Annotated in this window: 114 protein-coding genes (2 of these 114 only partly in view); 15 read left to right on the plus strand and 99 right to left on the minus strand. The window is 49.4% G+C overall.

Annotated elements, in window-relative coordinates:
• From AC506A_RS09155 to AC506A_RS09200, 10 genes are all read right to left on the minus strand, one after another.
• A protein-coding gene (locus tag AC506A_RS09155; RefSeq protein ID WP_495460625.1) for a GNAT family N-acetyltransferase crosses the window boundary here: on the minus strand, positions 1–56 show its 5' end (the start). Its footprint begins 406 nt before the window's first position; 56 of the gene's 462 nt are visible here — the first part of the coding sequence; its start codon is at positions 54–56; the stop codon falls past the left edge of the window.
• A gap of 129 nt (positions 57–185) precedes the next feature.
• Positions 186–758 carry a GNAT family N-acetyltransferase gene (locus AC506A_RS09160; protein ID WP_495460626.1) on the minus strand — a complete coding sequence of 191 codons (573 nt, stop codon included), beginning with the start codon at positions 756–758 and terminating at the stop codon, positions 186–188.
• 51 nt (positions 759–809) lie between these two features.
• A complete protein-coding gene (locus tag AC506A_RS09165) occupies positions 810–1,421 on the minus strand; it encodes a LysE family translocator (RefSeq protein ID WP_495460627.1) in 612 nt (203 codons plus the stop codon).
• Positions 1,422–1,522: 101 nt separating this feature from the next.
• Positions 1,523–2,083 carry a nucleotidyltransferase family protein gene (locus AC506A_RS09170; protein WP_495460628.1) on the minus strand — a complete coding sequence of 187 codons (561 nt, stop codon included), beginning with the start codon at positions 2,081–2,083 and terminating at the stop codon, positions 1,523–1,525.
• The gene (locus tag AC506A_RS09175) at positions 2,073–2,636 is read right to left on the minus strand and encodes a pyridoxamine 5'-phosphate oxidase family protein (protein WP_495460629.1); all 564 of its coding nucleotides are present in this window, start codon (positions 2,634–2,636) and stop codon (positions 2,073–2,075) included. Before AC506A_RS09175 ends, AC506A_RS09170 begins: the two co-directional genes overlap by 11 nt.
• 22 nt (positions 2,637–2,658) lie before the next feature.
• A complete protein-coding gene (locus AC506A_RS09180; protein ID WP_495460630.1) occupies positions 2,659–3,075 on the minus strand; it encodes a GNAT family N-acetyltransferase in 417 nt (138 codons plus the stop codon).
• Between the two features lie 6 nt (positions 3,076–3,081).
• Complete coding sequence (locus AC506A_RS09185; protein ID WP_495460631.1) at positions 3,082–3,813, minus strand: alpha/beta fold hydrolase; 732 nt, start codon at positions 3,811–3,813, stop codon at positions 3,082–3,084.
• A gap of 12 nt (positions 3,814–3,825) precedes the next feature.
• On the minus strand, positions 3,826–4,380 hold the full coding sequence (locus AC506A_RS09190) for a GNAT family N-acetyltransferase (protein WP_495460632.1): 555 nt from the start codon (positions 4,378–4,380) through the stop codon (positions 3,826–3,828).
• Between the two features lie 5 nt (positions 4,381–4,385).
• The gene (locus AC506A_RS09195; protein WP_495460633.1) at positions 4,386–4,847 is read right to left on the minus strand and encodes an SRPBCC family protein; all 462 of its coding nucleotides are present in this window, start codon (positions 4,845–4,847) and stop codon (positions 4,386–4,388) included.
• Between the two features lie 45 nt (positions 4,848–4,892).
• Positions 4,893–5,417 (minus strand): GNAT family N-acetyltransferase, encoded by a 525-nt coding sequence (locus AC506A_RS09200; protein WP_495460634.1) that lies wholly within the window; start codon positions 5,415–5,417, stop codon positions 4,893–4,895.
• Between the two features lie 312 nt (positions 5,418–5,729).
• Here AC506A_RS09200 and AC506A_RS09205 point away from each other — a divergent pair, with 312 nt between their 5' ends.
• Positions 5,730–5,822: a sporulation protein YjcZ gene (locus tag AC506A_RS09205; protein ID WP_090977881.1), complete on the plus strand. Its 93-nt coding sequence runs from the start codon at positions 5,730–5,732 to the stop codon at positions 5,820–5,822.
• Between the two features lie 74 nt (positions 5,823–5,896).
• On the opposite strand, the gene AC506A_RS09210 is transcribed toward AC506A_RS09205, so the two are convergent.
• The 8 genes from AC506A_RS09210 to AC506A_RS09245 all read right to left on the minus strand — a co-directional run bounded on the left by AC506A_RS09210 (position 5,897) and on the right by AC506A_RS09245 (position 12,668).
• Positions 5,897–6,700, minus strand: a complete 804-nt coding sequence (locus AC506A_RS09210; protein ID WP_495460635.1) for a Cof-type HAD-IIB family hydrolase — start codon at positions 6,698–6,700, stop codon at positions 5,897–5,899.
• 26 nt (positions 6,701–6,726) lie between these two features.
• A complete protein-coding gene (locus AC506A_RS09215) occupies positions 6,727–7,491 on the minus strand; it encodes a pseudouridine synthase (RefSeq protein ID WP_495460636.1) in 765 nt (254 codons plus the stop codon).
• A gap of 149 nt (positions 7,492–7,640) precedes the next feature.
• A complete protein-coding gene (locus AC506A_RS09220; protein WP_495460637.1) occupies positions 7,641–8,429 on the minus strand; it encodes an ABC transporter permease in 789 nt (262 codons plus the stop codon).
• A gap of 7 nt (positions 8,430–8,436) precedes the next feature.
• Entirely contained in the window at positions 8,437–9,255 is an 819-nt protein-coding gene (locus AC506A_RS09225) for an ABC transporter permease (RefSeq protein ID WP_495460638.1), read from the minus strand.
• Positions 9,252–10,286, minus strand: a complete 1,035-nt coding sequence (locus tag AC506A_RS09230; RefSeq protein WP_495460639.1) for an ABC transporter ATP-binding protein — start codon at positions 10,284–10,286, stop codon at positions 9,252–9,254. The genes AC506A_RS09225 and AC506A_RS09230 overlap by 4 nt, the downstream gene beginning before the upstream one ends.
• Positions 10,287–10,289: 3 nt before the next feature.
• Complete coding sequence (locus tag AC506A_RS09235) at positions 10,290–10,748, minus strand: DUF309 domain-containing protein (protein WP_495460640.1); 459 nt, start codon at positions 10,746–10,748, stop codon at positions 10,290–10,292.
• The gene (gene yjbM, locus AC506A_RS09240) at positions 10,749–11,552 is read right to left on the minus strand and encodes a GTP diphosphokinase (protein ID WP_495460641.1); all 804 of its coding nucleotides are present in this window, start codon (positions 11,550–11,552) and stop codon (positions 10,749–10,751) included.
• Between the two features lie 15 nt (positions 11,553–11,567).
• Positions 11,568–12,668: a quinone-dependent dihydroorotate dehydrogenase gene (locus tag AC506A_RS09245; RefSeq protein WP_495460642.1), complete on the minus strand. Its 1,101-nt coding sequence runs from the start codon at positions 12,666–12,668 to the stop codon at positions 11,568–11,570.
• Between AC506A_RS09245 and AC506A_RS09250 the strand changes: the two genes are divergently transcribed.
• Entirely contained in the window at positions 12,646–13,005 is a 360-nt protein-coding gene (locus AC506A_RS09250) for a hypothetical protein (protein WP_495460643.1), read from the plus strand. The genes AC506A_RS09245 and AC506A_RS09250 overlap by 23 nt on opposite strands.
• Positions 13,006–13,014: 9 nt before the next feature.
• Here AC506A_RS09250 and AC506A_RS09255 read toward each other — a convergent pair whose 3' ends face one another.
• From AC506A_RS09255 to AC506A_RS09280, 6 genes are all read right to left on the minus strand, one after another.
• Positions 13,015–14,421, minus strand: a complete 1,407-nt coding sequence (locus AC506A_RS09255) for a L,D-transpeptidase (protein WP_495460644.1) — start codon at positions 14,419–14,421, stop codon at positions 13,015–13,017.
• A gap of 103 nt (positions 14,422–14,524) precedes the next feature.
• Positions 14,525–16,114: a stalk domain-containing protein gene (locus AC506A_RS09260; protein ID WP_495460645.1), complete on the minus strand. Its 1,590-nt coding sequence runs from the start codon at positions 16,112–16,114 to the stop codon at positions 14,525–14,527.
• Positions 16,115–16,129: 15 nt separating this feature from the next.
• A complete protein-coding gene (locus tag AC506A_RS09265) occupies positions 16,130–18,019 on the minus strand; it encodes a FecR family protein (protein ID WP_495460646.1) in 1,890 nt (629 codons plus the stop codon).
• Positions 18,016–19,941, minus strand: a complete 1,926-nt coding sequence (locus tag AC506A_RS09270; protein WP_495460647.1) for a CHASE2 domain-containing protein — start codon at positions 19,939–19,941, stop codon at positions 18,016–18,018. The genes AC506A_RS09265 and AC506A_RS09270 overlap by 4 nt, the downstream gene beginning before the upstream one ends.
• Before the next feature lie 169 nt (positions 19,942–20,110).
• Complete coding sequence (locus AC506A_RS09275) at positions 20,111–20,347, minus strand: ferredoxin (RefSeq protein WP_091214960.1); 237 nt, start codon at positions 20,345–20,347, stop codon at positions 20,111–20,113.
• A gap of 66 nt (positions 20,348–20,413) precedes the next feature.
• Positions 20,414–21,697 carry a DNA polymerase IV gene (locus AC506A_RS09280; protein ID WP_495460648.1) on the minus strand — a complete coding sequence of 428 codons (1,284 nt, stop codon included), beginning with the start codon at positions 21,695–21,697 and terminating at the stop codon, positions 20,414–20,416.
• 183 nt (positions 21,698–21,880) lie between these two features.
• Between AC506A_RS09280 and cimA the strand changes: the two genes are divergently transcribed.
• Positions 21,881–23,497, plus strand: coding sequence for a citramalate synthase (gene cimA, locus AC506A_RS09285; RefSeq protein WP_495461007.1), 1,617 nt, complete (start codon positions 21,881–21,883; stop codon positions 23,495–23,497).
• A 67-nt stretch (positions 23,498–23,564) separates the two neighbouring features.
• On the opposite strand, the gene AC506A_RS09290 is transcribed toward cimA, so the two are convergent.
• Positions 23,565–24,125, minus strand: coding sequence for a TlpA family protein disulfide reductase (locus AC506A_RS09290; protein ID WP_495460649.1), 561 nt, complete (start codon positions 24,123–24,125; stop codon positions 23,565–23,567).
• A gap of 134 nt (positions 24,126–24,259) precedes the next feature.
• Between AC506A_RS09290 and AC506A_RS09295 the strand changes: the two genes are divergently transcribed.
• Both AC506A_RS09295 and AC506A_RS09300 read left to right on the plus strand, forming a co-directional pair.
• On the plus strand, positions 24,260–25,567 hold the full coding sequence (locus AC506A_RS09295; RefSeq protein WP_495460650.1) for an MFS transporter: 1,308 nt from the start codon (positions 24,260–24,262) through the stop codon (positions 25,565–25,567).
• A gap of 81 nt (positions 25,568–25,648) precedes the next feature.
• On the plus strand, positions 25,649–26,143 hold the full coding sequence (locus AC506A_RS09300; RefSeq protein ID WP_495460651.1) for a M67 family metallopeptidase: 495 nt from the start codon (positions 25,649–25,651) through the stop codon (positions 26,141–26,143).
• On the opposite strand, the gene AC506A_RS09305 is transcribed toward AC506A_RS09300, so the two are convergent.
• From AC506A_RS09305 to AC506A_RS09315, 3 genes are read right to left on the minus strand one after another with little or no spacing between them, the layout of a single operon-like run.
• On the minus strand, positions 26,117–26,851 hold the full coding sequence (locus tag AC506A_RS09305) for an exonuclease domain-containing protein (RefSeq protein ID WP_495460652.1): 735 nt from the start codon (positions 26,849–26,851) through the stop codon (positions 26,117–26,119). The genes AC506A_RS09300 and AC506A_RS09305 overlap by 27 nt on opposite strands.
• Before the next feature lie 18 nt (positions 26,852–26,869).
• Positions 26,870–27,940 carry a DUF294 nucleotidyltransferase-like domain-containing protein gene (locus AC506A_RS09310; protein ID WP_495460653.1) on the minus strand — a complete coding sequence of 357 codons (1,071 nt, stop codon included), beginning with the start codon at positions 27,938–27,940 and terminating at the stop codon, positions 26,870–26,872.
• A 57-nt stretch (positions 27,941–27,997) separates the two neighbouring features.
• Positions 27,998–29,368 carry an ammonium transporter gene (locus AC506A_RS09315; RefSeq protein WP_495460654.1) on the minus strand — a complete coding sequence of 457 codons (1,371 nt, stop codon included), beginning with the start codon at positions 29,366–29,368 and terminating at the stop codon, positions 27,998–28,000.
• Positions 29,369–29,771: 403 nt separating this feature from the next.
• Here AC506A_RS09315 and AC506A_RS09320 point away from each other — a divergent pair, with 403 nt between their 5' ends.
• Both AC506A_RS09320 and AC506A_RS09325 read left to right on the plus strand, forming a co-directional pair.
• Positions 29,772–30,212: a MerR family transcriptional regulator gene (locus AC506A_RS09320; RefSeq protein WP_495460655.1), complete on the plus strand. Its 441-nt coding sequence runs from the start codon at positions 29,772–29,774 to the stop codon at positions 30,210–30,212.
• A 29-nt stretch (positions 30,213–30,241) separates the two neighbouring features.
• Complete coding sequence (locus AC506A_RS09325; RefSeq protein ID WP_495460656.1) at positions 30,242–30,922, plus strand: zinc metallopeptidase; 681 nt, start codon at positions 30,242–30,244, stop codon at positions 30,920–30,922.
• Between the two features lie 117 nt (positions 30,923–31,039).
• On the opposite strand, the gene AC506A_RS09330 is transcribed toward AC506A_RS09325, so the two are convergent.
• The 14 genes from AC506A_RS09330 to cymR form a co-directional block, all read right to left on the minus strand.
• The gene (locus AC506A_RS09330; RefSeq protein WP_495461008.1) at positions 31,040–33,151 is read right to left on the minus strand and encodes a methyl-accepting chemotaxis protein; all 2,112 of its coding nucleotides are present in this window, start codon (positions 33,149–33,151) and stop codon (positions 31,040–31,042) included.
• Between the two features lie 283 nt (positions 33,152–33,434).
• Positions 33,435–34,685: a peptidase U32 family protein gene (locus tag AC506A_RS09335; protein WP_495460657.1), complete on the minus strand. Its 1,251-nt coding sequence runs from the start codon at positions 34,683–34,685 to the stop codon at positions 33,435–33,437.
• A gap of 34 nt (positions 34,686–34,719) precedes the next feature.
• A complete protein-coding gene (locus AC506A_RS09340; RefSeq protein ID WP_495460658.1) occupies positions 34,720–35,664 on the minus strand; it encodes a peptidase U32 family protein in 945 nt (314 codons plus the stop codon).
• Positions 35,665–35,675: 11 nt separating this feature from the next.
• Positions 35,676–36,806, minus strand: a complete 1,131-nt coding sequence (mltG, locus tag AC506A_RS09345; protein WP_495460659.1) for an endolytic transglycosylase MltG — start codon at positions 36,804–36,806, stop codon at positions 35,676–35,678.
• 117 nt (positions 36,807–36,923) lie between these two features.
• Positions 36,924–37,223, minus strand: coding sequence for a DUF1292 domain-containing protein (locus AC506A_RS09350; protein ID WP_495460660.1), 300 nt, complete (start codon positions 37,221–37,223; stop codon positions 36,924–36,926).
• Positions 37,224–37,258: 35 nt separating this feature from the next.
• Positions 37,259–37,570 (minus strand): DUF1292 domain-containing protein, encoded by a 312-nt coding sequence (locus tag AC506A_RS09355; RefSeq protein ID WP_475780279.1) that lies wholly within the window; start codon positions 37,568–37,570, stop codon positions 37,259–37,261.
• 8 nt (positions 37,571–37,578) lie between these two features.
• Positions 37,579–37,995, minus strand: a complete 417-nt coding sequence (gene ruvX, locus AC506A_RS09360) for a Holliday junction resolvase RuvX (RefSeq protein ID WP_495460661.1) — start codon at positions 37,993–37,995, stop codon at positions 37,579–37,581.
• A gap of 31 nt (positions 37,996–38,026) precedes the next feature.
• Positions 38,027–38,290, minus strand: a complete 264-nt coding sequence (locus AC506A_RS09365) for an IreB family regulatory phosphoprotein (protein ID WP_090983162.1) — start codon at positions 38,288–38,290, stop codon at positions 38,027–38,029.
• A gap of 49 nt (positions 38,291–38,339) precedes the next feature.
• On the minus strand, positions 38,340–40,976 hold the full coding sequence (gene alaS / locus AC506A_RS09370) for an alanine--tRNA ligase (protein WP_495461009.1): 2,637 nt from the start codon (positions 40,974–40,976) through the stop codon (positions 38,340–38,342).
• Positions 40,977–41,329: 353 nt separating this feature from the next.
• Positions 41,330–42,400, minus strand: coding sequence for an AI-2E family transporter (locus tag AC506A_RS09375; protein WP_495460662.1), 1,071 nt, complete (start codon positions 42,398–42,400; stop codon positions 41,330–41,332).
• Positions 42,401–42,542: 142 nt separating this feature from the next.
• Complete coding sequence (locus AC506A_RS09380) at positions 42,543–42,737, minus strand: YrzR-like zinc ribbon domain (protein ID WP_494817007.1); 195 nt, start codon at positions 42,735–42,737, stop codon at positions 42,543–42,545.
• Complete coding sequence (locus AC506A_RS09385; RefSeq protein ID WP_495460663.1) at positions 42,734–43,285, minus strand: PRC-barrel domain-containing protein; 552 nt, start codon at positions 43,283–43,285, stop codon at positions 42,734–42,736. The genes AC506A_RS09380 and AC506A_RS09385 overlap by 4 nt, the downstream gene beginning before the upstream one ends.
• Before the next feature lie 15 nt (positions 43,286–43,300).
• Entirely contained in the window at positions 43,301–44,455 is a 1,155-nt protein-coding gene (locus tag AC506A_RS09390) for a cysteine desulfurase family protein (RefSeq protein WP_495460664.1), read from the minus strand.
• Positions 44,456–44,468: 13 nt separating this feature from the next.
• Positions 44,469–44,888: a cysteine metabolism transcriptional regulator CymR gene (gene cymR / locus AC506A_RS09395; RefSeq protein WP_495460665.1), complete on the minus strand. Its 420-nt coding sequence runs from the start codon at positions 44,886–44,888 to the stop codon at positions 44,469–44,471.
• 245 nt (positions 44,889–45,133) lie between these two features.
• Between cymR and mnmA the strand changes: the two genes are divergently transcribed.
• The 3 genes from mnmA (at position 45,134) to AC506A_RS09410 (ending at position 48,649) form a co-directional block, all read left to right on the plus strand.
• The gene (mnmA, locus tag AC506A_RS09400; protein WP_495460666.1) at positions 45,134–46,231 is read left to right on the plus strand and encodes a tRNA 2-thiouridine(34) synthase MnmA; all 1,098 of its coding nucleotides are present in this window, start codon (positions 45,134–45,136) and stop codon (positions 46,229–46,231) included.
• Positions 46,232–46,409: 178 nt separating this feature from the next.
• Positions 46,410–47,330 carry a LacI family DNA-binding transcriptional regulator gene (locus tag AC506A_RS09405; RefSeq protein ID WP_495460667.1) on the plus strand — a complete coding sequence of 307 codons (921 nt, stop codon included), beginning with the start codon at positions 46,410–46,412 and terminating at the stop codon, positions 47,328–47,330.
• A gap of 53 nt (positions 47,331–47,383) precedes the next feature.
• Positions 47,384–48,649: an MFS transporter gene (locus AC506A_RS09410; protein WP_495460668.1), complete on the plus strand. Its 1,266-nt coding sequence runs from the start codon at positions 47,384–47,386 to the stop codon at positions 48,647–48,649.
• A gap of 56 nt (positions 48,650–48,705) precedes the next feature.
• On the opposite strand, the gene AC506A_RS09415 is transcribed toward AC506A_RS09410, so the two are convergent.
• The 16 genes from AC506A_RS09415 to AC506A_RS09490 form a co-directional block, all read right to left on the minus strand.
• Positions 48,706–50,055, minus strand: coding sequence for a hemolysin family protein (locus AC506A_RS09415; RefSeq protein ID WP_495460669.1), 1,350 nt, complete (start codon positions 50,053–50,055; stop codon positions 48,706–48,708).
• A gap of 236 nt (positions 50,056–50,291) precedes the next feature.
• The gene (locus AC506A_RS09420; RefSeq protein ID WP_495460670.1) at positions 50,292–51,596 is read right to left on the minus strand and encodes a replication-associated recombination protein A; all 1,305 of its coding nucleotides are present in this window, start codon (positions 51,594–51,596) and stop codon (positions 50,292–50,294) included.
• 127 nt (positions 51,597–51,723) lie between these two features.
• Positions 51,724–53,070 carry an Nramp family divalent metal transporter gene (locus AC506A_RS09425; protein ID WP_495460671.1) on the minus strand — a complete coding sequence of 449 codons (1,347 nt, stop codon included), beginning with the start codon at positions 53,068–53,070 and terminating at the stop codon, positions 51,724–51,726.
• A gap of 196 nt (positions 53,071–53,266) precedes the next feature.
• Positions 53,267–53,920: a YdeI/OmpD-associated family protein gene (locus AC506A_RS09430; protein WP_495460672.1), complete on the minus strand. Its 654-nt coding sequence runs from the start codon at positions 53,918–53,920 to the stop codon at positions 53,267–53,269.
• Entirely contained in the window at positions 53,921–54,673 is a 753-nt protein-coding gene (locus AC506A_RS09435) for a tRNA threonylcarbamoyladenosine dehydratase (protein ID WP_495460673.1), read from the minus strand.
• Between the two features lie 95 nt (positions 54,674–54,768).
• Complete coding sequence (aspS, locus tag AC506A_RS09440; protein WP_495460674.1) at positions 54,769–56,586, minus strand: aspartate--tRNA ligase; 1,818 nt, start codon at positions 56,584–56,586, stop codon at positions 54,769–54,771.
• Positions 56,587–56,631: 45 nt separating this feature from the next.
• Positions 56,632–57,879 (minus strand): histidine--tRNA ligase, encoded by a 1,248-nt coding sequence (gene hisS, locus AC506A_RS09445; RefSeq protein ID WP_495460675.1) that lies wholly within the window; start codon positions 57,877–57,879, stop codon positions 56,632–56,634.
• A gap of 1,136 nt (positions 57,880–59,015) precedes the next feature.
• Positions 59,016–59,189, minus strand: a complete 174-nt coding sequence (locus AC506A_RS09450) for a hypothetical protein (RefSeq protein ID WP_177186732.1) — start codon at positions 59,187–59,189, stop codon at positions 59,016–59,018.
• Between the two features lie 107 nt (positions 59,190–59,296).
• Positions 59,297–59,740, minus strand: coding sequence for a D-aminoacyl-tRNA deacylase (dtd, locus tag AC506A_RS09455; RefSeq protein ID WP_495460676.1), 444 nt, complete (start codon positions 59,738–59,740; stop codon positions 59,297–59,299).
• 42 nt (positions 59,741–59,782) lie between these two features.
• A complete protein-coding gene (locus tag AC506A_RS09460) occupies positions 59,783–61,966 on the minus strand; it encodes a RelA/SpoT family protein (RefSeq protein WP_495460677.1) in 2,184 nt (727 codons plus the stop codon).
• Between the two features lie 229 nt (positions 61,967–62,195).
• Positions 62,196–62,708 carry an adenine phosphoribosyltransferase gene (locus AC506A_RS09465; RefSeq protein ID WP_495460678.1) on the minus strand — a complete coding sequence of 171 codons (513 nt, stop codon included), beginning with the start codon at positions 62,706–62,708 and terminating at the stop codon, positions 62,196–62,198.
• A complete protein-coding gene (recJ, locus tag AC506A_RS09470; RefSeq protein WP_495460679.1) occupies positions 62,705–65,113 on the minus strand; it encodes a single-stranded-DNA-specific exonuclease RecJ in 2,409 nt (802 codons plus the stop codon). The genes AC506A_RS09465 and recJ overlap by 4 nt, the downstream gene beginning before the upstream one ends.
• Positions 65,114–65,158: 45 nt before the next feature.
• Positions 65,159–66,070: a cation diffusion facilitator family transporter gene (locus AC506A_RS09475; protein WP_495460680.1), complete on the minus strand. Its 912-nt coding sequence runs from the start codon at positions 66,068–66,070 to the stop codon at positions 65,159–65,161.
• Between the two features lie 80 nt (positions 66,071–66,150).
• Positions 66,151–67,083 carry a protein translocase subunit SecF gene (gene secF, locus AC506A_RS09480; RefSeq protein WP_495460681.1) on the minus strand — a complete coding sequence of 311 codons (933 nt, stop codon included), beginning with the start codon at positions 67,081–67,083 and terminating at the stop codon, positions 66,151–66,153.
• Positions 67,073–68,335, minus strand: coding sequence for a protein translocase subunit SecD (gene secD, locus AC506A_RS09485; protein WP_495460682.1), 1,263 nt, complete (start codon positions 68,333–68,335; stop codon positions 67,073–67,075). Before secD ends, secF begins: the two co-directional genes overlap by 11 nt.
• 90 nt (positions 68,336–68,425) lie before the next feature.
• Positions 68,426–68,686: a post-transcriptional regulator gene (locus tag AC506A_RS09490; RefSeq protein WP_495460683.1), complete on the minus strand. Its 261-nt coding sequence runs from the start codon at positions 68,684–68,686 to the stop codon at positions 68,426–68,428.
• A 206-nt stretch (positions 68,687–68,892) separates the two neighbouring features.
• On the opposite strand from AC506A_RS09490, the gene AC506A_RS09495 reads away from it, so the two are divergent.
• Entirely contained in the window at positions 68,893–70,515 is a 1,623-nt protein-coding gene (locus tag AC506A_RS09495; protein ID WP_495460684.1) for a putative polysaccharide biosynthesis protein, read from the plus strand.
• A gap of 36 nt (positions 70,516–70,551) precedes the next feature.
• On the opposite strand, the gene AC506A_RS09500 is transcribed toward AC506A_RS09495, so the two are convergent.
• Positions 70,552–71,289 (minus strand): YetF domain-containing protein, encoded by a 738-nt coding sequence (locus AC506A_RS09500; RefSeq protein WP_495461010.1) that lies wholly within the window; start codon positions 71,287–71,289, stop codon positions 70,552–70,554.
• A 292-nt stretch (positions 71,290–71,581) separates the two neighbouring features.
• On the opposite strand from AC506A_RS09500, the gene AC506A_RS09505 reads away from it, so the two are divergent.
• Both AC506A_RS09505 and AC506A_RS09510 read left to right on the plus strand, forming a co-directional pair.
• Positions 71,582–71,983 (plus strand): TIGR04086 family membrane protein, encoded by a 402-nt coding sequence (locus AC506A_RS09505; protein WP_495460685.1) that lies wholly within the window; start codon positions 71,582–71,584, stop codon positions 71,981–71,983.
• A 111-nt stretch (positions 71,984–72,094) separates the two neighbouring features.
• Positions 72,095–72,970 (plus strand): phosphatase PAP2 family protein, encoded by an 876-nt coding sequence (locus AC506A_RS09510; protein ID WP_495460686.1) that lies wholly within the window; start codon positions 72,095–72,097, stop codon positions 72,968–72,970.
• A gap of 46 nt (positions 72,971–73,016) precedes the next feature.
• Here the strand turns inward: AC506A_RS09510 and AC506A_RS09515 are convergent, their stop codons facing one another.
• From AC506A_RS09515 to AC506A_RS09680, 34 genes are all read right to left on the minus strand, one after another.
• The gene (locus AC506A_RS09515; RefSeq protein ID WP_495460687.1) at positions 73,017–73,877 is read right to left on the minus strand and encodes a DUF421 domain-containing protein; all 861 of its coding nucleotides are present in this window, start codon (positions 73,875–73,877) and stop codon (positions 73,017–73,019) included.
• Between the two features lie 166 nt (positions 73,878–74,043).
• Positions 74,044–74,379: a preprotein translocase subunit YajC gene (yajC, locus tag AC506A_RS09520; protein WP_495460688.1), complete on the minus strand. Its 336-nt coding sequence runs from the start codon at positions 74,377–74,379 to the stop codon at positions 74,044–74,046.
• An 18-nt stretch (positions 74,380–74,397) separates the two neighbouring features.
• The gene (gene tgt / locus AC506A_RS09525; protein ID WP_495460689.1) at positions 74,398–75,531 is read right to left on the minus strand and encodes a tRNA guanosine(34) transglycosylase Tgt; all 1,134 of its coding nucleotides are present in this window, start codon (positions 75,529–75,531) and stop codon (positions 74,398–74,400) included.
• Positions 75,532–75,553: 22 nt separating this feature from the next.
• The gene (gene queA / locus AC506A_RS09530) at positions 75,554–76,600 is read right to left on the minus strand and encodes a tRNA preQ1(34) S-adenosylmethionine ribosyltransferase-isomerase QueA (RefSeq protein WP_495460690.1); all 1,047 of its coding nucleotides are present in this window, start codon (positions 76,598–76,600) and stop codon (positions 75,554–75,556) included.
• A gap of 10 nt (positions 76,601–76,610) precedes the next feature.
• Positions 76,611–78,791 carry a SpoIID/LytB domain-containing protein gene (locus AC506A_RS09535; RefSeq protein ID WP_495461011.1) on the minus strand — a complete coding sequence of 727 codons (2,181 nt, stop codon included), beginning with the start codon at positions 78,789–78,791 and terminating at the stop codon, positions 76,611–76,613.
• Positions 78,792–78,818: 27 nt separating this feature from the next.
• The gene (locus AC506A_RS09540) at positions 78,819–79,265 is read right to left on the minus strand and encodes a thiol-disulfide oxidoreductase DCC family protein (protein ID WP_495460691.1); all 447 of its coding nucleotides are present in this window, start codon (positions 79,263–79,265) and stop codon (positions 78,819–78,821) included.
• Positions 79,265–80,308: a Holliday junction branch migration DNA helicase RuvB gene (gene ruvB, locus AC506A_RS09545; RefSeq protein WP_495460692.1), complete on the minus strand. Its 1,044-nt coding sequence runs from the start codon at positions 80,306–80,308 to the stop codon at positions 79,265–79,267. Before ruvB ends, AC506A_RS09540 begins: the two co-directional genes overlap by 1 nt.
• A gap of 19 nt (positions 80,309–80,327) precedes the next feature.
• The gene (gene ruvA / locus AC506A_RS09550; RefSeq protein ID WP_495460693.1) at positions 80,328–80,960 is read right to left on the minus strand and encodes a Holliday junction branch migration protein RuvA; all 633 of its coding nucleotides are present in this window, start codon (positions 80,958–80,960) and stop codon (positions 80,328–80,330) included.
• Entirely contained in the window at positions 80,957–81,460 is a 504-nt protein-coding gene (gene ruvC, locus AC506A_RS09555; protein ID WP_495460694.1) for a crossover junction endodeoxyribonuclease RuvC, read from the minus strand. The genes ruvA and ruvC overlap by 4 nt, the downstream gene beginning before the upstream one ends.
• Before the next feature lie 186 nt (positions 81,461–81,646).
• On the minus strand, positions 81,647–82,291 hold the full coding sequence (locus tag AC506A_RS09560) for a BofC C-terminal domain-containing protein (RefSeq protein WP_495460695.1): 645 nt from the start codon (positions 82,289–82,291) through the stop codon (positions 81,647–81,649).
• A 154-nt stretch (positions 82,292–82,445) separates the two neighbouring features.
• Positions 82,446–84,155 (minus strand): LysM peptidoglycan-binding domain-containing protein, encoded by a 1,710-nt coding sequence (locus AC506A_RS09565; RefSeq protein WP_495460696.1) that lies wholly within the window; start codon positions 84,153–84,155, stop codon positions 82,446–82,448.
• Positions 84,156–84,364: 209 nt separating this feature from the next.
• On the minus strand, positions 84,365–85,240 hold the full coding sequence (gene pheA, locus AC506A_RS09570) for a prephenate dehydratase (protein WP_495460697.1): 876 nt from the start codon (positions 85,238–85,240) through the stop codon (positions 84,365–84,367).
• Positions 85,237–86,214 carry a homoserine kinase gene (gene thrB / locus AC506A_RS09575; RefSeq protein ID WP_495460698.1) on the minus strand — a complete coding sequence of 326 codons (978 nt, stop codon included), beginning with the start codon at positions 86,212–86,214 and terminating at the stop codon, positions 85,237–85,239. The genes pheA and thrB overlap by 4 nt, the downstream gene beginning before the upstream one ends.
• Positions 86,211–87,284, minus strand: coding sequence for a threonine synthase (thrC, locus tag AC506A_RS09580; RefSeq protein WP_495460699.1), 1,074 nt, complete (start codon positions 87,282–87,284; stop codon positions 86,211–86,213). The genes thrB and thrC overlap by 4 nt, the downstream gene beginning before the upstream one ends.
• Positions 87,285–87,316: 32 nt before the next feature.
• A complete protein-coding gene (locus AC506A_RS09585) occupies positions 87,317–88,603 on the minus strand; it encodes a homoserine dehydrogenase (RefSeq protein ID WP_495460700.1) in 1,287 nt (428 codons plus the stop codon).
• Between the two features lie 35 nt (positions 88,604–88,638).
• Entirely contained in the window at positions 88,639–89,076 is a 438-nt protein-coding gene (locus AC506A_RS09590) for an ACT domain-containing protein (RefSeq protein ID WP_475780241.1), read from the minus strand.
• A gap of 193 nt (positions 89,077–89,269) precedes the next feature.
• On the minus strand, positions 89,270–90,595 hold the full coding sequence (gene obgE, locus AC506A_RS09595) for a GTPase ObgE (protein ID WP_495460701.1): 1,326 nt from the start codon (positions 90,593–90,595) through the stop codon (positions 89,270–89,272).
• A gap of 14 nt (positions 90,596–90,609) precedes the next feature.
• Positions 90,610–91,347 (minus strand): Spo0B domain-containing protein, encoded by a 738-nt coding sequence (locus AC506A_RS09600; protein WP_495460702.1) that lies wholly within the window; start codon positions 91,345–91,347, stop codon positions 90,610–90,612.
• 134 nt (positions 91,348–91,481) lie between these two features.
• A complete protein-coding gene (gene rpmA, locus AC506A_RS09605) occupies positions 91,482–91,787 on the minus strand; it encodes a 50S ribosomal protein L27 (RefSeq protein WP_494816964.1) in 306 nt (101 codons plus the stop codon).
• Positions 91,788–91,801: 14 nt separating this feature from the next.
• Complete coding sequence (locus tag AC506A_RS09610) at positions 91,802–92,143, minus strand: ribosomal-processing cysteine protease Prp (RefSeq protein ID WP_495460703.1); 342 nt, start codon at positions 92,141–92,143, stop codon at positions 91,802–91,804.
• Between the two features lie 11 nt (positions 92,144–92,154).
• Positions 92,155–92,466: a 50S ribosomal protein L21 gene (gene rplU / locus AC506A_RS09615; protein ID WP_091214815.1), complete on the minus strand. Its 312-nt coding sequence runs from the start codon at positions 92,464–92,466 to the stop codon at positions 92,155–92,157.
• 186 nt (positions 92,467–92,652) lie between these two features.
• Positions 92,653–93,885, minus strand: a complete 1,233-nt coding sequence (locus AC506A_RS09620) for an Rne/Rng family ribonuclease (RefSeq protein WP_495460704.1) — start codon at positions 93,883–93,885, stop codon at positions 92,653–92,655.
• A 41-nt stretch (positions 93,886–93,926) separates the two neighbouring features.
• Positions 93,927–94,814: a M50 family metallopeptidase gene (locus tag AC506A_RS09625; protein ID WP_495460705.1), complete on the minus strand. Its 888-nt coding sequence runs from the start codon at positions 94,812–94,814 to the stop codon at positions 93,927–93,929.
• Positions 94,807–95,772, minus strand: coding sequence for a peptidoglycan DD-metalloendopeptidase family protein (locus AC506A_RS09630; RefSeq protein WP_495460706.1), 966 nt, complete (start codon positions 95,770–95,772; stop codon positions 94,807–94,809). Before AC506A_RS09630 ends, AC506A_RS09625 begins: the two co-directional genes overlap by 8 nt.
• 107 nt (positions 95,773–95,879) lie before the next feature.
• Positions 95,880–97,028, minus strand: coding sequence for an FtsW/RodA/SpoVE family cell cycle protein (locus AC506A_RS09635; RefSeq protein WP_495460707.1), 1,149 nt, complete (start codon positions 97,026–97,028; stop codon positions 95,880–95,882).
• A gap of 7 nt (positions 97,029–97,035) precedes the next feature.
• Entirely contained in the window at positions 97,036–97,827 is a 792-nt protein-coding gene (minD, locus tag AC506A_RS09640; protein ID WP_495460708.1) for a septum site-determining protein MinD, read from the minus strand.
• 83 nt (positions 97,828–97,910) lie between these two features.
• Complete coding sequence (locus AC506A_RS09645) at positions 97,911–98,570, minus strand: septum site-determining protein MinC (RefSeq protein WP_495461012.1); 660 nt, start codon at positions 98,568–98,570, stop codon at positions 97,911–97,913.
• Between the two features lie 64 nt (positions 98,571–98,634).
• Positions 98,635–99,162 carry a rod shape-determining protein MreD gene (gene mreD, locus AC506A_RS09650; RefSeq protein ID WP_495460709.1) on the minus strand — a complete coding sequence of 176 codons (528 nt, stop codon included), beginning with the start codon at positions 99,160–99,162 and terminating at the stop codon, positions 98,635–98,637.
• The gene (gene mreC, locus AC506A_RS09655; protein WP_495460710.1) at positions 99,159–100,022 is read right to left on the minus strand and encodes a rod shape-determining protein MreC; all 864 of its coding nucleotides are present in this window, start codon (positions 100,020–100,022) and stop codon (positions 99,159–99,161) included. The genes mreD and mreC overlap by 4 nt, the downstream gene beginning before the upstream one ends.
• A 209-nt stretch (positions 100,023–100,231) precedes the next feature.
• Positions 100,232–101,266 carry a rod shape-determining protein gene (locus tag AC506A_RS09660; protein WP_495460711.1) on the minus strand — a complete coding sequence of 345 codons (1,035 nt, stop codon included), beginning with the start codon at positions 101,264–101,266 and terminating at the stop codon, positions 100,232–100,234.
• Between the two features lie 43 nt (positions 101,267–101,309).
• Positions 101,310–102,005 carry a RadC family protein gene (gene radC / locus AC506A_RS09665; RefSeq protein ID WP_495460712.1) on the minus strand — a complete coding sequence of 232 codons (696 nt, stop codon included), beginning with the start codon at positions 102,003–102,005 and terminating at the stop codon, positions 101,310–101,312.
• Positions 102,006–102,037: 32 nt separating this feature from the next.
• Positions 102,038–102,667 carry a Maf family protein gene (locus AC506A_RS09670; protein WP_495460713.1) on the minus strand — a complete coding sequence of 210 codons (630 nt, stop codon included), beginning with the start codon at positions 102,665–102,667 and terminating at the stop codon, positions 102,038–102,040.
• A 35-nt stretch (positions 102,668–102,702) separates the two neighbouring features.
• Entirely contained in the window at positions 102,703–102,945 is a 243-nt protein-coding gene (locus tag AC506A_RS09675) for a DUF4321 domain-containing protein (RefSeq protein WP_495460714.1), read from the minus strand.
• 62 nt (positions 102,946–103,007) lie between these two features.
• Complete coding sequence (locus AC506A_RS09680) at positions 103,008–104,435, minus strand: SPOR domain-containing protein (protein WP_495460715.1); 1,428 nt, start codon at positions 104,433–104,435, stop codon at positions 103,008–103,010.
• Between the two features lie 138 nt (positions 104,436–104,573).
• Here AC506A_RS09680 and AC506A_RS09685 point away from each other — a divergent pair, with 138 nt between their 5' ends.
• Positions 104,574–104,903 (plus strand): ArsR/SmtB family transcription factor, encoded by a 330-nt coding sequence (locus AC506A_RS09685; RefSeq protein ID WP_495460716.1) that lies wholly within the window; start codon positions 104,574–104,576, stop codon positions 104,901–104,903.
• Between the two features lie 93 nt (positions 104,904–104,996).
• On the opposite strand, the gene murC is transcribed toward AC506A_RS09685, so the two are convergent.
• From murC to hemL, 6 genes are all read right to left on the minus strand, one after another.
• On the minus strand, positions 104,997–106,391 hold the full coding sequence (gene murC / locus AC506A_RS09690; protein WP_495460717.1) for a UDP-N-acetylmuramate--L-alanine ligase: 1,395 nt from the start codon (positions 106,389–106,391) through the stop codon (positions 104,997–104,999).
• Between the two features lie 7 nt (positions 106,392–106,398).
• Positions 106,399–107,784 carry a bifunctional folylpolyglutamate synthase/dihydrofolate synthase gene (locus AC506A_RS09695; RefSeq protein ID WP_495460718.1) on the minus strand — a complete coding sequence of 462 codons (1,386 nt, stop codon included), beginning with the start codon at positions 107,782–107,784 and terminating at the stop codon, positions 106,399–106,401.
• 30 nt (positions 107,785–107,814) lie between these two features.
• Entirely contained in the window at positions 107,815–110,475 is a 2,661-nt protein-coding gene (locus AC506A_RS09700; protein ID WP_495460719.1) for a valine--tRNA ligase, read from the minus strand.
• Positions 110,476–110,997: 522 nt separating this feature from the next.
• Positions 110,998–112,209 carry a LysM peptidoglycan-binding domain-containing protein gene (locus tag AC506A_RS09705; RefSeq protein WP_495460720.1) on the minus strand — a complete coding sequence of 404 codons (1,212 nt, stop codon included), beginning with the start codon at positions 112,207–112,209 and terminating at the stop codon, positions 110,998–111,000.
• 97 nt (positions 112,210–112,306) lie between these two features.
• A complete protein-coding gene (locus AC506A_RS09710; protein WP_495460721.1) occupies positions 112,307–113,281 on the minus strand; it encodes an RluA family pseudouridine synthase in 975 nt (324 codons plus the stop codon).
• A gap of 28 nt (positions 113,282–113,309) precedes the next feature.
• Entirely contained in the window at positions 113,310–114,611 is a 1,302-nt protein-coding gene (gene hemL, locus AC506A_RS09715; protein WP_495460722.1) for a glutamate-1-semialdehyde 2,1-aminomutase, read from the minus strand.
• Between the two features lie 102 nt (positions 114,612–114,713).
• On the opposite strand from hemL, the gene AC506A_RS09720 reads away from it, so the two are divergent.
• On the plus strand, positions 114,714–115,343 hold the 5' portion of the coding sequence (locus AC506A_RS09720) for a Crp/Fnr family transcriptional regulator (protein ID WP_495460723.1). 33 nt of this gene lie beyond the right edge of the window; the window shows 630 of its 663 coding nt (coding positions 1–630); the start codon lies at positions 114,714–114,716; its stop codon lies beyond the right edge, outside the window.

Raw genomic sequence — 115,343 nt, forward strand, 5'->3', positions numbered from 1 at the left:
GGATTCGAGTTCAAAACCGCCAGCTCACTTGCTATATGTTCATGCGTTGATTTCATCAGAGATAGCATTTCTTCGTTACCTTCGCTTTTCTTGTTTTTCCGAATAAGACACGCTATCTATTTTACCATGAAACCTGCATCAACTGGAATGCCCTTAAGATGCATTCTCACCCTCACCCTCGAATGTTATCGATCTTCCCATGAAGGATTCAGCAGCACCATATGAATATGGTCCTCCCATTTGCCGTTTATTCGGAGGTAATCCCGCGCCAGCCCTTCATGCTGGAAACCAAGCCGCTCTACTACGTGGAGAGAAGCGGTATTTCGCGGCATAATATTCGCCTCGATACGGTGTAAATTCAATTCTTCCCATGCGTACGAAATCGTTTGCGCCAGCGCTTCTTTCATGTACCCTTTGCCGCGCTCTGCTATGTCCATCCGATACCCCAGGTGACAGGATTGAAAGGCCCCTCTGACGATATTATTCAGCGTGACGGTCCCAATGAGTTCCCCTTTCAGATGATCATTTTTACATAGCCAGAACTTCACGCTCTGTCCGCTTTGCATGCTTTGCATATCACTTTTGATAAGCTGTTTCTGAAACTCCGGCGTGTAATATTCGCTGGTTCTGCCCGGTTCCCACAGGATCAGTGCATTTTTATTGCGCATGACAAAATCATAGACCTTCGAAGTGTCGGACTCGTCAATGATCCGCAGCGTAAGCCGTTTCGTCCGCAGTGTTACATGTAAGTTGTTCATAGGTCCATCATCCTTCTAGATGCATTGATCGCTTGTAAGTCAGCTTCTGAGTCATGAAGAAAAAACCTGATAGAGCGAATATACCCCGAAAGCCAGTAATACGGATGCCGAGATTTGATTGATTACTAGCATGGCCCTTGCATTCAGTGTTTGTCTAATAGCACCGATGACAACACATAAGAACAACCACCAAAGCATAGAGCCTGCAAACACGCCGAGGACAAGTGTTACTGAATCCGCAGTTGAAGACTGCATGATATTGAGCCCGGCAAAAATACCAAGAAACGATAATATCGTCATTGGATTCGTAATGGTAAGTAAGAAAGTCGTGATGTAAGCCGCCGCAGCATTGCGGCTCATTTGCGGTTCCACATTGGCATCCGCCTTACTGGAGCGGAACGATTGGAAGCCCAAATAACAGAGGAATAACCCGCCGATCAATCGAATCCACATCTGCTGTGCTATTAACCCGCTTGTTATCATATCGAATCCGAAAGCAGCGATCAGCCCATAAATGCCATCGGCGGTCGCTGCACCTAAACCTGCTACCGCACCACATAGACGTCCTTGATTAATCGTTCTCTTCATACACAAAATGCCGATCGGTCCAACCGGTGCCGCTATAGATAATCCAATAATAATTCCCTTTACTACCATGCTCATTTGGTATGACCCCTATATTTTCTTTCTCTAGATGTAGATAAGTAAAGCTATTCTTATTGTAACCGAAAATCATACCGCTGAGCATCTGCTTCCAAATTGCCTCATTCCACAACGACTAGCTTCGGCCACAACGTGCGCCAAGCTTTCTTTCGAATACGCTCCAAATAATACGCTCGATCTTCAAAATAAGGACTCTGCCTCACCTGCATCTTGAATAAATCGGATAAACCATGCGGACAGCACAGCTCCAATTGATCGTCATCATTCAGCCTTGCTCCGATTGAAGTGACCGTTTCCGGCCATCGTAGAAGTGCATCCTCTGTTGAGAGATAAGGTGCGCTGCCATTGCGAATATGCATTCTGGCTTGGTTTTTGACCGACCATTTCGCATGACCGGTACAGCTCACCAATTGGCGCTCTAATTCGCGATCTTTCTCTTCATCAAGATGTTCTGGGTCGAAGTAAACAACATCAATGTCATCATGAGTCGCCCGGTAAGAATAGCCATGCAGATGATCCCAAACCAGATTACGAATGTAACCTGCTGCGATATAACATTGGGGAAGCTGCAAGCTCGAAACGAGCTGAATATCTTGCATGAAGGATTCGTTACCCCGCAAAATCAGCTTCAATTGTTCTGCGAGTACAGTTTCACTTTTCATCTTCTGAGAGTTCCACCCCTATAGGAGTCATATAGCCGTCCATACTAGTACTGTTCTTGTTCGCGCGATATTGTACAAGCTTTTCCTCTCCTTGGTTGACAGCCCATTTGAGAAGTAAATCACGTTCACCTTCATACGAATAATATGGAATGCTGAAGCCGCAAGACGTTTTCACAATATCAATGTCAGCCACGATAATTTGCCTATAGCCCGGATACAACTCGAACGGCGCTGATGTCTCCGCCCACTCTGGGGAGCTTGGAAGAACGACACGTCCCGTGCCATACAGACGCAGAATGAGCGGTTTTCCTTCAAAGGCTACGAACATAAACGTGATTCGGCCGGTTGCCGTTAGATGGGCACTCGTCTCGTTCCCGCTTCCGGTTAAATCCAGGTAGGCCACTTGATTTGGCGACAATATGCGAAAGGCATCATGGCCTTTAGGCGATAAATTCACATGTCCCTCGGCGGCCGCTGTGCCGACAAAGAACATTTTCTGATTTGCAATGAACTCGGCATGCTCCGGAAGAATGGATGTATAAGCTGTCCCCATATGATCACCTCTATAAATATTGTTAGAGCTCCTTCACAAAAAACAGTTCGCCAACGCCGCCATCATTGATGCCGCTTAGAATGCCGCATTCCGTAAAGCCCATTTTGCGATGCCACATTTGAGGTGCGGATTCATCGGCCTGAGAGGAGCTGTATAGCTTAGCTGCTCCCTGCTGCTTGAGGTGGGCTTGAACAAACTGGAGCATTTGCTTGCCGATTCCGCTGCCGCGCAGCTCTTCTTTCACTTTAATTAATCCGATATACGGAAATTGCGACCATAAATGCTCCAGCCTTATGTAACCGACACTTCCATTTGGCTGTTCTGCAATAATAATATCCTCATGATCGAGTTTCCATGCCAGAACAGGCTTAGGCGTATGGCGATCCCAGCTCTCAGCAGCCTCCAAATCACCAAGGGTACCGAATCTGATCGTAATCATCTTTAACTACCTCTTTCCTGGATCTAGAGCGTCTAAGAAACGACGTATTGCCTCGTAACAGCCTTCCTTCTCAGTGCCCATAAGGTCATGACCCGAGCGATGAAATTCCTCGACTTTGATCGATCGGAACTTGTCTCTGTACCGTTGCAAATCCGTATCGTTAATTAGCGATCCTTCTAGTTTTCCTCGCAAGATGAGTGCCGGCAATGCAGATGGAGTGTCGAGAGCAACAAGCTGGGATTCCCGCTGAATGCCCCACACAGCCTCTGTTCGTATGTTCGAAGTTCGCTGGAACGGAATCAAATAATCTTCAATATATTCATCAGCCCAGCCGATTGGCATTTGACGGTGCTCCGGCGGGTAGTCACCTAATAGAAGAGAGCGGATAGGCCGTTCATTGTGATTGGCATATCCGAGAGCATACGAAACGCCTCTCGAATGTCCGAACAAATGGAATGACTGTATTCCAAGTGTACGTATCACGGCTTCAATATCACTCACATGTTCATCCAAATGATAGCCGCTCTCCGGCGTGTCGCTATACCCCCTGCCTCTGAACGAGAGGACAACACCTCGCCTTGGCAGCAGATATTCAAGTAAATCTACATATTCTTCCGCCGTTTCCGATAAACCTGGGCAAATGAGAAGAGGGTCACGATCTGGATCGGCATAGTTGATTGAATCATAATAATGAATCCGCACGCCATCGTTATCAACAAATCCGGAAATGAATCTCACACGCTTCGCCTCCTACTCAGCCTGATCTCGCTTCAGAGTCGCGAACAACACCGCATCCACGAAACGGTGCTTCTCATAGAAATAATCGCGCATCAGACCTTCTTCGCGCATACCGATTTTCATAAGCAGTCTTCGAGAGCTGTCGTTGGCCGGATCGATAAATGCTTCAACCCGGTTCAGCCCCACCTCCTTAAAGCCATAGGCCAGAACGGCCTCCAACGCTTCGGTCATGATACCTTGACGCCAATAGTCAGGATGAAGCTCATAGCCAATCTCGGCTTTATAATGCTCCTTTGCCCAATTATGATAGCCGCAGGTACCAAGGACAGCGCCTGACGCTTTCCATGTTACGGCCCATCGAATCCCTTCCGAACAATTGAATCGGTTGTTCCAGCTTTCGATAAGCGCCTCTGCCTGATGTCGATCCGTAAAGCTCTCCAGATCATAATAGACCGTAACCTCATCCAGACGAAAATAATCGTACAGCGTTCCGGCATCCTCTTCGCTTAATTGACGCAGGAGAAGTCTTGATGTTTCAAGCAATGGGAATGACTTCGAATGAATCATGCCTTTCACTCCTTGCGCTCTTCTGCGATGCGCTTGACCTGTACATTCCGATCCTCCAGGAACCGCTGCATATATCGTTTCAATACGAGTCGTTCCACAGCCCAGCCGAGTGGGCCAAGCGGAGCGGCGAAGGTTAATTTATCTTTCATGAGTGTCTTTCCATCTACAGTTTCTAACAGATGCTCATGGCGCAAATACTTGAAAGCTCCGCGCTGGGTCTCGTCCACAAAGAAATACGGAGCGCGAAATTCCGTAATCTTCGAAGTCAGCCGCTGTCTCACGAAGAAATGAGTAGCTTCGAAGGTGACCGTCTCGTTCAGTCCAATCGGACCGCTCGTTACCCCGGCGACTGCCTTCTCCTTTGTGTGCTTCCATACAGTACGGGTATGCACATCAATATCTCTGGCTAAGTCAAAACACACCTCAATAGGTGCGTTAATCAGTACTTCCGTCTCTACAGTTACCACTGCGAAGTCACCTCGTTCATTATTGCAAGGCAGCTGCTTCTGCTGCTAGCCGCCGAAGAAAGCAGCAGGGAATCTCAATTCGCCACCCTGTAAATCATGCAGTGCTCCATCGGTCAATTCTACTGCCATATACACTTCATCCGACACATCAAATTGCTTGAGTACAAGTCCGAAAGTACTTGCAGGCCGAAACCCGAACCGAGGATAATATTCCGGATGTCCAATGAGCAGCACGCCGGGGTATCCAAGCTGACGGCTGCGCGTTAATCCCTCTTCGATCAGCTTCTTACCAACACCTTGCTTCTGTAACGCTGGCAGAACCGCGATCGGTGCCAGAACAATGACTTCATGGTTCGTCTCACCGACTACAATGCTCGCTTTACTGAATAAAGCATGGCCGATAATGCCTTGCTCAGATTCGGCAACAAGAGATAAAGATTCCACAAAAGAATCCGACAGCCGAATTCGCTCCACAAGCTTCGCTTCATCTTCCCGATTACTGAAGGCTTCCACATTCACATGCCACACCGCTCCATGATCGAACGGCGTTTCCGTACGAATCGTGTTCAAATCGTTTCTTCACTCCTCATCCCTAATCGCTAAACCCGGTTCTTTCATTCCCACTAATTACCTATTTTCCTAGCATACTTGACCATTCCGCAAACGTCTATAGGCATTGTATTCCCTTCAAATGTCTCTGGTACTGCTGTCTCAAACCGAAGACATTCAACCAAAGGCAAATGCCCAATTGTGAGAGAACGAGGGCATCTGTCCAATCGCTGTACCGTATTTTTCATACAATACTGTATACCGAGTGCCAAGAAAACCAACCACAAGTTGCACCATCTGGCGCCGGAAATCACCTTTAAGGGAGGAAATTGCATGTCCGGTATGCACGGAGGCTTTACTTCTGCTGGCGTGATCCTGGTACTTTTCATACTGCTGGTCATCGTATCCCGCGGGTTTATGTACTAATCCTGTAGGAAAATAGCCACGATCTGATATGCAAAAACCGTCGAGGGACTTATCCCCCTCGACGGTTTTTCATGTTAGGCGAACGCGTAAGTTTGCAGTGCTGCTGCAACGCCATCTTCTTCGTTAGATAAAGTAACGACATCCGCCGCTTCCTTCACGCCATCCGGCGAATTCGCAACAGCAACGCCGAGCCCGGCAAACATCAGCATGCCAACATCGTTGAAATAGTTCCCGATCGCCATAACCCGGCTTGGATCGACGCCTCGCGCTTCGGCAAGCTTACGCAGCGCCGTTCCTTTGCTTGCTTCTTTGTGCTGTACATCGATGAAATAGTCGCCGCTGCGGATATGCTGAAGCCCATGCTCCCAGCCGTTCCATTCCGCCTCTATCAGATCAAGATCTTCGATGCTGCCAAACAACGTGAATTTCACAAGTCCATCCGGCAGCGGATCCTTCGGATCCCGCATAACCGGTCTGGCTTCATACTTCCGGTACATCTCCGCCGCTTCCGGGCTTATTCCTTCGACCAACATGTCAAACGCGGTATTAATGTCAAAGTGATGACCGCCTTGCACGCTATAATCACGGAACCTAGCTACTTCAGAAGCGTCAATGCTATATTGGTGCAGCACTTTACGCTGCGCTGCATCGATTGTCGCTGCACCGTTGTGGGTAATCATCGTACCCGATAAACCGAGTGCATCCAGCACTGGCAACGCATTAGCTGGCCCTCTGCCTGTACATAAGACGATTTCTGCACCTCGCGCGTGAGCCTCTCTAACCGCTTCTCTCACGGCAGGTGTCAGTTCATGATTGTCCGTTAACAGCGTTCCATCAACATCCAATGCGATAATATCGTAGTTAATCGTCGTTCCCATCCTGAGTCAGCCTCTCTTTGTCTCTGTCAGTCTTCGGATACATCCGCCTTCTTATGGACAGATTGCAACTGCGTTAGTTCCTCTTCCGTAAGCGGTCGATAAGAGCCAAGCGGCAGTCCCGGATCGAGCTGCAGCGGTCCCATCGCATTGCGGCGAAGATAGACAACCTTCTTGCCAACCGCTTCGAACATTCGCTTCACTTGATGAAATTTTCCCTCGTGAATGGTTAGCGTAATCCGGCTGTATATGCCGTCTTCTTTGGTTTCTTTCTCCCCGATAACGAGCTCAGCCGGCATCGTCTCATAGCCATCGTCCAGCGTCACGCCTGCTGCGAACGCCTCTTGGTCACGTGCATCCACGTCCCCGTGTACGATCGCTTCATAAAGCTTCGGAACATGCTTCTTCGGGGATAGCAGATCATGGGCCAGCTTCCCATCGTTTGTCAGCAGCAGCAGTCCTTCTGTATCCTTATCAAGCCGACCAACCGGAAACGGCTGCAGCACACGATCCTCAGGATCGAGCAGGTCGATCACGGTACGGTCGCGCGAATCCTCCGTCGCCGATACGACACCTTGCGGTTTATGCAGCATGACATAAATCGTCTCGCGATAGATAACCTCTTCATCGTCGAATCGGACCGCCGCCTCATCCGGATCGAGCTGCAAGCCGAAATCTTTGACCACCGCACCATCCACGGTCACTCTTCCCATCTTCACAGCTCGTCTAATTTCACTGCGCGTTCCAAAACCCATATTTGCCAGCAGCTTATCCAGCCGCATTCGTTTTGCCATTCCTTTTACGCCTCCAGCATGCATTATCTTCACCCATTGTATAATAAAGCCGCTATCTTGACCAACACCTACACATCGCTGCTGAACAAAACAAAAACAGCCCCCGCCGGCAATGAGCCGCAAACGGGGACTACCCTCATGTTTACACCTTAGCTGCTAGCGCTCGTATACGCCCGCAAAGCCCGTTTCCATAACAAGCGAGCAGCCATTAGAAACAGCATCGCCAGCAGCAGTGCACCGATTGCATGTGAGGCATCGAACCGCCCGATCAATGCTTCAGCCGGCACTGTCGTCACGAGGCCTATCGGCATGACATACAAGAGCGCGAGTCGCAATGCACCTTTATAGACACTGACAGGATAACGTGACGTTTCGAATAACGAACCGAATAAGAACGCCAAATTATCCACCTTAACCGCCCAGAAGGACATGACCATCATGCCTGTCCACAGCGCATAGATAATGACGAGCGACGCCACAAACAACAAACCAAACATCAACACACCGCCGAGGCTCGGCAGTCCAGTCAAACGCCATACCGCATAGCCGGTCAAAGCAAGTCCGAGTCCAATGTCGGCGAAGCGCCATAACACTAAGTGCCGGAAGCTGACGAAAAACTGGCTGTCCACTGGTTTTAGCAATACGAAGTCCAGCGTCCCTTGCCGAATATGCCCGACAAGACGTGACATATTCGGCTGCAGAAACAGTTCCACGAAGCCATGCAGTGCGTTGAATACACCAAGAAGCGCAAGCACCTCATCGAATGACCAGCCGCCAAGTGAAGGTGATCGATAGAAGAATAATACGACTGTCAGAATCGACATCGCAAGCGAGAACAAAGTGGAGCCTAAGTTTGCTACAAAGTTAGCTCGATATTCAAATTCTTCTGCCAGACAGGCGTGGAAGAACGTTCGAAACAGTCGATATGCTCGCCTCATGTCCCCATCATCCTCCCGACGCGCCGTATCGTTTAAGTCCTTGCCGCCACATGACACGGAATAAGAGCAGCAATGCGAGCAGCCAGCCTATCTGCTGAATAAAGCCTATCATTATTTGCTGCGGCTCCCCTTGCAATCTACCAGTCAGCAGATCGACTGGGAACGCAACGGTAACATAGAAAGGCAAATATTTGGCCGCATAGGAAACCCAATCCGGAAACATCGACAGCGGTGCAATTCTCCCAGATAGAAACAGATGAATGCCTTCATACAAGGCATAAACAGCTGTCGCCCGATTGCTCCAGAACGCGAGCAAACCGAACATGTAGCCAATCAGAAACCGTAATGAGGACGAAAGCACAACGGCGAGCAGTACCAAACCAACCGTTCCGATCCCCACTGTCGTACGCATCGAAGGAATGAAGAGTGCAAGTAACAGCCATGACGGAATCATCAGTGTTGCAAAGAACACTTTATAGACCAGATTCCCGTTAATACTCCAATGAATCGGATGAAATGGTCGAAGCAGCTTTCCGGAGAAGGTTCCCTGCCGGATGTCATTGTCGAGCTCGTAGACATCCCAAGATCGCGTGAGACGGTCCACAACCAACACCGCGCAGAAATAAAGCACGTAATCGGATGCTCGGTACCCGGCAATGGAGCCGCTGCCACTGAGTGACGTCCACACCGCCAAGCTGACGAGAGGCTGCACAAACGCGCCAAACATCCAGATTAGACTCTCGCTTCGGTAGGCCATCATGATCGCCCAATCCGCTTTAAAGACGACCGCATATTTACGCCAGAATGCGCCTGCCGCAAGCATCATACGCCGATCTCCGTAGGCAGGTGAACCTGCTCTTGCTGCAGCGGGTCTTCTGCTTTGGCATAGGCCATGCCGATAACTGATTCAAGGGAAGGATCTTCTATCGTTAAATCTACAACCGGCAGCGAAGTGAGCAGCTTGGCTGATAAACCGGTCACATCCTCACGCGGTGCCTCCACTTCAAGCTCTGGATACTCATACGAAACAAGCCTTCCACCACCGCTATGAACTGCCGCTTGTACGGTTTCTACCGAAACCGGATCACCTAGTACCAAGGTTATCCGTTTATTGGGCGAGAATCGATCGATCAGCTTGCTGATCGCACCATCATAAAGCAGTTTGCCGTGGTTGATGACAAGTACCCGCTCGCATAGTGCAGACACATCTGCCATATAGTGACTTGTCAGTAGAATGGTTGCTTTATAGTCTCGGTTATACGAAGCGATGAACCTGCGCATAGCTTCCTGCATATTCACATCGAGTCCAATGGTCGGCTCGTCTAGAAATACAAGATCAGGCCGGTGCAGCAGCGCTGCGACCAGCTCGCATTTCATTCTCTCCCCAAGCGACAGCTGCCGTACAGGCTTGTCGATAACCGCCGAGAGATCAAGCATTTCGGTAAAATAATCGATCCGCTGGCGATAGTCAGCCGGCGCAATATCGTAGACTTCTTTATGAATCAGAAACGTCTCTGAGGCCGGAATATCCCAGATCAGCTGACTTTTCTGTCCCATCACGAGGCTCACCCGCTTCTTGAACGCATTTTGCTGCTGGAACGGAATAAAGCCGCCTACTTTGATCTGACCCGATGTCGGATGCAGAAGACCTGTCAGCAGCTTCATTGTCGTTGTTTTACCCGCACCGTTAGGCCCAAGAAAGCCAACAATTTGTCCCTCCGGAATGTGAAAATCGATACCGTCTACCGCACGCACCTCACGGTATTCCCGATGCCACAAGCTTCGAAGGGAAGCGGCAAAACCGGGCTGCCTGACGTGAACGCGATACACCTTCGTTAACCCTTGAACATCTATCATCAGTTAATCCTCTCCATGAAGACGATTTTCGAACGGAATTTCCGCAAGCGCTTTCGCAAGTTCGCGCAGTTGATCATCCTTTACAACAAGTCGGAATGGAGCAAAAGCAGGCGGTGCCTCACCAGAGGACGCTCCCCCATGATCCAGCCATACACGAAGCGGCGCTAAACTGGTTGCGATGTCAGCCCGAAGCTGCTTCAAGTCCAGTCCCATCAGCTCGTCCGGATAATGGACAAGCTTTTTCTCCGCCTGCGTAAACAGCTTTACCGCGCCGGAGAAGTTGTCATTGCGGAAGTGGTGCAAACCGACTGCCGCCTGCAGAAGCCCTTGATAGAGGACATTGCGGCCCTCCTCGAGCCACAGTTCCTCCATCACTTCATGGCATTCAAAATAATCCTCGTCTACATTAAACAACACTACAAAGTGAACGAACCGCTCATCATACGTATGATCCGTCCCCACTTAGTTCGTGCCGCCTTTCTTCGCCCTATTAATGGCTGTGCGAATTTCATCAGACAGCATTCGAATGCCATAGGCGTCTTCTTGCTCCCATAGCTCGTTAAACCGCAGCTGGAACTGAACGGCTTCACGAACGCGGTGGAAGAAATACAGTTCCTGAATATCGCTCAGCACGCTCGATACCATGTTCGATTTCTCTTCAAATTCCCGCTGTGCGTTAAGAATTTCTTTGTGAATGCTCGACATTTCCGTGTCCAGCACAGATGCCGCTTCGGCTGCTTTCTTCAGACGATCGCGTACCTCGTCCGGCAAGCTCTCTTTATATTTATAATTGAGCGAGTGTTCAATCGTCGCCCAGAAATTCATAGCCAGCGTACGAATTTGAATCTCGGCCAATACATGCTTGAGTCCGATTGCCGTTTGGACCGGATACTCAACAATCATATGGTAGCTTCGATAGCCGCTGTCTTTGAAATTCGTAATATAATCCTTCTCGTAGACAAGCTTCAAATCTTGGCGTAACCGAATAAATGACGCTACTCGATGAATATCATCGACAAATTGGCACATAATGCGGATGCCCGCTATATCTTCAATCCCGGTATCGATATTCTCCATTGGCACCGACAACCGCTTCGCCTTCTCCAATATGCTGGAAATCCGCTTGACCCGGCCGGTTACAAACTCGATCGGCGAATAAGCTTCCCTGTTCTTTAGCTCTGTGCGAAGCGTCTTCAGCTTCACCTTTAATTCTTCTACCGCTTGCTCGTAAGGCTGCAAAAAAAGTCCCCAGTCTCTACCGTCCATCCGGCCGCCTCCTGTCTAAGACCGATGATCTGCTCCTACTGCTTCTATAATCGACTTAAATCCATCTCTGCGCAAGTTTTCCTTTAGCCCGGTCGCAAGTTCTCGCAGCAATTCCGGCCCTCGATAGATGAGTGCCGTATAGATTTCAACAAGACTTGCACCTGCGCGAATTTTATCGTATGCATCTGCAGCAGTAAAGATGCCGCCTGAACCAATAATAGGCAGGTTGCCGCCGGTTTGTCGATATACCTCGCGAATAACTTCCGTTGATCGGTCCTTTAAGGGCTTCCCGCTCAGGCCGCCGGTCTCCTTCGCATTCGAATGCTGCAGGCCATCACGGCTAATTGTCGTATTTGTTGCAATAATGCCGTTTACGCCGCTCGCCTTAATCGTATCGACTGTATAGCCGAGCTGCTCGTCCGTCATATCCGGCGCGATTTTGACCAGAACCGCCTTGCGTGTACCGCCGTTCTTCTTCGCTTGAACAACCATTTCTTCCATTACGGTCGATAATAGAAGTCTCAATTCATCACCATGCTGCAGCGCCCGTAAATCCGGCGTGTTCGGAGAACTAATATTGACGACAAAGAAATCGCCATATGTATATAAGGCTTGCAAGCAAGCACGGTAATCCTCGTGGGCCAGTTCATTCGGCGTTGTTTTGTTTTTGCCTATGTTGACCGCGATCGGTATACGCCTGTTCGTATCCTGCGCCAGTCTTGCCGCCATTGCAGCCGCGCCTTCATTATTGAAGCCCATTCGGTTAATCAATGCTTCATCGGAAGGCAAACGGAACAATCGCGGGAGATCATTGCCTATCTGCCCTTTAGGTGTTACTGTTCCTACCTCTGCAAATCCGAAGCCAATATTGGCAAACATATCGACAGCCTTAGCATTCTTATCCAATCCCGCGGCAAGTCCAATCGGATGGGCAAAATGTAGGCCAAACAGATCGACTTCAAGCTCCTTTGCTTCCGGTACACCGTACATCGCTCGCATCAGTGCCGGTATTCCCGGTACACGGCTTGCAGTATGAAGGCCATCAATAACCGTATGATGGGCTTTCTCGGGGTCCATTCGGAAGAAATAAGGCTTGGCCAATTTTGAATACAACAACGTAACTCACTCCGTTCTTCGTGTTAGCTCTACCGAACAGTTTAACGTGTTAGAAGGGAAAAAGAAAGAGCCTGCCGCGGCTTTCCTGCGTGCAAACCCCTTATTTACAACCGGTAGAGTAGTTGTATCTGGCCAAGAAAACGATTACAATAAGGGTACAAACCCACTTAAAGTAAAAGAAAGGTTGATCCACATGAGCCAAGCCAAGAAGAGACCCCCAATTATGAAGAGCAAGCCCAAGGAACAAATCAATAAGAAGGCGCTCGTTTGGATTGGATCAATTTTCAGTGTTGTCGTCATCGTGATGGCTGTACTGCTAATTCTTGATAATAAATAGCATCTCGTATTAGTTCAACCAGCGATAAACAACAGCGGTGTTCGTCTCGTCCTGCACCGGCTTCAAGCGGAAACGCTCAGCAGCCGGAGTCGCAGCGCTCGGGAGGACATCGCTTTTTATTTCCACTTTCGTTCCGAGCGGCACCATATCATACAGTTCTTCAAGATCCTTCTTGTTCATCCGCACACAGCCGTGAGACTCATCCTTCCCAATACTTTCCGGTTCATCAGTGCCATGAATCGCATAAAGGGTATTTGAAAGTGTCATGCCTCGGCTGCCGAATTCGCTGTCATCCCGCCCATTGGGGTTTTTCACTTTCTCGCTGATGAAGAATGCACCTGATGGTGTCTTCTTTCCACCAAGACCGACTGAATAACTGCGGACAATAACATCTCCCGAGACGACAGCTAGCTGATGGCGGTCTTTATCTACGATAATGGATAGCGGTTCATCGGAGAGCTTAGTCTCAGAAGAACTTGCGAAAGTGGATTGCGAGTCCGAAGTGGAATTTGAGCCTTCGCTTCCGGCTTTCTCTACAGTCGAACCTACACTTGCGGGTTTCCCGGCTGTACGTTCCTTCCCTGCCTGCAACAGCGCCGGGAACAACTTCTTCATCTGAGATGACGTTCCTGACAGTGTATTATTCGGATAAGAGCGCGTCAGATCATCCATGCTTGAGGGCCAAGACTTCGTGCGTTCGTGATAATGTGTAATCGCACTTGCCAGCGTCCAGCGCATTTCTTGCTCGCGGCTCCACTCGGTATAGGCTTTGAATGCGGAGGAGGCATTTCCCGGTTGACAGTCACAGGTTTGACCGTCGAGCAGACGAACTGAAGCCTCATCCGATTTCCCTTCCCGTTTTGCCTCAACCAATATACGTGTGTCCCCTGTCCATTTGCGCCAATTCCCGTCACGCTGCAGCATGACTGCTAAACTTGTCCGCGAAGGTCGCCCCTCTCCAGTTAGCAACGCCCCCAGTGCATTTCCCAATGTCTTCTCTCCTGCAGGTTTAATGAAGGCAACCCTTAGCCCATTCTTCGCAGGTGCTTGAGTCTGAACATTTGCTGAATCTACGTCGACTTCTTGCTCCGCTTCATCCTTTGCCAAGCCGAAGGGGGCTGCCAATAAGACCCCTAGAAAGACTAAAGAAGCAATCGAGATGCGAGTCAACAAATTCCTAACTCTTCGCTTCTTATTCCACTGTTCGATAATAACGCTTGGATCATGAGCCAGCTCATGCTGCTTGCGTTCATAGGCTTCATACACACTGCCGGACTGCAGAAAACAGTAATTCGCTTTCGCTTCCTTGCCTTCTTCCATATATTGTTTGCCCAATAGATACCACGCCATTCGATTCGTTGGATGGTTCTGTACGTAGCGCTTCAAATAGGATTTATCATTTTGTTCCTCAATCATGAAACTGAACCTCCGGACCTTTGAATTGTTGTAGCTACTATATCGGCAAAAAGAGCCGTACGGTTTGCACCGCACAGCTCTTTTTGTGAAAATTTTATTCACTTTAAAACTTCTTATCACGAAGCAACACGGACCGAGCATCGGATAGCCACTGTACATCAAGTCCAAGCTCCTCCGCGAAGAAGCGGACCGGCAGGAACAATCTGCTGTCAGATGTGAACGCTGCCGAGCGAAGCGCCAATGTTTCGGACGCGCCACTAGAAAGCTTCTTCACGATTTGCGCAGAACCGCTCTTCACCGTATAGCTGACACCATTAAGATCCAGAACAGCAGATCCACCTGAATATTTCACACGGAAACCAAGCTCCTCTGTCAGCACTCTAAGCGGCACGAATGTTGTTCCGGCTTTAATGATCGGCGCCACATCGGCGTCCAGCACCTTCTGATGATACAGCAAATGGATGCTTCCATCCGCTTGCAATTGCTCGGGCACCGTATACGGAACCACAACTCTAATCGTGTTACTTCCTGCATCGGCAATTGCAAATGCGCCTTGTCCCATCCACACGACATCGGTCGGCCGATTTAGCGTTGCGCTTCCCGCAATACCGCTAGTCCTGCCTTCTTCGCCGGGCACACCTGCAATCGTGGTTACTGCACCTTTATTCAAATAGCGGATCACATGATTCAGCGAGTCTGCGATTAGAACTCCGCCTTCCGGCGTAACGGTCAAACCTCGCGGTGCTTGGAACTTTGCACTGGCTGCATTTCCATCGGCATAACCGCCCTCTGAATACGGTTCCTTGGCTTCGTATTTAGCAGCAGTACCCGCAACTGTCGTAACCGTCAGCGTCTTGAAATCAATATAACGAATAAGATTATTGCCTGTATCACTTACGTATAAATTGCCTTTCGCGTCTAAAGCAAGGCCGCTAGGTTCATTGAATTTAGCCTGGCTCAGCGGTCCGTCAGCATAATCGCCAGCTCCTTCAACTACGCCAGGGAAATATTCAACAATGCGAGTCGAAGCTGCGTTCAGCGTCGTCACTTTACCATCTTTAATTTGACGAATAACATGATTGAGTGTATCGGCTACATAAATGACTCCATTGCCTGTAACGGCTAGATCCAGTGGATGATAGAAGCGCGCTGCTTCACCATTGCCGTCTGCCGAGCCAATGATTCCATTTCCTGCGAGGGTTACCACTTTACCTTCATTCGTAATCTTGCGGATCGCATTATTCTCAGCATCAGCAATATATACGGCACCACTCGCATCTTCCGCCAGGCCTGACGGGCGATTAAATGCGGACTCCGCTGCGGTACCATCAATCAAGCTGCCAAGTGGTGAATTGAACTCGTCGTCTCCGATATAAACGCCTGCAGCTGTCGCAGTCTGTGAAGGTGTCACAACTCGCAGATTCTGATTGCGGGAATCTGCAACTAAAAAGGCATCTGCACCGGAATCATACAGCAGAGATGTCGGTTCTCGAAATGCAGCAGCGGCTGATTTGCCATCCGTCAATTCATAAGCGCCGGTGCCAGCTGCCGTATATACCTCATAAAGCGGCTTGTTTCGAAGCACGGTATCAACTGCGGCTGTGTTTGAAGCAGCATAAACGCTGCCGCCGAAAGAACCAAGCAGGACTGCCGCTGCAAGTGTAAGCGCGGCAGTTTTCTGTTTATTGATCATGAGATGCTTTTCCCCTTACGTCAAATTTTGGGCGGGCTTAACTTGAAGCACAAGCTCAGGTCCTTTAAGCGTTGCCACCGGAACACCGGCTGCATCCACTGCAGTAATGGATTTGATCCGGAAATGAACCGGCGCTGCCATTGTATCCGGGCCAATCTCTTCATTAACAGGCAGTATCGCTCTTACTAGGAAAGGCAGCTTCAAAACTGATGCGGCATTACTGATTTGAACAGAATCGCCTGAGAACTTCGCTACCGTATAAACTAGCGTATTCTTCGTTTCGCCTTCTACGATCCGATAGTCATCTACGCTGTTAGCGCCTGATACATGCTGTCCTTCAGGCTCTACTACGAAGCCGCCTCCACCGGAACGGTAATCCAGTGATGTCGATTCGCCATCAAAGCGGCTCGTATCGAAACTGGCTGCCTCTGCATCGTACTCGATTTCAATTTGATAACCTTTGATTTTACGCGAATCGCTAAACCCACTAAATTCGACTTCTACATCCACTGCTCCGGTTTGACTCGTCATGATGAGAGGCGAAGCAGCGTAAGCCGTTTGACTGAATTTTAAGCTGGCAAGCGCATTTGTTGCTGTACCACTGTTGCTATTACTGCTTGAGCCATTCTCTTTAATCGGCTGCTTCGCGATTTCATCGCGCTTTGCATTAAACTTATCCTGTTCTTCCTTAGACAGCTTCTCGAAGTAAAGCAGCTCCAGCTTCTTCGTGAGTTCGTCCAAAGCCTTCCGATTCTCTTCTGCCATCTTCTCCTGCTGTTCTTTTGCCTTCTTTACGGCTTCAGCCATTTTTTCCTTTTGTTCTTGAAGCAGCTTTTCTTTGGCATCTCCAAGCTTCTGCTGCTTCTCCTTCAGCTCTTCAGCTGCTTTCTGCTTCAATTTATCCGCTTCAGAAAGCTTCAAGTCTGCCACAGTGTCTAGGTCCAGCAGCTTCTCTTTGGCATTCTTATTGATCTGATCGATCAGATCTATATCAATCTTCTTCGCTTCCACTGCTTCGCGAGCCATTATCGACAGCAGGTTCGTTAAATTATTAGCTGCTGTTTGTAAATCTTCCGCCGATTTAATCGTGCCGCCGAAATTATCTTTACTCGCCGGATCGTCCATGCTGTCTTTCGCTTTATTCAGCATTTCTTCTTGTTCCTTGCGAATGTTAGCTGCGTCCTCAAGGATGGCTTTGATAATTGCGGGAGAAGCGTTATTTATGAAATTCGTAATATCCATAATCGAAATGGATGTTGTTAATCCCTGTCCGTTTGCATTGTTGGCTTCATCCAGCTGTTCCGTTGGATACAGCGTTACATTACGATCTTGATCTGGCGTACCATCCGTATCAAGACGAATCCCGCCTGTAATAGCTTCTATTACACCCGCTGCCAGGAACACACTCGTCAGACCCGTTCTAGGATTGACGCCGACGAAGAACTGGGTTCCGCGCACACCCATAATCGAAGTTGGTGTTTCCACTTCAAATTGATCATTCGCATTGGATACAGATTTCACTTTCACCCACAGCGAACCCGCCCACACACTCATTTTGGTTTTGGTGCCGCTTGATTCCTTCAGTTTCGTAAACGTAACTTGAGAGCTTGGACCAATTGTAATGGTATCCTTGTCCGCGTCATCACTAGCTAGTTGGAGTACCACACTTCCGTCTTTACTCGTAGCAATTTGGTCGCCTTCATTTAAGCTCATCTTATTAAACGCCGCGAATGGCTTGGCTCCGCCAGACTTCAGGACCGTAACTGCACCTTTCATCGAATCTACGATTGCAACACGCATCACTTGAGCTGAAGCCTTGCCGGCACCTGCAAAAAGTGACGCTGGCCCGATCGCGAGCAGCAAGCATAACATCGTGAGCAGCCTGCGGTAGTTTTTGCTAATCATGTTCCTACTCTCCCTTTCAGCTGATCAATCATGATCGCTTCCTTATTCGTTGTATCCATCTCGCTATGTTCATCCGCCTCGCCTAACACTTCCGTAACCAGGACAGGCTTCTCTTTCCCTTTCACCTTCACTTCGCCAATGGCTTGCGTAATGAATTTGCCTTTCACCCGAGCAAGCGTTTCTTCACTGATCAGAATTTGCCCCGGCTTCGCGTTAGACTCGAGCCGTGCCGCCAGATTGACGGTGTCACCGATCGCCGTATAGTCAAGCCTCAGCATCTGAGAACCAATGTTGCCGACGACGGCAGGGCCGCTGTTCACACCAACGCCGAATCGAACGGGAACGCCAATCTCTCGCAAACAACGCTCCTCGAGCTCCGCCGATTGACGCTTCATTTCTAGCGCTGCTCGTACTGCAAGCTCAGGATGGTTCGGCTGCGAGATCGGCGCGCCGAAGATGGCCATAACACCGTCTCCGATGAACTTATCGAGCGTACCATTCCAATTGAACACGGCCTTCGTGCATATATCCAAGTATTCATTGAGGACTTGAATGACCTGCTCCGGCTCCAGCTTCTCGGACATCGGTGTGAAGCCCCGGATATCGACGAATACTACGCTGATGTCGCGGCGTTGACCGCCTACTGTTACTTCCTCGCCGGAAGCGAGCATCTCATCCACGACCGTCCGCGGTACGAAGCGGCCAAAAATATTCGTGACTCGGCTGCGCTCTCGTCGTTCCGCAACATAATGGCTGACGACGGACCATATGAACACAGTCGTTAATGCCAAGAACGGATATGTAAACGTAATAAATAATGATTTGAGCTGATACAGCTCAATCCAGACCAATATAAATACAGCAGCGAGCGCCCCATATACCGCAAACGCCTTACCCCCGGTAAATCGTTCAAACAGAAGCGTGGACAGGAGCGTCAGCAGAATAATCAAGGCGTAATTCACAACAGGACTTGCTTTCGTTGAGAACTTCCCGGCAACAAGCGATTGAATCATGTTCGCGTGAATCTCAACCCCGTACATCTTCAGCGTCGTGCTGAGCGGAGTTAAATACTCGTCCTGCAAGCCGGCTGCGAATGGACCGATCAGTACAACATCGCCTTGGTAGTAATCAGCCGGGATGTTTCCTGACAATACATCGAAGAAGGACTGTGAATCATAACCGGTTGCAAGGCTCATCTCCTCACGAGGCTCTGTGTAGAACTCCGTCGCGATTTGATTACGGCTGTCTGCCGGAATCCGCTGCTCCCCGCGATACCAGTCTTTCTTCTCTTCATTCCACACAATCTGATGCTCTTGATCCAGCAAGTAATTGGCAAGCTTAACGCTGAATGCCGGGAGGACATGGCCTTTATCATCGTTCAATCCGATCGTTAACTTACGGACCGTACCGTCCTTATCCTGCAGGACATTGATATGTCCCAATTGATCAGGTCCGGCTCCGATCGTCTCGGCAGGGTAGGAAATCGATTCCGTCTCCAGCTCCCCGGCTTCATCTTGTCTCGCCTTGAAGTTAAAAACGACCGGTAAGATGACATTGGCGTATTTCTTCATCGTCTCCGCCATCAGCTTATCGCTCTCCGGATCATTCCCCGGCTCTGCGAGCACGACGTCTAGCGCTATCGCTTTAGCCCCCGCTTCCGCTAACATCGAAATAAGCTGCGCATAGAGTCCGCGGTCCCACGGGAATTGTCCTAAATTGTCGAGTGAGGCTTGGTCAATTTTGATGAGCTTGATATTCACATTCGGAGCACGATCCGCATCTGCCTTTTGCATGATGTTATCCTGTAGAACCGACTCTACCTGTCCCAGCGTGCCGCCTGTTCCCAAACTGCTTAGAAACGACCAGAACAAACAGATCAGCAGCCCTGAGGCTGTTGTTATCAACCACTTTCGCCTGAGCATATTTTCCCCCTAGTTCCGCAAAAACCAGTAAATTTTTCCTAGTAATCTTCCTTCTATTCTAGTTCACTTTCAGAAGATATAGCAATATAAACATGTCGAAACAACAAGAAAAATCCCACCTCTTGTCGAAACAAGAAATGGGATTTCTCTCCGTTCATATTTAGCAGAATTAGTTATTAAAAGGAGCGTCTGCGATTTTGATGGAATCCGTCGGGCAGCCGTCTGCCGCGTCTTGCAAATCATCATATAGATCCGATGGGATTTCTGTGTTGCCGTGGTTACCGTCGCTGCCGAAAATAACCTCTGCTAGACCTTCATCGTCGTAGTCGTAAATGTCCGGTGCCGTTGCCCCGCATGCTCCGCAAGCAATGCACGTATCTTTTTCAACCCAAGTAAACTTCGACATCGTATTCCCTCCTATTAATTGTAAGCCAAGAAACTTACGATTGTGTGGTTTTTTAGCGAACAACCCTCATTCATCACTATATAACATATGCTCGTCAGTTTGCAAGGATGTCCCTCTAATTCGTTTGTTGCGAATTAATGCCGAAGGATCGTCTCCAAGCATGCCTGCTGTAAGCACGGCATCCTCGCCAAACTTATCGCGAAGCATATCCATAGCCTTCGTTAAAGCAGCCTTACGAGGCTGTTCTTTATATTCAAACAAGTCTAGCTGTACGGCAGTTTCATCCTGCAATGAGAGATTCTGCAGCGTGATTCCTAGCAGTCTAACAGGCTCGCCTAGCGGCCAATGTTTATCGAATAGTTTACAAGCTTCTTTATGAATATCTGCAGCAGAATCAGTGGGCACAGGAAGTGTTATCGATCTGCTTACCGTTGTCATATCCGGTTTGCGGATGACGATCTGAATCGTGGATGCCATCATCTTCTGATGACGCATTCTGCGTCCGGTTTGATCAGCCAAATTCAGCAAAATACGGTGCACTTCCGTGCGATCTTTCACATCTTTGGGCAATGTCGTTGTATGACCGACGGATTTGTTGCGTTCTCTGGCCGCATTGACGGGTGAATGATCATAACCGTACGACGCCGACTTCATCCATGAACCGAGTACGCCAAAATGTTTCGTCAGCATCGCTTCATCCGCTTCCGCCAATTGCCCGATCGTTCGTATATTGAGCTTAGTGAGCTTATCTGCCGTCTTGCGTCCAATTCCAAACAGCGAGTCGCATGGTTTATCCCATAACAGCTTAGGTACATCTCTGATTCGCAGCACCGTGAACCCATTGGGCTTCTGCATGTCTGAGGCCATCTTGGCCAGCAGCTTATTTGGAGCAACGCCAATCGAGCAAGGGAGATTCCACTCGGTTTGGATTCGGTCCTGAATCGCATGGGCGATATCCAGCGGCTCTCCGAATGCGGAGGAGCCTGTAATATCCATAAAGCATTCATCGATGGACATCGCTTCAACTAACGGCGTGTATTGCCTGGCAATCGACATAAACCCGCGCGAATAGGTTCGGTAGAGATCAAAGTCCGGGCGAATAAGGATCAGATCCGGACAGCGGCGCATGCCTTCGCGCACAGTCATCCCCGTCTTCACCCCTTGCTTGCGGGCTGCATAGGAGGAAGTGACGATAATGCCTTTGCGCAGCTCCACACTACCGGCAACCGCTGTAGGCTTTCCTTTATATAGATGCGGTTCTTCTGCTTCATGAACGGAGCAATAGAATGCGTTCATGTCCAGATGCAAAATGATGCGGTTCTTGGCAGTTGGCTTCTGTTCCGTTGACATTAGTGACTTCCTCCTATTCCGCAAAAGATGCTTCTAACCTCAGCATACAATTGCCGATAAGGCCAGTCAACTTGCGGCTTTTCGGCAACCGCAACCGAACATTTACGCACCGCGCAAGTAATGCTATAATAAAAAATTATGACTAAGCATAGGATTTAGTAGTGAAGGGGGCTTTTGAAAATGATGGCAAACACAATCTCCATTTTCGATACTACGCTGAGAGATGGCACGCAAGGCGAAGGAATTAGCCTCTCCGCAGACGACAAAATAAAAATTGCCCAGAAGCTTGATTTACTTGGCGTTCATTATATTGAAGGCGGAAATCCAGGCAGCAACAGCAAGGATATCGAGTTCTTTCAACGTGTCAAGCATTTGAAGCTGGGAGCTAAGATCACTGCATTCGGCAGCACAAGACGCAAGAATTCACTGGCAGAGCAAGATAGCAGCCTGCTGCGAATTGTAGAGTCCGGTGTACCTGCTGCAACGCTGGTAGGCAAGTCATGGGATTTCCATGTACATACCGCTCTGCAGACGACGCTTGAAGAGAATTTGGCAATGATCTACGATTCCTTTGCCTTCCTTAAACGCAATGACGTTGAAGCGATTTTCGATGCGGAGCATTTCTTCGATGGGTACAAGCATAACCCTGAATACGCACTTTCTGTACTGCGCAGAGCACAAGATGCCGGCGCGGATTGGATCGTGCTTTGTGACACGAATGGCGGCACTCTGCCATCCGAAGTGCATGATATCGTCACACGCATCCGCATGGAGCTCAACGCACCAATCGGTATTCATACGCACAACGACTGCGAGCTTGCAGTTGCAAACACGTTAGCTGCTGTACAAGCCGGAGCCCGTCAGGTGCAAGGTACGATCAACGGATATGGCGAACGCTGCGGCAACGCGAATCTATGCTCGATCATCCCGAACCTTCAAATCAAAATGAACTATCGCTGCATAAGTGATGATCAGCTTCAATCCCTTACGAAGACAGCCCGTTATATCAGCGAGATCGCCAATGTCCACATGCCTGTTGCACAGCCGTATGTCGGCAACGCCGCTTTCGCACATAAAGGCGGCATTCACGTTTCCGCGATTATGAAGGACTCCAAAACGTACGAGCATATCCGTCCTGAGTTGGTCGGCAATAAGCAGCGTGTACTCGTCTCCGAGCTTGCCGGTCAAAGCAATATCATCTCCAAGGCTCAAGAACTCGGACTTGATATTAACGCGAACAACGACAAGACCAAAGAAATTATGGAGCGCATCAAGGACCTTGAGCATCAAGGTTACCAATTCGAAGGTGCTGATGCATCCCTAGAGCTGCTGCTGCGTGATGCTTTCGGCGAAATGAAAGAGATTTTCAAGCTGGAATCACTTAAAATGATCGTGGAGAAAACAAACGGCAACGGAATGAATGCCGAAGCGATCGTAAAAGTGAAAGTTGACGGCCAAACCGTATATATGGCGGCTGAGGGCAATGGTCCGGTTAATGCTCTGAACAATGCGCTTCGCAAATCATTGGAGCAGTTCTACCCAAGCATTAACGACTTCCACCTCTCCGACTATAAAGTTCGGGTCATCGATGAGAAGGATGCAACGGCAGCTAAAGTCCGCGTGTTAATGGAATCCACAGACTTCAAGAACACATGGAACACCGTCGGCGTATCGAACAACGTTATTGAAGCAAGTTGGGAAGCGCTGGTTGACAGCATTCGTTACGCGCTGCTCAATATGTCCAAGATTGATAATGCAATGGACGAACCCCGTGAACAGTTCGGATTGGTAAACCACTAAACGGCAGAACGCCGTATCCGCCATAATTGGCTGATACGGCGTTCTTTATTTTACGCAACGTTTGTGGTTATGTGCCTGTATGCTGCTCCTCTTGAACATCAATCCATTTATCGATGATCGCTTCCCATTTGCTCTTGGAAATGACCCCGCCTATCCGTTCTCTTACAATCCCATTGCTGTCAATCAAGAGTGTTGTAGGAAACGTGTTCACTTTGTACAAATCTGTCGCTTTGCCATCCCGATCCATCAGAATTGGAAATTTAAGCTTCTGCTCCGTAACAAATTCTCTTGCCTGGCGCTCTTTATCTAAGCTTGTTGCATTGATTCCGTAGAGCTCCAGCTTATCGCCATACTTCTCCGAAAGTGCCTGCATATCAGGCGCCTCCATCTCGCACGGCCAGCACCACGAAGCCCAGAAATTCACCATAAGCAGCTTCTCGCGTTTGCCGCCGATGGCTGTTGCTTGATCCGTTAAGTTTGGAAGCTCTAGTGTTGGAGCCGTATAGCCCGGTTTGGGCAGCATGTCACTGGAAGCAGCAAGCGCTTCATTATGTTTCCCTCTATTTTGGTAGACTGCGGCACCGGCCAGGACCAGCACGATGACGATCAGTATGATAGAACGTTTCATCCCTGCGCCTTCTTTCGTATGCAATATCAGATTCGGACAACCTCCCTACATGTTACCACGCTTGGGAATGGATGCTCAAGTTCGAGGGTACATTACCGTCGAGATGACACAATTTCGCCATGGGAGCTGTTCTAATGAAGCAAGCAACGAAGTCCGGATGGGCTCAAGGGAAACCGGGAAAGCTGCGCACGTCTGGATCAGGCAGCGACAGCAAGAACAATCCAACTCAAGGTGAACAGAGCAAAGGCAAATGGCTTCAATACTGTGCGCTTGCAACCGTACCGCTGGTTCTCGTACTAGGCAACTCGATGCTTGTCCCCATTTTGCCGGATATGGAGAAGGAGCTGGGCATTTCAGGATTTCAAGCGAGTCTTGTCATTACATTGTTCTCCGTGGCAGCAGGACTTATCATCCCGATCTCCGGATACTTATCCGATCGTTTCACGCGTAAAGCCGTCATTCTGCCCTCTCTCGCTCTCTATGGCATTGCAGGGATAGTGGCAGGCATCGGAGCGGTTATGCATGCTTACTGGCTGCTAATTGCGGCACGCGCGCTTCAAGGAATCGGCGCTGCCGGCACCTCGCCCATCGCAATGGCACTGGTTGGCGACATGTACAAGGATGGTAGTGAGAGCGAAGCATTAGGTCTCATTGAAGCCTCGAACGGCGCTGGTAAAGTCATAAGCCCGATTATTGGTTCTCTTCTCGCTTTGATGGCTTGGTATGCCCCTTTGTTCGCATTTCCATTATTCTGTGCAGGGTCATTCTTTGCCATGATGTTCTTTATTAAAGAACCTCCCAAAGAAAATAAAGAGAAAACGCCTGTAAAGCAATATGTCGCGGATATTGTAAAAGTATTCAAGGAGAAAGGGCGCTGGCTCATCTCTGCTTTCATATCAGGCTCACTTGGTCTATTTATTCTATTTGGCGTCTTATTTCGGCTTTCCGACGTCTTAGAAGAAGCTCCCTACAATATAGACGGCGTTGCTAAGGGAGGCGTTCTGGCGATCCCGCTCCTCTTCCTCGTCATTACAGCTTACGTGACCGGCCGTAAAATCAAAAACAACGGCGCTCTCATGCGACGACTCATGATGATCGGCTTAGCCGTAATGTGCTTGGCATTGGCAGCGGCTGCTTTCATCCACAATAGTGTATATGCGTTAATCGGCTTCGCAGCACTCAGCAGCGCTGGTACCGGCCTATTGCTCCCATGTCTGAATACACTCATTACCGGCTCCGTAGATCGCGAACATCGAGGCATGGTCACATCCCTATATAGCAGCCTCCGATTCTTCGGCGTAGCCTTTGGACCTCCCTTATTCGGCTGGTTGGCCAAACGTTCCGATACGCTGTTGTACGGCGTTGTCGCCGCACTTTCATTAGGCGCACTGCTCATCATTATTTTCTTCGTTCATCCACCGAAGAAAGCTGGCGATGCTTGAAATAGAAGCTCGCTGTTTTCAAGGGCAAGGAATCGTTATAATGAAACAATGACCTTCGAAATGGAAAGAGGCATTGTGCAGATGAACACTATAATCGATGCATTCGATTCAGATTCAACTCAAGCAACTCACGCTGCAGTGACCATTACATCCGATGCCTATCATTCCCTTGTACAATGCTGCCTCACGGCGTTACCAGAGGAAGCTTGCGGGGTACTAACCAGTACACCTGGGCAAGAACAGCAGCCCTATGTAACCGTAACAGGCGTACATGCTATTCGTAATCGGTCGCAGCAGCCGCTCAAACGGTTCGAGTTTGACCCGCAGGAATGGATACAGACCTATTACAGCATGCAAAAAAACCGACAATCGCTTGTCGGCTACTTTCACTCCCATCCTTCGTCTATGCCGCTCCCAAGCACTGCGGATTGGAATGGATTGTTGACGGCGGAGTCTGGAACAGGCGTCCATTATTGGATTGTTTCGCTGCAGCAGGCGAACGATCCGCTTATTCAGCCCTATTGGGCAGAGAACGGCCTCTTTACACCTTTAATGTTGACTCAAATACGCATATAAGTCCTCAAGTGTAATCACATTTCGATCATGCATACGCTGCAAATAATGTACCCACAGCTTCGCTGTCATGAGGGAATCCTCCAGCGCATGATGGCGCTGCGTAATCTCAATTCCGCTTAACGTCAGCATGTCATCTAGGTTATACGTGAGCCGATTGGGCTCCAGCCATTTCGCTACCAGCATCGTATCGAGTACGCGATGGGTCAAATTGACCTTCGATGTCCGCCACAGCGCGGCATTGAGAAATTGCTTGTCATGACCGCTGGCGTGCGCGATAAGCAATCTTTTACCGACAAACTCCATGAAATCATGAAGCACCTGCATGAGATCCGGCGCATCCTGGGCCATTTCATTCGTTATCCCGGTTAACTCCGTGATATGCTTGGGCACTTTTCGTTTGGGATTAACCAAGCTGTAGAAGGTTCCACCTTCTACAAGCCGATCTCCTTTCACGAGCACAGCTCCGACCGATAAGATCTCATCCCCGTTCGTCGGATAGAATCCGGTCGTCTCCAGATCAAAAACGACGACCTCCATATCGTGCAGCGGCTGGTCCATTATCGATTCCTTACGCTGCTCCTTCGACATCGAGCGGATAAAGGCCATTTGCTGTGCGTTTTGAGCGCCCATCATCGAAGCAATCGCCGGTGTAATTCCGCCCATTTTGTATAAATGCCACATCCTGCCTACACTTTTCTGCTCCTTCATGGTTCCCCCTCCGCTGCTCTAGAGCCTTCCCGTCGTCTGCTTTTGAACGAAGCGTTGCAGCTTCTTTACTCCTTTGAGTCCGGATTTCAGCTCTTCGATTAATTCCTTTGTCAACTTCACATGCGGCAGCTTGCCATTATTCATATAAAGCCCGTCTTCCCTCTTCTCCGTGCTCATCAGCCGAAGACGCATGAATAAACGAAATATTCCGATATACATGACATAGTCTTCTTCCGAAAAAACGTCTAACTGCCTTAACCGTTTCATTCGCGCGAGCGTCGACGTTTCACGTACGCCTGCCTGAATACTTAACAATCGCATTGCATTGACCATTGGAATATACGCACCGTATTTCAGATCCAAACTGCCGGCGTCTGTGCCGTATTGTTCCTTTAGCAGTTGGCCGAACACGCCGATCAACACCTTATGACGCATCGTATTGTTAAGCATGTGACGCACGATGACACGGTGATTTAACATATCGGTATAGAAATGATCCTTTAATGATTGCAATAACAGCTTCTCGCCATAAATCATTCGACTGTCGGCTACGATGAGAAGATACCTGACACACTCCCAATCCGGATCTTCAAACCAGCTGCCCAGCTTTGCTTTCCACTGTGAGAGTGACTGGCACCAGATCGGATTTGAGCTAATGACCTCTCCTTCACAAGGCGGATAACCGAGCTGCTGAAGTGTATCGACGATCGTTTCGGCAAAGACATGATAATAAGCCGTTACTTGCTCCCGCTTCGACTCCTCCTGCGGATCGTCGTAAATCATCCCGCTGTCTTGGTCACTTGACAGCGTTTGTTCCGCCCTGCCTCCGCTGCCGAACAATAAATACGCGTAAGGCACGGGTGGGGAACCATACCCCAGCCGTGCCATTTGCCCTTCTGAGAGTGAGATCGCCCGCCGAATAAACGCGTCATGTACCTCATTCAGATCCGTATTAAATTGTTCAATTGGTTGTTCAGCGTGCAGAGCTTCCATTCGCTCGTGGATTTGATCCCGCAAGCCGCGCAGCGTCACCACATCATCGGTCGTCCCGATGCGTGTAAGCAGCTTCGCACGAACCGGATCGCTCATGCTGTGCTCACCCCTATGTCAGTATCGAACAACTTATTAAGGCATGCTCTTGCTGGCTTACATGTTTTGTTGCGCTTTTTTCATTTGCTCCGGATAGCCGAATGTTCCATGCTCGGAAAGGTCAAGACCGATAATTTCTTGCTCTTCCGTAACACGAAGGCCCATAACAACTTTCATGATGCCAAGCAATACGAAGGAAACAACGAGTACGTAGCCGCCGCAAACGAGTACGGATTCAAGCTGTACCCACATTTGATGCCAGTTGCCTGTATCGATGATACCGCCTTTACCTACATTTAGCTTCGTGGCAAGTTCATCTGTTGCAAAGATACCATTCGCCAGCGTACCCCAAACCCCTGCTGCTCCGTGTACAGAAAGTGCATAGATAGGATCGTCGACTTTGATTTTCTCGAAGAATTTCGCGCTGAAGAATACGAGTACACCTGCAAGCAAACCGATTACTACAGCTGCCCAAGGGTCAACGAACGCACAACTTGCAGTGATTGCTACGAGACCGGCAAGAGCGCCGTTCAATGTTGTAGGAATGTCTGCTTTGCCGTTTACCAGCCAGGAGATCAACAGTGCCGCTACCGCTCCGCCTGCTGCGCCGAGTTGTGTATTGAATGCAACATATCCGAAGAAACCGTCGCCTACACCAAGTGCGCTACCTGCGTTGAAGCCGAACCAGCCAACCCATAGTATAAGAACAGACAAAGCTCCAAATACTTGGTTATGACCTAGAATTTCATTTGCTGAGCCGTCTTTATTGAAGCGACCGATACGCGGCTTCAGAAGTACGGTTGCTGCAAAGGCTGCTAGCGCACCAGTTAAGTGAACAACTGTGGAGCCCGCATAGTCTTGCGCGCCTTCAGCGAACAACCAGCCCGATGGGCTCCAGATCCAGTGGGAAATGACCGGATAGATAAGTGCTGTAAACAATACGGTAAAGACTAGGTATGCGGAAAGCTTAGCGCGTTCTGCGAAACCGCCCCATGCGATGGAAAGCGATACTGCAGCGAAAGCCAGTTGGAATACGAAGAAGATTGTAGAAGGAAGTGCTTCGCCTTCTGCTGCCGAAACTGCAGGAGCGAATAAGTAGCTGCCCCATCCGATAAATTTACTGATTGAATTCTCAGCATTATCTGCGCCGAATGCAAATGCATAACCTACAGCCCAGTAAACCAAGGTACAAAGTCCCAATGTAAAGATTGTTTTCCCGGCAATATGTCCGGCATTCTTCATGCGTGTCGAACCGGATTCAAGAAGAATAAATCCACCTTGCATCAAGATAACCAACACTGCTGCGACTAGAACCCAAATCGAGTTGAGTCCCATGTTCAGTGTTCCTGCAGACGGGTCGTCTGCGAAAGCCATTGCTGGAAATAACAACGAAAGAGCACCTAAAGATAAAATCAACTTTTTGACCACTACGACCACTCCCTAATGTAATGTTTCTTGACATGCTAGGAAAGACTTAATGTCATTATAGTCAGAAGTACCACTTTTGACAATACAGTTTTTTCATTTTCTCGAAAAAAATCTAACATTCGCTTCTTCAAATGAATCGAATGTTAAGTTTTTTTACAGTTTATTCATCAAATCCGCCTTTTCACCGCCTTATCCTTCGCGTTTTGAACGTTTTTCTCTCCTATCCTATGTCAGACCTTTCCTATAAATTACGAATATCCTCTCTAGTAGCCAAGCCTCATGTTAGGTTTTATACTAACAAAATTCGTCAAAGCATTACGTTTGACTGTATGGTTATAGATTCTGTATCATAGGAACTAGAAGAATTAAAGCCCATACCCGTTTAAAGAGAGAGGTGATTCCATTGTCCGAACATGTGCTGCACCGGATTGGCGAATTATCCAAGTTAGCTGGCGTAAGCTCTCGCACAATCGATTTCTACACATCCATGGGGCTTATCGAACCTGAACGAAGATCTGCCAAAAATTATCGTCTCTATAGTGATGAAACCTTGGATCGGCTCAAACGTATAGTACAGTTGAAGAAAGACAAATATACGCTCGATGAAATCAAGGCAAATATGGCAGGCTGGCGCAAAGTCTCGACAGAGGATCAAGTGTCAGGCAAGCTGATGGAGCTCCAGCTTCATCTAGAACAGCTGCAGCGTGAAGTTCAGGAGATAGAACCCGTCCTGAACCAATTGAAGCCTCAGCAGGCTAAGCAGGTGTTTAAACGGTTGGCTCCTCAAACTGCCGCATGCGTCGAAGCATTGATGCTTCTGATTAACAAAGGCGGTCTTATGTAGGATTTCAACATTAATGGAGGGAACAATTTATGTTTTTTCACCCAATGGATTTTCTAATCATTATTGCTTTCATCTTATCGTTATGGGCACAGTTTCGAGTTCGCGGCACATTTAAACGATGGTCTGACGTTCCAATTAACAGTGGTCTTACAGGATATCAAGCCGCACGGATGATGCTCGATCGAAACGGACTGCATGATGTGCCGGTTGAACCGGTTCCAGGAACGCTCTCCGACCACTACGACCCTATTCACCGCGTCGTAAGGCTGTCAGAGCCCGTTTACTACGAAAATTCAATTTCAGCGGTTTCTGTAGCCTGTCACGAGGTTGGGCATGCGATTCAGCATAGCGTGCATTACCCAATGCTGACACTGCGCCACAAGATTTTCCCGGTTGTAAACTTCGCTTCCGGTGTAGCGCCTTTCTTGTTAATCGCCGGTTTCCTGTTTCAAGCCACTGGACTGATTGGACTGGGCATCTTGTTCTTCTCATGTGCGGTTACTTTCCAGCTCGTAACGTTGCCTGTCGAGTTCAATGCAAGCAGTCGCGCTCGTGAGATCATGATCTCCGAAGGCTTCATCACAAACGAAGAAGAACGCGGTGTAGCGAAAGTCCTTAATGCCGCAGCATTGACGTATGTCGCAGCAGCCTTGATTTCCTTGCTTGAGCTGGTCAAGTACATTATGATCTTTACGCAAAGCCGAGATTAAATACGATGTTGATATCGTAAAGAGGCGGGGGATACTTATCCCCCGCCTCTTTCTTGTTGCGCCGGTGAAAATGAAAAAGCTGACATCGTTTGTTTGATGTCAGCTAATTCTCATTCCTTAGGTACGGAAACGGCTAAGCGTTTCTTTAAGCCCTGTTGATACGGTCTCAAGTTTATCCGACAGTCGAACTAGTCCCTCGCTGATGCTATTTTGCTCATTGCTCAGCGATGCCACTTCCTCGGAAGTAGCGGATGACTCTTCTGCTACGGCACTCACATTACCCATCGCTTCGGAGAGAACAACTTGCGAGCGCTCCAGCATACTGATGGAATCCGTAACGGAGCTCAGACTGCCAACGAAATCGCCCATTTGACCTTGAACGGTCAAGAAAATTTGATTCGCTTCTTTAACGGACTGAATTTGCTCTTGGAAAATCGGATACGCATCAGACAAGACATGAACGGTTTCGTCGATTTCCTTCTGGATGGTTTCTGTAATTTGACCAACAACATCGATGGACTGACGGGATTGATCCGCCAATTTACGAATTTCATCAGCCACGACCATGAAACCTTTACCTGCCGCACCTGCACGAGCAGCCTCAATTGTTGCATTCAGAGACAAAATATTTGTTTGTTTCGTCATATTATTGAGTACTTCCAGAATTTTACGGATCGAACGCGTGCTTTCTTTGAGACGGTCAACCTTCTCCACCATCGAACGCGTCATTTCTTCAGTCATTCCAGTTTTCTCGATCAAGCTGTTCATGTATGCCGTACCTTGGCGACTCGCTTTCTCTACCTCGCTTGCAGCTTGGCCCATGTCTTGGTTCGCCGTCATGACCTGCTGCATCTGCTGGCTGATCTCCGAAGTAAGGTCACTGCCTTTCTCCGCTTCCATCGCAAGGCTCGTTGCTCCGTTAGCGATCTCTTCCGTAGCTACCGCTATTTCGCGAGCAGAAACTGCCGTTTTCTTCGAAGCATCAGATAGCTCCCCTGCAGTTGCCAGTACATCCTGTGCGGATTGATTCGTTTGGGCAACGAGCACGGTAATTTGCGTCATCATCTGGTTAAAGCTTTGTGCCAGTTGGCCGATTTCGTCCTTCTTATTGATCGTCGAACGAACGGTTAAGTTGCCGCGTTCACCTTCATTCATCAGGTTACGCAAACTAACGAGCGGCAGAGCAACCATACGAATGACGAGCAAACCGATACCGATAGCAAGCAGCGCTGCGATAGCCGCAATAATATAAGTAGCATTCCGGATTTTCAATGCATCCTTCACAAGCTCAGCAACCGGAACCGATCCAACCAGCTTCCAATCCACTGTTGTGAATTGGTTGTACATCGCAAGTACTTCTCCACTTGCAATTTCCTGTGTGGTAGATCCAGACTTCTGTTTCTCGGGAATCGTTATCGGTGATGGTTTACCGATTTGTTCTAGATCTTTGGTGAATACCAAATTATTCGCACTGTCAACAATGGTGATTTCACTATTGTCACCGAGCTTCAGATCCTCAAGCTGCTTGGAGAATTCTTTCAAGTAAATCTCAACGATCATAATAAATTTGCCTTCATTCGTAACCGTGTTCTTCATGACTCGGCCCATGGCGATCGTTGGTTCCGACGCAGCGCCGCTATAACCTTTCACTTCAGCGGGAAGCCACATTAGTTTACCGCTGCCATCCACAATCGTCTTCATCCACTTCGTATCTTTGGCATCTTCCGTACTGATGCTCGAAGATCCGACAGTTACAGAAGCCGAATCACCGCTCATCGGGATAATGGCCGCCCCTACAATAGTTGAGTTGCCGAGTATGTAAGATTGAATAGAATCGCTTAACTTCTTCATGACATCGAAGCGTTCGTAGTCATCCGTAGTTTGATCGTATTTCATCAAATTGTCCTGAACAACTTTGTCTAGCAGAATTTGCATCGACAAGGCTTCATAGTTCTTGAACATCAAATCAAGTTTGCCCTTGGACTGAGCAATGGCTACCGCGCTGGAATCCGCTACTTTATTCTTAATGATGCTCTTGGAGGTCGAGTAGGAGAATAAACCGACTACTAGTACGCAAACGAGAATTGCACTGAAAATAATAAGGAATAACATAAGTCCGACCGATTTAATCGGATTCGTCAGCTTCACATTCTTGATCCCATTAATGGAGGAAGAATATAAGGCTTTCACATTCGCTCCTTTACCTTCACCTTCTGTTTGCGTTTTCATCTTATCTTTCTTCACATTCAACTTCAATTTCACTTCATGACACCACCTAATCTGAGGATAGTTTTCCGTGTGTGGAGCTGGTGCGTTCGTGTGGGTATGTGTCTGTTGACTTACACTAGATGCTAAATGCCTACGTCACGCAAAACCAATTATCGACAAAATACACGCAATATCCTTAATATCGGCTTTACATATCCGTATTGTTAGGGAAATAGGGAATATTTTCACAAAAAAATAATCCTAATCGATAGCTCGATTAGGATTATTTGGGTCCAAATACTTATTAACGAACACGTTTACGCATCATGTCCATCGGTTTTACCGGTTGCTCCGTCTTCAGCACAATGTGCTGCAGCGGATGTCTTGCTGCATCCAGTGCATTGCCGCTTTCATCCATGATTTCGTTAACGGTTTGTTTGAAGAAGGTGCCGTTCGGTCCGAAGAATTCCACTTCCTGACCTGGCTTGAAATGGTTCCGCTGCTGAATGACAGCATGTCCTGTCGCCTCATCGTAAGAGATAACAACACCTGCGAAATCATAAGGAGCAGCTTTATCTTCCGGCCCGTAAATATGGTCTTCAGGACCTGGCGTATCGTAGAAGAAACCGGTATTTACCGGACGATTGGCAGCCTTCTGAATGTCATCCAGCCACACTTGTTTCAATTCATAATTGTCCGGATCAGCCATGTAGGAATCGATCGCTTGACGATAAGCATTCACGACTGTAGCGACATAATGCAAACTCTTCATCCGACCTTCGATTTTGAAGCTGTCTACACCAACCTCGATTAAGTCCGGAATGTGCTCGATCATGCATAAGTCCTTGGAGCCCATCGTGAATTTATCCGCTTCAGGACCGACCATTTGAAGGTCGTCTTCGTAGATATCGTACTTCCAGCGGCAGGATTGACAGCAGCCGCCACGATTAGAATCCCGGTCCGTGAAATGGTTGGAAAGCACACAACGACCCGAGAAGGACGAACACATTGCGCCATGGATAAATGCTTCGATCTCGATATCGACATGCGCTTTAATTTGCGAAATCTCTTCGAGGCTCGTCTCGCGACCTAATACGACACGCGGCAGCCCCTCTTCTTTCCAGAACTGCACAGCCTGCCAATTCAGCGTCGACTGCTGCGTGCTCAAGTGAACCTCGAGCTTGGGCGCAACCCGTTGCGCGGTTTCGATAATGATCGGATCAGCAGCAATAATCGCAGCAATACCGGCTGCTTCGAGCTCACGCAAGTACTCTTCAAGACCGCCAATATCTTCATTATGCGCATAAATGTTAGTTGCAACAAACACTTTAGCGCCATAACGCTCTGCGAACTCAACGCCTTCCTTCATCTCAGCAAAGGTGAAGTTGTCGGCATTGGAACGAAGGCCATACTTCTGACCGCCGATATATACCGCATCCGCGCCGTAATGAACGGCAAACTTAAGTTTCTCCAGATTACCTGCCGGGGCAAGCAACTCCGGTTTATCTAGACGATTTCTTTTCCCCGTAAAGCGGGGGGATGTTTTTGTGGTCACCTGCTTCACCTCCACAACTTCCATGGGTGACGACTTAATATACTTGCTCTTTATAGAAAAATCCGTACGACAGCTCACGGGACGGATCCTGTACGTTCACAATGCTATCCAACCATTCTTCGTTGAAGGCGTAACCTTCCGGATCCTCGCAATAGGCATCGATTGCAGCACGGTATGCTTTTACGACCGTTTCATTGTACTCTATTGATTTTAACAGCCCTTCAATCCGAAAGCTATCGATATTAACTTCCATCAGTTCATGTAAGTTCTCGATCATGCATAGGTCATCAGAACTCATAATATGGGTTCCGCCAGCATCTTCATAGATCGGGAAACGTTCATCCGGGCGTTCCGTTTCCACTAAATACAAGCCGTCTTCCCGCTTGCCGTGAACAGGAACCTCGGTCGTTTCTCCATCTTTCGTCTGATGCTGGAAATAATTTTGCACAAGCGGTCGCTTGGAATGATAAATATTAGTCAAACCATGCACCTGAACCTGTACTTCAAGAGTAGTATTGGTTTTCGCATCGATGACTTGATCCATGTTAAGCTCACGCGCCAGAACGAATCTGGTTGCGCCGCGGCGTCCCCAATAATTCGCTGTGGCATAGTTCGTCGAAGTCATCTCCGCATTCCAGTGCAGTTTCATGTTTGGCGCATCAACACGCGCAATCATCAATACTGCAGGATCGCCGAACACTAAGCCGTCTACGCCTGCTTCAGCCAAACCACGAATGTAGCCGGGCAAAGAATCAACGGTTTCATTATCCATCAAGTTGTTGACCGCTGCATAAACGGAAACATGATGCGAATGGGCAAGCTTCACGGCTTCCGTCATAAGTGCCAGGTCAAATTCCCCCGACAGACGCATGCCATAACGGGATTCACCAAGAATGAATGCATCCGCGCCTGCAGCAATGAGCCGCTCCATATCAGCAAGAGAACCCGCATCAACGAGCAGCTCCGGTTTTGTTGCCATTGTAAATCCTCCTATTGTCCAGCCGTTTGATTGCTCTTCTCAATGTTGCGGTTATGCTCCTTAAGCGTTTCCGCAAACAGATGCTCGTGGCTGCCGTCTTTCTTCGTCACATAGAAATAGTATTCCGTCTCTTTCGGGAAAAGCGCAGCTTCGATTGATTTCAAGCTCGGAGATGCGATTGGCCCAGGAGGGAGACCGTCCACTTTGTACGTATTGTAAGGGCTGTCCACTTTCAAATCGTCAACAAGCAGCCGTTCTTTCTGTTTATCAAGCAAATATTGTACAGTCGCATCGATCTGAAGCGGCATGCCTTTCTTCAATCGGTTGTAGATAATGCCTGCCACGATTGCGCGTTCTTCATCCACGACAACCTCACGCTCCACAAGCGAGGCAATGGTCATCATGCCGTGAAAATCAATCTTGTTAACTGCAAGCGAATCCTCCCAGTTCTCAGGAAGCGTATCCAGCTTATGATCGAGTTCTTGCAGCAACCGTTTGATGATATCTTCCGGCTTGCTTGCTTTCACAAGCTCGTACGTATCCGGGAATAAATATCCTTCCAACCGATGGCGAAGGTCAGGATTCTTCGGAATGCTCTTCACTGCATCCGCGTCGCTCCATACTTGATCCTTATCTGCAAGCGCCATGAAATCCGATTTCTTCGCATAACCTGCTTTATCTAGTGTTTCCGCTATTTGCTCAACCGTAAACCCTTCCGGAATGGTGAAACGCATCGTTTCTTCCTTTAACGTCTCTCCGGCGTTTAACTTTGCAATGATGGCATCATTGTCCATCCCCGGTGACAGCTCATACACACCTGCCTGAAACCCCGGTCCTTCGTTCTTGTAGCGCAAGTAATATTTAAAAATAAATGCATTTCGAATAACCCCTTGATCTTCGAGCACTTCAGCAAATCGTAATGGAGATGTCCCTTTCTTCAGCTCCACTTGAACAACATCGCCTCTCGGCGCAGGCCGCAAGCCATTCCAGATATAGAGATAAAGACTTCCCGCAGTGACAAGCATTAAGCTGAGTATCGACACGATAACCCAGAACGTAATGCGACCGCGTCTTGGTCCGGAGGGCTGCATGGCTCCTTCATCCGGCAATCCTTCTGCATTCTGATGCTCTGCTCTTCTCAAGCGACCTATCCTCCATTTCTATATCAGCGCGGAAAAAGGGCGGTCGGCGCCGCCCCTTCCGAACTCCTATAAGTAAAACCGGGCTCAAGCCGCCCTGTTTAAAGCTAGAGGTGCATGTTAAGGCTGTTCTTCGCCTTCGAACAACAAATCGTCATAAGCTTCAGAAACAAGCTCCCACTCTTCATCACTTTCAATGGATTCCAGCTCTGGATCGGAACCTTCCTTCAATGTAATGCGGAAGAATGCGATTTCGTCTTCTTTCTGCATGTCATGCGATTGCAATCCTGCGTAGGAGTGGTCTCCCATTTGGAATTCGGCGATAATTTGGAATGGTTCCGCAGCGCCTTCTTCTCCAATCAGATCCACTTCCGTACCGTAGATGTCCTTCAGGACGGAAATACGTTTTACTTCAGACACGTGCATTAAGCTCCCTTCGACTATGGACCCAAATCCTAGTCGTTATCGTCAATTTCAGCAAGAAGTGTGTTAAAGGTTTCTTCAACCATGTTCCACTCTTCTTCATCTTCGATGGTATACAGTTTCAAATCATCGCCGTCTTCCTCATAACGGAAAGCGTAGACTTCATCGGAGTCTTCGTCTTGCTCGTCCTCGGAATCCACGTTGAGTGGAACTACCATCATATATTTCTGATCAGAGCCGTCTACCTCGAACTTCATGACTACCTCGAATTCTTCTTCGTTGCCGTCTTCATCCGGAATGTAGATGATTTCCGGCTCTTCAAACTGCATGTCGTCCTTTGTCATCGTTACCCTCACCTTTTCGTTTTAGAATCGAGATAATTTTGCAAAATTAGCGCTGCCGCCATTTTGTCCACCACTAACTTTCGCTTCTTACGGCTAACGTCAGCCTCGAGCAGCGTACGCTCTGCAGCAACGGTCGTGAGCCGTTCGTCCCAAAGGTGTACGGGTACATTTAGCTTTTGCTGTAAATGTTGTGCGAATGCGATGCAAATTTCGCCACGCGGCCCGATGGTGCCATTCATGTTCTTCGGTAAACCGACTACAATCTCGGATACTTCGTGTTCAACCATAAGCTTGGCAATGACTTCGTCTTCGCCGTTATCGCGGCGTTTCTCAACGACGCCTAAACCTTGCGCGGTCCAGCGGAATGCATCACTGACGGCAACGCCGATTCTGCGGTCACCGTAATCCAATCCCATAAGACGCATACGACAGATTGCCTCATTTCCTTGAAGGTAATTATTTGCTGTGCTGACTCAGGTAGGAACGGACTAGTTCTTCAATTAGCTCGTCTCGCTCTTTCCTGCGAATTAAACTTCTAGCATTGTTATGCCGTGGAATGTATGCGGGATCTCCGGACAATAGATAACCCACGATCTGGTTTATCGGATTATAGTCCTTCTCGAGCAACGCATCGTACACAGACAGCATAATTTCCCTCGAGGAAGCTTGAAGCCCTTCCGCCTTCACGTCGAATTTCATTGTCTTGTCCATCGAATTCATCGCCAGCACCTCACTTTCCAAGCCGCTTAACAGCCGTTTAATACTCTTATCATATCACATTTGTTTGTGATAGAACCAGTTCTTCGGCAATTTGGAGCGCTTCACCCAATTTTGAAGGATCTTTTCCCCCGGCTTGCGCCATATCCGGACGTCCGCCGCCGCCGCCGCCGCATGCCGCAGCTGCTTCTTTAATGATTTTCCCGGCATGGAAACCTTGCTTCACAAGCTCTGGCGAAACAGCAGCAACTAGGTTTACTTTGTCTTCAGCAACTGCGCCTAGGACGATAATCGCATTGCCCAGCTTCGTTTTCAGCTCATCCACGATACCGCGGAGCGCATCCATCGATGGAGCATTAACCTCTGCAGCAAGCAAGGTGACGTCGCCTACTACCTTCGCCTTCGAATCAAGGGAACCCGCTTCGATACGGCTCAGCTTGCTTTGCAGCGATTCGTTGTCACGCGTCAGCTCTTTCACTTGACCGTGCAGCGCTTCGATGCGTTTAGGCACATCTGCGAGGTTCGACTTCAATTGTGCAGCCGCTTGCTTCAACAGATCAAGCTGACCTTCCATATACAGGTAAGCATTACGGCCTGTTACAGCCTCAATACGACGTACGCCAGAACCAATTCCGCTCTCGCTAACCAGCTTGAACAAACCGATTTGCGCGGTGCTTGTAACATGGCAGCCCCCACATAGCTCAAGGCTGTAATCGCCTACGCGAACGACACGCACAACATCGCCGTATTTCTCGCCGAAGAGTGCCATAGCGCCCATTTCTTTTGCCTCAGCAAGCGATTTGTAGTCGATTTGAAGCGTCGTGCCCAGCCAAATTTGTTGATTGACGCGACGTTCGATTTCAGTAAGCTCCTCTTGGCTGATGCTGCCAAAGTGCGAGAAGTCAAAACGAAGTCGATCCGGTTCAACAAGGGAACCTGCTTGATTAACATGTTCGCCGAGCACATCTTTGAGCGCACGGTGAAGCAAATGCGTTGCCGTATGGTTCTTGATCGTATCCTCGCGCGTTTGCGTCGAAACTGCCGCTTGAACTTGATCGCCAACAGATACGGTACCGCTCGCCACAACTGCATGATGCACCGATTGGCCGTGCGGAGCTTTCGTGACATTCTCAACCGTCAGCGTGAAGCCTTTACCTGTAATCGTACCGCTATCACCTACTTGACCGCCGCTTTCTGCGTAGAACGATGTACGATCAAGGATAACAAGTACCTGGCCGCCTTCAACAGCTGAGTCCACAAGAGCATCGCCGCTCACGATCGCAATAACCTTCGCGCCTTCCAGCGTCAGATCCTGATAGCCCACAAATTCTGATTTCACTGTGAAATCAGCAAGCGGACCGCCTTGCACATTCATACCGCCAGTGTCCTGACGAGCTGCACGTGCGCGTGTACGCTGCTCTTCCATCGAAGCATCGAAGCCTTCACGGTCCACAGACATTCCGTGTTCAGCTGCATAGTCCTCTGTCAAATCGAACGGGAAACCATACGTATCATAAAGCTTGAAAGCATCGGGACCGCTAATCAGCGTTTGACCGCCAGCCTTAGCCGTTTTCACAAGTTCACCAAGCAGCGCCAATCCGTCAGAAAGCGTTTCGTGGAAACGTTCTTCCTCTGTACGAATAACCTTCTCGATAAACTCGCGCTTCTCCACAACCTCCGGATAATGGCCGCCCATAATGTCGCCCACCACTTTTACCAGATCATACAGGAACGGACGATCCACACCGAGTGATTTGCCGTAACGCACTGCGCGGCGAAGCAAACGTCGGATAACATAACCACGGCCCTCGTTGGACGGCATTACGCCGTCGCCAACTGCGAACGCAACTGTACGGATATGGTCAGCAATTACTTTCAGCGCGATGTCGGTATCCGCATTCGTATGGTACGTTACGTTTGCGATTTGGCAGGTCCGATCAATTATCGGGCGGAACAAATCCGTATCGAAGTTGGAGTCCACGTTTTGCAGAATCGAAGTGATACGCTCCAGACCTGCGCCTGTATCGATGTTTTTATTCGGAAGCGGAGTATAGCTGCCGTCTTTATTATGATTATATTGCGAAAATACGAGGTTCCATACTTCCAGGAAACGTTCGTTTTCTCCGCCAGGCCAGCATTCCGGATCATTCAGATCGCCGAAAGCTTCGCCGCGGTCATAGAAGATCTCTGTACAAGGACCGCAAGGACCTTCGCCGATATCCCAGAAGTTATCTTGAAGACGGTAAATGCGCTTCTCCGGAAGACCGATTTTCTCACTCCAGAAGCGGAATGCTTCTTCATCCTCCGGATAAACCGTGACGGACAGACGCTCCGGATCGAAGCCGATCCATTCTTTGCTGGTCAGAAACTCCCAAGCCCACGTGATTGCTTCTTCTTTGAAGTAATCGCCAATCGAGAAGTTACCCAGCATCTCAAACATCGTTTGGTGACGGCGCGTTTTGCCGACATTCTCGATATCATTCGTACGGATACACTTCTGTGAGTTCGTAATCCGTGGATTGTCAGGAATAACGCGACCGTCAAAATAGGACTTAAGCGGTGCCATCCCTGCATTAATCCATAGCAATGAAGGGTCATTATGAGGAACTAATGAAGCGCTGGGCTCAATCTTGTGCCCTTTGCTCTCAAAAAATGCGAGCCACTTGGAACGGATTTCACTTGCTTTCATCACGGTTCAGCCTCCAATTATAAAATAAAAACAAAAAAACGCCCCTAAAAACAGGGACGAATCATTCGCGGTACCACCCTGGTTATCGCTGCAGCCGCCTACTTGGGCAGCACAAACGATCTCCTTAGACAGACGTTAACGGGTCTGATCCGGTGAAGTTCATTCACACTCCGAAACCAGCCTTCAGTCATCCTTCACCCTTAGAATTCTCTCAGCCAACGCGGGGCCTAATCGGCATGCGCGAAGGAATTCTTTCTCTGCTTGGCGGTCTATGACCTACTACGGTTTCATCAACGTTTTCACTGATAGTCAGGCGTAATTGTCATAAGTATAGCGACTATTGGCATGGTCTGTCAAATCGTCTTTCGCCTAACATAATATGCGAAGATATGCTGTACGATGACCTTCACCGCAGCGAAGATCGGCACCGCCAATATCATGCCGACAATACCCGCCAGTTCCCCGCCAACCAGCAGGGCAAAAATAATGGATAACGGATGCATATGCAGCGTTCTTCCGACCACTTGCGGCGAGATTATATTCCCCTCGAGAATTTGGCAGACCGAGTTGACGATCGCCACAAGCAGCATCATTTTGATCGACACGGTAGAAGCCACAATGAGCGCAGGTGCTGCGCCGAAGAAAGGCCCCAAATATGGAATGATGTTCGTCACTGCAACAACGCTCGCCAGAAGGAGCGGATACGGAATGCCGATAATCAAGTAACCCACATAGGCCAGCGTTCCGACAATGACACAGACGATAAACTGCCCCCGAATATAGCTTCCAAGTGCATGATCGATATCCTTGAGCAATCGGACCGCATGCTTGCGATGTGATTTGGGCACATAAGTTAGCAGTGTCCGTTCAAACACCTCGAAATCCTTCAAAATGTAGAACGCCAGGAAAGGGATAATAAATGCGATAAAGATCACGTTAATCATTTCACCAATATTGTTGATGAAAGCAAATATCGCATCAGAGCCCTGCTTCTCCAGCTTAAAGAGCGATTTCTCAATTCCGCTGCGGATGCTCTCCGGCAGAAACGACGAGTTATTTAAGTCATTGACCATACTCCGCGCCTGCATGGTGATATCCGGCATATGCCTGTTCAGCTCCTTGAGCTGATCCAAAAACATCGGAATGGCGTTCACAAGCACAACCGTAAGCGATGCGCAGAAAACGGCATATATAAGCAGAACCGCGATCGTACGCGGCACTTTGCGTTCATTCAGAAGACTGACTATCGGATTAAGCACATACGATATAATCATCGCAATCAGAAACGGTGCCAGAACCGCGCGCAAAAAAACGTAAATATGGATGATGATCGGCTTTAACAGCAGCAATAGATATAGAGCAGTCAGTCCCAATATGAGATAGACAAGCCATGCAAACAGACGGTTGTTCGTAAACCGTTCCACGGCTTCACTCCCCCTCAACTCGCGATACCCTTTACTGTCAGTATATGTACAAGTTGTTCAAATCATCCTCCGTTTCTTCCGCAAGGCCTATAAACACAAAAAAGGCGACCCCAGCAAGGTCGCCTCTTACACTGATATCCGCTTAGTTCGCATGAACCTGCGGCATTTCGTCTTCAAAAAACAGATCATCCAATGAGCTCAGTGTGCCGTCTTCTTCTACTTGATAGACCGACATTTTGTCACCGTTTACCGTCAATTCAATGAAGCAGCCCCAGCAGTAATACTGGTGTGATCCGATCTTGCCGATATCCTTCGAACTACAATTTGGGCATTTCATAATTCATTTCTCCCTATATCCGACTCAGAAACTGCGACCGGTGAGAGGAATGCCTCGCTTCCGGCCGGTACTATTATTACATTTTCACCAAGCATAACCTCATCAGCTTGCCGTGGAGCAGGAAGCCATTTGCGACCTTCCATAATATCCGCGATAAATCCGTCAGTCAGCTCATATCCTACTATTTGTGTACCCTGTATCTCGTCAAAATAAACATCAGATACACGACCAAGTTGTTCTCCATCCACCGTTATGACGGGTAAATCCTTCAATCGGATCGATCCGGTATGAAAAGAGCGCTGAATTTCGGCTTGTTTGGTCTTCCGGATGGACGCTTCATTCATAATAATGACCGCATCCTCACCGCAAACCATAACCTCATTCCAGAGCACTGATTTCATCGCAGTCAGAAACCGTCTGCCGGCGTCCAATATGATTCCGCCAAGCTGCCAATGCTCATCAAACCATGCATCTTTCACATGTCCGACTTGCTTGCCGGCATTCATTTCGATGACAGGAAGACCAATCAAATGCTGTAATCGCAACATCGATGGCAGAGCCTCCTAGGCATTAGTACGAACACGGTCCATAAAAGTTGCAACTTTCTTGGCGGCCAGTTCGAGTTCCTCCATAGTATTTCCCAAACCAAAGCTGAAACGTACAGCGGAAGCTTGTCTTTCTTGCGAAATATTCATCGATGTCAGCACATACGAGGGTTCGATGGCTCCTGACGTACAAGCAGACCCACCGGAAGCCGCGATTCCGGCTATATCCAGATTCATCAGCATGGACTCCGTGCTTACTCCTATAAAGCTCACATTCAGAATATGAGGAGCATAGTGGTCAGCATGGCCGTTCACGATAAGTCGGTCTGTACCTGCGATCTCACGCAACCGTTCTATCCATGTATAACGAAGCTTGTCTAAGAAAAGTTTCCGTTCTGCCATCGAATTCACAGAAAGTTCAAACGCTTTAGCGAATCCGACGATGCCGGCGATGTTTTCGGTTCCTGCGCGACGTTTGCGCTCTTGCGAACCGCCGCTAAGCAGCGGTTCCACCGCTGTGCCCTTGCGGATATACAATGCGCCTATACCCTGAGGCCCATTAATTTTATGAGCAGAGAAGCTCATGAGATCGACCGGAAGCTGACGCAAATCAATCGGGATAATGCCAAGCGCTTGTACCGCATCAACATGTACAAGCACACCACGAGACCGGGCGAGTTCACCGATCTCTGCAATCGGTTGAATCGTTCCAGTCTCATTGTTTACATACATGACGCTAATAAGCGCTGTATCAGCTTCAATAGCTTGTTCTACTTCCGAAACGTTCACTAAGCCCTGCTCATCCACCGGCAGAATCGTTACGCGAAAACCTTCACGTTGTAACGCTCTGCAAGATTGGAGCACCGCTTGGTGTTCAGTTGCGGACGTAATGATATGGGATTTGCCTTGTTTGCGAGCAGCTCTGGCAGCACCAATGAGCGCTGTATTATCACTTTCTGTTCCACCGCCGGTAAACACCAACTCGCCGGCTGTACAGCCGATCCCCATCGCAATCATATCGCGCGAACGGTTCACGAGCTGTCTTGCCGCACGACCGTAGCTGTGCGTACTTGAAGCATTTCCATATGTGCCGGTTAAGACTTCAAGCATAGCTTTCGCTGTTTCGGGATGCATAGGTGAAGTTGCTGCATGATCATAGTAAATTCGATCCATTATACAATCATCCTTAAATATAGAACATGTAGGAGTCCTGAGGCCCCTCTTCTTTATACGTTACGAGATCTGCGAGCGTTGTCGAATCAAGCACTTCTGCAATGCTATCACGGATTCTGAGCCACAAATTCCGCTTGGCAGGGTCATCCTCTTCCGTGAAATCAACAGGCGAAATAGGCCCTTCCAAAATACGAATGACATCGCCTGACGTAATTTCCTGCGGTTCCTTCGATAAAATGTAACCGCCGTAAGCGCCGCGGATACTCTTCACTAGACCTGCATTGCGTAATGGCGCAATAAGTTGCTCGAGATAATGCTCTGAAAGATGATTCCGCTCTGCGATGCTCTTCAGTGATGTTGGACCTTCTCCGAACTTACCTGCAAGCTCCATCATAATGGTTAGACCGTACCGGCCTTTGGTTGAAATTTTCAACTGCGACACCTCTTCCCGGGCTAAACTATATCTTATTTAAAGGCTGGAGCGATCATGGTTTACAATTCATGGTATTCCCATATCATATCTATGTTAACATACCTTAAACATAATATGTTGAAAAAACGATGACACTTTCATGAAAATCATGAGCAATCTATGCTACAATAGATGAATTGAATCGGTCGTACGGCGGAATTGATCCTCCGGAACGGCTTTGAACTATCAAGGCGGTGGTATTTAAGATGAGTAATTCTTCTATTCGTGTCGTCGTTGGCATGTCCGGCGGTGTGGATTCGTCCGTTACCGCGCTGCTGCTGAAGCAGCAAGGCTATGATGTCATCGGCATTTTCATGAAAAACTGGGATGATACCGACGAGTTCGGCCATTGCACGGCTGAAGAAGATGCGGAAGATGTTCGACGCGTCTGTGATCAAATCGGCATTCCTTATTATACGGTGAATTTCGAGAAAGCCTATTTCGATAAGGTGTTTGCTTATTTCCTCGATGAATATCGTAACGGTCGCACGCCTAATCCGGATGTCATGTGCAATCGTGAAATCAAATTCGGCGACTTCCTGCAGAAAGCCCTGGAGCTTGGCGCCGATTACTTGGCAACCGGTCATTACGCCCGCTTGGAACGAACAGCTGACGGGGAGTCTAAGCTTCTCAGAGGCGTCGATTCCAACAAAGATCAGACCTACTTCCTGCATGCGCTTCGCCAAGACCAGCTGGCCAAAGCGATGTTCCCCATCGGTCATCTTCCGAAACCGGAAGTAAGAAGAATCGCCGAGGAATTCGGACTTCATACAGCGAAGAAGAAAGACAGCACAGGCGTTTGTTTTATCGGCGAACGCAATTTCAAAGAGTTCCTAAGCGGCTACTTGCCTGCTCAGCCCGGTCCGATGATTGATATTGAATCAGGCGAAACCAAAGGTCGTCATGATGGTCTGATGTATTATACGCTTGGACAGCGGCAAGGACTTGGAATCGGCGGCTCAGGTAATGGCGAGCCGTGGTTCGTAGCAGATAAGGATCTCAAAGAAAACATTCTTTATGTCGTGCAAGGTGACCAACATGCAAGTCTATATTCCAAGAGCTTAATTGCAACCGGCATAAACTGGATTTCCCCGGTTAAGCCTGAAGGGCCGATTACGGTTACGGCCAAGTTCCGGTATAGACAAGCAGATCAAGCCGTCACATTGACGCTGCGCGAAGATGGTACAACAGGCGATGTCGTGTTCGAGAAACCGCAGAAGGCCATAACACCTGGGCAAGCTGTCGTCTTCTACGACGGCCATGTATGTCTGGGCGGCGGCACGATTGATATCGTGAATAAGTAAGCCTCAAATGTGTATCTGCGAGCATCTCTGATTCTACAATCAGAGATGCTTTTTATATTCAGCTGGAGAAGTCTCAATTTTTACTTAATCGTTTAAGTTCATCGCAGAATATGTTATTCTTATCCCAACGATTCTGCTCAAGCGGCAGTTCCACTTGAAAGTGAGATGATTCGGTCCAATGCGTAAAGTAACGATGAAGGACATTGCCGTGCAAGCAGGCGTCTCCGTTGCCACAGTCAGTTATATTATCAATAATGCCTCCAATCAGTCCATTCCAGAATCCACACGGGTGAAAGTGCTGCAAATCGCCAATGAGATCGGTTATGTTCCTAATCTAGCTGCCCGCTCCCTGATCAAGAACAAAACGGGCTTAGCCGGTGTGCTCATCAATAAAAGCAGCGCTTCATCTACGCGTGCATCCTTCGAACAGCTGGCTTTCATCGGCGAATTGGAGCGTCACCTTACTGCAGCAGGCTATCATATGATCATGCTTAGTTTTGACGGGACAAATCCTGCCTCCTTGAATGTTATTACGGAACGAAAGCTCGACGTTGTGTTTCTTATCGATGTAATGGACGATATTTTCTATACCGTTTCCGGTAATTTTGGAATGGGCGTTCCCCTCATCCTTATTGATAGTCTGATTCCTGACAATCTGTTTAAGCAAGTTGTTTATGATTATGAGGCTGCACTGCGTAAGGCTGCTATAGCGCTGGATGCTCCGCATTGCTTATTCATCGGGAAAAGTAACAATGTCGGTCACATGAAACACATCGAGCAATCTGCGGCTGCCCTTCAAATCCCAACTTACATCTATGGAAACATGGATGAGCTGGATACATTGCTACATGACGTTCCGTTTCAGCATGCCATCGTTTTAAATGAATTCATCGCGAATCATGTCGAACATCGAGGGAAATTCGAGAAGCTTGCCGTTATCTGTACATGTAATTGCCCGGAACTGCTAAGAGACGACATCATCCGCGTTACCTTCAGCAGTAAAGCAGATCTTGCATATTCGGTTATGATGATGCTTCTGTCAACGCGTAATTTATCCGAACAAGCAGAACAAACTGTATTTCGAGTTCCTGTAAACTAAATTTTTTTGCATTTCACTTAAACGTTTAAGTTAGATTAATCAGGAGGTATCTCATGTCCATTCCATCCCAATCATCAACAACATTATCCCGACAGCAGCAGCCGTTATCCCGCAATATTCCGTTCATTCATCTCTTTGCCGCTTACACCTTATCCATATTCGGCAACTCCTTCCATAGCATCGCCATTAATTTATGGGTGCTGAGCGTTACCGGGAGTGCCAAGCTGATGACCGTCATGATGGTAACAAATCTTGCGCTCAGCGCTTTACTTGGAACAGTAGCCGGTACCGTATCCGACCGACTGAACAGGCGTACAGTCATTCTTATCGCTGATCTGCTCCGCTTTATCGTTGTGCTGCTCATCGCGCTCAGTGTATCATTGCCGCATACTCCTTTTGCAATCATTGCCGTCTTATCCGCCTCAGTCACTGTTCTGGGATTGTTTCAATCTCCAGCCTTGCAAGCATCTATAACACCAATTGTCGGCAAAACCCACATCCAACGTGCTGTTGGGTTCATGAACATTTCAGATAACATTGCTCGTACCGTCGGATTTGCAGTCGGAGGGATTTTCGTGGCTGCCTTCGGTGGCGCTTGGGCCATTGCTATTGATGCCATGATGTACTTGGCGTCCTTTGTGCTTGTATGGAGTGCCGGTTCACTGACCGCTGCCGCTGATTCTCCCGACAAGCAAATGAAGATGAAGTCAACCTCGTTTAAAGAAGCCTTTATGGATGGCTTGCGGAGTGTACGCAGCAATCCATTCGCGAAATCGGTCATGATTCTTATTCCAAGCTTGCTCTTATTCTTCATGACTGCTTTTATGCTGACGCAAGTGATGGCCTATAAGGTATGGCATGCTACTCCATTCCAATTCGGCCTCATTGAAGCTTGTATCCCTGTTGGCTATATGGCCGGTTCAGGCATCATTGTGATGCTCGGCAGACGCATTCGGCATCGCGGCAAATGGATCATGATCAATCTCATGCTGCTGGGTCCGCTCTACATGCTGCTTGCGAGAACAGAATCCGCCGCGGCAGCAATTCCCCTTATCGTGTTGATCGGATTTATGTTTTCCTTCTGCACGCTTCTCATTACCATTATTCTGCGCATGGAAGTGGCCGAAGAGCTGCAGGGCCGTATGTTTGGTACATTAGGCTCGCTTACCGGCGTTGCGCCTTCCATTGGCCTTGTTCTATCCTCGTATTACGCGGATTTGTATGGTTCAGGTACAATCATGCTTGTAGTCGGCTGTTTGATGCTGCTGTTCGGATTAGCCGCGAATTGGCGTTTGTCTGTCATAAGAAATTATCATTAGATGCAAAATAAAAAGGCATACGCGTGTGAGCATATGCCTTGCTTGTATAATAGCGGTTAGCCGGTTTCAGCTTGCAATTCGATACTTTCTTCTTCTACTTGGCTTCCCTGCTTGCGGATGATGATTCTGGATATCCGTAAGTGGTCCGTCTCTTCAATCACGAACTCAAAGCCGTCCGGATGCACGACACGTTGGCCTTTAGTCGGAGGATTCTCGATCTGTGCATAGAACCAGCCGCCGATCGTATCGTAATCGTCGCTTTCGATTTCCAATCCAAAGTAGCTGTTTACCTCTTCAATCAACATCATGCCGTTGATGGAATGGGATTGGTCATCTCTTGGCTCGATATCGGGGCGTTCTTCATCAAATTCATCCTGAATTTCACCGACGATTTCTTCCATGATGTCTTCCAGCGTTACTAGTCCAGACGTGCCGCCATATTCATCGATGAGAATGGCGATTTGGGTCTTCTTCTTCTGCATCAGCTTAAGCAGGTTGCTGATTTGCATGGAATCAGGCACCGTTGTCATCGGACGCGTAATCGTTCGAATATCAGGCAAGCCTTGATGCGTTACTTTAAGTAAGTCTTTAATGTGGACAAATCCGATGATGTTGTCCTTATCACCATCACAAACCGGATAACGAGTATGCATCTCTTTAAGCGCAATGGCCTGGTTCTCGTCGAACGACAAGTTTGCATACAAGCATATCATCTCGGTACGTGGGATCATAATCTCCCGCGCATGGGTTTCGGCAAAATCAAATATATTATCGACAAGCGTTAGCTCCGTATTATCAATTAGTCCGGATTTATGACTTTCTTTCATCAAGATGCGAATTTCTTCTTCGGTATGGGCGGATTCATGTTCTGCTGCAGGTTCAATACCAACGCGCTTCAGCAACCAGTTGGCTGTACCATTGAGCAGATAGATAAACGGATACATGATTTTGTGAAAACCGATGAGCGGCATAGCCGTCCACAACGTTACCGTTTCTGCTTTGCGAATAGCAAAGGTTTTGGGAGCGAGTTCTCCAAGAACAATGTGCAATACCGTAATGATCGTGAAAGCGATAATAAAGGCAATCGTATGAATTGCGACTGGGCTAAAATGGAACTTCTCAAGCAATGGTTCAAGCATCGCAGCAATGGCAGGTTCACCTACCCAGCCGAGGCCAAGTGATGCAAGCGTAATTCCAAGCTGACAAGCCGACAGATAGGCATCCAAATTGCTAGTTAGCCTGGATGCAAAATAGGCACGGCGATTGCCGTCCAGCGCCAGTGAATCAATCCGGCTGCTTCTTACTTTCACCATGGCAAATTCCGCAGCTACGAAAAAACCATTCAGAAAAACGAGTAAAACGATTAAAAGTAAGTTTAAAAATATGGGTAACGGGTCACTACTCAACGATTCCCTGTTTGCCGCAATTGCGACGAACAGGTGCACCTCCTTCTGGGACTTAAAATTATAAAGAAACGTTATAATACTAGAGTAGTCGATGAAGCAACTTTACGTCAAATGCCGTCATCCCACCTTCTGGCCCGTATTCGCGGTTCTAGTTATGTTTATTCCATAAAGGTCGGCCTTTATGCGCTATTTTCTAGCTCCTGCTTACGTTTTTGGGGATTCAGCTGTTATTTCCGTCATTTCCGCCGCTCCTGATTTTGTCGAATCTTGTCCTCCATCCCCTGATTCGTAGCATGGTAGAACGTTTTCTTCGCAATTCGCTCCGGCAAATACACCTGCTTTACATAATGTCCAGGGTAATCATGCGGATACTTATACCCAACATGCCCAAGACGCGCAGCACCGCTGTAGTGAGTATCTCTCAAGTGATGAGGCACTTCTGCTGCTCCAAGCTGCTCAATGGCGTTCATGGCATTGCCAATCGCGACTGCAGCGGCATTAGACTTCGGACTTTCTACAGCAAACAGAATCGCCTGCGTAATATTGTACTTTGCTTCCGGCCAGCCAATTTTGTGATATGCGTCCATGGCCGTTACTGCTTGAACCATCGCTTGTGGATTCGCTAGTCCTATATCCTCGCTGCAAGCAACGATTAGCCGCCGTATGAAAGTCATCGGATCCATACCTAGCTTCTCGACCGCATAGAGAAACCAGAACAACGCAGCGTCGCTTGAACCCCTGACACTCTTGTGGAAGGCAGACAACACATCGTATTGTGTCGATTCATCCGCTCGAATGGTCGGCTTACGAATGGACTCTTCCGCCACACCAAGCGTGACGATAACAGAGCCATCTGGCTGAGACGGTGTCGTGACGGCTGCCAGTTCCAGCGCATTCAGTGCGCGGCGAATATCACCGCCTGCCATGGAGGCCATATGCTGCAATGCATCATCCTCGACAGTCAAATCCATAAATCCAAGCCCACGATCTCTGTCCGCCAGCGCACGACGCATCGCGGTAAGTGCGTCCTCTCGCGTAAGCGACTCCAGTTGGAAGAGCGTCGATCTGGAAAGTAAAGCTCCATTCACATAATGAAACGGATTCTCTGTAGTTGCGCCAATAAAGATAATGGTTCCCTGCTCGACCGCCGGCAGCAGCGCGTCTTGCCTTGCCGAGTTAAAGCGGTGCACCTCGTCTAAGAACAGGATCGTTTTGCGGCCATACATCGACTTCGTGACCCTTGCCTGCTCAATCACTTCCCTCACGTCCTTGACGGACGCATCCACGGCATTCAGCTTCACAAACTCCCCTTGCGTACGTTTCGAGATGATATGTGCAAGAGTCGTCTTTCCGCAGCCTGGTGGTCCATACAGCAGAATGGATGTGATTTGATCCGCTTCAATTGCTCGTCGAAGCAGCTTGCCGGGCCCAACAATGTCAGACTGACCTATATATTCTTCAATCGTTTGAGGACGCATTCGGTCAGCGAGCAGCTTCGCTCTTGGCGTTTGTTCCTCATTCTGATAGGTAAATAAATCCATCGCTCACACGTTCCTTTCCTGCTTATCATAGCACACTAGCACAAACGTTCGCTATTGTTACACGTCCCCTTCATGCAAGAAGACCTTCCCCAGTTCGGAGAAGGTCTTCATAGAAGGCTGGCGATTATTAGCCAAAAAACGTCTGGAAGAGCAAATAAATATTCAATCCAGCAATGACGACTGTGACAAACCAAGCGAGTAATTTGAGCCAGAGCGGATTTGCAAACTTGCCCATCTTCTCTTTGTCACTTGTAAATTTAACGAGCGGAATGACAGCAAAGGAGAGCTGCAGTGACAAGATGACTTGACTCAGAATGAGCAGCTGCGCCGTTCCGCTTGCACCATACAGCCAAGTTACGATAACAGCCGGGATGATCGCAATGAGCCGCGTAATCAGCCGTCTCAACCATGGAGCCAGCCGAATGTTCAGGAAGCCTTCCATGACGATCTGGCCTGCGAGCGTGCCGGTCAACGTTGAATTCTGGCCAGCTGCGAGCAGCGCGACCCCGAACAGGACACTTGCCACTGTTGTTCCCAGCATCGGTGCTAGCAGATGATAGGCTTCACCGATCTCCGCTATTTCGGTGTGGCCAGCCGCATGGAAGCTTGCCGCTGCAATGATGAGAATAGCCGCATTAATGAATAACGCGAAAAATAAAGCAATAGTGGAATCCCAAGTCGCATATTTGATCGCTTGGCGTTTACCAAGCTCAGTCTGTTCGATTTGACGCGTTTGTACGATAGAAGAGTGCAAATACAGATTATGCGGCATTACCGTGGCACCTAGAATACCGATAGCGATATAGAGCATAGCCGGATTGGTAATAATCTCAGAGCTTGGAATGAAGCCCTTCATGACTTCGCCTACTTGAGGCTGTGACCAGAAGATTTCAACCAGGAAACAGCCGCCGATCGTAACGATCAGCACGATTACAAGCGCTTCTATATATCGAAATCCCTTATTTTGCAGGAGCAGAATGAGCAGTACATCCAGAACCGTTATAATGACCCCTGCTATTAGCGGTATGCCGAACAGTAAATTAAGCGCGATCGCAGTTCCGATGACCTCAGCTAGGTCACAAGCAGCTATAGCGAGCTCGCACAGCACCCAAAGCGCCATGGAGACAGGTTTGCTGTAATGGTCTTTACAAGCTTGCGCCAGGTCGCGTCCTGTCACGATACCAAGCTTACCAGCAAGTGCTTGGAGCAGAATCGCCATTAGGTTAGAAAGTAAGATAACGGATAAGAGCGTGTAGCCGAACTTTGAGCCGCCCGCTAGGTCGGTCGCCCAATTGCCCGGGTCCATGTAACCGACTGCCACGAGATAACCTGGGCCGGCGAAAGCAAGAAACTTGCGAAACCACGAACCCGTCTTCGGAATCTTCATGGAGCGGTACACTTCAGGAAGTGAATTTGTTGTTCTGGAATTTCGCCAGCCTTTCTCAGGTGCCAGCGGATTCGATTGATCGCTCATTGTTCTCACCTCATGTAAACATCATTATATCGTATACCCCTTACAAATATGCAGGAGTGAAACTGTTGTTGCCTACTTTCATTGTACACATACAAAAAAGTTTGTCAAAGGCAACTTTTGTTGACTAGGACAACACTCCGCAAAAAAAAAAGCCCGAATCTGCAGGATCTGCCTGCATAATTCGGGCTTAAGCGAGTTACTTATCCGATGGACGTTTATGCTGCTTCTGCAGCTTTTCCGCCATTTCATTGATGCGCTTCGTACGCGTTACTTCTTGCTTCGCCTCATTGATCCAGCGAATATATTCTTTGCGATGCGAAGGAGCGAGCTCTGCGAAGAACGCTGCTGCTTCCGGTTGTGCCGCAAGTGCTGCAGTGACATCATCCGGAATGACCAGTTCCTTTACTGCAGTCGTAGTCGTACGGCCGATATCGGCAGCACGGCTCGCTCTCGCTGAGGTTTGACCCATGCCCACAGGACGGAAGCGCATAGCCGACCATGTCTCATCGACTGAAACGAGCGAAACGCCTTCCCAGCCTTCTTCCTTGACGACTTTCCAGCCGCGGTCGCGGTTAATGTCTGTCCGAATTTTGGCCGTCCCTTTCGGGTAGCAAATCCAGAGAAGACCCTCCTTCTTGACCGCTTTAAGCGCCTTAGGCGCATGTTCATTCAAGCTTGCAATGTCCTTGGCAAACAACATGACAAAATCATAGGTGCCAGCGTCCATTTCGTCGAACGGCTCATGATCCTCGACACCAAGCTCTTCCTCGTAGGAAGGAGCAGGCGCTTCCAAGACCGCAATGCGCATATCGAGCGATAGACGTAATTTGTTAACGAGTTCCGCGTTCATCTAGGAAATACCTCCATTAGCGAGCAAGTCTTTCACCACTACACTCACCATAATAAGTCCCGCAACCGGAGGGACAAAAGCATTGCTGGACGGCGGCTGCTGTGCTTTACGAATTTCCGGCGCGTTCTCAGGCACGATACGCTGTGTGACATCCTCACGCGGCTTCATCGGCTCTTCCGTCGAGAACACGACCTTTACGCCTTTCTTAATGCCGTCCTTACGCAGTTTCTGACGGACGACACGTGCGATCGGATCCATCGAGGTTTTGGAAATATCCGCTACCTGGAATTTGGTCGGATCCATTTTGTTCGCTGCACCCATGCTGGAGATGATCGGGATTTTACGCTCTAAACATTGTTTGATCAAATGGATCTTATAGGAAATCGTATCCGATGCGTCTACGACATAATCCAGCGGATATTCGAAGAGCTTCTCATAGGTTTCCTCCGTGTAGAACATCCGCAGCGATATCGCGTCGCATTCCGGATTGATGAGCTTGATGCGGTCACGCATGAGGTCCGCTTTGGGCTGACCGACCGTCGTGGTGAGCGCGTGAATTTGGCGGTTAATGTTCGTAATATCGACGACATCTTTATCGATGAGGATAATGCGGCCTACGCCTGTACGTGCGAGTGCTTCTGCAGCAATGCCACCGACACCGCCAATACCGAGCACAGCAACCGTACTGCCCTTCATCAGCTCCAGACCTTCTGGACCGATGGCGAGCTCCGTTCGTGAGAATTGGTGCAGCATAATGGAAATACACCTCTTGGCTTTGATTTGTGACTGCTATAAACATAAAGAATCCGGCTCTCGCCGCTACACGCGGACGAAAGCCGGTTGTTGGATTAGTTAGTCTGCTGTGCGGAAGCACCGGCTGCTGCAGCCTCAGGCTGTTTCGCAGGCTTCTGAATTGTACGGATATGCAGCTGTTGAAGCTGGGAGATATCCACTTCGGATGGTGCGTCGCAGAGCAGGTCTGTTGCACTTGCTGTCTTAGGGAACGCGATCGTTTCACGAAGATTCGTGCGTCCTGCAAGAAGCATCACAAGGCGGTCAAATCCGAATGCAAATCCGCCGTGTGGAGGCGTTCCATAATCGAAGGCATCGAGCAAGAAACCAAACTTCTCATGCGCCTCTTCAAGGGAGAAGCCAAGTGCTTTGAACATAAGTTCTTGTACGTCACGTTTGTAGATCCGCATAGAACCGCCGCCGACTTCGTAACCGTTCAGAACAAGGTCGTAAGCTTGTGCGCGGACTGCGCCAGGATCTGTCTCGAACAACGGCAGATCTTCTTCATTCGGACGTGTGAACGGATGGTGTTCAGCTACATAACGTTTCGCTTCTTCATCGTAGCCGAGCAGCGGGAAGTCAACAACCCACTCCAGCTTGAATTTGGACTCATCGATCAAACCAAGCTGTTTACCGATCTTCAGACGCAGGTTGCCAAGTACATCCGCAACAACTTTCTTCTTATCCGCGGAGAACAACAGCAAGTCGCCCTCTTCCACGCCAAGACGCTCTGTCATCGCTGCAATTTCTTCAGGCTTGAAGAATTTCACGATCGGACCGCGCCATTCGCCTTCCTTCACGGTTACCCAAGCCAAACCTTTACCGCCATAACGCGCTGCAAACGGTTGTAGATCATCAAGCTCTTTACGGCTCCAGCTTGCACAGCCCTTTGCGTTCAACACTTTAACAACACCGCCGCTTGCGCTGACGGATGCAAATACTTTCACGTCGCTGTTAGCTACGATATCCGTAATGTCTTCCATCTCCATGCCAAAACGCAGGTCAGGCTTGTCGGAGCCGTATTTGTTCATCGCATCCGCATGCGTAATACGTTGGAATGGTGTAGGAATTTCAACGCCAACGGTTTCTCGGAACAATTTAACAACAAGCTCTTCCATCAGGTTCAGCAGCTGATCCTGCGACAAGAAGGAAGTCTCGATGTCGACTTGCGTGAATTCCGGCTGACGGTCTGCACGAAGATCCTCATCGCGGAAGCAGCGCGCGATTTGATAGTAGCGCTCAAGTCCACTTACCATAAGCAGCTGCTTGAAAATTTGCGGCGATTGCGGCAGCGCGAAGAATTCGCCCGGATGAACGCGGCTTGGAACCAAGTAGTCACGTGCGCCTTCCGGTGTGCTCTTCGTTAAGATCGGCGTTTCAACGTCGATGAAACCTTCTCCGTCCAAATAGTCGCGGAATACTTTAGCCGCTTTGGAACGAAGAAGCAGCGTCTTCTGCATCTCAGGGCGGCGCAGATCCAGGTAACGATATTTCAGACGAAGCGACTCATCGACTTCAACACCATCTTCGATTGGGAATGGAGGTGTTTTTGCAGCATTCATAATTTCGATTTCCGTCACGCGGATCTCAATTTCACCTGTCGAGATATTTTTGTTAACGGTCTCGGCATCACGTTCTACGACTTGACCGCGAACGGCAAGCACGAATTCATTACGAGCGCGGTCCGCAATCGCCAGTGCGTCGCCCGAGAAATCAGGGTTGAATACGATTTGCACGATACCTGTACGGTCACGCAGATCGATAAACAATACTCCGCCAAGGTCGCGGCGGCGTTGTACCCAGCCGTTCATTGTGACCGTTTGTCCTACTTCCGCTTTCGTCAGTGTTCCACAAGAATGAGTTTTTAACATCATGATAGGTTAGAAGCTCCTTTTATAATGGGATTATAGGGCGATGCCTTATTTCAAAATTTCATCTGCAAGCTGATCAAGCGCAACGGACTGCTGTTCACCGGTCGTCATGTTCTTCAACATGATCTCGCCGCGGGCCAGTTCATCGTCACCGAGAATGGCTGTGTAACGAACCTGCAGCCTGTCGGCTGACTTCATTTGCGCTTTCATCTTGCGACCTTGATAGTCGCGTTCAGCGGATATGCCGCGCAATCTCAGTCCGTGCAGCAGCCGCGTTACTTCACGATCTGCCGCCTCGCCTAGACCAACCATGTACACATCGACCTGATGCAGGTTATCCAGCTGTACGCCTTGGCACTCCAGCAGCATAACCGTACGCTCAAGACCAAGTCCAAGACCTACGCCCGGTTGATCCGGTCCGCCGATATCGGCTACAAGCCCATTGAATCGACCGCCGCCGCCGATTGTATCGATAGCGCCAATACCTTCAGCTTTGTACTCAAATGCAGTATGCGTGTAATAATCCAAACCACGTACTAGACGCGGATTGATGTAATACGGAATGTTCATGCCGGTCAAGTGCATTTGAAGCGCTTCGAAGTGGGTGCTGCACTCTTCATCCAAGCTATCCAGAATAGAAGGTGCCCCTTCAAAATGATGCTGATCCGTCTTACAATCCAGCACGCGCAGCGGGTTGCGATCCATACGCGCTTGGCAATCCTTGCACAGGATCTCGCGTTTGGGCTCTAAGAAACCTAGCAGCTTCTCGCGGAATGCTGCCCGAACAGCCGGTGTCCCGACGGAATTGATTTCAACGCGAACGTCCTTCAATCCCACTTCGGAGTAGAACGTGTAGCCTAGTGCAATAACTTCAGCATCCAGTGCAGCATCTACAGCACCAAGTGCTTCAATTCCGAATTGGTGGAACTGACGATAACGCCCCGCTTGCTGACGCTCATAACGGAACATCGGCCCGATATAATACAGCTTCGTCAGGTCAGGCTCGCCATACAGCTTGTTCTCGACATACGCACGAACCGCGCCTGCCGTACCTTCCGGACGCAGCGTTAGGCTGCGGTTACCACGGTCGGTGAAGGTGTACATTTCTTTCTCCACGATATCGGTCGTTTCCCCGACACCGCGCTTATACAGCTCCGTCATTTCAAACATTGGCGTGCGGATCTCGCGGAAATTAAATCGACGGCAAATCTCACGCGCTTTGCTCTCGACAAACTGCCATTTCTCTACCGAGCCCGGCAAAAAGTCCTGCGTGCCCGGAGGCTTCTGAAAGCCCATGTTCATTCCCCCTAAAAGTACTGCGATCAAATGATGATCATCAAAAAAAGCCCTCGTCCTCCGCCTCAAAAAAGGCAAAGGGACGAGAGCTTGTAACATACAAAGCTACCGTGGTACCACCCACATTCCGAATCAATGCAATTGATTCGCTTCAATCGGTTAACGCCCGACTACGCAATACAGCTAGTGAGCAAGCGCGTTACGCTCCTGCAGGTTCACCGCATGTCCTCTGGGAAGTCTGTTCGCTCAAGCACGCCAAGGATTCTTCCAGCCAAGGAATCCCTCTCTGAATCGGTGCGGGTAGAACGAATCGGTCCCTTCAACGGATCGACATAATATAACCTTTATTGTATCGTTCGCATAACCATGTGTCAAGGGTTCAACACACAATCATTTCCACATCTCATTATGCCCACGTCGCGCAGCGACATACCTGGCTCGCTCTTCGCTCTTAGGTCTTCGCTCTTTGCCCTTTGCCCTTGCACTTAGGTCACGCAGTGACCATCGCCTTTCGCTCTTCGGTCGCGATAGCGACCAAAAACCCACTAACTTCCCCGCGGGATACGAGCGGGCATCCAGGTTACCGTGCGAGTGGCAAAGCCGCGAGCACCTGGTAACCATACATCCCTTCCCGCGCCAAAAGTAAAGCGTGTCCCGAACGGGACGAAAGCGAGCACAAGCAAGCACCCACACATAAGCGCCTCTTAGGCGGACCACGTTATGATGGTCCCGCGAGGGACACCAGGTCGATAAACCCTGCCAAAAGTAAAGCGTGTCCCGTATGGGACGAAAGCGAGCACTTACACGAATGACGATCGCGACCGGTTCTCTGTAACTCCGACGTTATTCCATTTCCGGGTGTCCAGAGGGACGGGTCCCTCGGGGTCCCCCTTCCAGGGGGATTTAGGGGGTCTCCCACATAAAGAAAAAGAACCTACACACAAGTTGTAGGTCCATCAAAGTAATATATTCAAAAAAGGGGGTCGACTTTTATTATAGCCCACCCATGTTAGAGAATCATTTTAAACACATTACAGTTTCGTTACAAAAAATAAAGCGATTTCTCGCTTTTTTCGCAGCAGCCGACAGCAAAGGACGGAGCGCTTCGACTAAGAAACGTCCGTCCTTCCAGTCCGTTACATATGCTCGCCTACCGGAGAACGTCTAGGCGTTGCAGCGAAACCTCCAAAGTCAGCGGATGCTTCAATATTTTCTTCCATTTCCGCGAAAATGAGTGCTTCGCGGCGATCTGCATGAAGCAGCCTGCGCGAAATCCGTTCGACACTCTGCTCCTTACGCGACTGATGCATAACGAGAATCCCTCCACCGTTGTCGTGCACGAATGAGAGCTGTGCACTTCTATGGATAGTGTTCCCGCTCCAAGCTATTCTAACACTTAAGCCCGCAGAGACTTAGCTTAAGCTTTACTTTCGATAATCAAAGTAACGGGTCCCCAATTGGTAAGAGAAACGTCCATCATCGCGCCAAACGTGCCGGTTTCCACAGCTAATCCACTTAATCGGAGCTGCTTATTAAAAGCATCATACAGCGTTTCCGCTTGTTCCGGACGAGCGGCGGCCATGAAATTCGGCCTCCTGCCATTGCGGCAATCGCCATATAACGTAAACTGCGATACGGACAGAATCGCACCGCCAACGTCTTTGACGGAGAGATTCATTTTGCCTTCCTCGTCTTCAAAGATGCGCAAACCTGCAATTTTCTCCGCCATCCAGCGGATATCGGATTCATTATCTTCATGGGTAATCCCCACAAGCAGCATGAGTCCCATCTCAATAGAACCGACTGTTTCCCCGTCTACGGCAACGGATGCCTGTTTACTACGCTGAACGACTACTTTCATAACGAACCTAACTCTCCCTGCTGAAACATGGTAATCGCTAATTTATTGCATAATCCGCTGCACGGAATAAATATCTTTCACTCGTTTAATACGCTCAACCACGGACTGTAAATGCTCAATGTTGCGAATCAGCACCGTCATATGGATCATGGCGAGCTTATTTTTGTCCGAGCGTCCGGAGACGGCAGAAATATTCGTTTTGCTCTCGGATACAGCCTGCAGCACTTCATTGAGCAATCCCGGACGATCATGACCGGTAATTTCAATATCCACGCTGTAATTCGCCTCAACGGACTGTTCCCAATCCACCTCGATAACGCGAGCAGCCTCTTCGCCATCTGCATTCGGACTCACATTCAGACAATCCAAGCGGTGAACCGATACGCCGCGTCCACGTGTAATATAACCAACAATCGCATCACCCGGCACCGGATTACAACAGCGAGCGAAACGGACAAGCAGATTGTCTACTCCTTTGACAGACACGCCATGCGTCGGACGAGTTTTGCGAAGCGAAGGGGAGGATTTCATCTCCTTCATTTCGTTCGTAAGCTCGATCTGATTCGCTTCCTCGGCTTCCTTACGCATTTTCTCCGTCAGCTTCGTAACGATCTGAGCTGCGGTAATCCCGCCAAATCCAACAGCAGACAACATATCGTCAATATCGTTAAAGGTGAATTTATAAGCCGCTTCCTGCAGCTGGGAATCCGACATAAAGCTCGATGCTTCAAGTCCCAGACGTTTGAGCTCGCGCTCAATATTGTCACGGCCTTTAACCACGTTCTCTTCGCGTCTTTCTTTCTTAAACCATTGCTTGATTTTGCTGCGCGCATGAGACGATTGGGCGATCTTGATCCAATCCTGGCTCGGGCCATACGAATGCTTGGAGGTCAAAATCTCAACGATATCGCCGGTCTTCAGCTTATAATCGAGCGGAACGATTCGTCCATTAACCTTAGAGCCGATGGTGCGATTGCCGACCTCGGTATGAATCCGATAGGCAAAATCAAGCGGCACCGCGCCGGCCGGAAGCTCGAACACTTCCCCTTTCGGCGTAAAAACAAATACGAGATCAGAGAAAAAGTCCATCTTAAGCGATTCGACAAATTCGGATGCATCGCTGGCTTCATGCTGAAGCTCAATGATTTCGCGGAATAATGTCATTTTCTCCTCGAACGAACCGCCAGGAACGACGCCGCCTTCTTTGTAAGCCCAGTGGGCAGCGATCCCGAACTCGGATGTGCGATGCATATCCCATGTGCGTATCTGAACTTCGGTCGGCTCACCGGTAGGACCGATGACCGTCGTATGAAGAGACTGGTACATGTTCGCCTTCGGCATAGCAATATAATCTTTGAAACGGCCAGGCATCGGCTTCCATAACGTATGAATGATACCGAGCGTTGCGTAGCAGTCTTTAATATTGTCAACGATGATCCGAATCGCCAGCAGGTCATAAATTTCGGTGAACTGCTTGCTGCGTGCGGTCATCTTCTTATAGATACTGTAGATATGTTTCGGACGACCGGAAATGTCGCCTTCGATCCCCATATCCTCGAGCTTCTCCGTGATCCGGGTAATGACATCTGCGATGTATTGCTCCCGCTCTGCACGTTTCTTCTTCATAAGGTTGGCGATGCGATAATATTGCTGCGGATTCAAATAACGAAGCGCAATATCTTCCATCTCCCACTTGATGGCCGAGATCCCGAGCCGGTGAGCGATCGGACAGAAAATTTCCAGCGTTTCGTATGCGATACGACGCTGCGCTTCTTCGGATTGATATTTCAGCGTCCGCATATTATGAAGTCGGTCCGCCAGCTTGATGAGGATAACGCGCATGTCCTGTGCCATCGCAACGAACATTTTACGGTAGTTCTCGTTTTGCTGCTCTTCCTTGGAGCGGAATTGAATCTTCTCCAGCTTCGTGAGTCCGTCAACAACGGCCGCACAAGCCTCACCGAAACGGGATCTGACCTCTTCAAGCGGGACAGTTGTATCTTCAACGACATCATGAAGGAGCGCAGCGATAATCGACAACACATCCATCTGCATGTTGACGAGAATTTCAGCTACGGCGACAGGGTGTAAAATATACGGCTCTCCCGATTTACGCACTTGCCCGTGATGGGCTTGATCGGCAAATTCGTATGCTTCCTTTATCCGTGTCAGATCTTGCTCCTTCATATAGGTCGATGCTTTGTCGAGTAACTGCTCTATGCCCATGAATGTCCCTTTCCGGAAAAGCACGCTGCCTCGCGTTTTGCTTCCCAACTCATTTAAAGTAATGAACCTAATCTGTATAATCGGATTCGCCCGAGTTTTCCTATTATTATGCCTGTTTTAAAGCCTTTCCGTCAACCTCTGGCTGTGCAGCCTTATAGGCAGGTATAGAGAACGCCGGACAGCAGAAGGATGAACCCTCCGTGTCCGGCGCCATGGTTGCTCGCAGCGATTAATACGTCATAAGCGAGAAAATGTCGATTCCGTCAAGCTTCTTACGTCCATCAAGGTAGCCCAGCTCGATTAGGAATGCCGCTCCGACCACTTCCCCGCCAAGCTGGCGAATAAGGTTCATCGACGTCGCGATCGTACCGCCGGTAGCAAGAAGATCGTCCGCGATAAGTACGCGTTGTCCCGGTTTGATCGCATCCTTGTGAATGGCCAGCTTATCATTGCCATACTCAAGATCGTAGCTTGCTTCTATAACTTCGGCTGGCAGTTTACCGCTCTTACGAATAGGGACAAAACCAGCTCCAAGCGTTACGGCAAGCGGAGCGCCGATAATAAAACCGCGCGCTTCCGGTCCGGCAACCAAATCGATTTGTTTGTCGGCAACGGCTTGACGAATGGCGTCAATCGCATGCGCGTAGACAGGACCATTGTTCGTCAGCGTTGTGATGTCTTTAAAGCGGATTCCCGGCTGTGGGTAGTCAGGGATTATGCGGATGTAGTCTTTGTAATTCATGAAATAACGACTCCTTCGTTTAGGTGTAATAATGAGTTCTGAACTTCCCTAATAATCCACTCGGTCAATACTTTGATTGGTGCGCTGATCATTTCGTTCAGTTCGGCAATACGCTGGGCTTCGCGGTACTCCGTCGAATGCGACAGCTCTCGCTTCACCGTAACAGGACTTAGCTTCACGAGTCCCTCTTCGATGTGTATAAACTGCAATTCGGTAAAAACCTTTAACATAAACGTAAGGGTCGATTCCGTTCCGTGCAGCTTAGATGCCAATTGTTTACTTATGCCCTCTTCATCCATCGGACATTCGCGGCGAAGCAGCTGATACAATTCCCCGAATTGCTCTCTTGTTGGAAAAGCAGGTTGCGCTCGGCTTGTATCGTAGTGAAGATGAACCGCTTCAAGCCCTTCGCAGGCTGCAAGCGCATAAGACAGTTTCTCAGCGGAATGCGGCCTGCCAAGCACGAATAAGTGGGAACAAGAAACCTTCTGCTGCTGTACAAATGTATCATAAGTCATGAATGTAGCATTCGGAACAGATTCCTGCGAAGATTGAGCGGTTTCCAGCCAGGCCTCACTTGGAACCAATACAACAGGCAATCGGTAATTGCCTGCTGCAAGCTGCTTGTTAAGTACAGGGATGGATTCACAGTTTGCAGCGGCGCGTTTATCGAAAACTTGAATATGCGGCACTCGTAAGTCGTTCACCATAAACTGCGCTTTTCGCTGGCCGTTCCACTCGTTCACCGAAAGCTCTCCGACCAGTTCAATGGCAGCGCCGTGAGAGAGATGCTCGGTCAGATGTCCGTTGCCAAAGCTGACTGCGTCGAGCATTTTACCTTGCCCGCTTATGGACAGCTTCAAATGCTTGCTCTCCTTCCCCATCGCTTTGCGATCGGCAAGCGTCACCCCTGTCAGCAGCAGCTTCGGTGCTTCATTGCCAATACCGAATGGTTCAAGGTGAGCGAGTTGTTCCCTAACACGCATAGTCGCATCTTCCATTTTGCAGGTCAGATCGATCAATGTCTTCGGAATCCAATCCTCTTCCGTCAACCAGCTGTCGGCAAGCCCGCTGAGCTGTGCTTCAAAGGCTTCAAGGTTATCCCGATGCAACGTCATGCCAGCCGCAGCTTGATGGCCCCCGTAATGATCCAGCAGTGCATCACATTCGGTTAATGCCGCATGCAGGTCATAACCTTCAATGGAACGAGCTGAGCCTTTACATTTGCCCGTTTCGCCGTCTATGCCGAGGATCAGTGTTGGTTTATAGTATTTCTCAATAAATTTCGATGCTACGATGCCGACAACGCCAACATTCCAGCCTTCACCTGCAAGTACGATAACCGACGGTTCCGGTACACCGGCTTCCAAGGCAACTTTACATTTGGCCGCCCACATGTCCAGCGCTTCCTGCACGATCGTCTCGACAATGAGCTGCCTTTGACGATTCAACACATCTAGGCTAATCGCACTTGCTGCTGCCGACTCATGATCAGTGGATACGAGCAGTGCCACGGCCTGCTGTGCATGCTCCAGTCTGCCAGCTGCATTGATGCGAGGCGCCATACCAAATGCCACATTCGACGACTGCAGAGATGCCAGGTCTATCCCCCCAACCTCGGCTAGTGCTCGGAAGCCTGGCTTGTCGGTTTGACGAAGCTGCTCCAGTCCCAGTCTGACCAGCACGCGATTCTCATCCGTAAGCGGCATAAGGTCGGCTATTGTGCCTAGTGCCACGACATCCGTCCATTCAATCGGGGGCTCATCCAGCAGCGCCTGAGCCAGCTTAAACGCGACCCCGACCCCAGCCAGTCCCTTGAAGGGATATTCACAATCCTCTTGTTTCGGATTAACGATCGCGTAAGCTTCCGGAAGCTGATGAGGCGGCTCATGGTGGTCGGTGACGATAATATCGATCCCAAGCTCGTTTGCATATGCAATTTCTTCGACCGCACTAATACCGGTATCGACGGTCACGATTAGTGTAATGCCGATATCGGCAGCGGCGCGAAGAGCCGCTTTATTGAGACCATACCCCTCCAACGTTCGGTGGGGGATATAATAATCGAAATTCAACTCTAGCCGCGTGAACAGATAGGTCATGAGCGTCGTAGACGACACGCCATCACAATCATAATCCCCATAAATTCTCACCCGTTCACCGTGCTGAACCGCAGTTCGAATACGAGCTACGGCTTCATTCATGCCCTTTAGCAGAAAAGGATCATGCAGACATTCGATGCCCCCGTTCAAAAACTGACGCGCAGATTCAACCCGGTCATAGCCGCGCTGAACCAGTAGTCTCGCGACAAGCGGTGAAAGGGACAAGCTGCGCGCTAAACCGGCTGCACGCGCCTCTCCCTCCAAATCAAACGAAGCGAGACTCCAGCGTGTTTTGGATTGCATCAATTGGCCTGACACCTCTTTTCTCAAAAAAAATCAACGCTGCTGCTATTGCAGTAGCGTCGGTAGTTGTTCCTGGCTTGGATCATGATTTGTTTTATACGGATAGCCCGGGTCATAAGGCTCGACATGAACCGTAACCTCTGTCATATGACTAAACCGTTTCATCAGAAAATATTTCACGCGCTTCGCGATCTCATTGCCTTCCAGCACCGAAATGCGCGGATTGACACTGATGACCACATCAGCAACCGCGTAGTGTCCATGCTCTCTGGCACGAAGTACTTCGACACCGATCACGCCTTCCATGCGAAGCACGACTGCCTTAAGCTCCGACATATCCGCTGGCTCAACTTCCAGGAATCGGCTGCGCATAACGGAAGCAGAAGCTACTCGGTAGCCGCTTGAGAAGACGATCACTACGATAATGAGCGAAGCTGCCGGATCCAAATAATACATGACAGGCATACCAAGCGGCTTGCCCAGCATCGCACCGCCGGTTCCGACAAGCGCCGCAAGAGAAGCGTATAAGTCTGCTCCCCGTTCCTTGATCGGGAAGCGAACTTCTTTCAGTATAAATGCTAGGAAAACGACGATTGCTGCAAGCCAGCCCGGTGCTTGATCAACACCGTCAGCGATGGATTTAATAGCAGAGATGCCAATCTCCAGACCTATAATCATGAGCAGTATGGATGCCAACACGCCGGTTGCAGCTTCCGTTCGTCCTCTGGCTGGCGGGACAGGGGCGTGTGGTGATCCCAGCTGTCTGCACCGGCGGACACCGGTTAACGAGACGAATGAAGCTGCTGCATCCGAAGCAGAACGACAAGCATCAGCCATCAATGCTTTGCTGCCTGACAGCATGCCGATTCCGCCTTTAATCACTGCTATACAGACGTTACCTATAAGTCCGGTCCATGCTGCAGACTCGGCTTTGACATAACGTTGGGTCGCTGTCATGGACGCCTCCTGTTCAAGCATGTACGCTTAAGTTTTGTGCAGGTGGATGAGCCGAGTTCGGCCACCCTCTCATTATCATACTACGATGCAGCCGAAGACTTGACTGCTGCTTTCGGTTTTTGTTTGTTTTTCAAAACAAGCCATAGCTGACTCGCAATAAAGATGGACGAGTAAGCTCCGCTGACAAGACCTAACAGTATAGCCAGCGAGAACAATCTGATGGATTCGCTTCCGAATATCAGCAAGCAAAGCGCAGCCACTACTACAGTCATAACCGTATTGATGGAACGCGTCAATGTTTGCCAAATACTTTCATTTACCAGTCTGGCGACATCCGCAGCGTTTTTGAGCTTGGCGAATCGCAAATTCTCGCGGATCCGGTCAAAAATAACGATCGTATCGTTGATCGAATAACCGATAATGGTCAGGATCGCCACGATGAATGGCAAATTAACTTCAAATTTGAAGATGGAGAACAAGCTAATGACGATGAAAGCATCATGCAGCAAAGCAACGATCGCCGCAATGGCAAAACGCCACTCAAACCGGATGCTCACATAGATGACAATACCGATACTGGCTACGAAGATAGCATACAGCGCATTCGTCTGAAGCTCTTTGGCAATTTCGACGTCAACGGTATTAACCTCCGCCGAAGCTTCCTTGTCAAACTTGTCGGTGAAGCCTTGTTTCAACGCCTTCTCCTTCTGATCGGTGAGCACTTCGTCGAAACGCACGGTGATACGGCTTTCGCCTACCGTTAGGGTAGGGCTGCCAAAGCCATTGTCTGTCAAATACTTCTCGATTTCATCCTTCTGTCCGGTCAAATCTTTCTTCACGGCAATATCGACGTTCGAACCTGCACGGAAATCAACGCCATAGTTGAGGCCGTGAATGCCCAGCGTAATAATACCAAGCACCGTAATGATGATTGAGAAAATAAAGAAGTATCGAGCATTCTTAACGAAGTCGAACTTACGATTCGAAACCTCTGCAAATCCACTAAAGCGCACGTACTTCACTCTCCTTGACTCCGAAGTAGGATTTCTTCTTCACGATACCGCTGCGGATAATCAAAGTAAGGAGCAAGCGCGAGAAGAAAACGTTCGTCAATACACTAATGATGATGCTCAGAAGCAGGATCACAGCAAAGCCTTTAACAGAACCTACTCCGATAAAGAACAATACTAGCGCTGCAATTGTAGTCGTAACATGCGCATCGATAATCGTGCGGAAGGAATTCCTGGAGCCTGCCTTCTGCGACGACAGAATGCTCTTGCCGCTGCGCATTTCTTCTTTGATCCGCTCTGCCATGATGATATTGGCGTCAACCGCCATCCCGATTCCGAGAATAAAGGCCGCAATACCCGGCAAGGTGAGCGTCGCATCAATCAAGTTGAAGCCAAGCAGCAGCAACCAGATGTATACGATGATACAGAAGCTTGCAATAAGGCCCGGCAAACGATAAAACACCATCATGAAGAGCAAAATCAGCACTGTACCGATAGCACCGGCAAAGATCGTCTCTTTCAGGGACAATTTACCTAGCGTAGCACCGACACTTTGTGTGTATTTCTCGGTCAGCTTAAGCGGCAACGCACCTAAGTTGATTGTATTTTTAAGGTCATTCGCTTCTTCACGCGTGTAGTTACCCGTAATAACCGCCTCGTTGCTGTTAATTTCGGCCGCAACGTTTGGCGCTGACAGCTGTGTGTCGTCCAAATAAATGGCCAGCTGGTTGTTTGGGTTCAGCTTAGCAATTTCACGTGTTATTTCAGCGAACTGACTTGCGCTTTTAAGCTTAATCGCAATCTCATAAGCATTCAGGTTCGTTTGATGAACAGATGCTCCGTTTTGCTTAAAGTCGCTGCCGTGGAGCTCGACTTTACAATATCCTTTATCAGCTGCGCAGCCGCGCGCACTGCGGAAGGTCAGTTCTGCAGGCTTCTTGAGGATGTCTCTTACTTTGGCCTCGTCAGATACCCCGGCAATTTTGACGCGGATCCGATTGCTGCCCTCCGTCGTTACTTCCGGCTCTGCTACACCTGTTGCATTGGCACGTGCTTCAAGGCTCTTAGCCGTCTCGATCAGAGACTCCTTCGTCACGTTCCCGCCTGCCTCAATGGGCTGAGCTTCATACAGGATTTCAAATCCGCCTTTCAAATCAAGTCCTAGTTTCACGTCGTTGAAAAGCCAAGAGCTTGTTCCCGCTACTACGCCGGCAGATAGCACGACGATGAGTACGAATGCTAACAGACGATTCATAATACCCTCAGTTCCCCCTTAAATTCTCTTGTGTCAACATTCCTATTATAGCGATGCCTGAAAAACGAGTCAAAAAAAAGAGCCCACTCATCAAAAATGGGTCCCTTTATAGGCACTTACCGTCAAAAAGTTCATAAATTTTGTCACTTTCAGCGACAAAATATCGTTGACGACCTGATGCATGGCCGGTTCGCCAGTTTTGGTATACCGGTCCTTCACGCACAGCCAAATATCATTGCCCGTTACATGCTCATAGCCGATTAATCGGAATTCATCCGCTTTGCTATCACATAAATGTTCTTTGGTCGCGATCCATTCTTCGTTCGTTAATGGTATTAGTTCGCCAGTCATACTCACGACCTCCTCACGTTACTATGCCCTTTATCCTATATTCATTCGCTGCCATCTCTCCACATTCCTGCTTCTCGCATCGTCATTTGAAAAAATGACATGGATTCGGACATGCTGCGCATAAGCATAAGGATAGAACAGGACAGGTCTTGCAGGAAATGGGAAGCGAATGATAGGGATCGAATGTAAAGGGAGAGGAATCGACTGTGACCAAGCAATCTTTTATTAAAGGCGCTCTAATTCTGCTGCTTGCAGGTATTGTGAATCGCATCCTTGCCTTTGTACCGCGTATTGCGCTTCCCCGCATTATCGGTGCTGAGGGAGTAGGTTTGTACCAGCTTGGTTACCCGTTTCTGATTGTCTTGCTCACCTTGATTACCGGCGGAATTCCGCTGGCAGTTGCCAAATGGATTGCAGAGGCCGAATCCAAAGGTGATTCTAAGCGGGTCAAACAGATCTTCCGTTCGGCGATGGCGCTTACTGTGCTGCTGTCACTCCTGCTTACCGGCTTATTTATTTGGCTGACGCCATGGATCACGACGCGACTGATGACAGATCCGCGTGTCTATCAAACCTTCCTCATGATGAGCCCGCTTCTGCTCATTATTGGTATCTCTTCGGTGTATCGGGGCTATTTTCAAGGGAAGCAAAACATGATACCCACTGCACTTTCCCAAACGCTCGAAACGGTGATTCGCATCGTATTCGCCCTGTTATTCGCGAAGTGGCTGCTGCCATATGGACTAGCATGGGGAGCGGCAGGTGCGATGCTCGGCGTGGTGGTCGGTGAAATCGGAGGTCTTGTTGTTCTGCTGTGGCAATATGGGTCAGACCGAAAACGAGTGAAACTTGCTATTCTCAGTGAGAAAGCTGCATCTGTACCTGCATCACTTGATCTTGAGCCGGCTGTAATAAAACCACAATTCCATATTCCATTTCATAGACGGCGTGTTCCGGTGATGCGCCGATTAATCAGTCTGTCCGTACCGGTAACGGCAAGTCGAATGATCGGTTCATTATCTTACCTGCTCGAATCCATTCTGACCGCACGTGCTTTAATCGCTGCAGGAATTGCGATCGGAGCAGCAACCTCTCAATATGGCGCTCTGCAAGGAATGATCATCCCTATCCTGCTGCTGCCAACGGCACTCACTTACTCACTTGCCGTTTCACTTGTTCCTTCTCTCTCCGAAGCTGCCGCCAAAGGTGACCGCGCGACGATCCATAAACGACTGCATCAATCGATGCGCCTTTCCCTCGTAACGGGCGCTCCTTTCGTTGTGGTGATGATCCTGTTCGCAGAGCCGCTATGCCGCATCCTCTATAATCATGTTGAGATCGCACCTATGCTGCAATGGATCGCCCCAGTCGGCTTATTTATTTATTTACAGGCTCCGCTTCAAGCAGCTTTGCAGGCGCTTGATAAGCCGACCACTGCTCTGATGAACACATTTATCGGCGCTGTTGTAAAGCTGGTCCTCATCGTTGAGCTCGCCTCTGACCCGTCACTTGGGATATACGGAGCGATAATTGCCATCAATGTCAATATCGTTCTCGTGACGGTGCTGCACTGGATCGCAGTTGTTCGCTCTATAGGTTTCAGTATGGACGTACTGGACTTCCTTAAAGTCGGCGCAGCGATGTTTATTATGGGAGCTGCCTCATTATGGGTGATGAATCTGCAAGCACTACCCGCATTGTGGCATAACTTGTTTATAGCCTGTACGGCGGGCATTATCGTCTATCTCATCCTCATGGTGATGATGCGCATTTTAGACCGCTATGACGCAGAGCGCATCCCTTATTTCGGCAGATGGTTCAAACCATAACAAAACACCGGCTTGTAACAAGCCGATGTCGGTCGCTTACTTATGTGGACCTCTCCCTCGCCTTGCGTCGAGAAAGATTTTGCCCCGGTGATCAATCGTGCACAAGAAAACCTGCTTCGCATCTGTAACACCGCGCTGACGCAGCTGATTATTCAACCAGAATCGGTCTTTTCCTAGCTGCTCCAAATTCGTTTTCTGTATCTCACCATCCATAATGAGCGGCACGGGAAGCGTCTCGAAGCGATAATTTTTTGGAAACGGCTTTGGAAAATGTGAATTTTGTCCTTGTCCTTGCCCCTGCCCTTGTCCATGCTCACTCGATGATCCTGGATGGTGGTGCTGAAGCCGATCCTTTTGAATGATGGAAAGTTTTCCTGTCGTCTCCAAAATGGCAAACTCGACATCGGCGATATTCGTTTTATTTTCCCGAAACTGCAGCATCAGGTCATCTAAATTATATCGCTGCTTGCGCATCGCTTCACGATTTAGCTTGCCATGTTCCACGAGTACAACCGGCTCACCATCGAACAAAACGCGCAGTTTACGGCTTTTCAGCGAAATAACGGCAATGACAATCTGAATGATAAGCAGAAATACCATTGGCAAAATGCCGTCCAATAGCGGGCGATGAATATCTTCAATAACGAAAACTGCAATCTCGGCAATCATGACGGAAATGACGAGATCAAATACGGACAGCTTGCCGATCTCCCTCTTACCCATAAGCCGCATAATGAGAAACACGATAAAGTAGATGAGAAGCGTCCTGAACATCAGTGTCAAGTATTCCACTTGAGCCGCCCTCCTTGGATGTAGTGCGAGGCAGCTGCATCCCCGCATTCGCATCTGGCTGATTTATCGCTGCCAGCTGTAGTTGTTTCATGCCAGCACAAAGTACAACTATTGTCACCTGATGCAAAGTCCATCATACGAAGGATGATGTTCGAATATTTGGTAATCAAGCGGAGTACCTGCTGCCGCTGGGCTACTTGTACTATTCTGATCAGCTTGACCATATCTTGTAATAATCGTGAACAAGAGCGTAAATAATTGGAGGGATAGCGATATGAAACCGATCAATGCCATGAAGAATGTTCCTAAAGTGCACATGGCTTCACCGATGCTCGCAGGCATTTTGTATGCATCCATTTGGCTTGCATTAGGGGCAATTCTGCTCTCGACTATGCTAAGGTGGGGGAGCATGCAGGAGAACCAGCTGCCGCTTTACAGTTTGATTGTACATGGCTGTGCCTCACTTGCAGGCGGTTTCGTCTCCGGCAGAAGATCCGGGATGCGCGGGTGGTATTATGGCGGTATGCTCGGCATCGCCTACGGCTTGTTGATTCTGCTTGTCAGCTTTCTTTCCACGAACACCGGCATCAGCGGCAGAACGTTTACCATGCTGGTTGAAACCCTGCTTTGCGGCGCATTTGGCGGTATGATCGGCGTCAATACGAAACGGTCCTGACAGCTTGTACCGTTTGTGAACACTTTTGGAAATGGTCTCAATTAGGTATAGATTGTGATATACTAGATCGAGCTGAAATTACGAAGGTGCTTTAGGAGGAAAGAACGTATCATGACTTTGTTTGACAACATGACGACGGTCGCGATCTATTCGGCCATTACGGTGACGCTTCTGATCTGGTATGGAGCTGCAACGAACCCGTTCAAGGTTGGCGGATTGTTTCTCAGAGAGATGGCACTAAACCGCAAATATTTGCTGCATTTCGGCGCTTTAATGCTGATCTTGTTTATCAACAAGCTGGAGATGCGGATCGAACATCATATGACGTATACTTATGATTTCGCAACATTCTTCCAATCCATTGAAGGAAACTTCGTCGCTAATCTTCAACATATGTTTGAGAATCGTTATTTGACTGTTTTTCTTGCTTTCATGTACGTGGTCGTTTTCCAAGCGATGCTCATTGCATCCATCGGAATTTACTCGAAACGCAGCAAAAACAAACGAATGTTCTATGCTTTGTGTTACGCGATTATGATTAACTATTTAGTCGCGATTCCATTCTACTTGTTTCTTCCGGTCAGTGAAGTCTGGTACCATGATCCAAATAACGTTTCGTTTCTGATGCTGAACGTATTCCCTGATTTCGAGAACCAATACCGCGCCTTATCTGGGCTTGATAATTGCTTCCCGAGTCTGCATACGTCGATATCAGTGACGCTTGCGATATTGGCCGTTCGCTCGGGGATTAAACGATGGGCATGGTTCTGCTGTATCTGTGCCGTAATCATTATCTTCGCAATATTCTATCTGGGTATCCACTGGCTTATCGATATGTGCGGTGGTCTGGTACTTGCTACATTCGCTTCCACGATGGGCATGCGACTAAGCGCGATGAACCTGTCTCTCCGTCGTGGTCGTCGCAACGGTGCCGTTACAACTGCTGCCGCTGCTAAGATTACTTATCTGCGTGAGGATGCGAAATAACAAATAGAGACCGCCGGTTGCTTGTAAACTGGCGGTCTCTTCTTCTTTATTGATAAATTAGCGGCCTGACCTCGTCGATCAAATGCTGGAGCTGTTTGGAGCAGGCAGCATATTTCTGCTTCTCGGTTTCGTCTGCAGTCAGCAGCCCGTACATCTCCATATCCGCTTCGCACTTCTTCAATGCAGCGAGCAGCGTAGCTTGATGCTGGCTCTTCGGCTGTTTAACTTTATCATCGTACAAATCAATTGTCAGCGTTCCGAAATCATCAATTTGGGCCAGAAACACATCCTGGGTGCGAAGATCCGATTTCTTGAGCTCTTTGACCAGCCACGCCTCGTTAAATCCTCTTACTTGGAGTGGATCCACCAGCACGACTCCATCCATAATTACCGCGATCGGCTCTCGTTCAGGTGTTACTTTAATGCCGAGCTGCTTAGGGGTTAATGGCAAATTCTCGGTCTTTAAGAGCACATTGATTGCCCCGCTCGCCTCCATGATCGCGAATTCTACGTCCGCCGCTTTGAACACATCTTTCATTCGCAGCTGCTGCATCAGCTCATCGGTTGTCAGGCGCTCTTTCTTCAAGTTCTTCTCTAGTATTTTGCCCTTCTGAATCAATACGGTCGGGGTCCCATCAATCCAATTTCGGACTCTCTTGCTCTTTAATTGAAGCATCTCTATGCCAAGCGACACCGCTACCCAGACTCCTAAGGACAAAAAACCCAAGTACCATTTCTCATCGGTATCCAGCGAAATATACCCTGCCAAGTTGCCTATAGTGATGCCTGTAATATATTCAAATACGGACAGCTCCGTAACCTGACGTTTCCCAAGCAGCTTCGTCAACAAGAGCAAGAAGACGACTGCCATTAACGTCCGCCACGTGATTTCCATCCAATTACCCACTGTTCTCCACCTCCATCGGCGCCTGGCACGTACGTTCATTATGTGCGCAAATGCTGGAAAATATGAGCCAATCTTCACTCATATCGTTTATAGCTCATAAAAAGAAGCCGGAACGATTAGGACTCTTAGTCCTCTCTCGTTCCGGCTTCTCTCACTAGTAGCTGGATTAAGCTTTGATATTCTCTGCTTGATCTTCTTTCTTCTCTAATGACGGCGCAGCCGGAGCTGCTGAAACTGCCGCACTGCTCGTTGTAATCGTGTTAATCGCGCTGCGGTCAAATGTAATCTTCGTCGCGTCATTGACACGAAGGACAACAACGTCATCCGAGATTTCCATAATTGTTCCGTGCATACCGCCGATTGTTACGATTTTATCGCCTTTCTTCAGCGAGCCAAGCATCGAGTTGCGCTGCTTCGATTTACGCTGCTGCGGACGAATCAGAAGGAAATAAAATACCGCAAACATGAGTACAAACGGGAGTAAAGATGCTGCTGATCCCATAATAGTTCACCCCTTTCCTTAAAATCCTTTATCGTTCTCGTACAGGCCGTACTTATTGAAGAAGTCATCACGGAAATCAAGTAATCTGTCTTCCATGATCGCTTGTCTTACGCCCCGCATCATTTCTAGAAGGAAGTGCAGATTGTGAATCGTAGTCAATCGAATACCGAACGTCTCGTCTGCCTTGATCAGGTGTCGCAAGTACGCACGGGAGTAATTCGTACAGGTGTAACAGCTGCATTCCGGGTCCAGCGGACCGAAGTCTTCCGTGAACTTGGCATTGCGGATGACTAATCGACCCGAGCTTGTCATCGTTGTACCGTTACGTGCAATTCGAGTAGGCAATACACAATCGAACATATCGATTCCGCGGATGGAGCCTTCAAGCAGTGCATCAGGTGACCCTACACCCATTAAGTAACGCGGTTTGTTAGAAGGCAGCAGTGGAACCGTACAATCAAGCACATTGTACATGAGATTCTTCGGTTCTCCGACGCTTAATCCTCCAATAGCATACCCCGGGAAATCCATGGAAGTCAACTCAGCCGCGCTCTGACGGCGCAAATCTTCATACATGCCGCCTTGTACAATCGCGAACAATCCTTGGTCATGGGGACGAGCATGAGCAGCCAAGCAGCGCTCTGCCCAGCGAGTTGTACGCTCCAGCGATTTCTTCACATAGTCGTACTCGGCCGGGAATGGTGCACATTCATCGAATGCCATCATAATGTCGGAGCCGAGTGCATTTTGGATTTCCATCGCCACCTCCGGTGACAAGAACAGCTTGTCGCCGCTGAGATGACTGCGGAATTCTACACCTTCTTCTTTGATTTTACGCATGTTGCTTAAGCTGAAAACTTGAAATCCGCCGCTGTCCGTCAGAATCGGGCGATCCCAATTCATGAATTTATGCAGGCCGCCAGCTTTGCGAACAATTTCATGTCCCGGCCGGATAAACAGATGGTAGGTATTGCTCAGAATAATATGAGCATCCATCGTCTTCAGCTCTTCCGGGCTCATTGTCTTTACTGTAGCTTGTGTGCCTACCGGCATGAAAGCAGGTGTTTCAATTATTCCGTGAGGCGTATGTACGCGTCCAAGGCGCGCTCCTGATTGCTTGCAAGTCTTAATTAACTCATATGTGATTGCCACTCGTGCACTTCCTCTTTCTGTCCTAGTAAATAAACATCGCGTCTCCGAAGCTGAAGAACCGATATTCCTTTTCAATCGCTTCCCTGTACGCATTCATAACTGCTGACCGTCCAGCTAATGCACTGACGAGCATCACCAGCGTAGACTTCGGCAGGTGAAAATTCGTTAATAACGCATTAACCAGCTTAAACTCATAGCCTGGGAAAATAAAAATGTCTGTCCAGCCGCTGCAAGCCTGTATACTCTCATACGTAAACCGAGCCGCAACGGTTTCAAGCGTTCTTGCAGAAGTTGTGCCTACGGCAACAATTCTACCTCCTCGTTCTTTCGCAGAACGAAGCATTGCTGCTGTTTCTTCGCTTAATTCGTAATATTCCGTGTGCATCGTATGCTCTTCGATCGTATCAACCGACATTGGTCGGAATGTGCCAAGACCGACATGCAGCGTAATATAACCGATATGAACGCCTTTAGCCTTCAACTGATCGAGAAACGGTCTTGTAAAATGCAGCCCGGCCGTAGGAGCCGCAGCTGATCCTTCATGCTTGGCATATACGGTTTGATAGCGCTCGCGATCGCCAAGACGCTCTTTAATATAAGGCGGCAATGGCATTTCTCCGAGTCGATCCAGCAGTTCAGGGAAGATGCCTTCATAATGAAATTCGATCTCGCGACCGCCCATTTCACCTTCCCCTACCACAGTGGCTCGCAGAAGCGGCTGACCGGTACCATCGTCACCGAAAGAGAGCTGTGCGCCAACCTTTAACCGCTTGCCCGGCTTCGCCAGCGTATCCCATCGGTCACCTTCGAGCTGTTTGAGCAGCAGCAGCTCGACCTTTGCGCCTGTATCGGATTTAATCCCCATCAATCTTGCTGGCATCACACGAGTGTCGTTTAGGATTAACGTATCCCCCGGCTGAAGCAGCTCTGCCAGCTTCGTAAACGTATGATGCTCCACTGCACCAGACTCGCGATTAAGCGTTAGCAGCCGCGAGGATGTGCGGTCTGCAAGCGGCGTCTGCGCAATTAAATGTTCCGGTAATTCAAAGTCAAACTCATTCACATTCATCGACTAGTTCTCATTCCTTAACGATCGTCACGTCTTTGTAATAGTATTGCATAATATATTTGTAGTCATACCCAAGCTCTGCCAATCCTCGTGCTCCATACTGGGACAAGCCTACGCCATGTCCATTGCCGGAACCGACAAAGCGGAAAGCAGGATCTTTGGTTGCAGCTCGCACTTCTCCGTCACCATTCAAGATGAAGACATTGCGATCTTTGAGTTCCTTTGCAGCCCCATCTCCTCCGATGAGATACATCGTACCGTTATCGGACAAAGACGGTCGTTCTCTTACAACATGATCGCCGCCTGCAATTGTCATTCTGGCTGTTTCATCAATCTTGAACAATGTGCTAGGCAAGCCACCGAATGCGGACCGAAAAATATCCGGATATTTGACCTGCAGCTTCTGTCCGTTTACAAGCAGCTCTGTCGGACGCCCGGAAGGACCGGTTTGGCTGATTTCCAGCGTCGCGATCTTGCCGTTGATCGGCTTCTGCAGCTTGCCATTGGTGAAGGCCAGCAGCTCTGCGGCAGTATAGGTTCCTCTTACCCATGACATCTCGTTGGATTGCGGCACTTTCTCCAACTGGACAACCATTGTTCCGCGGTTCGCCGAATCCACAATAGGGACGTTATCTTGAATAAGAGGTATTGGACGCAGCTTAGCTCCGTCGGTATTCACTCGCAGAAGAGGTTGTCCGACCTTTGATTTCTGATCGGTAACCTCAAGCAAATCCTCGCGCATATAGCCGACGGATCCATTCGAAAGCGCGATTCGGTACCACTGGTAGAGTCCTTTCTCCGAAGAAGAATCCGGACTTTCCGCACTCTTCAAGTAATTGATGCTATTGCCCCATATCTCGCTCGAATCAGCAGTTACGCCGCCTGCGCTGGATGAGAAAACAGTCTCGATTACTTTACCGTTATACATCGCCACTTCACCGTTTGTCGCATCAACCGCTGCGATCGTGGACGGCTTCTCTGAACCGATGCCTCCATAAGCTTGACTGAGCGTAGTGTCTACCACATGGGCGACCTGAAAGCCGAAACCTTGATAGATCGCGTAAGTACGTGCGGCAACCGCCTGCGACTTCAACGCTTCCGCCGGCCAGGATGCCGGCATCTCCGCGCCGACTACTGCATAGAGATACTGCTCGAACGGCAATTCATTAATAACTGCTAGCTTGTTGTTTAAACCACTTACCTCAAACTGTCCGCGATAGCTCCGGTTATATCGTTCCATCAGCTTGATACCCGTAGGCGCGGCTGTCGAAAGCCACAACTTCGCACCAGTGGTTGGCAATGAATAGAGCGACACAGGCGGTTTTGAAGCGGAATCAACCGTCGTATAATCGTCCCGGATGATTAAATACGCAGAAGCCGCATCTGTCTGCTGAAGCGTCAAGGCACCGTTCACCTTCTGTGCCTGAGCTTTGACTTGACCGAGCGCCGTCTGATCACTTTCTGAGCCGACTACAACCGTATAAATCCCGGCATCCATTCCCGTCTGCTTCATGGCAGCATATGCCTCCACTCCGCTTGCGCCGAGTGCTTGTGCCGCTCTCACAGCTTCGTCTTTGGAAGCGTAGACCATGCCGGTATCCAAATGGAGCGGACCAATCAAGTCAGCTTTACTTGATTTACCCGCATAACCAGCCAGTGTTGCATCCTTCAACCAGCGGTCTCCGGCGGCCTTCGCTTTTGCAGCAGTTGAATAAGAACCTTCCTCTACTTGATAAACCTTACCGCGATTGTCGTTCGCCGCTGTCATGAAACCCGCTGCTCCCATTGCCTTGAGCCGTTTAAATGCGGCTAATGCCGTCATATAATCGGTCGTCTCGAGTAGCAGCGGCTTGTAGTCGTCGAGAGTGAATCTGATCGTTTCGCCGTTTGTACCTTGAAACAACGGGACAACGCCGGATGGCTGCCGAAGGCCTACTTGGAGTGCACCAGCCGAACTGAAGGTGGCTGCGGCTGTATCGAGCTTATACTTGCTTGTATTCAGGAAGATGGCTACACGAATATTATCTAGTGTAGGAACAGCCGCACCACTAGTTGGTACAGACGTCCAAACCGAGAGACCTATAACTCCAGTCAACAGCAACGTAATTGTTCGCATCGTCTTCGGCAGCCTTGATCGCTTCACTGCCGGCTCTATGGATTCGTTCGCATGAACGACGTTTATGCCTTTCATCGGCAAAACATCCATTCCCCCTCGCCATTAATCTTTTTTGGGCAGCGCACAGACTCCTTCATGACAGCTGTCATCGGTTCGACCGAACCAGTCATAACGTTTCGCCGCGATAACTCGGTATATTCCGTCTGCCGCGATTCTGAGACCAGGCACACGGTACAACCATGCCAGCCATCGGAGTCCTTTAACTGTGCGCATAATTCGAATGACGCCTGCCGCTCCCGCGTGCAGCGTCCCATCCGCTTCCACGACATGCATCTTGGACAGCAATGTATCCGTACTCAGCGATGCCAGACTGGGAATTGTCTCGTAGGTTTCGTCTAACGACTGAACCGGAATAAATCGCAGCACGGCAGTCGATTGCAGCTCCTTTAACTTACGAACACTGCCTAGACATAAGTTGCAGGTGCCATCATACAAGACAATAAGCTTCTCGCGTTTGCTCTCATCCGTACTGCGTTCCTTCTTGGCCATTATACGGAGCTACCTCCCTCACCATTATCGGCGTCAGCACCGGGCTGCTGTGGCACAGGAAGCCCCAAATGCCTGTAGGCAAGCGGCGTAACCATACGACCGCGCGGTGTGCGCTGAAGGAATCCAATCTGCATCAAATAAGGCTCATAGACATCTTCAATCGTTTGACTTTCTTCTCCGATCGTTGCCGCAATCGTATCGAGGCCGACCGGACCGCCGCGATAAATGGAAATCATTGCACGAAGCATCTTGTGATCGATATTGTCCAGACCGAGCGGATCCACTTGAATGAGACCAAGTGCCGACTGTGCTAGTTCATGGGTAACAATACCGTCGTTTCGTACCTGCGCGAAATCACGAACCCGCTTCAGCAATCGGTTCGCGATCCGAGGCGTCCCACGGGAGCGCATCGCAATCTCTTGCGCCGCTTCTCCAATAACGCTGACGCCGAGAATTTCGGCTGCCCGCGACACGATGAATTCGAGCTCATCCACCGAGTAGAACTCCAGCCGGCTCACTACACCGAAACGGTCGCGCAGCGGCGCGGACAATAGACCCGCTCGCGTCGTAGCGCCGATCAGCGTAAACGGCGGCAGCTCCAACCGCACCGAGCGCGCACTTGGCCCTTTGCCGATCATAATATCGAGTGCAAAGTCCTCCATTGCCGGATAAAGCACTTCCTCCACTGTCCGATGCAGACGGTGGATTTCATCAATAAACAAAACATCGCCTTCCTGCAAATTCGTCAGAAGCGCAGCCAGATCGCCTGGCCTCTCTATCGCAGGACCGCTCGTAGTTCGTAAATTAACACCAAGCTCGTTGGCGATGATATTCGATAACGTCGTTTTGCCAAGTCCCGGAGGACCATAGAGCAAGACATGATCCAGCGCTTCTTTGCGCAGTTTTGCCGCCTCAATGAATACTTTCAGATTCTCTTTCACTTGAGTTTGACCGATATATTCAGCCAAATAGCGAGGGCGCAAACTCAGCTCCACCGCTTGATCTTCCATCATGAGGTTGGCGGAAATAATCCGATCGTCCATTCACGCTTACCCCTCTCTGCTAGCCTTTAAACAATTGCTGCAGCGCCCGTTTCATCAGTGCATCCACTGATTCATCGGCTGCCGCATGATCCTTCATGCCCTGCCATGCGCGGTCCAGCTCAGCTGTCGTATAGCCGAGCGTCGTAAGTGCTTCACGCGCTTCCTTCCAATTCGGATTGCCGCCGAACAACGTTCCGCTGTCGGCGCCATCGTCAAGCACAATGCCCGCCGCTGCGAAGCTAAAGCCTCCTGGGATGGCATCGAGCTTATCCTTCAAATCAAGAACCATCCGCTGCGCCGTCTTCTTGCCAATGCCGGGCAGCTTGGTCAGAAACGTCAAATTCTCCTGCTGAATGGCAGCGGCGATCGTTTCCGGCTTGCCGCCTGCCAGAATCCCTAGAGCAACTCGTGGTCCAATGCCTGACACTTCAAGCAGCTTGCGGAACATCGCCTGTTCCTCACGGGATGCGAAGCCGAAGAGCAGCGTAGCATCTTCCCGTACATGATGATGCGTATAAATCGTCACAGCTTCATCGCTCTTAGCAAAAGCGTACGGGTTTGGCGTAAAAACCCGGTAGCCGATATCTCGTACATCTACCACAACAAACTCTGTATCCAAATGGACGACGCGTCCTCGCACATAATCGATCATTTCCGGTTCACCCCGTTAATTTTATCTATCAGAACGGAAGAATGGGCGTGGCAAATGGCCACCGCAAGCGCATCCGCTACGTCATCCGGCTTTGGTATAGCGCTCAGCTTCAGGAACATGCGCACCATCTCCTGCACTTGTCGCTTCTCCGCTTTGCCGTATCCGACAACCGCCTGCTTCACCTGCAAAGGCGTATATTCCGTCACAGGCAGTCCACGCTGGGCCGCTGCCAATATCATAACACCGCGTGCCTGACCGACAGAGAATGCCGTCGTCACGTTCTTATTGAAAAACAGCTTCTCTACGGCGACGGTATCCGGTTTATAGCGATCCATCAACGCACAAGTAGATTCGTAGACCTGCTTGAGCCGCTCTTCTTGCGGTGTATGAGCTTCGGTTTGAATACAGCCGTATTGGACGGGAACCAGCTTACTCCCGATCTTGTCAATGAAACCAAATCCAACGATTGCAATCCCTGGATCAATCCCTAATACACGCAAGCCTCTTCTCTCCTCATGCCAAAAAATAGTATGGACAAAAATTGGCTTCCATCTATTATAGCAAATGATAGGCACGATGAGAACACGCGTTTTGTCTTTCAGGGAGGCTCCTATAGCAACATAAAAGACGAACGCTGCGTGCGTCCGTCTTTCAACTGTTCATCCTATTGAGCTGGAATTTGGCGGCTAGAAGTCTCGTTTCATTACTTTCTCCGTGCGATCAATCGCATAATCGCTGAATGTAGATAACACACTGTTGTACTCATCCTTGTCCGTAATCCGAATCCCATTCACGAGCTCATCGATTCGTTCCTTCGGCAAGCTGCTCTCCATATAGTTAACATCCAGTTGAAAAAAAGTCCGCAGCACTTTTTCTTTCTTCGGTGAGCCATCGAATAACGTCAAGTTGCCTGCCTTATCCATGCTGATATAGCCGTTTCGTTTGCAGGATTCCGACAAATCATCGATACGCTGCTCCATAACGACTGCAGCCTCCGCATCCGCATCCAGCACTGCCGTCCAATCCGAATGCTCCTTAAGTAAACTGAGCGCTTCTGTCGATGTCATCTGTCCAAGTGAGCTCATCTCCTCACCGCATAAGAAAATACGATGCAGCTTGACGGTCACCTGCTCTGAAGGTGAAGCCAGCACTTCGATTACACTTCGTGTTGCTGCTCCGGCGGTAGGGTTCTCCTGTTTCATTGCTTGCACAGAACTTACGCTTGTAAGCGAGAGTAAGGTCGCAGCAAGCAGACAGCCTAATTGCCACATAGGTCGTCGATTCCGCAGCAGTCTCTTTTTTAGTTTCTTCCAGAGGCTGAATTCCATCATCGGGAACTCCCCTTTTTACCTTTTTTGTTAGTCTCTCACCTCTGCTGGAGAATTATGCACATTTTGTTCGGCCAAATCCACAAAAATAACCCCGGCATCATCGCTGCATGTATCCATGCATGCCATGACTGCCGGGGTTATTTCGTTATATCGCTTAGCGATTAATCCACGGTAAACTTCCGCGGCGTTTAGGCTTCACGGTGCGCGTTTGGCGAACGACAACTTTCTTGGTTGTTTTACGCGGAGTGGCCGATTTGCTCGGGGATGCTAGCAGAGCATCCTCTTCTTCGAACTGCTCAACTTCATCCTCACGTTTCTCATGGCAGCCGCAGTTGCAATTCTTCTTGCCTGTTGAAGCTCCTGCTACGACAGGCGCCATTTGACCGCCGCCCATGTAGCCGTAGCCGCCTTGTGGTCCCATATTAGCCGGGGATACCATCGATGGATCATAGTAGCCGTAGCCGCCTTGCGGTCCCATATCAGCAGGGGATACCATCGATGGATCGTAGTAACCATAGCCGCCTTGTGGTCCCATATTGGCTGGGGATACCATCGATGGATCATGGTAACCATAGCCGCCTTGCGGTCCCATATTAGCTGGAGACACCATCGACGGATCATGGTAACCATAGCCGCCTTGCGGTCCCATATTGGCTGGAGACACCATCGACGGATCGTGGTAACCATAGCCGCCTTGCGGTCCCATATTAGCTGGAGACACCATCGACGGATCATGGTAACCATAGCCGCCTTGCGGTCCCATCTCAGCAGGGGATACGCCCTGTGGACCCCAACCGTAGCTTGGTGCGCCCCATGGCAATGTTACAGGCGGACACCATTCCATATCTTCTGCAGGACTGACTGCCGATGGATAGCCATAACCACCTTGCGGACCCATCTCAGCAGGTGATACAGCAGATGGATAACCATAGCCGCCTCCCATCGATGCAGGGGATACCGCTGATGGATATCCATAGCCGCCTCCCATCGATGCCGGAGATACCGCTGTCGGATACCCGTAGCCGCCTCCCATCGATACCGGAGACACTGCTGTCGGCTGCCCATAGCCGCCACCCATCGATGCCGGAGATACCGCTGTCGGCTGCCCATAGCCGCCCCCCATCGATGCCGGAGATACCGCTTCTGGCATTTTCGGCATATCATAAAGCGACATGACCTCAGTAGCCGGAACGCCGTATTGTTTGAATAAATCAACATGCTGCTCATAGGAATTGTAAACCGGATATTTCTTCTCTGCTGCAGGCATCACTTCAGGCATCGGCATCGGCGTTGGAACCGGCTCCGGCAGAGGCATCGGTGTCGGTGCTACTTGCTCCGGTACCGGCATTGGCGTCGGAACCGGCATTGTGCTCGGCTTTTGACCTGTCGGCTTCTTACCAATGAACGAAGGTGCAGTCGACATTTTGCCCATCAAGCCTTGAACACCTTGCATCACCGATGATGGATGGAGCGGATGATGACCCGATCCTGCATTTTCTTGACCACTTTGCATATGAACCTCTTGCATATGATGTGATGAGCCTGGCTTAGGTATATTTACGACTTCGCCTGTCAGCAGCACGTTTGGATTTTTCAGCTGCGGATTGGCTTTAATCATATCACTGAGCGGGATCCCCCATGCTTTGGAAAGCTTCCACAATGTATCACCTTGCTGGACCACATGCTGGTGCATGACGTCCATATTTCCCGAATGAGAAGCCGGCACTTTGATCTTCATTCCGATGTCAATCATGTCCGGATTGGTGATATTGGGGTTCAGTTTAATGATTTCTTCCTGCGAAACATTATACTTCTGGGCAATGAGGTATAGTGTATCGCCTTTTTTGACAATATGAATTTTCACCCGTCAAAAACCTCCTGTCACGTTTGTACGCCTTTGGGCAGACGTGGTAAACGCCCGTTATCAATCCCTACATCCTATGCATGAGATGGGCGAGTGTCACCCTCCGTTACAAAAAAAAAGTTAAAGCCCTACCCCTTTACGCGAGGCAGAGCTTTAACTTTCTAGGGTGGATAGACCATGAATACACGTGTTCCATCACGCCATCACGACTATTCAGAAGGTACATATTTGAAACTTGGATAACTTCCCAGCACCCGAACCTGACAGCCAATCGCTTCAATCTCAGCAATAGCGGACGGCAGCAGGACGGTATCCAGCGACATTTCGATGTCGATCAAGAAATAATAATTGCCGAGCTGCTTCTTCGTTGGACGGGATTCAATCCGCGAAAGGTTGATGCGACGCCATGAGAATGCGGAGAGTACTTGGTGCAGCGCACCCGGATAATCCTCTGGCATCGTGATCAGGATGCTCGTCTTATGTGATTTTGAATCACGAAGTGTAAACGGCTCAGACCCCACCAACAAGAAACGAGTGAAGTTGTTGTCATGGTCGGTTACGGCTGTTTCCAGCACGGCCAGTTCATTATCTGCCGCAGCTGAAATTTGTCCGATTGCCGCCCAGCCGCGTCCAGGATTATCACGCACAATGCGTACAGCTTCCGAAGTGCTGCCGACATGCTCAAGCTCTGCATGCGGGATATGCTTCTTCAGATATTGGGTACACTGTGCCATGGCTACGGGATGACTGAGAACCCTCCCGATTTTGTCATAAGCAAGGTCGCCGCCAGCCGTTAGTTCATTCGCGTCGCCAATCAAGTTCTGAATGGAAGGGAATACCCACTCTGCTTGAATGGGCAAGTTTACTTCATCCACGATCCAATCGGTATGCAAGCCTACTGAACCGTCGATTGTATTCTCAATCGGAATAATCGAGTAGGTTGTCTTGCCTTCCGAGGTGGAAAGAAACACATCCGCAATCATACGATGATAGGAATAGTGAATATCGGCACCATGACCGTTTAATAAGTACCGTGCTGCTTCGTCAGACGTTGAGCCTTTCGTCAAACATGCTACGCTAATCATGCCCTGACTTCTCCTTTAATCCGTTCCATGAATGGTTGTGCCTGCTGTTTGCTGCTCACTGTGATCTCGGGACCTTCTGCACAAGGCTTCAGCCACATCGTCTGCGCCTGAATGCCATGCTTGCCAAGCGTATCCCCAAGAAAAGCTTCCAACTCCGCCTTGCGCGGGCTGTGCTTATCAACGAGCGTAAGAAGCGTCGGACCAGCTCCGCTAAGCGCAACGCCTAGTGCGCCGTGCTCTGTAGCTTGATCCAGAATTTCCTCCATACCCGGAACCAGTGCTGCCCGGTACGGTTGATGAAGGCGATCCCTCATCGCGAAAGCGATCAAATCCAGGTTGCCGCTCGCGAATGCCGCAACGAGCAGCGAGCTGCTGCCAACATTAAAGACAGCATCCTTCATTGAAATTTGAGTTGGGAGCGCATGGCGCGCCTTCTCCGTAGATAACTGGAACGAAGGAATGGCGACCAGCACGTCCAAATCGGCATGAGGCTCTAACCTAACCTTCTCTGCGCGAGATCCATCCCATGCCGAAACCACGATACCCCCAAACAGAGAAGCACCGACATTGTCCGGATGGCCTTCAAGCTCACTTGCTATCTGAAACAGTGCATCGTCGCTTAAAGGCTTGCCGATCAATGCATTTGCACAAGTTAACGCGCCGATAATGGCGGATGCGCTGCTGCCGAGACCGCGTGTCAGCGGAATGTCGCTGTACATCGCGATGTGCAGTTCCGGCACTTCCATACCGGCTGCCTCGAACACCTGCTGCGCAACTTTATAGATCAAATTGGACTTATCGGTTGGAATACCTTCCAGTCCGTCTCCATGCAGCTCAATCACTGTATTGCCATCACTTGGGATCGCCATTTCGATCCAAGTGTAAAGGGACAACGCCATACCAAGCGTGTCAAAACCCGGACCGAGATTCGCCGTGCTGGCCGGGACCTTTACCATTACCCGGCGGTTCATCATTTTACCGCACCCTCAAGCTGACGGATCGCGTTCATAACCGCTTCTTCATTGTCATCTACGACGATAGGCTCTGCTTGTACACTCTTAATGGCGATGTTAGGATCCTTCAAGCCATGGCCTGTCAATACGCAAACTACTGTTTCGCCGCCCTTAAATGCACCTTCACGCTTCAGTTTAAGAACGCCGGCAATCGATGCAGCCGATGCTGGTTCTGCAAAGATACCTTCGCGGCGTGCAATCAATTTGTACGCATCCAGAATCTCTTCATCCGTCACATAGTTGATTTGCCCTTGTGATTCTTCTGCTGCAGCGACAGCTGTTTTCCAGCTTGCCGGGTTACCGATGCGAATAGCTGTTGCAATCGTTTCAGGCTCAGCGATAGGCTCACCTTTCACGATGGCCATGGCGCCTTCTGCTTCGAAGCCAACCATCTTCGGAAGCGAAGAGATTTTGCCATGTGCGTGCAGCTCCTTGAAGCCTTTCCAGTACGCCGAGATATTTCCTGCGTTTCCTACAGGAATCGCCAAGTAGTCAGGCGCTTCGCCGCCAAGCTGGTCCACAACTTCAAATGCAGCCGTCTTCTGGCCTTCAATGCGGTAAGGGTTAACGGAGTTCACAAGTGTAATGGGGTGCTTCGCCGTAATTTCCCGAACGATTTCAAGCGCGCGGTCGAAGTTTCCGTTGATCGCGATCACTTTGGCACCGTAGATAATCGCCTGAGCCAGCTTGCCAAGCGCGATATTATTATTCGGGATGAGTACGATACAGTTCAACCCGCCGCGTGCTGCATAAGCAGCTGCCGCTGCAGAGGTGTTTCCAGTAGAAGCGCACATAATGGTTGTGCTGCCTTCTTCCATCGCTTTCGCAACCGCCATAACCATGCCGCGGTCTTTGAAAGAACCTGTCGGGTTCAAGCCTTCATATTTGAAGAACAGGTTCAGCCCAAGCTCCTTGGACAAGTTTTCTGCTCGTACAAGCGGCGTATTGCCTTCTTGAAGCGTCAGCATCGGTGTGTTTTCATTGACTGGCAAAAATTCTTTATACGTTTCGAGCAAGCCTAGATATCTCATGGGAAATAGGACTCCTTTATGTGAAATAATATTTAGCCTTCTACGCGATATACACTCTTAATGGTTTTGACAACGTCCATGCCTTCCAATGCTTGAAGTACTTTTTTCGCAGCTGCTTTATTGGCATCATGCGTAATAATGATGATTTCCGCTTCAGGGATGCTCGGATTAGGTTGCTGCAGCACTGACTCGAGGCTTACTTCGTACTCGGCAAAAGCTTGCGTAATGCGCGCAAGGACACCTGCACGATCATCCACATGGAGCAGCATAAAATATTTCGAAGCGATTTGCTCGTCGGTTTTGAGCTTCTTCTCTTTATAAGCGAGCTTCTCCTGTTTGCCGTTCACGCCAAGCTTCAGGTTCTTCACGACAGCGACTAGATCCGCTACTACGGAAGTGGCCGTCGGAAGTTCACCTGCGCCTGCTCCATAGAACATCGTTTCGCCTACCGCTTCGCCATATACATAAACAGCATTGAATACGCCGTTAACGGATGCGATCGGATGAGTAAGCTTGACCATCGTCGGCTGAACGCTGACGCTGATGTAGTCATCTTGACGCTCAGCGATACCAAGCAGCTTCACTTCATAGCCCAGACGCTTCGCGTAGAGGATATCTTCCTTCGTAATCGAGGAAATACCTTTCACATCGACATCTTCAAGCGCTACGTTAGCACGGAAACCAAGTGTAGCAAGAATCGTCATCTTGCGAGCGGCATCCAAACCTTCAACATCGGATGTCGGATCAGACTCGGCATAACCTAGTTCCTGTGCTTCTTTCAGCACATCGCCGTACGCTGCGCCTTCTTTGCTCATTTTCGTAAGGATATAGTTGGTTGTACCATTTACGATACCCATAATCTTCGTAATGCGGTCGGACGAGAAGCCCTCTACAAGCGTACGAATAATCGGGATCCCGCCGGCAACACTCGCCTCATACATGACGTCACAGCCATGTTCCTGCGCTTTTGCCAGAATCTCTGGTCCGTGAAGGGCCATCAAATCTTTGTTCGCTGTAACGATATGTTTGCCGCGAGATAATGCTTCAAGAATATAATTCTTCGTCAATTCGATGCCGCCCATAACCTCAACGATGACATCGATATCCGGATTATAGATGATTTCCCAAACGTCTTCTGTCAGCTTCTCTGGCGCGATGCTGATGGAACGCGCTTTGTTTCTGTTTTGAACCAGTACTTTCTCAATTACGATGGGGGAACCCACTTGGCTTTCCAAATCGGATTGATGTCCTTCTACGATGCGTACTACGCCTGTACCGACTGTTCCCAGCCCTAGCAAACCTACTCTTATCGGCTTCATTATTCTGATATCCTCCAATTCAACTCTCAAATTCTCTATCCTTGCCCAATTATCGCTGCTTTGCGTACACCGTCATGCTTGCGGATGCCGTCGATTAACTCTGACAGTGCTCCGTTCATCATCGAGGTGTCTACGGAAATAATGACATTGGCAAGACCTTGCAGCGGGATGGTTTGGTGAATCGTAAGCACATTTCCTTCCGTGCCGGCTACGAGACCCAGCACTTTGGAGAGGACGCCCGAACGATGGTCGAGATCCATGGAGATGGTTACGATCGCTTCCCGTTTCAATTGATTTTGTGTATAAACGCCGTCTTTATATTTGTAGAAGGCGCTTCGACTTAAGCCTACCCGTTCCGTCGCTTCATGAACGGTGGCGGCTTCGCCGCGCCGGAGCATTTCTTTCACTTGTATCGTCTTCACGATCGCTTCCGGCAACATGTCCTCGCGGACGACAAAATATCGTTCTTCCACTTGCCGTCCTCCCTCAAGAGACATTTGTTCTTCCATAGAGGACATTATATCGAATAATAGCGAATGCGGCAATAGGCAAACGATAAAACACAACATTCTCATTATACCTATTTTATCCTCGGAATGAACAAAAAACTGCTGCAGCGTGTCTGCACTCTCATGCATAGACACCGCCGCAGCAGCTTCACATTACTTATTCATGATAGGAGAAATCGCTGCCTTCGAAGAACTCGAACGTATAATCGCCGATACGAACGATATCGCCGTCTTTTGCACCGATCTTACGAAGCTCCGCGTCAACGCCCATCTTACGCATCGTACGAGCAAAACGCATAATCGCATCGTAGGAATTGTTGAGGTTAACCCGCTTCATGAACTTCTCGATTGTAGCGCTTTCCACGTAGAAGCCTTCGTTTTCCTTGCCCACTTTGAATGAACGATCTTCTTCTTGCTCGAGCGTGTACACTTTGCGCTCGGCTACATCCTTAACTTCCTCAATCAAACGGGTATCCGGAACGGTCGCAAGCAAATCTGCTGCCTTATAAAGCAGTTCCTGAACCCCTTTCTTCGTAAGGGAGGACATCGCAACAAGCTCATGCTTCACGTCGCCAGTCGCTTCAAGCTGTTCACGGAACAACGCAAGCTGTTCCTCCGCATCCGGCATGTCCATCTTGTTCGCCACAATAATTTGCGGGCGTTCCGCCAGGATCGGATTATACATCTTCAGCTCTTGGTTGATTTTCACCCAGTCATCGAAAGGATCTCGTCCTTCTGATCCCGACATGTCGAGAATGTGCAAAATAATTCTTGTACGTTCAACATGCCTCAGGAAATCATGGCCAAGACCGACGCCTTCACTGGCGCCTTCGATAAGACCCGGAAGATCTGCCATGACGAAGCTGCGTCCATCACCAACATCTACTACGCCAAGGTTTGGCGACAGTGTCGTAAAGTGATACGCACCAATCTTCGGCGTTGCAGCCGATACGACGGACAGCAACGTCGATTTCCCAACGCTCGGGAAGCCGACAAGACCAATGTCTGCCATTACTTTCAGCTCAAGCGTAATCGTACGCTCTTGACCTTCTTCACCGTTCTCGCAGAAATCCGGAGCCGGATTGGCCGCCGTAGCGAAACGACAGTTGCCGCGTCCGCCGCGTCCGCCTTTGGCTACAACGATTTCCGAGCCGTGCTGCGTCATATCCGCAATAATGGCTTCGGATTCATCATCGATGATGACCGTTCCCGGCGGAATACGAACAATCATGTTGTCCGCGTTAGCGCCGTGCATGGATTTTACTTTGCCGCGCTCGCCGCGTTCGCCTTTAAAATGCCGCTGGTAGCGGAAATCCATCAGGGTACGAAGCCCTTCATCCACGCGGAAAATAACGTCGCCGCCTCTTCCGCCGTCACCGCCGGCCGGTCCGCCGTTCGGTACGTATTTCTCCCGGCGATACGAAACGATTCCGTTTCCTCCGTCGCCGCCTTTTACGAATATCTTTGCTTTGTCGACAAACATGTCCTAGCCTCCGTTTATTTCCCAAGCTGCGCTTGCAGCATGACACTTGCTGATTGCAGGCCGTTCTCCGCCAGCTTAAGCGGTGAATTATCAAGCGCCCGCTTGCATTTCATCTTCCAATCATCCATCTCTTTAATGATACCTTCACAGTGGAAAGATACATGCAGCTGCTGCTCGTCCTGCGAAATGCGTATAACGAGCCGCTCAGCATCACCTGTGCTTGGTCTGATGGCAAATCGATAGGCATTGATAATGCCGACGATCGATTCCGCAGCAAGCTCACCGTCCAGCGGCAGCTCTGCCAAATTCACATCACCGTCAATCTCCACATCAATTACCAATGAGTGCGATATCGTGCGAAAAGACTGTATAAACAGAACAAGCGACGGAATTCCGAGCTTTGCGATCTTACTTTCCGTTAACATCCGCTCTCTTATCTGTTCCACGTACTGAACGGTCTTATCCGCTTTACCCATTCGAATATATCCGTATATGACCTGCAGATCATTCATCCAGTCATGGCGATGATGATTAAGCGTTCGAATGGATGCCTGCTGCATCGCAGAAGCTGCTCTTGCCATCCGCGATTCTTGTTCCCTGCGTTCCGTATGAACCCAGAACACAGATGCAAGGACAAGCCAGACTATAAACACAGCCAGCAGCCAGAGTTCCGCCGGCCAAATGAAAACAGCAGCAGCAGGAACCAAAAGGGATGCAGCCGCAAATTGTTTGGTCATTCCGTTGCGATTCATGAGCCGAGCCTACTTTCCTGTTCTTTCCTAGCCTTAAACAGTATATCACGAGAAAGTAGAAAGATCATCTTTGCATATCGCTTTGTTCATAAAAAAAGAAAACCCCGGTCTGCATGCAGACCAGGGAGTTTTCTTTATTCTGCCGCCGCTACCGGAGCAAGTGCAATCGGGTAAACGCTGACTTTCTTACGATCGCGTCCCCAACGCTCATATTTCACAACGCCTTCCACTTTCGCGAAAAGAGTGTCGTCTTTACCGATGCCAACATTGTTGCCCGGGTGAACTTTCGTTCCGCGTTGACGAACTAGGATGCTGCCAGCAGTTACCGTTTGACCGTCAGCGCGTTTAGCGCCAAGACGTTTGGATTGGCTGTCACGTCCGTTCTTCGTGGAACCTACACCTTTCTTCGAAGCGAAAAGCTGAAGATTCAGTTTCAACATGGATGTTCCCTCCTTTATTCCCGAAATTGATGACGAATATCAACATACTTCCCGTACGAGGCTGCAATGGAATTCAGCATCACGATCATACCTTCCAGCAGCAGCTGCGTCTTCTCGTTAGAGCTCACGTCACTCGTTACCGGTATATCTGACCTTAGCCAGCCGCTCTTCATGGAAGCAGGGAGAGCAAGTCCCGCCAACTCCTCAATCGCGTTCACTGTACCGACCGAAACGGCCGATACACCAGCACAGACAATATCTTTGCCCGGCTTTGCAAACTTGGCATGTCCTTCTATTGCAAACGCTACGATCCGTGTTTCAACGGCGGATTGCCGTTCAATGGTGACCGTAATCATAATTTAACCTCTTAAGCTTGGATTTTGCCAATCGTTACTTTGGAGTACGGCTGACGGTGACCTTGCTTACGGCGGTAGTTTTTCTTCGCTTTGTATTTATAAACGATGATTTTTTGACCTCTGCCGTGTTTTTCGACTTTAGCTGTTACAGTAGCGCCGGAAACAACCGGAGCGCCAGTTACTAGCTCGTCGCCTTTAGAAACAGCCAAGACGCGGTCAAACGTTACCTCTTCACCTTCAAAAGCATTCAGCTTCTCAAGAAATAGAACGTCGCCCTCTTGAACTTTGTACTGTTTTCCACCAGTTTCAATAATCGCAAACATATGTTGCACCTCCTTATATCGAAGACTCGCCTGATGCAGGTGCCGACCTCAGAAGGTCGAGCTTAGAAACCTGTTCTGCGCGGTATTTGACTGCAGCCCAGATATCCTCTGCAGACACCATAACATAATAGCACATCCAAATGCCCAATGGCAATTACTTTTTATAAAATCATTCGCATGTACGAGTTATTGCTGCCTTGAAGATGAAGACTCTTTCGTCTGCAAGATCGGAGACATTGTTTGCTCCCGAACTTTCTTACGGGTAATTTCGAGCAAACCAAGCCTTGTCCAGCCAACAACCTGGCATTTGGTGCGATCAGCGCGAACGAGTCGCTCAAGCAGCTGCATCACTTCGTCTCGATGCTCTTCCTTCTCCATGTCAATAAAATCCACAATGATAATGCCCCCGACATCGCGAATCCGAAGCAATCGGGCGATTTGCTCCGCTGCTTCCAGATTCGTGCGAAACACGGTGTCTTCTAGATTGCTTGTTCCGACGAATTTACCGGTATTGACATCAATGACCGTCAAAGCCTCGGTTTGGTCCCATACTAAGTCACCGCCACAGCCTAAGCGAACTCGTCGCTCGAATGCTTCATGAAGCTGCTCATTAATGCGGTAATGTTGAAAAAGTGCCGCATGGCCTTGCTTCTCAAACAGCCGCAGTCTAGGCAGCATCGCTGGTGCCATCTGCTTCATTAGCGCCTCCGTTTGCAGGTAAGCTGTTCGATCATCGATCCATAGCTCGTCCATCTCCACAGTTAACAGATCCCGCACCAGTCGATGAACAAGATCCGCTTCGCGATGAAGCTGCGCTGGCGCGGAGGATGACGCACCACGCGCTTCAATGCCTTGCCAAAGTTCTCGCAAGAATTGCACATCATGCTGGAGCGAATCACTGCTCTCCCCGATTGCTGCGGTGCGCATAATGACGCCCTCGCCAGGCAATCGGATCTGCTCGCCGATGCCGCGCATTCTGACTCGCTCTGCTTCTCCGATTACTTTCTTGGAGACGCCTATGTAATCGGCAGCAGGCATGTAAACCAGAAATCTGCCAGGCAGCGAATAATGCGTTGTAACTCGGGCTCCCTTGCTGCCGAGCGGCTCCTTCATCACTTGAACAATAAGCTCTTGTCCGGCGGTGAGCAATTGATTGATATGCGGTTTTTCCTTACTCTGTCGTTCCAGATGCGGATGCAGCACATCGTCAATATACAGAAATGCATTCTTCGTTAATCCAATATCAACGAACGCCGCCTGCATGCCGGGAAGCACGTTGATAACCTTGCCTTTATAGACGCTGCCCACTAATTGACCGGCATCTTCTGTTTTTTCCATATAAAATTCGTAGAGACGGTTGTTGTCCACAACGGCAATTTGCAGCCAATCCTTCTGCTTGTGTACCAGCATTCTTCTCATCTTTCGACCTCCTGCCCAGTCGGTCTTTACTGATACTTATATTACATGAAAAGCTCCAAAACTGCACGGTCAGCCTTCCCATCGGCAAGAAATCCGTTTACGATTCGCTGCTCTGGCAATACGCCAATGATGTCTCCTTTGTCTTCCATAAGAACAATTAGATGATAGCTGTCCCGTTTGAACAGCTGTAAGGTACTTTGAACCGTATACCCTTTCGGGATAATTATGGGCATTGCCCATACTCCTCTTGCAACAATTCGCGACGATGCCACGGCCCTAGTCGTTAAGAACCGCAGAAACAAGAAGGGGATATTCCGATAGGCTGTCCAATTCGTGAGCAGTAAAAACAACCCGACAGCGAACAAATTCATGTGAATATGGACGGCGTTTCTCTCCATCAATGCGGGGACAAAGGCATAAAGCAGCATCATACTGCTAAAGAGCAGGCTGATTCGTCCACCCCAGACAAGCGTCCCGTAGAACGTAAGTGCACGGCTTAACGCTGCTTGCATCAGCTTACCGCCATCAAGCGGCAGGATCGGCAGCAAATTAAAGAGACCGATCATGACGTTAGCTTGCCACACGTAATCAGCCCATTCATGACTCCAAACCCCAAGCTGGCCGAAGAGCCAGGCGACGGCGGCCATCCATACATTCTGAAGCGGCCCAGCAATCGCGACGATGGCTTCTTCTTTAGCCGGCACGCCGCTGCCCTCTTCGACCTCCGCTACGCCGCCAAAGGGCAGCAGTTTCACCTCTCGAATTCGCCAACCGAAACCTTTTGCCATCATAATGTGGCCGAGCTCGTGCACAAGAACAATCGCAAATAATGTGAGCAGCTCAACAAAATACCCGGTCACTACGGAGGCGAGCATGACCAGCACGAAGAGCGGGTGAACGGACCACCTTATGCCGCCAAGTTTAATCAATCGGAACGACATCCGTAGGATCGACGTACTGGCCTTTCTCCTTCACGGCGAAATACAACAGGCTTTGCTGGCCTTCCTCCGCTACCGGCAGCTTACCTATCGTTTTTCCCGCTTCGATCCAATCATTCACGGCTACACGAACTAAGCCCAAATGACCGTAGACCGATACGCGATCATTGGCATGCTGCACGACAACCGTTTCTCCCAATTCACCATCATTGGATACGACAAGCACCCTGCCTGTCTCCACTGCAACTACTGCTTGACCAGGCTCTCCGGCCAGTTCTACGCCACTTAGCGTCTCTGCGAAGGTTCTGACGACGGTACTTGAAGAGAGCGGAGATACGATCGGCAGATCGACAGCGCCTTCGGCTAGTTCGGACTCCTCACCATTATGATCGCCAAATAACGGGATAAAGGACGGCGCACCTGCAAACCAATCCTTGTACAATGCCGCAGCAGCATCAAAATTCATTTCCTCCGTAAGGGCAGACGTAACCACTTGCTGACCTTGCTTCGCAGCAGGTACATCCAGCTTAAAGAGCGCAAACACAATGATGAATAAAGCCCCTGCTATAGCAGTTTGAATGAAAAGGCCTCTGGCGATAAATCGAAAATCTGGCGGAGACGGCGCTTTTGGCCCCCCTTGCTTGCTTGCCTTCACGTCTTTGCTTGGTAATGGCGCAATTCGCCATCCTGCGCTCTCCCACGGATTCGGGTTTGCTTTCCATAGCCGCTCTGGATCATCTTCCATAACTGGCTGAGCAGGTGCAGACAAAGATACCGTTTTCGATGGGATAATCAGCTGGTGATCGGCAGGGCTTGGCAGTGGCAAATAATGAGCTTGGGCCTGGGGCTGCTGCATGGCCTTTTTTAGCGGAAGTGTGCTGTTGTTATGCTCCATAATCCGGCGGATACGCTCTTGTCTGCGCTCGCGGATACTTTGTTTCGGATCCATACTAATCCCTCCATCTCTGATCGCTAATATATATGAGCATATGGGACTAGTTATGTTGTGACGCGTGAGCAAACAGCAAAAAGCCGCCAAGCAGATTGCTTGAGCGGCTAAGTGGCCATTTCATATTTCTCTTGATGCGCCTTGACGCTGAAAACAAGACCGATACAGAGCATATTAAGCAGCAATGATGTACCGCCATAGCTGATGAATGGCAGCGTAATGCCTGTTATCGGCATGAGTCCGATCATCATGCCAATGTTCTGGAAGACTTGAAAGACATACATCGAGACGATCCCGATGACGATAAACGAGCCCTTCAAGTCATAACACTGGAACGCAATAATAATCATGCGGTAAATCAATAAGAAGTAGAGCATGAGTACTACGGCGGCCCCTTGAAACCCGAACTCCTCACCGATGACGACAAAGATCGCATCTGAATACGGATAAGGAATAAACTTCCGGTTCTTTGACTCGCCTTTCATATAACCATCGCCCGTTAATCCCCCGGAACCAATCGCAATCTTCGCCTTCTGGGCTTGATAGACTTCTTTCTCGGAGGCGGTTTCGGGATTAATGAATCCATTAATACGCTCATACCAGTGGGTTTTCTCGTGCCCTTGCAAATAGTCGTGAATTTGCTTGTTGTACGTGTTGAATAGAAACATGAACAAGATAAGCGACCCGACTGTGATGCCCAGACCAAGCAGTACATGCGTATATTTGACATTCCCGATCCACAGCATGCCAAGGACGATGACCAGATAGATGATGGCATTACCAAGATCCGGTTGAATCATGACGAGAGCAAACGGGACAAAGGAGAAGAAGGCAATGACGAGCAAGTCCTGACGGACTCGAAGCGCATCTCCGTTTCTTCTGCCCATGAGGTAAGCTACGGTGATAATCAGAATAATCTTCACCATCTCAGCAGGCTGAAACTGGAGCCCGCCCGGAAGCTCGAACCAGCTTTTTGCTCCGTTAATCTCTTCGGCGGTAAAATAGACAACGATAAGCAATACAATCCCTATACCATACAAAACCATCCATGCTTTGAGAAACACGCGATAGTCAAACAATGTGGCCACGAGTGCTACGAAAAAACCAAGTCCGTAAAAAATGACCGTTTTCACGTCGTAACTGGCATAATCGGGATTGCCGTACGTCGCGCTGTGCACCAACATCGTACTGACGACCATGAATGCAAGCAGAATGATCAGCATGCCTAGGTCAACTTTTTTAAGTTTATTCAGCACCTTGCAATCATCCTATTCCAAGAAACTTGCGGAACCGCTTGATGACACCTGATTTCTCTTCCAGCGGCATGAGCGGTACCATGTCACCGAGCATCCGGCGGGAAATATTCCGATAAGCGATTGCCGCGCGTGAGGACGGGTCCATCACGGTCGGTTCGCCGGCATTCGCCGAGCGAATGACCTTCTCATCATCCGGCACGATACCCAGCAAATCGATAGCCAGCACTTGGCAGATTTCATCAATATCCAGCATCTCTCCGCTGCGTACCATATTGGCGCGAATGCGGTTAATGACCAGTCTTGCCGGCACATGAATCTGCTCCAGCAAACCAATGACACGATCCGCATCACGGACAGCTGCATTCTCCGGCGTTGTAACAACAATGGCGCGGTCAGCGCCTGCAACTGCGTTACGGAAGCCTTGCTCGATACCCGCAGGGCAATCAATGATGACATAATCGAAGTCTTTCTTCAGTTCAAGTATCATTTCGCGAACTTGTTCCGGTGTCACATCTGATTTATCTTTCGTCTGGGCAGCTGGGAGCATGTATAACTCCTCGAACCGTTTATCTTTCACAAGAGCTTGATTCAGACGGCAGCGTCCTTCCGCTACATCAATCAAGTCGTAAATGATCCGATTCTCCAGCCCCATGACGACATCTAAATTGCGCAGGCCGATGTCGGTGTCGACCATGCAAACTTTTTTCCCCAATAACGCAAGCGCCGTTCCAATATTCGCTGAGGTCGTCGTCTTGCCAACGCCGCCTTTACCCGATGTGATTACGATCGCTTCTCCCATGACTCAACTCTCCCCGCTCCAGCCATTGGTACTGCTGCTATACAGACCTGCTGCAAAATTGTTTCCCACTATTGCTGCGCAAGCTAGGCTCGAAACACGACCGGCAGCTTTCGCAGCCGCTGCAGCTGTGTCATTTTGTCGATTTTCATGACGCCTTCACTTAAATACGCAAATTCCATCGTTGCATCGCCTGTCATCCACTCATCCGGCGGTCGACTGATTACTTCGCTGATCCGAAGCTGCGTCGGCCTTAGGAGCGATGCCGCGATAATCGAATCTTCTTTTCCTGTACAGCCGGCATGTGCCAAGCCTCGTAGAGCGCCAAGCACATAAATATCACCTGTACAGAGCAGAGAGCCGCCAGGGTTCAAGTCACCCATTAGCAGTAAATTCCCGTCATGCTCAAGTGTCTGGCCTGATCGGATAATACCGGTCAGTACCTTTAAATTATTTCCGTCTTCAACCATCGGCTCGGGGCGGGCTTCGCTATCAATCGACTGCACTAGCAAATTTCCTTGGTTCCGAATGGCTGCTTTAATTCGTTCCTTGTCTTCCTCATTCACTTGCCGGGTGCCGAGCTTCACTTGAACGTGAACAATGGGACCTGTCAGCAGCTGTTGGTGCGACTTTTCCAATTTGAATTGCAGCTCATCCAGCAATGCGGAAAAATCGCATGTGTCGTCAAGAAGGAAAATAAGACCATCTTTGACGCCTTTGATCGTAATATGCTGCTTCTCGGCCACGCTCGTCTTCACCCCTTCTCTATACGATTCTTTCACGGATGCGTGTTTTCCTGCCTGGCATCCGCTATTCTTCTTCCTCTTCCGACTTGGCATTGCTGCCGGTTCGTTCAAACCATCGCCTAGCAGGCACATAAATCGCTAATGCAAACAGAATTTGAAGAAAAACGCTAGGAATGATGTGATGGGATACCGCCCATTCAAACGTCTGATCCGTCAAACGGAACACACGATAAATGAAATAAACTATGGTATCGTAGGCAAGTGTGGACATGCAGATCATAAGCAGCGCCATCAGCAGGGTGCTTCTTTTGCGCTCCAGAAGAAAACCGGTCATATAGCCAACCAGCCCCATAGAGAAAGAATGAACGCCGAGAATACGACCGTAGAAAGCCAAGTCCTGCAAGAGCCCAAACGCCAATCCAAGGATTAGCGCAGTATGTCTGCCCCGATATAAAGCAGCAAAGAGTATAAACGCCAGTGTGAAATGAGGGATAATCCGACCTACTAAGCTATCAGGCAGCAGCCAGTAGAATATTGTACCTTCAACAAGGAAGAACAGCAGAATGACGGCAACGATTCGCTGCATACTCATTCTGCGCTCTCTCCAGTCTCTGGCAATTGTACGACAAACACTTCCGTCAAATGGTCAAAATCCGCAGCCGGCGTAATGGTTGCCGTGTAGGTCAAACCGAAATCGCCGACTTGGCTGGAATCGACTGTTCCGATAACCATCCCTCGTGGAAATACATTGCCTTGTCCTGAAGTAATGATCGTATCGCCTTTGGTAAGTGGATCATGCTCGGAAATTTTGGACATCGACAGCTTGCCTGTGTCCGAATGATAGTTGTCAACAATCCCGAAAGAATCTTTCTCTTTGCCAAGCACTGTTGCGGCAATCGCTTTCGTATCCGGTGAAGTTTCACTTAACTTCGTAATTGGCATAACCGAAGAGAAAAACGGATCTACACGGTTTACAAGGCCGACAAGCCCCTTGTCTGTAACGACAACCATGTTTATCTTGATACCATCTTTGGAACCTAGATTAATGCGGATCGTTTCTGAGTAAGGATCGTTGCCAACGGCAACTACCTGTGCGATCAAATACTTATAGTTGTAAAGCTGCTTTTGGCGTTCTGTGAAGTTCAACATTTCCTGCAGCTCTTTGTTCTTTGCTTCAACAAAATTATACTTTATGCTGTCCCTTGCATAAGCAGCCGCCGCAATGCGCAGCTCCTCGTTCTCCTTGTAGATGGCGTGCAGGTTGGATAAATCCTTGAACAGCCCTGCCATATATCCGGCTGGTCGATACAGCCATTCCTGCACGAATGCCGTGGAATCGAGCGAGAAGTTTTCCGGCCAAGTCAGCTTCTTCCGGTCACCGATTGAGAAGCCCATTACAGCAACGAATAGGATAAACACGATCATTAATACAAACATCCGTCTATTACGCATCCAATTAAACAACTTCTCTTCACCCGCCCATTATGCACTGAATGCTGAACGACCCGAAGGTTCGTTCAAACCAATCAGCGTCGCTGAATGCTGAACGACCCGAAGGTTCGTTCAAACCAATCAGCGTCGCTGAATGCTGAACGACCCGAAGGTTCGTTCAAACCAATCAGCGTCGCTCATCCGTTTTCCCCAATACAGCTGTCCGGATTTTATCGCTTGGAACGAGATACCGGGCCTCCACGAGTTTTGAACAACTCAATATTGTCCAGCGCGCGGCCAGTGCCAATCGCAACGCAATCCAGCGGATTCTCTGCAACGATAACAGGCATGCCCGTTTCGCGAGAAAGCAGCTTGTCCAAATTCTTAAGCAGCGCGCCGCCGCCTGTTAGTACAATGCCGCGGTCCATAATATCCGCAGACAATTCCGGCGGACATTTCTCTAGTGTAACTTTAACCGCATCTACAATCGCATTCACCGTATCAGACAGCGCTTCGCAAATTTCTTCGGACGAAATCGGCAACGTCTTCGGCAGTCCGGACACGAGGTCACGACCGCGAATCTCAATCGTTTCCTGACGGTCCAAGGAGAGAGCCGAGCCAATTTCCATCTTCAACTGCTCTGCTGTACGCTCACCGATCATCAGGTTGTACATCCGTTTGATGTACTGCATAATCGCTTCGTCCATCTCATCACCCGCGATACGGATCGAACGGCTTGTTACGATACCGCCTAACGAAATAACGGCTACTTCTGTCGTTCCGCCGCCGATATCGACTACCATACTGCCGGTCGGCTCCCATACCGGAAGATCAGCACCAATCGCTGCTGCGAAAGGCTCTTCAATTGTGAACGCTTCGCGCGCACCTGCTTGAACCGTTGCATCTTTAACCGCACGTTGTTCTACCGCTGTAATACCGGATGGTACACATACCATAACGTTCGGATGACGAGGAAATAGAGAACGCTGCTTCTGTGCTTGACGGATAAAATATTTAATCATAGTTGAAGTCGTTTCGAAGTCAGCAATAACGCCGTCCTTCATCGGACGAATAGCGCGAATGTTGCCAGGTGTACGGCCAATCATCTTCTTGGCATGCTCACCGACAGCTTCAATTGTTTTCGTATCTGTACGTATAGCAACTACGGAAGGCTCTCTTACAACAATGCCTTTGCCTTTTACATATACCAGCGTATTCGCTGTACCAAGGTCAATACCTAAATCTTTTGTGAATCCACCAAACATGTTTAATCTTCCTTTCTTTCTTAAGACAATACTTCTTATTATATTACATGTGACCTTGCTCCTTCAAACTTATAAAGCGATTGTCACCTATTACCAAATGATCGAGTACGTCAATTCCGACAAGCTCTCCGGCTTCTATTAAGCGCCGCGTCAGCGCAATGTCTTCCGAACTTGGCGTGGGATCACCGCTTGGATGATTATGTACGCATATGAGAGAGGCACTGCTGCATTTAATCGCGGCCCGAAATACTTCCCGCGGATGCACCAGCGTCGCATTCAGTGTTCCGATCGACAACGTTTCTTTTAAAATAACCTGATTCTTCGTATTTAAAAACAAACAGATGAAATGTTCCTGTTTCAGATAGCGAAGCTCCTCCATTAAGAGGATTGCGGCATCGGCAGGCTTTCGAATGGTCGGCAGCTCTCCCTGCTGACTTCTGGCAATCCGGCGGCCAAGCTCAATGCCAGCACGCAGCTGAACCGCCTTCGCTGGGCCGATACCGCGAATCTTGGTCATCTCGGCAACGCTCATATCAACAAGTCCGCGCAAACTGCCGCATTGACCGAGTATACGGGATGCGAGCAGCACGGCGGACTCCCGCTTGGTGCCTGTTCGAATTAAGATCGCAAGCAGTTCCGCATGGCTCAGCGCTTCAGCACCAACGGCCATCATCCGCTCTCTTGGCCTCTCGGTCGTTGGGATATCCTTCAGCACGTAGGGTTCTCGTTGTGGTTCCATCTCTGTTCCCTGCCTTCCCATGAACGGATCGGTCAAATGACCTCGATATGAAATTCAGCCAGCATGTCCGACAGCAGAGATAGAGATAGTCCTACCACGTTAAAATAGCAGCCGTCGATGCGGTCAACAAGTGTTGCGCCAAGTCCCTGTATGCCATAGCTGCCTGCCTTGTCCATAGGCTCGCCGGATGCGACATATCGTTTGATTTGATCATGGTTCATAGATTTCATCATTACCCGCGTCATGCGATGATGAACCAACTCTCTTCCTGAAGACGTGTCAACAAGAGCAATACCTGTATACACTTCATGCTCCCGTCCTTGCAGTTCGGTCAGCATACGGATCGCATCATGTTCGTCCACTGGCTTGCCCAGTACTTGTCCGTCCAGTACGACGATTGTATCCGCACCAATTACGAGTGAGTGGGAAGCTTCGTCATCTTGCAGCATCGCTGCAGATGCGCGTGCTTTACGCAGGCCAAGCTGTTCGACAATTTGAGCGGGCAGCCAATCGGATGGGGTACTTTCGTCGGTATCGCTTGACAAAATGAGAACCGGCAAGGAAAGGTCAAGAGCTGCGACCAATTCCCGCCGGCGAGGAGATGATGAAGCCAGCACAAGCCGGCGAACGTTCGATGAACTTGTAGGAAGGGGTACTCTCATGGATGCAGCGCTCCTTAACGCGTTGTGTCGGTTCCCTAAAGCTTGCGGTAGATCCATATTGCGGCGATCAGTCCGATAATACTTAGGAGACTAATCTCGATCCGCAGCGTAAAAGAGTAGCTCAGAACGAGTAAATCCGCAGCCGGTGACCATACAACAGGTGACGTTTTGGTTAGGAAAGCCAGTCCCGGCACCTGAGACAACCAGCGGGACACAAGTGCTCCCGTGAGCAGCCCGATCAGAATGAAAAGCAGCAAAACCCAGATGTTTTTCTTCATCTTCCAACGTCCCTCGCCATATTTTGACACGTATACTTTATTATACGCGCCACAGGAACGCTTTACAATGCATCCATGGATTCAAACCAGGCTTTCTCCGCGAACACAGCTTTCATGAGGGAGGACTGCATGGACCACAGGTAAGCATCGGATGGTTTCTTAATATATTCCTCAGCGGCTACAGCTGCTGTGTTAATTAATTGTGTCAATTTCTGCAGCGACGACTTGTTCACTTTATCGGTTAATCCTGCTGCAAGCGCATTAGCCGAAGTGATCCACTGCTGGTGCAGCTCTTTCCAGTCTCCCGCTTCATCTGTAGTGCCGCTCAGCCGTTCTACTGTAAGTCGATCCAAGCTGGCGATCAATCCGTTCGTTTGCTCGAAGAAGGCTTCCACTACAGAAGCTTCGCCTTTGAAAGCGATACTGCTCACCGCAGGAAGATCGATTTGCTTTACATATACATCCATATTAGGCAGCAGTTGTCCAAGCATTTGCACCTCATCTCGATCCGGAGACATCCCTATATAGACCCGATAGTCTTCTTGCGTTGTAAGCGGTGCAGCAGCCAACCCTTTAGAAACGAGCTCATCAACAGCGGCATTTAACCCTTCTTCGTTGCTGAATACGCCGTATTGAAGCATATAATAAGAGCTCTCCGGCACGTTTACTTTGATCATCGATTGGGCTGCCGTTGAGCCATTCCCGTTATCGACTGCGCCACTGCTATCAGAGGCTCCTGCAGATGATGGCTCATTGACCTTGCCATTAGCAGCAGCGCTTCCGCTTTGTTTGGTTGTGTCTGTCCCGTCTGTAATGGACCCGCTTACGGTGGTCCCTGTCTGGTTAACCGCATTATTCGAACCAAACGAACCGTTACCCGTGAACAACGCCAAAACAAAGTACCCAAATAGCGCACCGGTCGCGATAGCGCCAGTTACAGAAGCAAACACCTTAAACCATGATGGTCCCTTGGAAGGCCGTTGATTCGATCCGCTCATATAAGAGCCGAACGATGTGCGAGCATTCGTTTGCATCTCACTGCGTCGTCTCTCACGCTCTTCTTCTTCCGCATCGAGAATCGGATACATATCAATCACGTTCGGATTTGCATGAATCCGTTTACGCGGCTCCTCATATTCATCGCCTAGCAGGATCGTGTCCGCCTGTTCGCTATGCAATGGCAGATGCTCTTGCACTGCGTCTTGCAAGAAGTTCTCCTGCTTCATCGACTTTGCCGAATCGTTCGGGCTCGGCTTCCGTGTTTTCGGCAACTGGCCATCTGCCTCACGAATGAGCTGCTCGAGCGCATGGGCATCATTTTGAAAGGGGCTGTTCCATGAACCTATTTCGGAAGTGAATTTCATTTCCTCTTGAAAGAAAGGTACGACATTCACGGAATTCCTCTGTTCCTGCTTCTGTTCCGGCTTCTGCTCAACCCGAGCTCCGCTCTGCCGATCAAAACGGTACGTTATGCGTCCTTTAGCACTCATCGCATTCTCTCCTTGTCCACATACTCTAGTAAGAGTCTATGAAAAAGTTAAGAGAAATATGACCCGCCTCTCGAAGCTGCAATACGCGTCAACTTGCATTCCTTGACCGGAATATTCCTTATGAGGTATATTCAGTTTATGAATTCCACAATGAGCGCTCTTGCCGAGCCTAATCGGTTACGTATCGTCGAGCTCCTTCGGGACGGCCCACATACCGTTGGCGAAATCGCCGAACGGCTTAGCCTTCATCAACCGCAAGTGTCCAAACATCTGCGCGTCCTCCTGGAAGCCGGTCTCGTCGAAGTTCACCCTGTCGCCAACAAGCGAATCTATAAGCTCGGGACTAAACCTCTCCGGGAGCTCGACGATTGGTTAAGTTCCTTCCGCCGTACATGGGAAGAGAGATTCGATCAATTAGACGATTATTTAAAGAAGCTGCAAGAAAAAGATCAGAATGCTGAAGAGTAGGAGAGGCGGATCGTAAGTACAGCCAAAAAAAGCACTACCATAAAAAAAGAAACCCCACTTCAATAAAGAAGTGGGGTTCTATGCATTCTTCTATTACGTTCTAGCCCGCAGCGTCTTAGCAAGCGAATCCGCTACTTTCCAAATATCGCCCGCACCCATCGTAATCACTAGATCACCCGGCTGCACTTGATCAGTCAGAACGGCCAGCACCTCATCCTTCGTAGGATAGTAGGTTGTGTTGGCATTGCTGTTCTTAATGATAAGATCTACGAGTTTCTTCGAGTTTACGCCTTCAATCTGCTGCTCGCCGGCCGGGGAATAAATATCCGTGATCAGCACCTCATCCGCTTCAGTGAATGCACGGCTGAACTGATCAAACAAGAAGAAGGTTCTCGTGTAACGCTGCGGCTGAAATACGGCGATAATCCGTTTGCCCGTTGACTTGGCAGCACTAATTGTAGCCTCAATCTCCGTCGGATGATGCGCGTAATCATCAATGACCAGGATGTCATTTACTTCGCCGAGCACCTGGAACCTGCGTTTCGCCCCGCGGAAATCGACGATAGCTGCCGCGATTGCCTCGAAAGATAAACCGGCTTCCAGACATGTAATGACGGTAGCCATCGCATTATACACGTTATGACGTCCAGGAACAGACAACTCAATGCGACCGAGCAGTTTACCATGACGTGTCATATCGAAGGATGCTTTACGATCGCCAAGCGAAATATTCTGAGCACGGTAGGTAGCCTCTTGTTCGATGCCGTACGTCAGAACGCCCTCACTGCCAAGCGGACCGGCGATCAGCTCTGGGAGCATCACTTGCATGTTCGTGTCGTCAGCGCAAACAATCGCACTGCCGCCTTGCTTAACTTGGCTTAGAAACTGTACATAAGCCGCTTTCAATTTATTGAAATCACCGTCATAGTTTTCGAGATGATCCGGTTCAATGTTCGTAACAATGGCGATTGTGGGATGGTACTGCAAGAATGACCCGTCGCTCTCATCAGCCTCCGCGACAACATACTCGCCTTTGCCTGCTTTAGCATTTGTGCCGACATTGACGATTTCGCCTCCGATGATATACGTAGGATCGAGTTTACAGTTTTCCATGACCAGCGCGATCATAGAGGATGTCGTCGTTTTTCCATGTGCTCCAGCAACTGCGACGCCTTTGCCGTTATTCATCAATCTTGCAAGCATTTGAGCGCGGTGCAAAATAGGAATGTTCAGCTCTTCTGCCGCTCTGCGTTCCACATTGTCCCGAGACAGCGCCGTCGAGTAGACGACCAGATCTGCTCCTTTGACATGCTCTGGCTCATGACCGATGTAAATGCGGGCTCCGTTAGCAGCAAGCTTCTCTGTAAGTTCTTGCCGAGCAACATCAGAGCCGGTCACTTTATAGCCCATCTCCAGCATAACGCGCGCGATTGCGCTCATGCCGTAACCGCCAATTCCGATGAAATGTACGTGTTCTGCCGTATTCAAAGACGGTTCACCAACCTTTTTCAGAATCCTTATTATAGAGCAATTGGGAGCGGACGTCGGCAATCAAATAGAGAGTACCGGTTACGACTGCCAAATCATCCGCATTCGAGAGCGACTGCAGCCGCTCAAGTGCAAGCTTCCAATTCGGTTCGATGATGAGCTCGAAGGAACGGCCGATTGGCTCCCGAATTTCCTGAACAAGCGCTGCCAGCTCTTGCGCCGGCAATGCTTTTCGAAAATCCGGCTCGGTCACGACAAGCGTATCCACTAGAGGTAGTATATGCCGCAATGTGTCACGATGATTCTTGTTCGCGAGCATCCCCATCATGAGATGAAGTTTGTCGTACCGGTACGTGCTTTTAAGCGACTCCGCCAGCATTTGCGCGCCTTCCGGATTATGTGCACCATCGATTAGAAGCCGCGGCGATGAACCGATCATTTCAAGCCGACCAGGCCAGGCAGCCGTGCGAAGCCCTTCTCTTAAATCCTCATCTTCTAGAATGAGCGCATAGTATTGTCTCATAATTTCAAGCGTCATGACGGCAACAGCGGCATTCGACTGCTGATGTACACCGTTAAGCGTAATCGTGAGCGGCTCAATCGAACGGAACATGCCATCAAAACGGAACGTTTGTTCATTCTCTTCCACGTGAAGCGGCTCGATCGTGAACTTATCTCCAAGCATATAGAGCGAGCTATTCTTCGCTTTAGCCGTTTCTCTAATGATCGCAGCTGCTTCCGGCTGGCTGACTGCGCTGATGACCGGAACACCGGCTTTTATTATACCGGCCTTCTCTCTTGTAACAGCCTCAATCGTATCGCCAAGAATATCCATATGGTCATGGCCGACATTCGTAATAACAGAAACAAGCGGCGTTACGATGTTTGTCACGTCCAAGCGGCCGCCCAGACCGGTCTCCCACACGACAAAGTCCGGATAGGATACGGTTCCGTAATACAGAATCGCTAGTGCAGTCGAGACTTCAAACATCGATGGCGAACCGAGCTCTGTTGCTGCGATTTCTTCAACCAAAGGCTTCAGCCTGTTGGCAAGCATCAACAGCGTTTCTTCCGGGATATCCGCCCCATTATATTGGAAGCGATTCGTGAATTTCGTAATATAAGGGGACGTGAACGTCCCCACATCATATCCGCAGCGAAGCAGGACGCTTGTTAAATAGGCGCAGACAGAGCCTTTGCCGTTCGTACCCGCGACATGAATAAATTTGAGTCGGCGCTCCGGATGGCCCGTAAGCTCCATCAGTTTCTCGATTCGCTCCATTCCGGGACGGATGCCAAAGGCAACTAGTCCTTCAATCCACTCTCTTGCTTCTTCATAGCTCGCGAGTGATGCCGTATCCGACTCAGGAACAATCTGCTGTTGTTTTTCCATCGTTCTCTTCCTTCTTCCCGGCGGTCCGGATTAGCCTCTTAACTCGGCAATCCGCGCTTTCACCATATCACGTTTTTCCGCATAATCGGCCATTTTGGCACGCTCTTCCTCGATAACCTTAGCAGGAGCTTTCGCAACGAAGCCTTCATTGCCAAGCTTCTTCTCTACCCGCTCCACTTCGTTCGTCAGGTGAGCAATTTCTTTCTCCAGACGCGAGATTTCTTGCTCGATATCAATTAAGCCTGCCAGTGGCAGATACATTTGAGCTCCGGTCACAATCGCCGTCATCGCTTTATCCGGCGCAGCCAGATCTAAGCTAATGGTAAGCTTCGACGTACCGCAGAAGCGGATAATGAATTCTTCATTGCGTGCCAGAATAGCAGCTTCGCTCTCGCTGGACGGCTTAATTTGAAGCTCGACCTTCTTGCTCATAGGGACATTAACCTCAGCACGGATATTCCGAACCGCACGGATCATTTCCATTAGAAGCTCCATTTCGGCAACTGCTTCAGGCGCTTCCAGCGCTTTATCATATACCGGCCACTGCGCTAAAGTAATGGTCTCGCCTTCATGCGGCAAGTGTTGCCATATTTCCTCACTGATAAACGGCATGAACGGATGAATCAGGCGCTGCGTACGATCAAGTACATAGGCAAGTACCGACTGCGTTGCGCGTTTGGCATGTGCATCTTGGCCATTTAGGTTCAGCTTCGCGAACTCGATGTACCAGTCGCAGAGGTCATCCCAAATGAAGTTATACAGCACACGGCCTGTTTCGCCGAAATCATAGCTGTCAATCAAACGCGTAACGTCAGCAACTGCAGCATTCAGACGGTGCAGGATCCAGCGGTCAGCTGTGCCGAGCTTCACGTTAATATCGATATCCGCAGCTGTTACGCCTTCCAGGTTCATAAGCGCAAAGCGGGATGCATTCCAAATCTTGTTCGCGAAGTTGCGCGCTTGCTCAACACGTTCCCAGCGGAAACGCAAATCCTGTCCCGGCGTGCTGCTGGTCGAAATCATATAGCGCATAGCATCCGCACCATACTTCTCGATTACATCGAGCGGGTCGACACCATTACCTAGCGACTTGGACATCTTCTTCCCGTTCTCATCGCGAACGAGGCCATGCATCAATACGTCTTTGAACGGGATTTCGTCCGTAAACTCAAGCGCGGTAAAGATCATACGAGCAACCCAGAAGTAAATAATGTCATAGCCAGTAACAAGTACGTCTGTCGGGTAGAAACGTTTCAGATCATTCGTTTGCTCCGGCCAGCCTAGTGTCGAGAACGGCCATAGCGCTGAGCTGAACCAAGTATCGAGCACGTCATCATCTTGGCGAAGGGATTCGTTTCCGCAAGCGGAGCATGCGCTTTGATCTTCACGGGCAACATGCATAGCGCCGCAAGAGTCACAGTACCAAGCCGGGATGCGATGACCCCACCATAGTTGGCGGGAAATACACCAGTCACGTACATTCTCAATCCATTGCAAATAGATTTTCTCGAAGCGATCCGGAACGAAATTAACCCCATTACCGGATTGTTGTGCGTTAATCGCAGCTTCCGCGAGCGGCTTCATATCAACAAACCATTGCGTCGACAAGTATGGCTCAACTACGGCGCCGCTGCGCTCGCTGTGTCCAACTTGATGAACGTGATCTTCGATTTTGATGCAAACGCCATTCTCCTGCATATCGGCTACGATCTTCTTGCGGCAATCTGCACGATCCATTCCATCGTAAGGACCTGCTTCGGCATTCATCGTACCGCTCTCATCCATCACAACAATTTGCGGCAGATCGTGACGCAGACCTACTTCAAAGTCATTCGGGTCGTGAGCTGGTGTAATCTTAACAGCGCCGGAACCGAACTCCTTCTCTACATACTCATCCGCAATGATCGGAATTTCTCTGCCGATAATGGGCAATACAATCATTTCACCGATCAGGTGCTTATAGCGCTCATCCTCTGGATGTACCGCAACTGCTGTATCGCCAAGCATCGTTTCAGGACGCGTTGTAGCAACCGTAATAAAGCCGGCACCGTTCTTCAACGGGTATTGCAGATGGTACAGGTGACCGTTTACTTCTTTATGCTCAACCTCGATATCCGACAGCGCCGTACGGGCAGCCGGATCCCAGTTAATGATTTTCTTACCGCGGTAAATAAGTCCCTTCTCATAGAGGCGTACGAATACTTCACGTACCGCCTGCGACAATCCTTCATCGAGTGTGAAACGCTCGCGCGAATAATCGAGAGAGAAGCCCATTTTGGCCCATTGCTCATGAATGGTTTCGTTATAAAGCGCCTTCCAATCCCATACCTTCTCGAGAAACTTCTCACGGCCAAGGTCGTACCGGGATTGACCTTCCTCGCGCAGCTTCTGTTCGACCTTGGTTTGAGTAGCGATACCTGCATGGTCGCTGCCCGGCAGCCAAAGTGCATCATAACCCTGCATCCGCTTGGTACGTATCAGAATGTCCTGCAGCGTAAAATCGAGCGCATGACCGATATGCAGCATCCCCGTTACGTTTGGCGGCGGAATCACGATTGTATACGGCTCTGCCGAAGGGCGCTTGCCCGCTTCAAAAAACTTGCCTTCCATCCAATAAGGATACCATTTCGCCTCTGCCGTCTTCGGATCATACGTTGTTGGCATCTCAGTCATTGCTTGTTTTTGTGTCATCAGCTTATCCTACCTCCACTGTATTTCTAATCCATTCCAGGATTCCAATACGCGTAATTAACGAAAAAAAATAAACCTCTCGCCCTTAATTCAAAGGACGAAAGGTTTAGCTTCCGCGGTACCACCTTTGTTCCGAGCTCCGCATGACGCAGCTAGCCCGACAACTTTAAACAGATAACGGCTGCAGCCGGCCAGTACTTACGAAGAATTATCATGCTTCGTTCATCCAGCAACTCCGGGGCGACAAATCGCAGTTCATATCCTACAGAACCTCTCAGCGCAGCGGTTCTGCTCTCTGAAGGCATTCCTGCCAATCTTCCCCATCAACGTTCATTATAATAAAAGTATTACCCTATTTTTTCTATCATACACGTTATTATTTGTTCACGTCAATCCCAGCAGGATAGCGGCCTAATTCGAGCTTTCCACAACTGGCAAAAAGCCCCTTCAGGGACCGGTTAAGGTCATACCTAAAGGGGCTTCTCACTGATGAATAGTGTGTCCTGCCGCCATCATATCGGACTACGGAATATAGAGTACCTGGCCCTCACTGACACTTTGCTCGGAGAGCCGGTTGTAAAGTGCGATCTCGCGGGCTTGCAGCTGGTAGCGCCCGGCAATGACATCAAGCGTCTCTTCACGCTGAACAATGCAGATGCGCAGCTTCCGGAACGATTGCTCGTCTCCTGCTCTGCCATAGAATAAGTTCTTCCACTCAATCTCGTCACCACTCGATTTGCGGGCTTCCGCAGCTGCACGTTCTGCAACCTGCTCTGCAGCGGCTCTGGCTTCCTGCTCCCTGCGGCTCGATTGCAGCAATGCCCTGATTCCGACACCGCCGGCCGACTGCTGCTCGGCCTCATCCTCGGCTTGCTTGCTTGCGAGTGCGACGCGCATCTGCTTGCGTGCGGCTTCTGTCTCCGAAGCAGAGACATCGCCGTACGCCTGCTGCTGCGCATCTACAGGTACAGCAGCGGCTTGCACTTGAGGGCGAACCTGAGGTTCACGTTCAGCAGATTCCGGTATGACGGTCTCCGGTTCAGACGCTTTAGCATTGAACGCGAACTGACTCGGTTCATAAACAGTAGGCTCTGCGATTGGCACTTGATATAAGGCAGCCTGTGCTTCACGATTCAGAGCTTCCTGTCTCTCCTGCTCTCTCGCCCAAGCCGACGCTCTTGCCGCGATAGCCTCATTCTCAGCAGCCTCGCGCAGTGCGGCTTCTTCTACGGCTTGCCGTTCATATTCTGCCGCTAACCGCCGCTGCTCGTAATCATACTGAGTAAGTCGCGGCGCTTCCTCGGTTTCCCTTGAATGAACGACTGTAATAGGCTCTTCACGCTGCCAGGATTGTTCGGGTTCCGATTGCTCGATCTCGATACCTAACAAAGATAGAACCCCCGTAATATTGAGCGTTCGAGTGGAGAGCAGATCCACATCAAAGTTATCAATCTCAACAGAAATGTCATCCAATCGATGAATACGATTTAGAGGCAGCGTAATTTCGACAGGAATCCAATGTTCCAGAGATTGTTCAGCTAAAGGCTCATCCTGCGCTCGATAGACTCCTGTAAGGAGCAAATGGCCTTTTAACAAAACCTGCTCGTCTTGCTGAACAATCCCGATTCTTGGTACGAGCTCGATCTCATCAAGCTCATCGATCGCCGCAACATCTTCGGGCAAATGTACACGTTCATAAATATCAAATCGCAAACCATTAGACGGACTGGGCACGCTCGTCGTCCTCCTTTCCCCTTGTCAAGAAGCTTGGTTACAGCTTTCTTCCCTATTTATCTATATGGCAAGGGGTGGGTAGGCATGACTACGATTTTCACAGAGAAGCATCCCGCTCGCGGACCTCAGTAAACCATTCCGGTTCAGAGGCGGCCAAAACGATCTCTTCATTCGTCCAAGGGTGTCGAAATGTCAACTGCTCGCCTCGCAGCGCCTGATGGCGAAGCTTGCTATCAGAGCCGCCATAAAGCGTATCACCGACTAACGGATGTCCCAGATGGCTCATATGTACGCGAATTTGATGCGTCCGCCCGGTCTCCAGCCAGACTCGGACCAGCGAAGCACGTTTATATACCGCAATCGTTTCGTAATGTGTAATCGCTTGCTCGCCACTCGGCGAAACTCTTCGACGTCCACTATGATGACGGTCTTTGCCGATCGGTTGATTAATCGTGCCGCGGCTCGGTTTCATGATACCTTGCACCAAGGCGACATACTGCCTGCCGATTGACTTCTCTCGCATCGCCTCGTCCAGCCGCTGCTGTGCGAGTTCATTCCTCGCATAGAGAACCGGACCGGCCGTATCATCGTCCAGCCGATGAATATGTTTGGCAGGCAGGCGATCCCCGCGGTGCAAGCCTGCACGTGCTGCCTCTTCGTCCAATGTTCCGCGCTGACCAGGTACTGAAGGATGTACAGGCATGCCAGCAGGCTTATCCAGTACAAGGCACCAATCATCATAGTAGAGCAAGCCAGCTTTAAGTGACACACTTGAAGCTGCATCCTCTTGCGAGATCAGACGGAAGATGGCATCACTGCTTGCATCCGCCGGAATAAAGGTGCGCAGCAGGATGCTGCTCCCTTCCATTTGAATCCCACCAACCGAGAACAGCCGATTCAGCCATTTCTCCGGAAATAAACCAAGGGCCAGCAGCCACTGCCGCACATGATGCGGATGGCTGCCGGCCTCTATTACTCGTACAGCTTTGGCGGAGCCAGCGAAGCTTGCCAGCGTTTCCGCCGACAGCTTCAGCCACTCCCCGCTGCGTTCATAGCTTATCGATTGTTCCATTATTGCTCAGCTCCTACAATACGCGTTCTTACAAGCGACGAAACGCTTCATCATGCGCCGCAATGGTCGCATCAATGGCTGCTTCATCGTGAATGCCGGAGACAAACATCCCTTCGAACTGGGAAGGTGCAATGCTGATGCCAAGATCGAGCATCCCTGCAAAATAAACTTTGAAACGCTCCAGATCCGAAGTCTTCGCCGTATCGTAATTGATGACATGCTGCTCTGTAAAGAACGGACAAACCATCGATCCGACGCGGTTAATCGTACTTGGAATTCCGTGCTTCGCTGCGTTTGCTTCAAATCCGCGCTGCAAACGAACTGCCATTCGCTCCATGTGCTCGTAGGTTTGCGGAGTTAGAAGGCTAAGCGTTGTGAAGCCGGCAGCCATCGCAAGCGGATTGCCTGAAAGTGTGCCTGCCTGGTAGATCGGGCCGCTTGGCGCCATCATTTCCATAAGCTCGCGCTTACCGCCGTACGCGCCTACCGGCAGACCGCCGCCGATCACTTTGCCAAGGCAAGTGAGATCCGGCGTTACGCCATATAGGCCTTGTGCACAATTGATGTGAACGCGGAAGCCCGTCATCACCTCATCAAAGATAAGCAAACTGCCGTACTGCTCCGTAACCTCGCGCAGTCCTTGCAGGAACCCTGGAAGCGGTGGTACAACTCCCATATTGCCGGCAACCGGTTCAACGATGATACAAGCGATCTCTTCACCGAAGCTTTCAAATGCCAGCTTCACCGAAGCAAGGTCGTTGTAAGGCACCGTTATGGTATGCGAAGCAACGCTTTCCGGTACGCCGGGGCTGTCTGGCAAGCCTAATGTGGCTACGCCTGAACCTGCTTTAATTAGCAAGCTGTCGGCATGACCATGATAAGAGCCTTCGAATTTCAATATTTTGCTGCGTTTCGTATAACCGCGAGCCAAGCGAAGCGCACTCATCGTCGCTTCTGTGCCTGAGTTGACCATACGCACGATCTCTACGGACGGCACACGGTCGCAGACGAGCTCCGCCATTAAAGTCTCGATCTCTGTCGGGGCGCCAAAGCTCGTGCCCTTCTCAGCTGTTTTCTTAATGGCTTCGATTACTTCCGGATGGGCATGACCCATAATTAGCGGACCCCAAGATGCTACATAATCGATGTAGCTGTTCCCGTCGATATCAAAGACGCGATAGCCTTCGCCACGATCCATATAGACTGGATTTAAGCCAACGGACTTGAATGCACGAACCGGGGAGTTTACGCCGCCCGGAATGACTTTTTTCGCGCGTGCAAAAGCTTCTTTGGAACGTTCATCCGATCTTCTATGATTGTTTTCGCTCATTTCTCGCACCTGCCTGTTAAATTGTGACTTTAGTATGGTAAACTGCTAAGAGATTATCAGGTTGTAACTGTTATGCAGTTCAGAGGGAGAGGCTGATCATAAGTGATTGAATTGCTTAAGAAAATACAGCTATTTGAAAGTTTAAACGAAGAACAGCTTCAGCATATACTGTCTATTGCTCGAAAACAAACATTCACGCCCGGTACAGTGCTCTTTCACGAGAAAGACCTCGGAGCAGCCTTTTATATTTTGCTTAAAGGCTCCATTAAGATTTATACTCGCAGCGCTTCCGGCGACGAGAAAGTATTATCACTTATTCAGTCCGGTGAAAGCTTCGGCGAGCTCTCACTGCTCGACGGTCGTCCACGCTCAGCCTCGGCTCAAACGTTGGAAAGTTCGACACTGCTTGTTATTTCCGGCAAAGACTTCCATGAGCTGCTTCGCGAGCAATTCGAGATCACACGTCATATTATGGCTGAGCTTTGCCGTAGACTACGAGATACCAATCAACATGTTTACGATCTCACCTTCGTTGATTCACGTACTCGGGTGCTGAAGAATGTCATTCTGATGGCGAATCGACACGGCACACGGGCCGGTAACGTCATTACGATCAAGATGCCGCTCAACTACGATGAACTCGCTCAAATGGCTGGTGTAGCCAAGCTGGCACTTTCCCAAGTGCTTCGAGACCTTGAGGATCGCAAAATTTTAACGTTTGGCTTTAACGAA

Source organism: Paenibacillus sp. N22P23, assembly GCF_059383735.1.

Excerpts from the sequence above, each read along its gene's own strand:
- AC506A_RS09390 (WP_495460664.1), bottom strand. The coding sequence starts at position 44,455 with ATGGATCGAATTTACTATGATCATGCAGCAACTTCACCTATGCATCCC.
- AC506A_RS09430 (WP_495460672.1), bottom strand. The coding sequence starts at position 53,920 with ATGAACGCGGAACTCGTTAACAAATTACGTCTATCGCTCGATATGCGC.
- aspS (WP_495460674.1), bottom strand. The coding sequence starts at position 56,586 with ATGATGTTAAAAACTCATTCTTGTGGAACACTGACGAAAGCGGAAGTA.
- AC506A_RS09460 (WP_495460677.1), bottom strand. The coding sequence starts at position 61,966 with ATGGGCATAGAGCAGTTACTCGACAAAGCATCGACCTATATGAAGGAG.
- AC506A_RS09385 (WP_495460663.1), bottom strand. The coding sequence starts at position 43,285 with ATGTTGCGATTACAGCATTTGATTGGTCTTCCTGTCATCGAAATGAAT.
- AC506A_RS09610 (WP_495460703.1), bottom strand. The coding sequence starts at position 92,143 with ATGATTACGGTCACCATTGAACGGCAATCCGCCGTTGAAACACGGATC.
- AC506A_RS09290 (WP_495460649.1), bottom strand. The coding sequence starts at position 24,125 with ATGAAACGTTCTATCATACTGATCGTCATCGTGCTGGTCCTGGCCGGT.
- AC506A_RS09420 (WP_495460670.1), bottom strand. The coding sequence starts at position 51,596 with ATGGATTTATTTACCTATCAGAATGAGGAACAAACGCCAAGAGCGAAG.
- mreC (WP_495460710.1), bottom strand. The coding sequence starts at position 100,022 with ATGCGTAATAGACGGATGTTTGTATTAATGATCGTGTTTATCCTATTC.
- AC506A_RS09700 (WP_495460719.1), bottom strand. The coding sequence starts at position 110,475 with ATGACACAAAAACAAGCAATGACTGAGATGCCAACAACGTATGATCCG.
- AC506A_RS09280 (WP_495460648.1), bottom strand. The coding sequence starts at position 21,697 with ATGTCAACGGAACAGAAGCCAACTGCCAAGAACCGCATCATTTTGCAT.
- AC506A_RS09270 (WP_495460647.1), bottom strand. The coding sequence starts at position 19,941 with ATGCTCAGGCGAAAGTGGTTGATAACAACAGCCTCAGGGCTGCTGATC.
- thrB (WP_495460698.1), bottom strand. The coding sequence starts at position 86,214 with ATGATGAACCGCCGGGTAATGGTAAAGGTCCCGGCCAGCACGGCGAAT.
- AC506A_RS09600 (WP_495460702.1), bottom strand. The coding sequence starts at position 91,347 with ATGAATCGCAACGGAATGACCAAACAATTTGCGGCTGCATCCCTTTTG.
- AC506A_RS09410 (WP_495460668.1), top strand. The coding sequence starts at position 47,384 with ATGTCCATTCCATCCCAATCATCAACAACATTATCCCGACAGCAGCAG.
- AC506A_RS09380 (WP_494817007.1), bottom strand. The coding sequence starts at position 42,737 with ATGAAATGCCCAAATTGTAGTTCGAAGGATATCGGCAAGATCGGATCA.
- AC506A_RS09660 (WP_495460711.1), bottom strand. The coding sequence starts at position 101,266 with ATGTTTGGTGGATTCACAAAAGATTTAGGTATTGACCTTGGTACAGCG.
- AC506A_RS09620 (WP_495460704.1), bottom strand. The coding sequence starts at position 93,885 with ATGAGAAGAATGCTGGTACACAAGCAGAAGGATTGGCTGCAAATTGCC.
- obgE (WP_495460701.1), bottom strand. The coding sequence starts at position 90,595 with ATGTTTGTCGACAAAGCAAAGATATTCGTAAAAGGCGGCGACGGAGGA.
- AC506A_RS09450 (WP_177186732.1), bottom strand. The coding sequence starts at position 59,189 with ATGCATCAGTCGCGTAAGGAGCAGAGTGTCGAACGGATTTCGCGCAGG.
- AC506A_RS09540 (WP_495460691.1), bottom strand. The coding sequence starts at position 79,265 with ATGGCCAAGAAGGAACGCAGTACGGATGAGAGCAAACGCGAGAAGCTT.
- AC506A_RS09695 (WP_495460718.1), bottom strand. The coding sequence starts at position 107,784 with ATGGAAAAACAACAGCAGATTGTTCCTGAGTCGGATACGGCATCACTC.
- AC506A_RS09210 (WP_495460635.1), bottom strand. The coding sequence starts at position 6,700 with ATGGGAACGACGATTAACTACGATATTATCGCATTGGATGTTGATGGA.
- AC506A_RS09365 (WP_090983162.1), bottom strand. The coding sequence starts at position 38,290 with ATGAATTCGATGGACAAGACAATGAAATTCGACGTGAAGGCGGAAGGG.
- AC506A_RS09225 (WP_495460638.1), bottom strand. The coding sequence starts at position 9,255 with ATGATGCTTGCGGCAGGCGCATTCTGGCGTAAATATGCGGTCGTCTTT.
- cimA (WP_495461007.1), top strand. The coding sequence starts at position 21,881 with ATGGCAAACACAATCTCCATTTTCGATACTACGCTGAGAGATGGCACG.
- AC506A_RS09325 (WP_495460656.1), top strand. The coding sequence starts at position 30,242 with ATGTTTTTTCACCCAATGGATTTTCTAATCATTATTGCTTTCATCTTA.
- AC506A_RS09475 (WP_495460680.1), bottom strand. The coding sequence starts at position 66,070 with ATGACAGCGACCCAACGTTATGTCAAAGCCGAGTCTGCAGCATGGACC.
- AC506A_RS09310 (WP_495460653.1), bottom strand. The coding sequence starts at position 27,940 with ATGAGCGATCCGGTTCGTGCGAAGCTGCTTACACGCATCGGGACGACC.
- AC506A_RS09510 (WP_495460686.1), top strand. The coding sequence starts at position 72,095 with ATGACTTTGTTTGACAACATGACGACGGTCGCGATCTATTCGGCCATT.
- AC506A_RS09465 (WP_495460678.1), bottom strand. The coding sequence starts at position 62,708 with ATGAATTACAAAGACTACATCCGCATAATCCCTGACTACCCACAGCCG.
- AC506A_RS09435 (WP_495460673.1), bottom strand. The coding sequence starts at position 54,673 with ATGCTGCACCAATTCTCACGAACGGAGCTCGCCATCGGTCCAGAAGGT.
- AC506A_RS09500 (WP_495461010.1), bottom strand. The coding sequence starts at position 71,289 with ATGTTCAGGACGCTTCTCATCTACTTTATCGTGTTTCTCATTATGCGG.
- recJ (WP_495460679.1), bottom strand. The coding sequence starts at position 65,113 with ATGCAATCCAAAACACGCTGGAGTCTCGCTTCGTTTGATTTGGAGGGA.
- AC506A_RS09505 (WP_495460685.1), top strand. The coding sequence starts at position 71,582 with ATGAAACCGATCAATGCCATGAAGAATGTTCCTAAAGTGCACATGGCT.
- AC506A_RS09355 (WP_475780279.1), bottom strand. The coding sequence starts at position 37,570 with ATGACAAAGGACGACATGCAGTTTGAAGAGCCGGAAATCATCTACATT.
- AC506A_RS09560 (WP_495460695.1), bottom strand. The coding sequence starts at position 82,291 with ATGATGGAATTCAGCCTCTGGAAGAAACTAAAAAAGAGACTGCTGCGG.
- AC506A_RS09680 (WP_495460715.1), bottom strand. The coding sequence starts at position 104,435 with ATGAGTGCTAAAGGACGCATAACGTACCGTTTTGATCGGCAGAGCGGA.
- AC506A_RS09305 (WP_495460652.1), bottom strand. The coding sequence starts at position 26,851 with ATGAAGGAGCAGAAAAGTGTAGGCAGGATGTGGCATTTATACAAAATG.
- AC506A_RS09255 (WP_495460644.1), bottom strand. The coding sequence starts at position 14,421 with ATGATTGAGGAACAAAATGATAAATCCTATTTGAAGCGCTACGTACAG.
- AC506A_RS09160 (WP_495460626.1), bottom strand. The coding sequence starts at position 758 with ATGAACAACTTACATGTAACACTGCGGACGAAACGGCTTACGCTGCGG.
- AC506A_RS09295 (WP_495460650.1), top strand. The coding sequence starts at position 24,260 with ATGAAGCAAGCAACGAAGTCCGGATGGGCTCAAGGGAAACCGGGAAAG.
- thrC (WP_495460699.1), bottom strand. The coding sequence starts at position 87,284 with ATGAGATATCTAGGCTTGCTCGAAACGTATAAAGAATTTTTGCCAGTC.
- AC506A_RS09215 (WP_495460636.1), bottom strand. The coding sequence starts at position 7,491 with ATGGCAAAACGAATGCGGCTGGATAAGCTGCTGGCAAATATGGGTTTT.
- ruvB (WP_495460692.1), bottom strand. The coding sequence starts at position 80,308 with ATGGACGATCGGATTATTTCCGCCAACCTCATGATGGAAGATCAAGCG.
- AC506A_RS09180 (WP_495460630.1), bottom strand. The coding sequence starts at position 3,075 with ATGATTACGATCAGATTCGGTACCCTTGGTGATTTGGAGGCTGCTGAG.
- hemL (WP_495460722.1), bottom strand. The coding sequence starts at position 114,611 with ATGAGCGAAAACAATCATAGAAGATCGGATGAACGTTCCAAAGAAGCT.
- AC506A_RS09330 (WP_495461008.1), bottom strand. The coding sequence starts at position 33,151 with ATGAAAACGCAAACAGAAGGTGAAGGTAAAGGAGCGAATGTGAAAGCC.
- rpmA (WP_494816964.1), bottom strand. The coding sequence starts at position 91,787 with ATGTTGAAACTGAATCTTCAGCTTTTCGCTTCGAAGAAAGGTGTAGGT.
- mnmA (WP_495460666.1), top strand. The coding sequence starts at position 45,134 with ATGAGTAATTCTTCTATTCGTGTCGTCGTTGGCATGTCCGGCGGTGTG.
- AC506A_RS09340 (WP_495460658.1), bottom strand. The coding sequence starts at position 35,664 with ATGGCAACAAAACCGGAGCTGCTCGTTGATGCGGGTTCTCTTGCTGAT.
- ruvA (WP_495460693.1), bottom strand. The coding sequence starts at position 80,960 with ATGATCGATTATGTGCGAGGACGCGTCGTCCATTTGGATACAGAGTTT.
- AC506A_RS09220 (WP_495460637.1), bottom strand. The coding sequence starts at position 8,429 with ATGAGGCGAGCATATCGACTGTTTCGAACGTTCTTCCACGCCTGTCTG.
- AC506A_RS09230 (WP_495460639.1), bottom strand. The coding sequence starts at position 10,286 with ATGATAGATGTTCAAGGGTTAACGAAGGTGTATCGCGTTCACGTCAGG.
- alaS (WP_495461009.1), bottom strand. The coding sequence starts at position 40,976 with ATGAAAGCAAGTGAAATCCGTTCCAAGTGGCTCGCATTTTTTGAGAGC.
- dtd (WP_495460676.1), bottom strand. The coding sequence starts at position 59,740 with ATGAAAGTAGTCGTTCAGCGTAGTAAACAGGCATCCGTTGCCGTAGAC.
- ruvX (WP_495460661.1), bottom strand. The coding sequence starts at position 37,995 with ATGCGTCTTATGGGATTGGATTACGGTGACCGCAGAATCGGCGTTGCC.
- AC506A_RS09205 (WP_090977881.1), top strand. The coding sequence starts at position 5,730 with ATGTCCGGTATGCACGGAGGCTTTACTTCTGCTGGCGTGATCCTGGTA.
- minD (WP_495460708.1), bottom strand. The coding sequence starts at position 97,827 with ATGGGAGAAGCGATCGTAATCACATCGGGTAAAGGCGGCGTTGGCAAG.
- AC506A_RS09535 (WP_495461011.1), bottom strand. The coding sequence starts at position 78,791 with ATGAAAGGCATAAACGTCGTTCATGCGAACGAATCCATAGAGCCGGCA.
- secD (WP_495460682.1), bottom strand. The coding sequence starts at position 68,335 with ATGAATCGTCTGTTAGCATTCGTACTCATCGTCGTGCTATCTGCCGGC.
- hisS (WP_495460675.1), bottom strand. The coding sequence starts at position 57,879 with ATGGGCTTTCAGAAGCCTCCGGGCACGCAGGACTTTTTGCCGGGCTCG.
- queA (WP_495460690.1), bottom strand. The coding sequence starts at position 76,600 with ATGAATGTGAATGAGTTTGACTTTGAATTACCGGAACATTTAATTGCG.
- AC506A_RS09670 (WP_495460713.1), bottom strand. The coding sequence starts at position 102,667 with ATGAGAGTACCCCTTCCTACAAGTTCATCGAACGTTCGCCGGCTTGTG.
- AC506A_RS09265 (WP_495460646.1), bottom strand. The coding sequence starts at position 18,019 with ATGATTAGCAAAAACTACCGCAGGCTGCTCACGATGTTATGCTTGCTG.
- AC506A_RS09275 (WP_091214960.1), bottom strand. The coding sequence starts at position 20,347 with ATGTCGAAGTTTACTTGGGTTGAAAAAGATACGTGCATTGCTTGCGGA.
- rplU (WP_091214815.1), bottom strand. The coding sequence starts at position 92,466 with ATGTTTGCGATTATTGAAACTGGTGGAAAACAGTACAAAGTTCAAGAG.
- yjbM (WP_495460641.1), bottom strand. The coding sequence starts at position 11,552 with ATGGACGGTAGAGACTGGGGACTTTTTTTGCAGCCTTACGAGCAAGCG.
- AC506A_RS09405 (WP_495460667.1), top strand. The coding sequence starts at position 46,410 with ATGCGTAAAGTAACGATGAAGGACATTGCCGTGCAAGCAGGCGTCTCC.
- AC506A_RS09260 (WP_495460645.1), bottom strand. The coding sequence starts at position 16,114 with ATGATCAATAAACAGAAAACTGCCGCGCTTACACTTGCAGCGGCAGTC.
- AC506A_RS09175 (WP_495460629.1), bottom strand. The coding sequence starts at position 2,636 with ATGGGGACAGCTTATACATCCATTCTTCCGGAGCATGCCGAGTTCATT.
- AC506A_RS09685 (WP_495460716.1), top strand. The coding sequence starts at position 104,574 with ATGAATTCCACAATGAGCGCTCTTGCCGAGCCTAATCGGTTACGTATC.
- yajC (WP_495460688.1), bottom strand. The coding sequence starts at position 74,379 with ATGGGATCAGCAGCATCTTTACTCCCGTTTGTACTCATGTTTGCGGTA.
- AC506A_RS09425 (WP_495460671.1), bottom strand. The coding sequence starts at position 53,070 with ATGAGCGATCAATCGAATCCGCTGGCACCTGAGAAAGGCTGGCGAAAT.
- AC506A_RS09165 (WP_495460627.1), bottom strand. The coding sequence starts at position 1,421 with ATGAGCATGGTAGTAAAGGGAATTATTATTGGATTATCTATAGCGGCA.
- AC506A_RS09170 (WP_495460628.1), bottom strand. The coding sequence starts at position 2,083 with ATGAAAAGTGAAACTGTACTCGCAGAACAATTGAAGCTGATTTTGCGG.
- pheA (WP_495460697.1), bottom strand. The coding sequence starts at position 85,240 with ATGATTAGCGTAGCATGTTTGACGAAAGGCTCAACGTCTGACGAAGCA.
- AC506A_RS09300 (WP_495460651.1), top strand. The coding sequence starts at position 25,649 with ATGAACACTATAATCGATGCATTCGATTCAGATTCAACTCAAGCAACT.
- AC506A_RS09630 (WP_495460706.1), bottom strand. The coding sequence starts at position 95,772 with ATGGATCCGAAACAAAGTATCCGCGAGCGCAGACAAGAGCGTATCCGC.
- AC506A_RS09710 (WP_495460721.1), bottom strand. The coding sequence starts at position 113,281 with ATGGAACAATCGATAAGCTATGAACGCAGCGGGGAGTGGCTGAAGCTG.
- AC506A_RS09490 (WP_495460683.1), bottom strand. The coding sequence starts at position 68,686 with ATGACTGGCGAACTAATACCATTAACGAACGAAGAATGGATCGCGACC.
- AC506A_RS09585 (WP_495460700.1), bottom strand. The coding sequence starts at position 88,603 with ATGAAGCCGATAAGAGTAGGTTTGCTAGGGCTGGGAACAGTCGGTACA.
- mreD (WP_495460709.1), bottom strand. The coding sequence starts at position 99,162 with ATGAGTATGCAGCGAATCGTTGCCGTCATTCTGCTGTTCTTCCTTGTT.
- AC506A_RS09675 (WP_495460714.1), bottom strand. The coding sequence starts at position 102,945 with ATGAAGAAAAACATCTGGGTTTTGCTGCTTTTCATTCTGATCGGGCTG.
- radC (WP_495460712.1), bottom strand. The coding sequence starts at position 102,005 with ATGGAACCACAACGAGAACCCTACGTGCTGAAGGATATCCCAACGACC.
- AC506A_RS09190 (WP_495460632.1), bottom strand. The coding sequence starts at position 4,380 with ATGATTCATTCGAAGTCATTCCCATTGCTTGAAACATCAAGACTTCTC.